Annotated in this window: 121 protein-coding genes (2 of these 121 only partly in view); 42 read left to right on the top strand and 79 right to left on the bottom strand. The window is 65.7% G+C overall.

All coding sequences use genetic code 11. From position 1 onward, the window contains the following. The 4 genes from B9Y95_RS09875 to B9Y95_RS09860 all read left to right on the top strand — a co-directional run. On the top strand, nt 1-59 hold the 3' end of the coding sequence (locus B9Y95_RS09875; protein ID WP_234994056.1) for a response regulator transcription factor. It extends 658 nt beyond the left edge of the window; 59 of the gene's 717 nt are visible here — the last part of the coding sequence; the start codon falls outside the window, past its left edge; the stop codon is at nt 57-59. A gap of 7 nt (nt 60-66) precedes the next feature. Beyond that, nucleotides 67-1,266 carry a sensor histidine kinase gene (locus tag B9Y95_RS09870; protein ID WP_085511673.1) on the top strand — a complete coding sequence of 400 codons (1,200 nt, stop codon included), beginning with the start codon at nt 67-69 and terminating at the stop codon, nt 1,264-1,266. A 104-nt stretch (nt 1,267-1,370) separates the two neighbouring features. Further along, on the top strand, nt 1,371-2,651 hold the full coding sequence (locus B9Y95_RS09865; RefSeq protein WP_234994055.1) for a molybdopterin-dependent oxidoreductase: 1,281 nt from the start codon (nt 1,371-1,373) through the stop codon (nt 2,649-2,651). Further along, nucleotides 2,648-3,142 (top strand): hypothetical protein, encoded by a 495-nt coding sequence (locus tag B9Y95_RS09860; RefSeq protein ID WP_085511672.1) that lies wholly within the window; start codon nt 2,648-2,650, stop codon nt 3,140-3,142. Before B9Y95_RS09865 ends, B9Y95_RS09860 begins: the two co-directional genes overlap by 4 nt. Here B9Y95_RS09860 and B9Y95_RS09855 read toward each other — a convergent pair. The 9 genes from B9Y95_RS09855 to B9Y95_RS09815 all read right to left on the bottom strand — a co-directional run bounded on the left by B9Y95_RS09855 (nt 3,063) and on the right by B9Y95_RS09815 (nt 8,681). Next, the gene (locus B9Y95_RS09855; protein WP_085511671.1) at nt 3,063-3,704 is read right to left on the bottom strand and encodes a TIGR04282 family arsenosugar biosynthesis glycosyltransferase; all 642 of its coding nucleotides are present in this window, start codon (nt 3,702-3,704) and stop codon (nt 3,063-3,065) included. The genes B9Y95_RS09860 and B9Y95_RS09855 overlap by 80 nt on opposite strands. Then, on the bottom strand, nt 3,701-4,381 hold the full coding sequence (locus tag B9Y95_RS09850; RefSeq protein WP_085511670.1) for a glycosyltransferase family 2 protein: 681 nt from the start codon (nt 4,379-4,381) through the stop codon (nt 3,701-3,703). Before B9Y95_RS09850 ends, B9Y95_RS09855 begins: the two co-directional genes overlap by 4 nt. Further along, nucleotides 4,378-5,427 (bottom strand): NAD-dependent epimerase/dehydratase family protein, encoded by a 1,050-nt coding sequence (locus B9Y95_RS09845; protein WP_085511669.1) that lies wholly within the window; start codon nt 5,425-5,427, stop codon nt 4,378-4,380. Before B9Y95_RS09845 ends, B9Y95_RS09850 begins: the two co-directional genes overlap by 4 nt. Then, entirely contained in the window at nt 5,424-6,218 is a 795-nt protein-coding gene (locus tag B9Y95_RS09840) for an MTAP family purine nucleoside phosphorylase (protein ID WP_085511668.1), read from the bottom strand. The genes B9Y95_RS09845 and B9Y95_RS09840 overlap by 4 nt, the downstream gene beginning before the upstream one ends. A gap of 158 nt (nt 6,219-6,376) precedes the next feature. Continuing rightward, nucleotides 6,377-6,703: a transcriptional regulator gene (locus B9Y95_RS09835; RefSeq protein WP_123539657.1), complete on the bottom strand. Its 327-nt coding sequence runs from the start codon at nt 6,701-6,703 to the stop codon at nt 6,377-6,379. After that, nucleotides 6,696-7,112 carry a hypothetical protein gene (locus B9Y95_RS09830; protein ID WP_085511667.1) on the bottom strand — a complete coding sequence of 139 codons (417 nt, stop codon included), beginning with the start codon at nt 7,110-7,112 and terminating at the stop codon, nt 6,696-6,698. Before B9Y95_RS09830 ends, B9Y95_RS09835 begins: the two co-directional genes overlap by 8 nt. A gap of 185 nt (nt 7,113-7,297) precedes the next feature. Then, nucleotides 7,298-7,693: a hypothetical protein gene (locus B9Y95_RS09825; protein WP_085511666.1), complete on the bottom strand. Its 396-nt coding sequence runs from the start codon at nt 7,691-7,693 to the stop codon at nt 7,298-7,300. After that, nucleotides 7,690-8,298 carry a DUF3887 domain-containing protein gene (locus tag B9Y95_RS09820; RefSeq protein WP_085511665.1) on the bottom strand — a complete coding sequence of 203 codons (609 nt, stop codon included), beginning with the start codon at nt 8,296-8,298 and terminating at the stop codon, nt 7,690-7,692. The genes B9Y95_RS09825 and B9Y95_RS09820 overlap by 4 nt, the downstream gene beginning before the upstream one ends. A gap of 95 nt (nt 8,299-8,393) precedes the next feature. Continuing rightward, nucleotides 8,394-8,681: an ArsR/SmtB family transcription factor gene (locus B9Y95_RS09815; RefSeq protein WP_234994054.1), complete on the bottom strand. Its 288-nt coding sequence runs from the start codon at nt 8,679-8,681 to the stop codon at nt 8,394-8,396. 235 nt (nt 8,682-8,916) lie between these two features. On the opposite strand from B9Y95_RS09815, the gene B9Y95_RS09810 reads away from it, so the two are divergent. Then, nucleotides 8,917-9,411, top strand: coding sequence for a hypothetical protein (locus B9Y95_RS09810; RefSeq protein WP_143736429.1), 495 nt, complete (start codon nt 8,917-8,919; stop codon nt 9,409-9,411). A 36-nt stretch (nt 9,412-9,447) separates the two neighbouring features. On the opposite strand, the gene bla is transcribed toward B9Y95_RS09810, so the two are convergent. The 4 genes from bla to B9Y95_RS09790 form a co-directional block, all read right to left on the bottom strand. Further along, nucleotides 9,448-10,398, bottom strand: coding sequence for a class A beta-lactamase (gene bla, locus B9Y95_RS09805; protein WP_085511662.1), 951 nt, complete (start codon nt 10,396-10,398; stop codon nt 9,448-9,450). Further along, nucleotides 10,395-10,787, bottom strand: a complete 393-nt coding sequence (locus B9Y95_RS09800) for an SRPBCC family protein (RefSeq protein WP_085511661.1) — start codon at nt 10,785-10,787, stop codon at nt 10,395-10,397. Before B9Y95_RS09800 ends, bla begins: the two co-directional genes overlap by 4 nt. Nucleotides 10,788-10,869: 82 nt before the next feature. Next, nucleotides 10,870-11,253: a RidA family protein gene (locus tag B9Y95_RS09795; RefSeq protein WP_085511660.1), complete on the bottom strand. Its 384-nt coding sequence runs from the start codon at nt 11,251-11,253 to the stop codon at nt 10,870-10,872. A gap of 169 nt (nt 11,254-11,422) precedes the next feature. Then, nucleotides 11,423-12,007: a TetR/AcrR family transcriptional regulator gene (locus tag B9Y95_RS09790; RefSeq protein ID WP_085511659.1), complete on the bottom strand. Its 585-nt coding sequence runs from the start codon at nt 12,005-12,007 to the stop codon at nt 11,423-11,425. A gap of 104 nt (nt 12,008-12,111) precedes the next feature. On the opposite strand from B9Y95_RS09790, the gene B9Y95_RS09785 reads away from it, so the two are divergent. After that, nucleotides 12,112-12,915: an SDR family NAD(P)-dependent oxidoreductase gene (locus B9Y95_RS09785; protein ID WP_085511658.1), complete on the top strand. Its 804-nt coding sequence runs from the start codon at nt 12,112-12,114 to the stop codon at nt 12,913-12,915. A gap of 98 nt (nt 12,916-13,013) precedes the next feature. Here the strand turns inward: B9Y95_RS09785 and yidC are convergent, their stop codons facing one another. The 4 genes from yidC to B9Y95_RS09765 all read right to left on the bottom strand — a co-directional run bounded on the left by yidC (nt 13,014) and on the right by B9Y95_RS09765 (nt 15,717). Next, the gene (gene yidC / locus B9Y95_RS09780; protein WP_085511657.1) at nt 13,014-13,784 is read right to left on the bottom strand and encodes a membrane protein insertase YidC; all 771 of its coding nucleotides are present in this window, start codon (nt 13,782-13,784) and stop codon (nt 13,014-13,016) included. Nucleotides 13,785-13,844: 60 nt separating this feature from the next. Continuing rightward, complete coding sequence (locus B9Y95_RS09775) at nt 13,845-14,159, bottom strand: DUF6412 domain-containing protein (protein WP_085511656.1); 315 nt, start codon at nt 14,157-14,159, stop codon at nt 13,845-13,847. 106 nt (nt 14,160-14,265) lie between these two features. Beyond that, on the bottom strand, nt 14,266-14,733 hold the full coding sequence (locus B9Y95_RS09770; protein WP_085511655.1) for an LptM family lipoprotein: 468 nt from the start codon (nt 14,731-14,733) through the stop codon (nt 14,266-14,268). 102 nt (nt 14,734-14,835) lie between these two features. Continuing rightward, entirely contained in the window at nt 14,836-15,717 is an 882-nt protein-coding gene (locus B9Y95_RS09765) for a helix-turn-helix transcriptional regulator (RefSeq protein WP_085511654.1), read from the bottom strand. A 132-nt stretch (nt 15,718-15,849) separates the two neighbouring features. Here B9Y95_RS09765 and B9Y95_RS09760 point away from each other — a divergent pair, with 132 nt between their 5' ends. Next, nucleotides 15,850-16,830: an aldo/keto reductase gene (locus B9Y95_RS09760; RefSeq protein WP_085511653.1), complete on the top strand. Its 981-nt coding sequence runs from the start codon at nt 15,850-15,852 to the stop codon at nt 16,828-16,830. A 131-nt stretch (nt 16,831-16,961) separates the two neighbouring features. On the opposite strand, the gene B9Y95_RS09750 is transcribed toward B9Y95_RS09760, so the two are convergent. The 4 genes from B9Y95_RS09750 to B9Y95_RS09735 all read right to left on the bottom strand — a co-directional run bounded on the left by B9Y95_RS09750 (nt 16,962) and on the right by B9Y95_RS09735 (nt 19,514). Next, nucleotides 16,962-17,888 (bottom strand): arginase family protein, encoded by a 927-nt coding sequence (locus tag B9Y95_RS09750; protein ID WP_085511652.1) that lies wholly within the window; start codon nt 17,886-17,888, stop codon nt 16,962-16,964. 86 nt (nt 17,889-17,974) lie between these two features. After that, on the bottom strand, nt 17,975-18,433 hold the full coding sequence (locus B9Y95_RS09745) for a hypothetical protein (protein WP_085511651.1): 459 nt from the start codon (nt 18,431-18,433) through the stop codon (nt 17,975-17,977). An 80-nt stretch (nt 18,434-18,513) separates the two neighbouring features. Beyond that, nucleotides 18,514-19,089, bottom strand: coding sequence for an NUDIX hydrolase (locus tag B9Y95_RS09740; protein ID WP_085511650.1), 576 nt, complete (start codon nt 19,087-19,089; stop codon nt 18,514-18,516). Between the two features lie 41 nt (nt 19,090-19,130). Beyond that, nucleotides 19,131-19,514 (bottom strand): cupin domain-containing protein, encoded by a 384-nt coding sequence (locus B9Y95_RS09735; protein WP_085511649.1) that lies wholly within the window; start codon nt 19,512-19,514, stop codon nt 19,131-19,133. Between the two features lie 184 nt (nt 19,515-19,698). On the opposite strand from B9Y95_RS09735, the gene B9Y95_RS09730 reads away from it, so the two are divergent. After that, nucleotides 19,699-20,481: a phosphotransferase gene (locus tag B9Y95_RS09730; RefSeq protein ID WP_159453377.1), complete on the top strand. Its 783-nt coding sequence runs from the start codon at nt 19,699-19,701 to the stop codon at nt 20,479-20,481. Between the two features lie 87 nt (nt 20,482-20,568). Here the strand turns inward: B9Y95_RS09730 and B9Y95_RS09725 are convergent, their stop codons facing one another. Beyond that, nucleotides 20,569-21,273 (bottom strand): MerR family transcriptional regulator, encoded by a 705-nt coding sequence (locus B9Y95_RS09725; RefSeq protein ID WP_085511745.1) that lies wholly within the window; start codon nt 21,271-21,273, stop codon nt 20,569-20,571. After that, nucleotides 21,270-22,175: a CPBP family intramembrane glutamic endopeptidase gene (locus B9Y95_RS09720; protein ID WP_159453376.1), complete on the bottom strand. Its 906-nt coding sequence runs from the start codon at nt 22,173-22,175 to the stop codon at nt 21,270-21,272. The genes B9Y95_RS09725 and B9Y95_RS09720 overlap by 4 nt, the downstream gene beginning before the upstream one ends. Nucleotides 22,176-22,270: 95 nt before the next feature. Between B9Y95_RS09720 and B9Y95_RS09715 the strand changes: the two genes are divergently transcribed. The 3 genes from B9Y95_RS09715 to B9Y95_RS09705 all read left to right on the top strand — a co-directional run bounded on the left by B9Y95_RS09715 (nt 22,271) and on the right by B9Y95_RS09705 (nt 23,718). Continuing rightward, the gene (locus tag B9Y95_RS09715; RefSeq protein WP_143736427.1) at nt 22,271-22,504 is read left to right on the top strand and encodes a hypothetical protein; all 234 of its coding nucleotides are present in this window, start codon (nt 22,271-22,273) and stop codon (nt 22,502-22,504) included. 87 nt (nt 22,505-22,591) lie between these two features. Further along, on the top strand, nt 22,592-23,065 hold the full coding sequence (locus B9Y95_RS09710) for a GNAT family N-acetyltransferase (RefSeq protein ID WP_085511645.1): 474 nt from the start codon (nt 22,592-22,594) through the stop codon (nt 23,063-23,065). Nucleotides 23,066-23,208: 143 nt separating this feature from the next. Next, nucleotides 23,209-23,718: a hypothetical protein gene (locus B9Y95_RS09705; RefSeq protein ID WP_085511644.1), complete on the top strand. Its 510-nt coding sequence runs from the start codon at nt 23,209-23,211 to the stop codon at nt 23,716-23,718. Here the strand turns inward: B9Y95_RS09705 and B9Y95_RS09700 are convergent. Both B9Y95_RS09700 and B9Y95_RS09695 read right to left on the bottom strand, forming a co-directional pair. Beyond that, the gene (locus tag B9Y95_RS09700; RefSeq protein WP_085511643.1) at nt 23,673-24,077 is read right to left on the bottom strand and encodes a VOC family protein; all 405 of its coding nucleotides are present in this window, start codon (nt 24,075-24,077) and stop codon (nt 23,673-23,675) included. The two genes, B9Y95_RS09705 and B9Y95_RS09700, sit on opposite strands and share 46 nt — an antisense overlap. A 53-nt stretch (nt 24,078-24,130) precedes the next feature. Then, nucleotides 24,131-24,619: a MarR family winged helix-turn-helix transcriptional regulator gene (locus tag B9Y95_RS09695; RefSeq protein WP_085511642.1), complete on the bottom strand. Its 489-nt coding sequence runs from the start codon at nt 24,617-24,619 to the stop codon at nt 24,131-24,133. Between the two features lie 96 nt (nt 24,620-24,715). On the opposite strand from B9Y95_RS09695, the gene B9Y95_RS09690 reads away from it, so the two are divergent. Continuing rightward, entirely contained in the window at nt 24,716-25,507 is a 792-nt protein-coding gene (locus B9Y95_RS09690) for an SDR family NAD(P)-dependent oxidoreductase (RefSeq protein WP_085511641.1), read from the top strand. 30 nt (nt 25,508-25,537) lie between these two features. Here the strand turns inward: B9Y95_RS09690 and B9Y95_RS09685 are convergent, their stop codons facing one another. Both B9Y95_RS09685 and B9Y95_RS09680 read right to left on the bottom strand, forming a co-directional pair. Then, on the bottom strand, nt 25,538-26,164 hold the full coding sequence (locus B9Y95_RS09685; protein ID WP_085511744.1) for a hypothetical protein: 627 nt from the start codon (nt 26,162-26,164) through the stop codon (nt 25,538-25,540). 44 nt (nt 26,165-26,208) lie between these two features. Beyond that, nucleotides 26,209-26,865 carry a hypothetical protein gene (locus tag B9Y95_RS09680; protein WP_085511640.1) on the bottom strand — a complete coding sequence of 219 codons (657 nt, stop codon included), beginning with the start codon at nt 26,863-26,865 and terminating at the stop codon, nt 26,209-26,211. A gap of 129 nt (nt 26,866-26,994) precedes the next feature. Here B9Y95_RS09680 and B9Y95_RS09675 point away from each other — a divergent pair, with 129 nt between their 5' ends. Beyond that, nucleotides 26,995-27,600 (top strand): TetR/AcrR family transcriptional regulator, encoded by a 606-nt coding sequence (locus tag B9Y95_RS09675; RefSeq protein ID WP_085511639.1) that lies wholly within the window; start codon nt 26,995-26,997, stop codon nt 27,598-27,600. 69 nt (nt 27,601-27,669) lie between these two features. Here B9Y95_RS09675 and B9Y95_RS09670 read toward each other — a convergent pair whose 3' ends face one another. Then, nucleotides 27,670-28,560 carry a MurR/RpiR family transcriptional regulator gene (locus B9Y95_RS09670; protein ID WP_085511638.1) on the bottom strand — a complete coding sequence of 297 codons (891 nt, stop codon included), beginning with the start codon at nt 28,558-28,560 and terminating at the stop codon, nt 27,670-27,672. A 202-nt stretch (nt 28,561-28,762) separates the two neighbouring features. Here B9Y95_RS09670 and B9Y95_RS09665 point away from each other — a divergent pair, with 202 nt between their 5' ends. From B9Y95_RS09665 to B9Y95_RS09645, 5 genes are all read left to right on the top strand, one after another. Beyond that, complete coding sequence (locus B9Y95_RS09665; protein ID WP_200811383.1) at nt 28,763-30,085, top strand: MFS transporter; 1,323 nt, start codon at nt 28,763-28,765, stop codon at nt 30,083-30,085. Continuing rightward, a complete protein-coding gene (locus B9Y95_RS09660) occupies nt 30,082-31,245 on the top strand; it encodes an anhydro-N-acetylmuramic acid kinase (RefSeq protein ID WP_234994053.1) in 1,164 nt (387 codons plus the stop codon). Before B9Y95_RS09665 ends, B9Y95_RS09660 begins: the two co-directional genes overlap by 4 nt. A gap of 87 nt (nt 31,246-31,332) precedes the next feature. Further along, a complete protein-coding gene (murQ, locus tag B9Y95_RS09655) occupies nt 31,333-32,229 on the top strand; it encodes an N-acetylmuramic acid 6-phosphate etherase (protein WP_170169548.1) in 897 nt (298 codons plus the stop codon). Nucleotides 32,230-32,248: 19 nt separating this feature from the next. Then, nucleotides 32,249-33,034 (top strand): glucosamine-6-phosphate deaminase, encoded by a 786-nt coding sequence (gene nagB, locus B9Y95_RS09650; protein ID WP_085511635.1) that lies wholly within the window; start codon nt 32,249-32,251, stop codon nt 33,032-33,034. Between the two features lie 127 nt (nt 33,035-33,161). Next, complete coding sequence (locus B9Y95_RS09645) at nt 33,162-36,014, top strand: FAD-binding and (Fe-S)-binding domain-containing protein (RefSeq protein WP_234994051.1); 2,853 nt, start codon at nt 33,162-33,164, stop codon at nt 36,012-36,014. Nucleotides 36,015-36,053: 39 nt separating this feature from the next. Here the strand turns inward: B9Y95_RS09645 and B9Y95_RS09640 are convergent, their stop codons facing one another. From B9Y95_RS09640 to B9Y95_RS09630, 3 genes are read right to left on the bottom strand one after another with little or no spacing between them, the layout of a single operon-like run. Continuing rightward, nucleotides 36,054-37,184, bottom strand: a complete 1,131-nt coding sequence (locus B9Y95_RS09640; protein WP_085511634.1) for a Gfo/Idh/MocA family protein — start codon at nt 37,182-37,184, stop codon at nt 36,054-36,056. Continuing rightward, entirely contained in the window at nt 37,181-38,008 is an 828-nt protein-coding gene (locus B9Y95_RS09635; RefSeq protein WP_085511633.1) for a sugar phosphate isomerase/epimerase family protein, read from the bottom strand. The genes B9Y95_RS09640 and B9Y95_RS09635 overlap by 4 nt, the downstream gene beginning before the upstream one ends. A gap of 38 nt (nt 38,009-38,046) precedes the next feature. Beyond that, nucleotides 38,047-39,339 (bottom strand): MFS transporter, encoded by a 1,293-nt coding sequence (locus B9Y95_RS09630; protein WP_234994050.1) that lies wholly within the window; start codon nt 39,337-39,339, stop codon nt 38,047-38,049. A 294-nt stretch (nt 39,340-39,633) separates the two neighbouring features. On the opposite strand from B9Y95_RS09630, the gene B9Y95_RS09625 reads away from it, so the two are divergent. Beyond that, on the top strand, nt 39,634-40,872 hold the full coding sequence (locus tag B9Y95_RS09625; protein WP_159453375.1) for a DUF2254 domain-containing protein: 1,239 nt from the start codon (nt 39,634-39,636) through the stop codon (nt 40,870-40,872). A gap of 61 nt (nt 40,873-40,933) precedes the next feature. Beyond that, a complete protein-coding gene (locus B9Y95_RS09620) occupies nt 40,934-41,449 on the top strand; it encodes a MarR family winged helix-turn-helix transcriptional regulator (RefSeq protein ID WP_085511630.1) in 516 nt (171 codons plus the stop codon). 27 nt (nt 41,450-41,476) lie between these two features. On the opposite strand, the gene B9Y95_RS09615 is transcribed toward B9Y95_RS09620, so the two are convergent. Beyond that, nucleotides 41,477-41,989 carry a hypothetical protein gene (locus B9Y95_RS09615; RefSeq protein ID WP_143736423.1) on the bottom strand — a complete coding sequence of 171 codons (513 nt, stop codon included), beginning with the start codon at nt 41,987-41,989 and terminating at the stop codon, nt 41,477-41,479. A gap of 100 nt (nt 41,990-42,089) precedes the next feature. Here B9Y95_RS09615 and B9Y95_RS09610 point away from each other — a divergent pair, with 100 nt between their 5' ends. After that, nucleotides 42,090-42,386 carry an iron-sulfur cluster assembly accessory protein gene (locus B9Y95_RS09610; RefSeq protein ID WP_085511628.1) on the top strand — a complete coding sequence of 99 codons (297 nt, stop codon included), beginning with the start codon at nt 42,090-42,092 and terminating at the stop codon, nt 42,384-42,386. Nucleotides 42,387-42,422: 36 nt separating this feature from the next. Here B9Y95_RS09610 and B9Y95_RS09605 read toward each other — a convergent pair whose 3' ends face one another. Next, nucleotides 42,423-43,109, bottom strand: a complete 687-nt coding sequence (locus B9Y95_RS09605; protein ID WP_085511627.1) for an ankyrin repeat domain-containing protein — start codon at nt 43,107-43,109, stop codon at nt 42,423-42,425. Nucleotides 43,110-43,190: 81 nt separating this feature from the next. After that, complete coding sequence (locus tag B9Y95_RS09600) at nt 43,191-43,928, bottom strand: hypothetical protein (RefSeq protein WP_085511626.1); 738 nt, start codon at nt 43,926-43,928, stop codon at nt 43,191-43,193. A gap of 133 nt (nt 43,929-44,061) precedes the next feature. Here B9Y95_RS09600 and B9Y95_RS09595 point away from each other — a divergent pair, with 133 nt between their 5' ends. Together B9Y95_RS09595 and B9Y95_RS09590 are read left to right on the top strand one after the other, a co-directional pair. Further along, a complete protein-coding gene (locus tag B9Y95_RS09595; protein ID WP_143736421.1) occupies nt 44,062-44,898 on the top strand; it encodes a hypothetical protein in 837 nt (278 codons plus the stop codon). 212 nt (nt 44,899-45,110) lie between these two features. Continuing rightward, the gene (locus tag B9Y95_RS09590; protein WP_085511624.1) at nt 45,111-45,455 is read left to right on the top strand and encodes a cupin domain-containing protein; all 345 of its coding nucleotides are present in this window, start codon (nt 45,111-45,113) and stop codon (nt 45,453-45,455) included. A gap of 252 nt (nt 45,456-45,707) precedes the next feature. Here the strand turns inward: B9Y95_RS09590 and B9Y95_RS09585 are convergent, their stop codons facing one another. Continuing rightward, entirely contained in the window at nt 45,708-46,595 is an 888-nt protein-coding gene (locus B9Y95_RS09585) for a MerR family transcriptional regulator (protein ID WP_085511623.1), read from the bottom strand. Between the two features lie 520 nt (nt 46,596-47,115). On the opposite strand from B9Y95_RS09585, the gene B9Y95_RS09580 reads away from it, so the two are divergent. After that, nucleotides 47,116-48,144: a Fic family protein gene (locus B9Y95_RS09580; RefSeq protein ID WP_234994048.1), complete on the top strand. Its 1,029-nt coding sequence runs from the start codon at nt 47,116-47,118 to the stop codon at nt 48,142-48,144. A gap of 61 nt (nt 48,145-48,205) precedes the next feature. On the opposite strand, the gene B9Y95_RS09575 is transcribed toward B9Y95_RS09580, so the two are convergent. Next, nucleotides 48,206-49,078 (bottom strand): alpha/beta fold hydrolase, encoded by an 873-nt coding sequence (locus B9Y95_RS09575; RefSeq protein ID WP_085511621.1) that lies wholly within the window; start codon nt 49,076-49,078, stop codon nt 48,206-48,208. Nucleotides 49,079-49,163: 85 nt separating this feature from the next. On the opposite strand from B9Y95_RS09575, the gene B9Y95_RS09570 reads away from it, so the two are divergent. Beyond that, entirely contained in the window at nt 49,164-49,661 is a 498-nt protein-coding gene (locus B9Y95_RS09570; RefSeq protein WP_085511620.1) for a CGNR zinc finger domain-containing protein, read from the top strand. Between the two features lie 336 nt (nt 49,662-49,997). Here the strand turns inward: B9Y95_RS09570 and B9Y95_RS09565 are convergent, their stop codons facing one another. Continuing rightward, entirely contained in the window at nt 49,998-50,888 is an 891-nt protein-coding gene (locus B9Y95_RS09565) for a Fic family protein (protein ID WP_200811382.1), read from the bottom strand. Between the two features lie 6 nt (nt 50,889-50,894). Next, entirely contained in the window at nt 50,895-51,230 is a 336-nt protein-coding gene (locus tag B9Y95_RS21185; protein ID WP_200811381.1) for a Fic/DOC family N-terminal domain-containing protein, read from the bottom strand. A gap of 600 nt (nt 51,231-51,830) precedes the next feature. Here B9Y95_RS21185 and B9Y95_RS09560 point away from each other — a divergent pair. Both B9Y95_RS09560 and B9Y95_RS09555 read left to right on the top strand, forming a co-directional pair. Next, complete coding sequence (locus B9Y95_RS09560) at nt 51,831-52,223, top strand: hypothetical protein (protein ID WP_085511619.1); 393 nt, start codon at nt 51,831-51,833, stop codon at nt 52,221-52,223. A 109-nt stretch (nt 52,224-52,332) separates the two neighbouring features. Continuing rightward, nucleotides 52,333-53,346 (top strand): PIN domain-containing protein, encoded by a 1,014-nt coding sequence (locus B9Y95_RS09555; RefSeq protein ID WP_085511618.1) that lies wholly within the window; start codon nt 52,333-52,335, stop codon nt 53,344-53,346. An 18-nt stretch (nt 53,347-53,364) separates the two neighbouring features. On the opposite strand, the gene B9Y95_RS09550 is transcribed toward B9Y95_RS09555, so the two are convergent. Next, nucleotides 53,365-54,558 carry an ATP-binding protein gene (locus B9Y95_RS09550; RefSeq protein WP_079003690.1) on the bottom strand — a complete coding sequence of 398 codons (1,194 nt, stop codon included), beginning with the start codon at nt 54,556-54,558 and terminating at the stop codon, nt 53,365-53,367. 146 nt (nt 54,559-54,704) lie between these two features. Beyond that, nucleotides 54,705-54,902, bottom strand: coding sequence for a hypothetical protein (locus B9Y95_RS09545; protein WP_085511617.1), 198 nt, complete (start codon nt 54,900-54,902; stop codon nt 54,705-54,707). A gap of 175 nt (nt 54,903-55,077) precedes the next feature. Between B9Y95_RS09545 and B9Y95_RS09540 the strand changes: the two genes are divergently transcribed. Continuing rightward, nucleotides 55,078-55,302 (top strand): ASCH domain-containing protein, encoded by a 225-nt coding sequence (locus B9Y95_RS09540; RefSeq protein ID WP_200811380.1) that lies wholly within the window; start codon nt 55,078-55,080, stop codon nt 55,300-55,302. Between the two features lie 503 nt (nt 55,303-55,805). Here the strand turns inward: B9Y95_RS09540 and B9Y95_RS09535 are convergent. The 4 genes from B9Y95_RS09535 to B9Y95_RS20650 all read right to left on the bottom strand — a co-directional run bounded on the left by B9Y95_RS09535 (nt 55,806) and on the right by B9Y95_RS20650 (nt 57,287). Then, entirely contained in the window at nt 55,806-56,081 is a 276-nt protein-coding gene (locus tag B9Y95_RS09535) for a hypothetical protein (RefSeq protein WP_079003692.1), read from the bottom strand. 4 nt (nt 56,082-56,085) lie between these two features. Continuing rightward, entirely contained in the window at nt 56,086-56,379 is a 294-nt protein-coding gene (locus tag B9Y95_RS09530) for a hypothetical protein (RefSeq protein ID WP_079003693.1), read from the bottom strand. Further along, nucleotides 56,372-56,965 (bottom strand): hypothetical protein, encoded by a 594-nt coding sequence (locus tag B9Y95_RS09525; protein WP_143736419.1) that lies wholly within the window; start codon nt 56,963-56,965, stop codon nt 56,372-56,374. Before B9Y95_RS09525 ends, B9Y95_RS09530 begins: the two co-directional genes overlap by 8 nt. Nucleotides 56,966-57,110: 145 nt before the next feature. Further along, nucleotides 57,111-57,287, bottom strand: a complete 177-nt coding sequence (locus B9Y95_RS20650; protein ID WP_159453374.1) for a hypothetical protein — start codon at nt 57,285-57,287, stop codon at nt 57,111-57,113. Between the two features lie 376 nt (nt 57,288-57,663). Here B9Y95_RS20650 and B9Y95_RS09520 point away from each other — a divergent pair, with 376 nt between their 5' ends. Further along, complete coding sequence (locus tag B9Y95_RS09520) at nt 57,664-59,280, top strand: hypothetical protein (RefSeq protein WP_143736417.1); 1,617 nt, start codon at nt 57,664-57,666, stop codon at nt 59,278-59,280. A gap of 904 nt (nt 59,281-60,184) precedes the next feature. Here B9Y95_RS09520 and B9Y95_RS09515 read toward each other — a convergent pair. The 7 genes from B9Y95_RS09515 to B9Y95_RS09485 form a co-directional block, all read right to left on the bottom strand. Next, nucleotides 60,185-60,556 carry a GntR family transcriptional regulator gene (locus B9Y95_RS09515; protein ID WP_085511615.1) on the bottom strand — a complete coding sequence of 124 codons (372 nt, stop codon included), beginning with the start codon at nt 60,554-60,556 and terminating at the stop codon, nt 60,185-60,187. Further along, complete coding sequence (locus B9Y95_RS09510) at nt 60,553-61,581, bottom strand: hypothetical protein (protein WP_085511614.1); 1,029 nt, start codon at nt 61,579-61,581, stop codon at nt 60,553-60,555. Before B9Y95_RS09510 ends, B9Y95_RS09515 begins: the two co-directional genes overlap by 4 nt. A gap of 399 nt (nt 61,582-61,980) precedes the next feature. Continuing rightward, nucleotides 61,981-62,280, bottom strand: a complete 300-nt coding sequence (locus B9Y95_RS09505) for a YciI family protein (RefSeq protein WP_085511613.1) — start codon at nt 62,278-62,280, stop codon at nt 61,981-61,983. Between the two features lie 56 nt (nt 62,281-62,336). Further along, complete coding sequence (locus tag B9Y95_RS09500) at nt 62,337-62,498, bottom strand: transposase (protein ID WP_085511612.1); 162 nt, start codon at nt 62,496-62,498, stop codon at nt 62,337-62,339. A gap of 61 nt (nt 62,499-62,559) precedes the next feature. Next, entirely contained in the window at nt 62,560-64,143 is a 1,584-nt protein-coding gene (locus B9Y95_RS09495; RefSeq protein WP_085511611.1) for a tetratricopeptide repeat protein, read from the bottom strand. Between the two features lie 12 nt (nt 64,144-64,155). Then, nucleotides 64,156-64,452, bottom strand: a complete 297-nt coding sequence (locus B9Y95_RS09490; RefSeq protein ID WP_085511610.1) for a type II toxin-antitoxin system RelE family toxin — start codon at nt 64,450-64,452, stop codon at nt 64,156-64,158. Beyond that, nucleotides 64,453-64,779 (bottom strand): hypothetical protein, encoded by a 327-nt coding sequence (locus tag B9Y95_RS09485; RefSeq protein ID WP_234994045.1) that lies wholly within the window; start codon nt 64,777-64,779, stop codon nt 64,453-64,455. A 304-nt stretch (nt 64,780-65,083) separates the two neighbouring features. Here B9Y95_RS09485 and B9Y95_RS09480 point away from each other — a divergent pair, with 304 nt between their 5' ends. After that, nucleotides 65,084-65,824 carry a DUF5677 domain-containing protein gene (locus B9Y95_RS09480; protein ID WP_085511609.1) on the top strand — a complete coding sequence of 247 codons (741 nt, stop codon included), beginning with the start codon at nt 65,084-65,086 and terminating at the stop codon, nt 65,822-65,824. Nucleotides 65,825-65,857: 33 nt separating this feature from the next. On the opposite strand, the gene B9Y95_RS09475 is transcribed toward B9Y95_RS09480, so the two are convergent. From B9Y95_RS09475 to B9Y95_RS09465, 3 genes are all read right to left on the bottom strand, one after another. Then, nucleotides 65,858-66,559 carry a sensor histidine kinase gene (locus B9Y95_RS09475; RefSeq protein ID WP_085511608.1) on the bottom strand — a complete coding sequence of 234 codons (702 nt, stop codon included), beginning with the start codon at nt 66,557-66,559 and terminating at the stop codon, nt 65,858-65,860. Between the two features lie 85 nt (nt 66,560-66,644). Next, nucleotides 66,645-67,949 carry a DUF6414 family protein gene (locus B9Y95_RS09470; RefSeq protein ID WP_085511607.1) on the bottom strand — a complete coding sequence of 435 codons (1,305 nt, stop codon included), beginning with the start codon at nt 67,947-67,949 and terminating at the stop codon, nt 66,645-66,647. Continuing rightward, nucleotides 67,946-69,166: an AAA family ATPase gene (locus B9Y95_RS09465; RefSeq protein WP_143736415.1), complete on the bottom strand. Its 1,221-nt coding sequence runs from the start codon at nt 69,164-69,166 to the stop codon at nt 67,946-67,948. Before B9Y95_RS09465 ends, B9Y95_RS09470 begins: the two co-directional genes overlap by 4 nt. 416 nt (nt 69,167-69,582) lie before the next feature. Between B9Y95_RS09465 and B9Y95_RS09460 the strand changes: the two genes are divergently transcribed. After that, nucleotides 69,583-70,227 (top strand): response regulator transcription factor, encoded by a 645-nt coding sequence (locus B9Y95_RS09460; protein WP_159453372.1) that lies wholly within the window; start codon nt 69,583-69,585, stop codon nt 70,225-70,227. Between the two features lie 178 nt (nt 70,228-70,405). Here the strand turns inward: B9Y95_RS09460 and B9Y95_RS21015 are convergent, their stop codons facing one another. Then, nucleotides 70,406-70,558: a hypothetical protein gene (locus tag B9Y95_RS21015; protein WP_234994074.1), complete on the bottom strand. Its 153-nt coding sequence runs from the start codon at nt 70,556-70,558 to the stop codon at nt 70,406-70,408. Here B9Y95_RS21015 and B9Y95_RS21010 point away from each other — a divergent pair. Then, nucleotides 70,535-70,756: a recombinase family protein gene (locus tag B9Y95_RS21010; RefSeq protein WP_234994040.1), complete on the top strand. Its 222-nt coding sequence runs from the start codon at nt 70,535-70,537 to the stop codon at nt 70,754-70,756. The two genes, B9Y95_RS21015 and B9Y95_RS21010, sit on opposite strands and share 24 nt — an antisense overlap. A 942-nt stretch (nt 70,757-71,698) precedes the next feature. On the opposite strand, the gene B9Y95_RS09445 is transcribed toward B9Y95_RS21010, so the two are convergent. From B9Y95_RS09445 to B9Y95_RS09420, 6 genes are all read right to left on the bottom strand, one after another. After that, complete coding sequence (locus B9Y95_RS09445; RefSeq protein ID WP_143736413.1) at nt 71,699-72,850, bottom strand: sensor histidine kinase; 1,152 nt, start codon at nt 72,848-72,850, stop codon at nt 71,699-71,701. 62 nt (nt 72,851-72,912) lie between these two features. After that, on the bottom strand, nt 72,913-73,581 hold the full coding sequence (locus tag B9Y95_RS09440) for a response regulator transcription factor (protein WP_085511601.1): 669 nt from the start codon (nt 73,579-73,581) through the stop codon (nt 72,913-72,915). Between the two features lie 406 nt (nt 73,582-73,987). Then, entirely contained in the window at nt 73,988-74,500 is a 513-nt protein-coding gene (locus tag B9Y95_RS09435) for a hypothetical protein (protein ID WP_085511600.1), read from the bottom strand. Nucleotides 74,501-74,725: 225 nt separating this feature from the next. Continuing rightward, complete coding sequence (locus B9Y95_RS09430) at nt 74,726-75,922, bottom strand: ABC transporter permease (protein WP_085511599.1); 1,197 nt, start codon at nt 75,920-75,922, stop codon at nt 74,726-74,728. Further along, complete coding sequence (locus tag B9Y95_RS09425) at nt 75,919-76,602, bottom strand: ABC transporter ATP-binding protein (RefSeq protein WP_085511598.1); 684 nt, start codon at nt 76,600-76,602, stop codon at nt 75,919-75,921. Before B9Y95_RS09425 ends, B9Y95_RS09430 begins: the two co-directional genes overlap by 4 nt. Further along, nucleotides 76,599-77,732 carry a peptidoglycan-binding protein gene (locus B9Y95_RS09420; protein WP_085511597.1) on the bottom strand — a complete coding sequence of 378 codons (1,134 nt, stop codon included), beginning with the start codon at nt 77,730-77,732 and terminating at the stop codon, nt 76,599-76,601. Before B9Y95_RS09420 ends, B9Y95_RS09425 begins: the two co-directional genes overlap by 4 nt. A 325-nt stretch (nt 77,733-78,057) precedes the next feature. On the opposite strand from B9Y95_RS09420, the gene B9Y95_RS21095 reads away from it, so the two are divergent. Next, complete coding sequence (locus tag B9Y95_RS21095) at nt 78,058-78,192, top strand: hypothetical protein (protein WP_268808539.1); 135 nt, start codon at nt 78,058-78,060, stop codon at nt 78,190-78,192. A 226-nt stretch (nt 78,193-78,418) separates the two neighbouring features. Here B9Y95_RS21095 and B9Y95_RS09415 read toward each other — a convergent pair whose 3' ends face one another. The 4 genes from B9Y95_RS09415 to B9Y95_RS09400 all read right to left on the bottom strand — a co-directional run bounded on the left by B9Y95_RS09415 (nt 78,419) and on the right by B9Y95_RS09400 (nt 83,184). Beyond that, the gene (locus B9Y95_RS09415) at nt 78,419-79,366 is read right to left on the bottom strand and encodes an ornithine cyclodeaminase family protein (protein WP_085511596.1); all 948 of its coding nucleotides are present in this window, start codon (nt 79,364-79,366) and stop codon (nt 78,419-78,421) included. Beyond that, on the bottom strand, nt 79,363-80,310 hold the full coding sequence (locus B9Y95_RS09410; RefSeq protein WP_085511595.1) for a threonine ammonia-lyase: 948 nt from the start codon (nt 80,308-80,310) through the stop codon (nt 79,363-79,365). Before B9Y95_RS09410 ends, B9Y95_RS09415 begins: the two co-directional genes overlap by 4 nt. Nucleotides 80,311-80,537: 227 nt before the next feature. Then, the gene (locus B9Y95_RS09405; RefSeq protein ID WP_159453370.1) at nt 80,538-82,085 is read right to left on the bottom strand and encodes a fibronectin type III domain-containing protein; all 1,548 of its coding nucleotides are present in this window, start codon (nt 82,083-82,085) and stop codon (nt 80,538-80,540) included. A 430-nt stretch (nt 82,086-82,515) separates the two neighbouring features. Then, entirely contained in the window at nt 82,516-83,184 is a 669-nt protein-coding gene (locus B9Y95_RS09400; protein WP_159453369.1) for a GntR family transcriptional regulator, read from the bottom strand. A gap of 332 nt (nt 83,185-83,516) precedes the next feature. Between B9Y95_RS09400 and B9Y95_RS20645 the strand changes: the two genes are divergently transcribed. Both B9Y95_RS20645 and B9Y95_RS09390 read left to right on the top strand, forming a co-directional pair. Continuing rightward, entirely contained in the window at nt 83,517-84,065 is a 549-nt protein-coding gene (locus B9Y95_RS20645) for a hypothetical protein (protein ID WP_159453368.1), read from the top strand. Nucleotides 84,066-84,694: 629 nt separating this feature from the next. After that, nucleotides 84,695-85,294 carry a GntR family transcriptional regulator gene (locus B9Y95_RS09390; RefSeq protein WP_085511591.1) on the top strand — a complete coding sequence of 200 codons (600 nt, stop codon included), beginning with the start codon at nt 84,695-84,697 and terminating at the stop codon, nt 85,292-85,294. A 214-nt stretch (nt 85,295-85,508) separates the two neighbouring features. On the opposite strand, the gene B9Y95_RS20345 is transcribed toward B9Y95_RS09390, so the two are convergent. The 12 genes from B9Y95_RS20345 to B9Y95_RS09330 form a co-directional block, all read right to left on the bottom strand. Then, a complete protein-coding gene (locus B9Y95_RS20345) occupies nt 85,509-86,396 on the bottom strand; it encodes a hypothetical protein (RefSeq protein ID WP_143736409.1) in 888 nt (295 codons plus the stop codon). A gap of 94 nt (nt 86,397-86,490) precedes the next feature. After that, nucleotides 86,491-87,105 (bottom strand): hypothetical protein, encoded by a 615-nt coding sequence (locus B9Y95_RS09380; RefSeq protein ID WP_143736407.1) that lies wholly within the window; start codon nt 87,103-87,105, stop codon nt 86,491-86,493. Further along, the gene (locus B9Y95_RS09375; RefSeq protein ID WP_143736405.1) at nt 87,102-87,668 is read right to left on the bottom strand and encodes a hypothetical protein; all 567 of its coding nucleotides are present in this window, start codon (nt 87,666-87,668) and stop codon (nt 87,102-87,104) included. The genes B9Y95_RS09380 and B9Y95_RS09375 overlap by 4 nt, the downstream gene beginning before the upstream one ends. Before the next feature lie 92 nt (nt 87,669-87,760). After that, a complete protein-coding gene (pilM, locus tag B9Y95_RS09370) occupies nt 87,761-88,804 on the bottom strand; it encodes a type IV pilus assembly protein PilM (RefSeq protein ID WP_085511587.1) in 1,044 nt (347 codons plus the stop codon). Between the two features lie 25 nt (nt 88,805-88,829). Further along, complete coding sequence (locus tag B9Y95_RS09365; RefSeq protein ID WP_085511586.1) at nt 88,830-89,672, bottom strand: prepilin peptidase; 843 nt, start codon at nt 89,670-89,672, stop codon at nt 88,830-88,832. Beyond that, a complete protein-coding gene (locus B9Y95_RS20340) occupies nt 89,669-91,495 on the bottom strand; it encodes a hypothetical protein (RefSeq protein WP_143736403.1) in 1,827 nt (608 codons plus the stop codon). Before B9Y95_RS20340 ends, B9Y95_RS09365 begins: the two co-directional genes overlap by 4 nt. Before the next feature lie 4 nt (nt 91,496-91,499). Then, nucleotides 91,500-92,177 carry a PilW family protein gene (locus B9Y95_RS09355; RefSeq protein WP_268808538.1) on the bottom strand — a complete coding sequence of 226 codons (678 nt, stop codon included), beginning with the start codon at nt 92,175-92,177 and terminating at the stop codon, nt 91,500-91,502. Further along, nucleotides 92,174-93,412 carry a type IV pilus modification PilV family protein gene (locus B9Y95_RS09350; RefSeq protein ID WP_085511583.1) on the bottom strand — a complete coding sequence of 413 codons (1,239 nt, stop codon included), beginning with the start codon at nt 93,410-93,412 and terminating at the stop codon, nt 92,174-92,176. The genes B9Y95_RS09355 and B9Y95_RS09350 overlap by 4 nt, the downstream gene beginning before the upstream one ends. Before the next feature lie 176 nt (nt 93,413-93,588). Beyond that, a complete protein-coding gene (locus B9Y95_RS09345; RefSeq protein WP_085511582.1) occupies nt 93,589-94,077 on the bottom strand; it encodes a prepilin-type N-terminal cleavage/methylation domain-containing protein in 489 nt (162 codons plus the stop codon). Between the two features lie 209 nt (nt 94,078-94,286). Beyond that, nucleotides 94,287-95,516 (bottom strand): type II secretion system F family protein, encoded by a 1,230-nt coding sequence (locus B9Y95_RS09340; RefSeq protein ID WP_159453367.1) that lies wholly within the window; start codon nt 95,514-95,516, stop codon nt 94,287-94,289. Then, nucleotides 95,516-96,748 (bottom strand): type IV pilus twitching motility protein PilT, encoded by a 1,233-nt coding sequence (locus B9Y95_RS09335; protein ID WP_234994038.1) that lies wholly within the window; start codon nt 96,746-96,748, stop codon nt 95,516-95,518. Before B9Y95_RS09335 ends, B9Y95_RS09340 begins: the two co-directional genes overlap by 1 nt. Nucleotides 96,749-96,794: 46 nt before the next feature. Beyond that, nucleotides 96,795-98,465: a GspE/PulE family protein gene (locus B9Y95_RS09330; protein WP_085511581.1), complete on the bottom strand. Its 1,671-nt coding sequence runs from the start codon at nt 98,463-98,465 to the stop codon at nt 96,795-96,797. Between the two features lie 275 nt (nt 98,466-98,740). Here B9Y95_RS09330 and B9Y95_RS09325 point away from each other — a divergent pair, with 275 nt between their 5' ends. The 3 genes from B9Y95_RS09325 to putP all read left to right on the top strand — a co-directional run bounded on the left by B9Y95_RS09325 (nt 98,741) and on the right by putP (nt 103,366). Beyond that, on the top strand, nt 98,741-99,418 hold the full coding sequence (locus tag B9Y95_RS09325; RefSeq protein ID WP_085511580.1) for a GntR family transcriptional regulator: 678 nt from the start codon (nt 98,741-98,743) through the stop codon (nt 99,416-99,418). 805 nt (nt 99,419-100,223) lie between these two features. Beyond that, nucleotides 100,224-101,657, top strand: a complete 1,434-nt coding sequence (locus B9Y95_RS09320; protein WP_159453366.1) for a putative Ig domain-containing protein — start codon at nt 100,224-100,226, stop codon at nt 101,655-101,657. 191 nt (nt 101,658-101,848) lie between these two features. After that, on the top strand, nt 101,849-103,366 hold the full coding sequence (gene putP, locus B9Y95_RS09315) for a sodium/proline symporter PutP (protein WP_085511578.1): 1,518 nt from the start codon (nt 101,849-101,851) through the stop codon (nt 103,364-103,366). Nucleotides 103,367-103,778: 412 nt separating this feature from the next. Here putP and B9Y95_RS09310 read toward each other — a convergent pair whose 3' ends face one another. Further along, nucleotides 103,779-104,228, bottom strand: coding sequence for a DUF7882 family protein (locus B9Y95_RS09310; protein WP_085511577.1), 450 nt, complete (start codon nt 104,226-104,228; stop codon nt 103,779-103,781). A gap of 391 nt (nt 104,229-104,619) precedes the next feature. Here B9Y95_RS09310 and B9Y95_RS20335 point away from each other — a divergent pair, with 391 nt between their 5' ends. Beyond that, on the top strand, nt 104,620-104,886 hold the full coding sequence (locus tag B9Y95_RS20335; RefSeq protein ID WP_143736398.1) for a hypothetical protein: 267 nt from the start codon (nt 104,620-104,622) through the stop codon (nt 104,884-104,886). A gap of 818 nt (nt 104,887-105,704) precedes the next feature. Here B9Y95_RS20335 and B9Y95_RS09305 read toward each other — a convergent pair. Next, complete coding sequence (locus B9Y95_RS09305) at nt 105,705-107,381, bottom strand: peptidoglycan D,D-transpeptidase FtsI family protein (RefSeq protein ID WP_234994073.1); 1,677 nt, start codon at nt 107,379-107,381, stop codon at nt 105,705-105,707. A gap of 196 nt (nt 107,382-107,577) precedes the next feature. Between B9Y95_RS09305 and B9Y95_RS09300 the strand changes: the two genes are divergently transcribed. The 3 genes in view from B9Y95_RS09300 to B9Y95_RS09295 are tightly spaced (at most 2 nt apart) and all read left to right on the top strand, a layout consistent with a single transcriptional unit that may run on beyond the window. Further along, the gene (locus B9Y95_RS09300) at nt 107,578-109,011 is read left to right on the top strand and encodes a peptidoglycan D,D-transpeptidase FtsI family protein (RefSeq protein ID WP_327083095.1); all 1,434 of its coding nucleotides are present in this window, start codon (nt 107,578-107,580) and stop codon (nt 109,009-109,011) included. Beyond that, complete coding sequence (locus B9Y95_RS20330; RefSeq protein ID WP_143736396.1) at nt 109,008-110,096, top strand: hypothetical protein; 1,089 nt, start codon at nt 109,008-109,010, stop codon at nt 110,094-110,096. Before B9Y95_RS09300 ends, B9Y95_RS20330 begins: the two co-directional genes overlap by 4 nt. A gap of 2 nt (nt 110,097-110,098) precedes the next feature. Then, nucleotides 110,099-110,895: the 5' portion of a D-alanyl-D-alanine carboxypeptidase family protein gene (locus B9Y95_RS09295; protein WP_234994072.1), read on the top strand. 442 nt of this gene lie beyond the right edge of the window; 797 of the gene's 1,239 nt are visible here — the first part of the coding sequence; it begins with the start codon at nt 110,099-110,101; its stop codon lies beyond the right edge, outside the window.

Genomic DNA, 110,895 nt, shown 5'->3' with positions numbered 1-110,895 from the left:
CGACCAGACCGACGATCCTCGCCACGGTGTGGGGCGTCGGCTACCGTCTCGACCTCTGAGGACCCCGTGCTCCCGTTCCAGGACATCCTGATCCTCATCGGCATCGCGCTCGCCGCGGCGACCGGGGTCACCGTCGCCGGTCTCGCTGCGCTCCGCTTGACCAGGCGTTCGTCGATGCTCGTGCAATTGGGGGTCGTCTCCGTCTCCGGCCTGTTGTCCGTCGCGCTCGGGGTGGTGCTCGCCTCCTCGGCCATGTACGTCTCGGCCCACGACCTCTCCGTCGTCCTGACGATGGCCGCCATCTCAGGCGTGGTCTCCCTCGGCACGGCCGTCCTCCTCGGTCTGGCCTTCACCCGGCGCAGCGCGGAACTGGCGGACATCGCCCGCGCGCTGGGAGACGGTTCGCAGGCGGCGGAGGCCGGCTCCTCAGGAGCATCCACCGGGGCTTCGCCCGGCCGGGAGCGACCGGGGTTGCCCGGTGCGGCCGACAGCGCGGAGCTGGCTCGTCTGGCCTCGGAGCTCGATCTCGCCGGGCACCGGCTGACGGAGTCCAGGGCGGCGACCGCGGCGGCGGAGGATGCACGCCGGGCACTCGTGGCGCACGTCTCGCACGACCTGCGGACACCCCTCGCCGGCATCCGCGCCATGGCCGAGGCGCTCGAGGACGGCCTCGTCGAGGATCCGGCGCGGTACTACCGCCTGATGCGCGGTCAGGTGGCGAGCCTGACGACCATGGTCGACGACCTCTTCGAGCTGTCACGGATCCAAGCGGGTGCCCTCCGACTCCACCTGGAGCCGATCTCGGTGGCCGATCTCGTCAGTGACGCGGTCGGTGAGCTGCAGGCCGTGGCCGACCGGCAACAGGTCGATCTGCGGGCGCACGGTGAACCGTCGTCGCCGATCATCATCGGGGACGACCGCGAGCTCTCCCGGGCGATCGCGAATCTGCTCGTCAACGCCGTCCAGCACACCCCGCCCGGCGGCGCGGTGGACGTCGCCGCCGAGGAACAGGCCGGTCAGCTGACCCTGAGCGTGACGAACACGGGCAGCGGGATCCCGTCAGACGACCTCGAGCGGGTGTTCGACGCCGGCTGGCGCGGTGATCCCGCCCGGACCGCGACGATCGACGGGCTCACGGGCGGCGGTCTCGGACTCGCGATCGTCCGGGGCATCGTCGAGGCGCATGGGGGCACCGTCGTCGCACGGAACGTGCCCGGAGGATGCCGCTTCGACATCCGTCTCCCGTGCGGGCGTCCGCACGACTGACCGGGTCCACCCGGCGGGCTGATCCTGTCACGACTTCGTCACCGCATCGCCCGACGGCCGTACCTGTGCGTCCGTAACGTGAGCGGCACACGGACGGAGACGACATGGTGGCATCAGGCCTGCAACGGACGCTGCATCGCGCACGCGCGACGGTGGCGTCACCGTCACGTCGGACACGAAGCGCCGTGGTCCTCGGACGACTGCTCGGGCTGGCCTTCGTCGTGTGCTTCCTCAGCGGCATGTACAGCCACTTCCTCCAGCAGCCCCTGCCCTGGATGGTGTTCCCCACGAAGCCGGTCTGGCTGTACCAGGTGAGCCAGGGCGTCCACGTCACCGCTGGGATCGCGTGCTTCCCGCTCCTGCTCGGCAAACTCCACGCGGTCTTCCCCGAGCTGTTCCAGTCACCACCGGTGCGATCTCCGCTGCACCTGCTGGAGCGCGCCTCGATCGCCCTGTTCGTCGCCGCCTCCCTCGTGGAGATCACCATCGGACTGCTCAACACCTATCAGCTGTACGCATGGTTCCCCTTCTCGTTCCGGCGACTCCATTTCGTCCTCTCGTTCGTGATCATCGGCTCGCTCGCACTCCACATCGCTGTCAAACTGCCCATCATCGCCCGGTACTGGCGCCGCGACGGGTCGGACCCGGCCGAACCGAGGCCGTCCGACCCGGTCGGACCCGACGCCCCGGGCACAGCCGTGCGTCCGGGCGGCGTGACCGGTCGACTGTCGCACTGGGTGGATCGTGAACCACAGCCGCTCGAGGGCGCGTCAGACGACCGGTCGGCTGCACTCGGCCGACGCGGATTCTTCGCGACGATCGCCGTCGCGACGGGCGCGCTCATCCTCTTCACGGCCGGACAGAGCTTCTCGATCCTGCGACCGCTGGCGTTCTTCGCCCCACGGCTGCCGGGCACCGGTCCGCAGGGCCTCCCCGTGAACCACACCGCGGCGTCGGCAGGGGTCGTCGAAGCGGCGTCCGCCGACGACTGGTCACTCGAGGTGCGGTACGGTGAGCGCTCCGCGACCTTCTCGCGGGCCGAGCTCGAGGCGTTACCGCAGGTCGAGGAGACCATCCCGCTCGCCTGCGTCGAGGGGTGGAGCCAGAGCGCCCGATGGCGGGGCGTGCGCATGCGCGACCTCCTGACCCACGTCGACGCCCCCGCGGATGCGACGATCCGCGTCCGGAGCCTGCAACAACGCAGCCAGTACACGGTGATGATCATGCCGAGCGAGTTCGTGCTCGACGACGCGACCCTCGTGGCGCTCGAGCTCGACGGCCAGGTACTCGATCTCGATCACGGCTACCCGGCTCGGATCATCTGTTCCTCCCGGCCCGGCGTCCTGCAGACGAAGTGGCTGTCCAGCATCGAGGTGATCGCATGAACGGGTCCTCCATCCGATCCGACCGTCCATTCCGTCGCACCCGGTGGACGCTGGGTGCGCTCGGCGTCGCGATCATCATCGTGGGCCTGGCACTGTTCGTCCAGGAGATCCCCGCGGTGCGCTATCCCGGCGTCGCGTTCTGGCTGGCCGGCGCGCTCGTCGTCCACGACGGTCTCATCGCGGGCGTCGTGGTCGCGGGAGCGGTCCTCTTGCGGAAGCTGGGGCTCCGCGCCCGGACGCGCGCCGTCCTGTCCGGCGCCGGGGTGGTCGGCGGGATCATGGCCATCGTGGTCCTGCCTGCCGCTTGGAAGGCGGCGATCGGCACCGCGAACCCGACGGTCCTCCCGTCGGACTACCTCGGGAACCTCGTCCGGTTCGAGATCGGCATCGCCGTGGTGACGGTTGTCGTCGTCATCGCCCTTCGGGTGGTCGACCGCCGGCACGCAGCTCGCGGAGCCGCTCCGAGAACGCCGTCCGAGGCGCCACAGTAGCAACCACATCGGCGTCCGCGGCCGTGTCGACGTCGCGGAGCGTCGGCAGCATGCCGACCCGGTGCCCTGCGGCGCGGAGACGGTCCAGTTGGCGCGCACCGGTGTCGTCCTGAGACATGGCGACCCCCCGGATCAGCGCGCCGTCGGGCTCCCGCATCCCGAGCGCCCAGAAGCCGCCGTCCTCGGCCGGGCCGAACCAGGAGTCGACGTCGTCGGGCCAGTCAGTGCACGGCCCCGCCAGATGCCCCGACTGGAGCTGCGGGGTGTCCATGCCGACGAGGAGGACGGGTGTGTCGTACCGGTCGAACAGCCAGCCGAGTCGCTCGTCGAGCGTCCCTTCCGGCTGTGGGACGACGTCGAATCCCCGGGCACGCGCCGGAAGCGTCGTCCCCTGGTAGAACAGGACCCGCTTCGTCGCCGGCACCTCGCCGAGCACGCGCAGGGTGTCGTCGATCGCGGCTGCCGCGAGCGAGGCCGCCTCCACGAGCGTGAAGGGCGGGTGCAGGCGGGTCTTCACGCGCCCGGCGACGGGCTCCTTCGCGATGAGGACGATCGTGGTCATCGGGCGGCACCGGCGCGGTCGTGCTGCTCCGCCAGGAGACGGGACATGTCCGATACGGCGGTCAGGGTGCCCCGCAGCGTCCCGGTCACCTTGGACCGGCCCACCCTCGGGCGGTAGGGCACGTCGACCTCGCGGATCCGCCAGTCGTCCGCTCGAGCCCGCAGGACCTGTTCGAGCGGGTACCCGCTTCGGCGGTCCTGCAGGTCGAGGCCGAGCAGTGCGAGGCGGTCGGCGGCGCGCATGGGTCCGAGATCGCGCAGGGCGAGTCCGGTCCGAAGCCGGATGAGGCCGGCGAGCGCACGGTTCGCGATCCGCGCGTGGACCGGCCAGGAGCCGCGTTCCGGGATGCGCCTGCCGAGCACGAGGTCGGCTGCACCCTCGAGGACGGGACCGCTGACGAGCACCAGATGCTCAGGGTCGAACGATCCGTCCGCGTCGCAGAACGCGACGACGGGTGCCGTCGCCGCCAGGAGACCAGCGTGGGCTGCGGAGCCGAAGCCACGTCGTGGTTCGTGGACCACCGTCGCGCCATGACGTCGCGCCACCTCCGCCGAGCCGTCCGTCGAGCCGTTGTCGACGACGATCGCGCGATGTCCGTCCGGAAGCCGGTCGAGGATCCACGGGAGGGCCTGCGCTTCGTCGAGACACGGGAACACGACGTCGACGCGCGCGGTCATGAGGCAGCCCGGCGGAGCGGCGCCGTCCGGAGGTCGCGCATGCCGTCCTCGAAGGGCACGAGCGGTCTCCACTCGAGTTCCGCCCGAGCACGCTCGGACGACGCGGTGATGTGCCGGACGTCGCCGAGACGGAACTCGCCCGTCACGACGGGCCGGAGGGTGTCGTCTGCGCAGAGGGCCGTCGCGACGTCGCCGATGGTGTGGACGGTACCGCTGCCGATGTTGAAGGGGCGGACCGCGCCGGGCGCCTGATCCGCCGTCCAGTCGAGGGCGGCGACGTTGGCGGCGGCGACGTCGTCCACGTGCACGAAGTCACGGCGTTGCCGGCCGTCTTCGAACACGCGTGGGGCCTCGCCGCGCGCGAGGGCTGAGCGGAACAACGACGCGACGCCGGCGTAGGGCGTGTTGTGCGGCATACCGGGCCCGTACACGTTGTGGTACCGCAGCACGGCGGAGACGCCCGCGCTCGAGCGTGCCCATGCGGAGGCCAGCTGTTCCTGCGCGAGCTTGGAGGAGGCGTAGACGTTCCGCGGGTCGAGAGTCGCGTCCTCGACGATGAGATCCGGACGCAGCACGCGTCCGTCGGAGCCGATCGGTTCGAACCGACCCGCCTCGAGATCGCCGATCGTGCGCGGCGTGGGGCGCTCCGGTCCGGAGGCTCCGAGATAGGCGCCCTCACCGTAGACCACCATGGAACTGGACAGGACGAGCCTCGGGATGCCGGCTCTCGCCATCCCGGCGAGGAGTTCAGCGGTGGCCAGGTCGTTCGACGCGATGTAGTCGGGTGCGTCGTCGAGCGACACCCCGAGGCCGACCTTCGCCGCCAGGTGCAGGACGGCGTCGACTCCGTCCAACGCCCGGACGACGACGGCGGGGTCCCTGAGGTCGCCGAGCTGGAACTGCGCGCCGGGTTCGGGCGGCGCCGGGTTGGTGCCGTGGACGTCGGATCGCAGCGAGTCGACGACACGGACCCGGTCACCGCGACCGACCAGCGCCCGCACGACGGCCCGGCCGATGAACCCGGCACCACCGGTGACGAGGATCACGTGGTCTCCCGCTGGAGGACGCGCGCCACGGCCTCCGGGTCGACGGCCGTACGCGCCCGGTAGTCGGCGGGGATCGCGGCGACGATGCGCTCGACCGCGTCGACGATCCTGGGCTTCGCCTCACGCAGCCGGGCGAACACGAGCGGTGCGTCCACCGGGACGGCGTCCTCGCCCGCATCCTCGTCGGTGACGAACGCCAGGGTGACGGTGCCCAGGTTGAGCTCGGAGGCGAGCGCCACCTCGGGGTACAGCGTCATGTTGACGAGATGGGCACCGGCCGACGCGAGCCACCGGGACTCCGCCCGGGTCGAGAAGCGCGGGCCCTGGATGACGGCGACCGTGGCGCCGACCACGACGTCATCGCCGAGGGTTTCCACCGCCAGATCGCGCAATTGCGGGCAGAACGGTTCGGCTGACGGGAGGTGCTGGACGTCGGGCCCTTCGTAGAAGGTGTCCGGTCGGCTGTGCGTGCGGTCGAGGTACTGATCGACGAGGACGAGACTCCCGACCGGATGGGCCGTACTGATCGAACCGACGGCGGCAGTCGAGACGATCGCACGGACGCCGAGGCTGGCGAGCGCCCAGGCCGTCGCGCGCGAGTCGATGCGGTGGGGCGGGACGTCGTGTCCGGCTCCGTGGCGGGGGACGAAGGCGATCGTGCGGTCTCCGAGCTCGCCGATCAGCACCTCGACGGACCGGAAGGGCGTCGCGACCGTGATGGGCGTCGCGCTGGCGTGATCGAGGAGGGTGGAGAGACCGGAGCCGCCGATCACTGCGATGGGGATGGTCATCCTCCGACCTTCGCAGCACCGGCAGGGTGGCATGCGCCGATCCGTTCGGTTGTCTCCATTCCGTAAGATCGCCGGCATCAGTTGTCGGACGACGCCGCTCCGTTCACGCACCGGAGCGGCTGCGGTCTCGCGCGGCCACTGGACGAAGCGAGCCCCGGTCAGCCGCGGGCGTCGCGCACGATGGCGGTCAGCGCATCGAGGTAGGTCTCGAATGCGGCACGCCCCTGCATGGTGAGGGCGACGCGGCGGCCACGACGGTCCGTGTCGCTCTTGCCGACCTCGACAACGCCGGCATCGGCCAGCGCCGAGAGATGTTTCGAGAGAGCCGATTTGCTCACGCCGGTGATGCGCAGCAGTGAGGCGAAGTCGGCGTACTCGGCGGGAGCGAGCGCCGACAGCAGCGCGAGGCGAGCGGGCTCGTGGAAGAGCGGGTTCAGCGCCTGGCGGCTGACCGCGGCGTCCTCGGCTCCGTCGGCGTCACGCATCGCCGGTCCGGGGCCGGGCGCCGACGGACGGACCACCGGATGCGAGGCGGATGAGCGCCGGCAGGCAGGCGGCGAAGACCACCACGGCCGCCGCAAGCGCCGACAGGGTGTTCGGGGCCACGAGGTCTGCCGAGCGCGCGGCCCACTGCACGAGGACGTACACGGCCGCGACGGCGACACCGCTCGCGGTGAGGAGCAGCGCACCGACGCGATCCGACCAGTCGAGGCGCAGTTTGAGCGGACGACTGACGGACAGCGCCACGAAGCCGAGGGCTACGATGCCGAGGAGCCAAAGCATGTCGAGGTCGACGACGACCCCCAGGGCGATGACGAGCACCGCGGTGATGATCGCCGTGCCCAGGGCGCCCTGCCGAGCGGCTCGGCGTGAGGCATCGCGTGCGGCGTTCAACCGATCCTGTGCGTCTCCGTGGTTCAAGATGGACCTCCAGTCGTTGCGTCTGAAGAAACTATCATATCGTTTCCTGCAAAGAAACAACTCATGGCTGGGCCCAGGGCATCACACCCGGCCATCTGAGACGGCGAGCAGCACCCGCCGACCTGGGATGCCCTGGTGGCGAGCCGATCCGGGCGCGGTCAGTGGTCGGACAGCGCCGCTCCGTTCACGCGCCGCAGCATCTCAACCGTCGCTTGATCGTCGTCGGTCATGACGACAAGGGCCTGCAGCCGAGACAGCTCCAGCTCGATGACCACCGCCGACCGCCCGTAGCGATAGCACCACCAGGAGCGCGTGCCGGCGCCACGAAAGAACCCGGCGCGGATCATGAGCGTGCCAGTGCCACCGGATCGCCACCGAACGGGAACCTCGGCCGTCGGATCTGCGGAGACGTCGGCCGAGAGGATCGCGGCGCTCGGGACCCGGATCCGCCGACGCAGACTGAGGAATCCCCACCACCCTCGCGGCGTGATGACGAGATCCGCCCCCTCGACCACGATGTCGACGACCCCCCTGCGTCCGTCGGAGCGGCTCATGCTGACGCCGAGTCGAGGATATGCAGTCCGGCGATCGTCCGGTCGTCGCGGAACGAGATGCGGGCGACGAAATCCCCGGCTTCGAAGGCGAGCGGGGTGTTCGTGATGGTGATGTCCGCAGCCCTCGAGGCGACGGTCTCACCGCGCGACTCGTAGACCCCGGCCAGCCCGGCGATCTGGGCCCAGGCGCCAGCCAGTGCGGTCGCAGGCAACCCGTCGCGCATCGTCTGGTCGAAGCGCGTGGTCACGTCCTCCCATCGGCCGGCGGCGAGGTCATCGATCACCGTCGTAGCGAGTGTTGCGGCGTCGGAAAGCGGGGTCGTGTCCATGGGAGCTCCTGTTCGTGGGTCGACGGGTTTGCCGTAGCGCTGGAACGCCGCCTGCCGGGTGACGCCGAGGGCGTCGCCGATGGCCTGCCAGCTGGTTCCGTCGCGGCGAGCCTGTTGCACCGCCGCGATGACGACGCGTTCAGCGCTCTCGCGGACACTGAGCGCTCCGAGCACCAGACGGGTCGGATCCGACGGGTCACCGAGGATCGGTGCCGTGAGGAGCCTCTCGGTACGCGCCGTCAGTTCTGCGAGAACGTCCGTCAATTTAAATTGCATATGTAAACCATACGTTTACACGCGCCCGATGTCCAGCCCCATCGCACCATCAGCTCGTCGGCGCTCGAGCCCGGGCGGTGGATCACCGTGGAGATTCAGACAGCCAGCGACACGTGCCGACCGAGCGCCGCGATCGCAGCTTCGTCGCGTTGATAGTGCGACCACTGACCGATCCGAGTGCAGGTCACGAGGCCCGCGCGCTGGAGCGTGGCCATGAACTGCGAGGCGGTCGACTGCGACACCTCGGCCCGCGCCTGGATGTGCTTGAGGCACACGCCGACCTCGCTCGCCGGCTGATCCTGCGGCGGGAACGACTCGGGATCCTTCAGCCAGCCCAGGATCGCGAGGCGGGTCGGGTGGCCGAGCGCGTTGAAGACCGCCACCAGATCCAACTCTGGTCGGAGCCCGCGGAGTGATCGGCGGGAACCTCATCACTCATCTCGAAGGACTCGGCTGGAACGTGATCGGGTTGTCCCGCCGCGGCGGTCCGAGCGCCGCCACGTGACCTGGCGGGTCGGTGATTCGCATCCGACAGATCACCGATCTACCGGACGGTCGATGTGCCGATCCACCGGATGGTCGATGTGCCGGCGCATCCACCTGGCTAGCGTCGCTAGTATGGCCGAGCGAACCGCATCACCGACACTGCCACCCGGGCCCGATCCCGCTCGAGTTTCGGGGCACGACCAGGTGGTGCGGTGTCGGCAGCTCCGAGCCGCAGGCATCCTGCTCCTGCTGCAGGGTGTCCTGATGGAGGGGCTGGTCGCCCTGGCGCTGCCGGTACTGCTGATCCTCGGCGTTGCGCCAGATGGCCTCCCGGCGGGGACCCACGTCTTCGCGCTCCCCTACCTCGACGACAACCTCGGCCTCATGATGCTCATGAGCGGCGTCTTCGGTGCGCTCAGGACGATCGGAGCGATCGGGGTCCTCCGCAATCGGCAGTGGGGCTTCGCGCTGTCGCTCGTGAACTGCGCCGTGACTCTGGTGCTGATGATCTTCCTGCTACCCGCCGGAGTGGCGGACGGGCTCCTCTCGGGCGGCGCGCTCCTGCTGCTCCTGCTGGGGCGGTTCGGACGGGCGGAGATCCTGCCGGAGCTGCGGTCGGCGGCGTAGGGCTGGGATCGGCAGGGACACTCCCGGGAGCGACCGCTATCGATCGAAGGCGGCGAGCGCGACGCTCGCCGCCTCCGCGACCAACGCGTCGTCGTACTCGGCGTCCGGGTCGAGTGTGTTCGTGAGGATGGTCAGGACGATCGGGTCGCCGCCCGGCCGGTCGATGATCGCGATGTCGTTCCGGATCCCACCCGCACCCCCGGACTTGTCGGCCACCTGCCATCCCGCCGGCGCACCGGCCCGGATCAGGGTGTCGCCCGTCGCGTTGCCGCCCATCCACGCCAGGAGCGCCGTCCGGTCGGCGGGCTCCAGGTAGGAGCCGTCGACGAGACGGATCAGGTCGTCGGCGAACGCGGCAGGGGTGGTGGTGTCATCGGTGCTGCCCGGTTCGATCACGTTCAACAGCGGCTCCGCGTTGACGACCTCGGTCACCTCGTCGCCGAGCGCGACGAGGGCGGCGTCCAGCGCGGTCGGCCCTCCGATCCGGGCGAGGACGAGGTTGAGGGCCGTGTTGTCGCTCCGCCGGACGGCGGCCTCCGCAAGCTGGGACAGGGTGAGGCCGGTCTCCACCTGTTCACTCGTCACCGGCGAGTAACCGGCCGCCTCGACATCCTCAGCCGACCAGGTGACGACTTCGTCACGCGCCGAGCCGCGCACCTCGTGGAGGAAGACAGCTGCGGCGAGCGCCTTGATCGTCGAGGCGTACCCGAAGCGCTCGTCAGCCCGGTACGACAGGCGGGCACCGGTCCCGGTGTCGACGGCGCTGATGCCCACGCGCGCGCTGAACTCGGCCTCCACGGCTTGGAACTCGACGGACAGGTCGGGCATCGACGCGGGCGGGGCCGACGGTGGGGCCGAGGTTGGAGAGCTCGGCGACGCCGACGGGGACGGAATAGCGGAGGCGCACCCCACGAGCCCGAGCACCAGCCCACCGGCCAGGGCGACGGCGACGACGGCGGCGACGACGCCACCGGTGCTCCGCGTCATCGACGAACACCGGCCTGCCCAGCGACCTGCTGATCGAGGCGCTCGAGGTCCGCCTCGACCATGGCGACGTCACGCGCGAACGCGGCGTCGTCCAGCTCGATCTGGCGCACGGTGAACACCAGCTCGGCACCCTCCGGATGAGCCAGGACGCGCACGGGGTTGGTCACGACGGTCCCGGACGGCAGGGTCACGTCGTGGTCGAGCACGCCGAGTCGGTTGTGCTCGACGAATCGGACCTCCACCCGACCCATGGGCGACTCGACGAACAGCGTGTCGCCCTCGCGGACCACCTCGGCCTGAGCGAGACCGGCCGCCCACCGCGGGAGGTTGTCGATGTCCGATGCGTACTCGTAGACGGCATCCGGCGAGGCACTGATGACCCGGCTCACGTGATGACTTCTCATGCTGGCATCTTGCCAGGCGCAGACTCGGGCACGATGCCGCGAGGCCATCGCGAGTCCACTGCCGCGGTCAGCGATCCACCTGCGCAGTCATGGCGATCGATACGAGGACGCCCGGAAGCTCCGGTCCGAGCCGGGCGACAGCACGTGCCGGGCGCGGCTCGTCGAAGAAGTCCGCATACGCTTCGTTCAGACCCGCGAAATCGTCCGGGTGGGCGAGCAACACGGTGACCATCGTGATGTCGGCGATCGTGCCTCCACCTGCGTTCAAGACAGCCTCGCAGTTCCGGAGCGACTGCTGGGTCTGGTCCTGGATGGAGGGCCCGGCTGACACTCCGGTCGCCGGATCGACTCCGACCATGCCGGAGACCGAGATCGTCGAGCCCGCTCTCACACCCTGGCTGAAGAGCGGAGAGCTCGGTGCGTTCGGGGTACTGATGACATGGCGTTCCATGACCGGAGCATAGGCCTCCAGCGATCGCGGCGGCAGAGGCAGATCGCTGCAGGTCCCGAGCGAGTGACGTTCGGCTGGCGCCCGTCCACCGAGAGTGCCCGCTCTGCTTTGCACAACGCCTTCGACGACCAGAACGGGCGCTCTCCGTCGGACTCGAGGCACCCTGCCGTCAGGACCCCGAGCGAACCCCGGCGACGGCCCGGTCGTAGAGCACGCTCAGGTCACCCACTCCACCACCGGAGACCCAGCGTTCACCCGCGACGTCCAGGCACGCGATGGCGGTCGCGACGATCGCCTCAGGCGCCGGGTCGTCGTCGCCCACGGCGAGTCGCCTGCGGATCTCGGGGACGAGCAGCGCCTGCCAGTGGAGGTGCTTCTCGATACTCCGGGAGCGCAGAGAAGGCGTCCGGTACATCATCGTGGCGATCTTCAACGTCACGCCGGGCTGGATCTGGAGGGCGTCGACCGCCTGCATCGCCAGGCGCAGGGCGTCCCATGGCTCCACCTCGTCGGGGACCGCCTCGAGCGCCTCGCGGACGAGCTCGCCCTGACCGGCGAGATCCCCCAGGACGACGTCCTCCTTCGTTCCGAAGTAGCGGAAGAAGGAGCGTCGCGAGATACCAGCCTCGGCAACGATCTGGTCGATCGTGGTCTGCTCGAACCCCTGCTCCAGGAACAGCTCCATCGCCACGCGGGCGATCTCCGCGTAGGCGGCTTCTCGGGAGCGCTGCCAGAGCGACGGTTGGGCCTGCATGCGGCCAGGATATCGCACTGCCTAGTTGACACTCAGTGCCAGTAAGGCATACAGTGCGAATGTGGCGGGTCCGTCGCATCCCATGCTGCTGTCGAGGAGTTCCGATGCCCGTCCCCCGCCCCACCCAGACCGTGCTCATCACCGGAGCATCCTCCGGGATCGGCGCAGCGTTCGCCCGAGCATTCGCAGCCAGAGGATCGGACCTCGTGCTCGTCGCCCGCCGCCGCGACCGTCTCGACGCCCTCGCCGGAGAACTCCAGGCAGCACACGGCGTCCGCGTTCTCCCCCTCGCCCAGGACCTCTCGGAGCCCGCCGCCGTGAACCGGATCACCGAAGCCCTCGCCGAGGCCGACATCCGGATCACCGGCCTCGTCAACAACGCGGGCTTCGGGACGTTCGGCCCCTTCCTCCAGGATGACCCGGGACATCTCGTCCTCGAGATCGCAGTCGACGTCAGCGCGCCGGTTCAGCTCAGTGCTGCGCTGCTCCCAGCCCTGGTGGCGGCCGGCTCGGGGTTCCTCATCAACGTCGCGAGCATGGCTGCGTATACGCCGACGCCTCGAATGGCCGTCTACGGCGCATCGAAGGCGTTCGTGCTGAGCTTCACCGAGGCGCTCTGGGCGGAGACCCGCGGGACGGGCGTCACGGTCTTCGCACTCTCGCCGGGGGCCACCAGTACGGAGTTCAACGCGGTCGTCGGAACGGAGGACGCGACAGCTGGAGCCCGCATGCGAACACCGGAGGACGTGGTGGCCACGGCACTCGTCCACCTCGCACGACGCAACCCCGGGCCGAGCGTGATCGACGGGCGTGTGAACCGCGTCAGCAGTGGCCTGAGTCGCGTGATGAGCCGACGAAGCGTGAGCTCGATGATGCACCGCCTCACCGATCCCGCACGTCGGCGTTGACCGGTCAGCATGCCGAGAATGCCCGTTCTGCTCGCTGAGCGTGCTCGGAAGAGCAGAACGAGCACTCTCGGACGGGTGCGCGCAGACCGTGGGCCGACTCAGACCGCCGGCGCGTACGGGTCGCGGAGCGCGCGTCGGAGCACCGCCCGCTCGGCGACCGTCCACAGCGCGCTCGTCGCGAGGTAGACGGCGGCCGCGAACGGGACGATGGCCGCGAAGCCGACCGAGAGGAACGGGAGCCAGCGCATGATGGGTGCGATCGCGGCGGCGCCGGCGGGAGCAGGTGTCCGCGCCGCTGCAGCTTCGTCCGGTACGGCCGCCCATCGTGCGCTCGCCCGCCTGGTGAGTTCGATCGCGAGGCCGAGCAGCAGGAGGACGATGAGGAACGGCCAGATCGCCGTGACCGTGGTGCCGATCAGTTGGAACAGGTTCGCGCCGAGCGGGACGCCCCCGACCACCCCGGACAGCAGCGCATTGGCATGACCGGCGATGTCCTGGTGTATGAACAGGGCGTAGACCGCGGAGACCACCGGTGCTTGCGCGAGCAGTGGCAGGCAGCCCGCGACCGGCGAGGTGCCGTGCCGCTGGTAGAGCTCGACGAGCGCGCGGTTCAGCTCCTCGGGTCGACCGGCGTAGCGCTTACGCAGGGCTGCGAGTTCCGGGGCGAGGCGGCGCCTGGTGCGCTCGGTGCGGACCTGCGAGACGCCGACCGGCAGTAAGAGCAGCCGGACGAGCACGGTGAGGACGACGATGGCGAGCAGCGGCGCCCACGAGCCCGTCATGGGCTCGAGGAATCCGCCGGTCGCTTCGACGAACCCGGCGAGGCCGTCGAGGATGGTGGAGACGAACGGGATGGTGGAGAGGTCCATGAGTGGTCCTTCGATCGAGAACGGGAGAGGATCGTTCGACCGCCACGGACCACCGGGGCGCTACTGCACGCTGAACCCGGCCGTTCCGACGGTCACGATCGCGCTTCCGGGCGCTCGAGACCGGACGTGCCCCGGTGCGTCGGGGTTGTTGTGGGTGACCAGCACGCGGAGGTTCTCGACCTCGCGCAGCTCGACGGGTCCGGTGCGTGGCCGGAGCGTCACGCGCACCTGGAGGATGACGGCGATGAGGACCGCCGCCGCGGACACGGCCCCGATGAACCCGAGCACCATGAGGGCGGGGATCACGACGTTCCCGCCGCCGCCTGCCCCGAGCAGCGCGAACGTCCGCGCCACGAGTTCGAGCAGACCGACCATGGTTCGACGGTATCAGGAAGCGCGACGCTGGGGTCGCAGTCCGCACGCTCAGGAGCTCGACTCCGGCCGTGGCGTGGGTCGCGACACCTGCGGACGGACGCTCAGCTCAGCGACGCACACACGGACCGGACGCGGACAGGACGATGACCGGCCCCCACTCGGCCGTGTCCGCGAACTCGTCGAGACGCACGTAGTAGCCGTTCTCGGAGAAGAAGGCGACGGCGCTGGTGGCGTCCGAGGAGTCGTCGGCTGCGACCTTCTTCTCGACCTTCCACGCCGCTCGGTCGGCATACCTCGCGGCAGCCTCGTCCAACCAGGCGTTCCGGTCGAAGTCCTCCGCGACATCCACGGTGACGATGCCGTTGAACTGGACTGCGCCGCCGTTGCACGCGATGTCGACCTCATCCTCGCTCACCGTCGACGCTCCGTCCGGCAACGTCGCTTCGAACTCCTCACGCAGGGAGAGCGCCGCCTCCTTGGCGGACTCGTAGCTGGGCCCTCGTTGGAACGCCCCACACCCCGCGAGGGTTCCGACGATGCAGATGGCGAGGAACGTGCTGAGGGCGCGGCGCATGAGGCCTTCCTACCATGACCGAGGTCGACTGCCTCGCCTGCTCGGATGCGCCGTTCACGCGATGGCCGAGTCCGGCCGTCGCAACGCCCGGCGATCGACCGATCAGCGGCTGGGCCGTCGCTCGAACGCGACACGCCCCGACTCCGCCCAGTTGGCGAGGAGTTGCATGCGGTCGGCGGAAGCGGATCCGGGCTCGGCGGAGAAGACGAGCATCTGCAGGCCACGATCTGAGGCCAGGTCCATGCTCTGGTAGTTGAGGGCGAGATCGCCGACGATCGGATGGTGGACGTTCTTGGACCCACCGCGGTGCTCCCGGACGTCGTGGGCACCCCAGAGCTTGCGGAACAGGTCGCTGCGCGTGGACAGCTCGCCGACGAGGTCGCTGAGTTCCCGGTCGTAGGGTGAGCGGCCGGCTTCGGCGCGGAGGATCGCGACGATCTGCTGGGCATTGCCCTCCCAGTCTTGGTAGAAGGTCTGGGAACGCTGGTCGAGGAACACGAACCGCGCCGCATTGACCGGCGGGCTCACGTCGTCGAACATCTCCGAGAACAGCGCCCGACCGAGCGTGTTGGTGGCGATGGCGTCGAGCCGCCCGTTCTGCACGAAGACGGGAACCGTGGACATCGCATCGATGGTCTGTTGCATGCCGGCCGTCAGTGTCGTCGTCCGTGTCTGCCGCCGCCGCTGCGGCCGGATTCCGGCGTTCGCGGTGCGGATGAGCCCGGAGAGGTGCGCATGCTCCGCCTCGGTGAGCTGCAGGGCGCGGCTGACCCCGTCGACGACGGCTTCCGAGACCCCGGTGGCGTTTCCTCGCTCGAGCCGCTTGTAGTACTCGGCGCTCATCCCTGCGAGCAGCGCGACCTCCTCGCGGCGGAGTCCGGGCACGCGACGCCGACCGCCGTAGTCGGGCAATCCGGCCTGCGACGGCGTCAGCTTCGCCCGGCGCGAGGTCAAGAACTCGCTCAAGTCGTCGTGGATGTCCATGCATCGACGGTACGCCGATCCTCCTCCGGAAGAGGGGCCCTCCTGGTGCACCTGTAGACCGGGCCACGCTCACCGGGGCGCCGAGCGGTTGACTCGGAGCATCACCACCCACCCCTCGGCAGAAGGAGCAGCATGAAGCTCGCACGTCTCGGAACCCTCGAGGTCTCCCGCATCGGCCTCGGCGCCATGACGATGGCCGGTACGTACACCACCGGCGGTGGGCTCGACGACGACGAGTCCGTCCGCACCATCCACCGCGCCCTCGAACTCGGCGTGACGCACATCGACACCGCGGAGGTCTACGGGCCGTTCCACAGCGAGGAGGTCGTCGGACGAGCCATCGCGGGGCGTCGCGATCAGGTCAAGCTCGCCACGAAGTTCGGGCTCGTCTCCCATTCCGGCAAGCAGGGTCGTGTCGCCGACAGCTCGGCAGCGAACGTGCGAGCAGCCGTCGAGGGGTCGCTTCGGCGACTCCGCACCGACCACATCGACCTCTACTACCAGCACCGCGTCGACCAGCACACGCCCATCGAGGAGACGGCGGGCGCCGTCGCCGAGCTGATCGCTGAAGGCAAGGTACTGCACTTCGGGCTCTCCGAGGCGTCTGCTGAAACGATCCGCCGTGCGCACGCCGTGCAGCCGGTGTCGGCGCTGCAGACCGAGTACTCCCTGTGGACTCGCGAGGTCGAGACAGACATCCTGCCCCTCCTCCGCGAGCTCGGGATCGGGTTCGTGCCGTACTCCCCGCTCGGCCACGGCCTCCTCACCGGGCAGCTGCGTTCGTCCGACGACATCCCCGAGGGCGACTGGCGCAAGACGAACCCGCGGTTCACTCCCGAGAACTTCGGTCGCAACCTGGCGATCGTGGATGAGGTCCGCGCCATCGGCGCTGAGATCGGTGCTACGCCGGCACAGACCGCGCTGGCCTGGATCCTCACCCGCGGCGACGACATCGCGCCCATCCCCGGAACACGACGGGTCTCACGGGTCGAGGAGAACACGGCCGCCGATGCCGTGCAGCTGAGCCCCGAGCAGGTCGAGCGGTTGAGCACCCTCACCCCCGCAGCTGGCGCTCGTCACGACGACGCCAACATGGCTTCGATCGACCGCTGAGCACACCGGTGCGGCCTAGTCCGGTTCGGGCCGTGCTGTGCCGCCTTCGGTCGACCTCGCCGATCACGACGAAGACCGCCCCCACATCGAGCACTATCGGCGCGAGGGCGAGGTCGACTGCCTCGTTCCGGTCAGGTCGCCGCGCTGAGCGGTCGGTCGTGCTCGTTCGCCGAACCGAGCTCGCTGAACCCGTCGGCGAGGACCTCGGTCAGCAGCCGAGCGTAGCGGCCGTCGGGGTCGAGGTCTGGATCGAAGACGGTCACTGATGCTCCGACCGCGCCAGGAGCGAGTTCGGCCAACAGCGCACGTAACTGCGGCGCGTCCAAGCCGCCGGGATCGGGGCTGTCCACTGCGGGCATGATGCTCGCGTCGAGGACGTCGACGTCGAGCTGCAGCCAGTACCCACGGCCCGCCACCTCGTGCACCGCGACACGCACGTCGCCGGCGGGCTGCTCGATGAACCGCCGGGCCGGAATGACGAGTCCGAGCGTCTCGCGCGCCTGTGCTGCTTCCGCGTCGTCATCGCGGTGCCCGATGTGCACGACGCGTCGCGGTTCGAAGTACGGGCCGAGACCGTCGATGTCCGCGATCGCCGGCCAGTGCAGGCCGACGGCGGCGGCCAGGTCCTCCCCCGCGACGCTCGCACAGGCGTCGCTGTTGCCGGGATGTCTGAAGTCCGTGTGGCCGTCGACGTGCACCAGTCCTGCCCGCCCACGACGCGACAACGCCAGACCGATGCCGAGCAGGACACTGCAGTCGCCTCCGACGACGAGCGGAGCGTCACCGGCGTCGAGGACCTCCGTCAGCCGAGCGGCGAGACGCCGCGCATGATCGACCATCGTCGCTTCGTTGCGGACGTGGACACTCGGGCGGGTGTCGTCGTCGTCGAGGTACCGCCCGGCAAGGAGCACGCCTGCATCACGGGCCCCGGCCGATTCGAGCCGCCGGAACAGTCCGGCCTCCCGCAGAGCCGACGGAGCTTTATCCGCGCCGGGCACGCTCCCCCGCTCCGGTGGGCGGAGCCCGAGGTTCGTCGGAGCGGAGATGATTGCGATCATCCCGTCAGCCTGACAGAGCGCACCGACAGTCGACAGTGCCGGATCCCGGCCAGATCATCCGCCGACGAACGGTTGCGTCGTACACATCAGCCCATCAGTGGGTACCAGTGCCGGTCGCGCAGCTGATGCTCGTCATCGTCGAGACGCACCCACGCGCCATGAGCCATCGGAGTCGCGACTGAAGCCCACACGCCGAAGTGGGCGACCGGCGCCGGCCAGTCGTACCCGTCGGCCGGTGCCTCCACGACGTTGCGTACGGCGCCGATGAAGTGCATGCCCGTGTGCTCGCCGGTGATGCGCTGTGCCAGCTCACGGGCGGTCGCCGTGCCGTCGGCATCATCGGATGCGGCCTCGAGCATCGGCAGATCGAGCCGACCTGTCCCCTGCCTCGTCACGCAGAACACCCGGTCGGCGTCGCGGAGGAGCAGGCGCACGACCGCCATCGGCCGCGGTGGCGTCGTCCGGCGGATCACCTCGGCCCTGCCTCCCGGAGGAAGCCACGGCGCGTCGTGCGTCACGTGGACGAGCGTCTCGTCTTCGTTCACGCCGCGAGCGTACCCGAATCGAGGGAGCGTGACCGGAGCCGCCTGCTCGAGCTCTCAGTCAGATGCGCTCAGCGAGATCGCTACTCGTTGGCCACCCCGAGCGGCGGGAGGATGCCCTGGGCCGCCGCCACGGCTCGGGCGACGATGAGCGGCGGGTCGACGATCGCTCCGGAGACGATCAGTGCGTCGAGCTCGGACAGCGGGATGCGCTCGAGCCGCACCTGCTCCGCGGGATCCGACAGGTCTGCCAGGCCGGGGCGGAGGCCGCGAGTCGAGATGAACAGGTGTGTCGGCCAGGACGCCCGCCCCGGGTTCATGAAGAAGGTGTGCAGCGGTCGGAGGTCGTCCGGAACGATACCGAGCTCCTCTTCGAGCTCACGCCGAGCGGCATCGAGCGGGGCTTCGTCCGTTCGACCGGCACCGCCCGGCAGGTCGTGGATCCAGCGGTCGAGCGGGTATCGGTACTGCCGGGCGAGGAGCACGTCGTCGCCGACGATGATCAGCGAGGCGACGGAGAAGGGAACGCTCTCGTCGACGACATACCTCGATCGCGACCCGTCCGGCAATCGGACCTCGTGATCGACCAAGGTGACCCGACCTCGGTGGACCGTCGTCTTCTCGAGCGTGGTCCAACGTGATTCATCCGGAACAAGCATCCGCCCACCCTACGGTCGACTGCCGTCCGGCGATCATGTCGTCAGCGGAAGTCGCCCAGCTGACGCTCGACGGGCACCGTGCCCTCGACGATCACATCGCCGGTGTGGGCAGTCGTAACGGTCTCGATCAAGACGATCTCGACCTCCTCATCGGCGATGGGATTGTGCTGCACGCCCCGCGGCACCACGAAGAACTGGCCCGCCGTGAGCACGACCTCCTCATCGTCGGGGAGCTGGATACGGAGTGTGCCCGAGACGACGAGGAACATCTCGTCTTCGTTCGCATGGTCGTGCCAGACCAACTGGCCGAGGAGCTTCGCGACCTTCACGTATTGATCGTTGACCCGCCCCACCACTCGAGGAGTCCAATGGGCCTCGACCTGTCGGAGTTCGGCGGCGATATCGATTCCGGAGAGAGCGGTCATGCGTCCATCCTCTCGCGACTGACGTGGAGAGGGGCGCGGCGCCACCCCTCAGTCTCCGAGGGAACGGGCTCCCTCGTCGCCGTCCTGGCGGCATGGCAGCGCCGCTCGGCCGCGACCCGCTCGTCATCGGGGTGACGGTGACGACACCCGTGACCCGATGGCGCGCCTCACCTACGATGACGTGATGGTCGACGACAACGAGCGCGGATTCCGTCGCGCCCTCATCGAAGCGAGCGCCCACTTCGGGCTCGATCATGAACGCCTCGAGCAGCTCGGTGGGATGACCGGGCGGGTGTTCGGGATCGACGACGCCGTGTTGCGCCTCGGCTCCCCGGAGACGATCGCGCACGAACTCGCCGCTGCGAACGCAGCCTCCGTGGCGGTGCCGGTTCCGGCGACCGTCGGCACCTTCGTCCCGACCGAAGGCGGACCATGGGCGGCCGCGCTCATCGAGCGGGTCGACGGCACCGTCGCCGCCGATCTCAGCGGCGTGACCGCGGAGCGGGCCTTCACGAGGGGTCTCGCCTGTGGTCGTGCGCAGGCGGCACTGTGGACGGTCACCGCCCCTCCGGCGTTCGCCTCCATCGACGGCGAACGCTCGCTCCTGCACCTCGATCTCCACCCGTTGAACATCCTGGTGGGGCCGGACGACCGTGTGACCGCCGTCATCGACTGGACCAACGCCGCAGCCGGGCCGCCGGACTACGACCGGGCCAGGACCTCCGCCATCTTCCGGCTGGACCCGCACGCGATTCCGCTGCTCGACCAGCCGGTGTGGCGGGCGTTCCTCGCAGGATGGACCGACGGCGCGAACCTCGACGAGGCGTCAACGGCTGCGCGCATCTGGGCCTGCCGGTTCATGCTGCACGACCTGCAGCATCGCCACCCCGGGAATGCGTTGGACCATGTGCGTCGCGAACTGGAGCTCCTCGAGCAGGCCATCGAGAGTGCGCAATCCGTCCCCTGACGCTCCGGGCAAGAGCAGAGCGGGCGCTCTGGGCGGCGTCGTCAGGCCGCACGAGGAACTCGTACTCGTCGATCGGTCGGATGTCGATCACCGGCGTCCCGTCGACCGCCGAACCACCGCCAGTTGCACCGCGGTGAGTTGCCTGCTCACGTGGTCGTCGAGGGAGTCGGCGGCCTCGCGGCTGAGCCGGGGTGTGTCGGAGGTGTGTTGGAGGCGGTCGAACACCGCCGCCAGACCGTCTGCCACGGCGTCGATCAGCTCGTCGGACGCGTCGTCACCGAGACCGAGGAGAGCCGCGGTGACGTCAGCGAGCTCCGCGATCGCAGAGTCGTCGAGCGCGCCGAGCTCGGCCAGCGTCTTCCGGTCGAGGAGCAGCTCGAGCAGGACGGAGGCGTCCCGCTCGGTTTCGACGGATCGCGGCGACAGGTCCTGCCGTCGGCCGAGAGCGTCGAGGTAACGCTGCGCGTACGCAGGGGTGTCCACTCGCGTCCCGTGCTCGCGCAGCGCGCTGATCATGTCCCGCCGCACCTGGAGCTCCTCGATCTGCTCCGCGTACTGCTCGTCCAACCGCGTGAGCTCGTCCTCGAGGTCGGCCGACGGATCGATGCGGGCGAGCGGCACGCCGAGATCCGCGAGTCGTCTCACGCGCAGCACTCGGACGAGGTCGGAGGCTGCGTAGTCCCGGTAGCCGTTCGCGGAGCGCTCGGGTTCGGGCAGCAGACCGATCTGGTGGTAGTGACGGAGCGTGCGCACCGAGACGCCGGCCAAGCGGGCGAGGTCACTGCTCCTCACACCGTCACCTCCTCTCGCCGCCGCGCGGATGACGTCAGCCACGGCGCCAGCTTCCACAGTACGCAGGTAACCGTGGCCACGAGCAGCATCGGTACCAGCACGATCGGGCCGGTCGGCGTCGACACCGTCGCCAACTCCCCGGCGAGGACGACCGGCACGAGCAGCAACGTGTTGTTCGCCGCGTGGATCAGGATCGGGACCTCGAGACCACCGGTGCGTTCGGCGAGGACCGCGAAGCCGATCCCCATCACGACGTAGTACGCGACACCCCACGGATCGGTCGCCCCGTGGATCAGCCCGAACTGCAGCGCGGTCACGGCGGTGGCGACCGCGAACGAGACGACCGGACGAGCGAATCGCGCCCCGATCGCCCGGAAGATCAGGCCCCGGAACAGGTACTCCTCGCCGGCCGACTGCAGCGGAATGGTCACGAGCGCGACCACGCAGAGCACGAGATTGACCGTCGTCCACTTCGGAGATCCGGTGCCGAGGAACGGCTGCATGATCACCGCGTAGGCGACCCACACCGGCAGCACGACGACTGAGGCTCGCGCGAGAAGCATCCACCGGAAGCGGCCTGTCACCGAGGCCAACGCTCCTGGCGAGGCGCCGTACACGAGTTTGTGGAGCACCATGCTGACGGGGATGAGGAGCGCGACGAGGACGTTGCCCGCCGCCCAGAATCCGACCGTGAAGGACGGGTTCGCCGGGTCGAACGGGGTGACACCGATCAGTCGATCCACTGCTTGGCCGACCGGGATCGCGGCGACACCGAGCACCACCACGAGCGTGAGGATGCCACTCACGGCGGCCACGAGCGTGCGCCAGAGCTGCGGTCGATACCGCAAGCCCTGCACGTAGCCGGAGAGGTGGGATGGAGTGTTCGACGGTGAGTCGGGCATGAGGGTTCCTTCGCTGAGGGGACGGACATTCCTAGCGAAAACCATGACGTCACGTCGGAGTCAAGCTCCGCCCACATCGGAGTCGGGAGCCGCACATGCTGCGAGCACCCGGATTCAGCGACGGTATGAAGAGCGCCGGAGCCGCGCCGTGGGTCCGACTCGGGTTCCTAGCCATCCTCGCGCTGATCCTGGGTTTCAACCCATCGATGCCGCTGCCGCTGAAACTCGTCGCACTGTCGCTGGTCGTCCTCAATCTGGTGTTGACGCTCCTCAAGTGGCGCGCGGCCCGGCAGCGTCGATCGCTGCCCGAGGACGGTGATCCCTCGTAGGCTGCAGGCCCTCCACCGATTCCGCGGGAACCACCGCACCTGCGCACGGTGCGATCGTCTTCTCGGCACCCTGCCAGACTGGCGTCGATGATCATCCGCACCGAACGAACCACCCTCGAACCGATCTCACCGGCGCTCGCGCGACGCATCGTCGAACGCGACGAGCGTGACGGTGACGCTTGGCACCCGGAGTACCCCTTCGCCGATGAGCTCGGTCCGCTCCGCGGTCTCGCGGAATCGACCGTCAGCGACCCGATCTTCACGATGTACCTCATCCGTGATGCCGACGGTTCGGCCGTCGGTGGACTCGGCTTCTTCGGACCGCCCGACAGCGACGGTCGCGTCGAGTTCGGCTACGGTCTTGTCCCTGCCGCTCGCGGGGTCGGACTCGGGACGGAGGCGGTCGTCGGCGCACTGTCGTTCGCCGCAGCGCATGGCGCAGAACGGGCGGCCGCGGAGACCGACGTCACGAACGTCGCATCCCAGCGGGTCCTCCTGAAGGCGGGACTCGCAGAGACCGGACGCACGGCCACGACGGTGTCGTTCGCGCGCGAGCTCTGACAGGAGATGCAAGCCATGGTCGAGAGCTGATGCCCCCATCCACCCGCGCGAAGCGTGAGCAGACCGTCGGGGTTCCGGGGAACGACGTATGGATCCCGTCAGGACCGCGACTCGGGCGGGTGGCGAGGCGTAGACCGGAGATCATGACCCTCACGACGATCCTGCCCTCGCTCCGCCGCAGCATCCCGGACCCGTTCGTCCCCGACCGCTGGCCGGCACACACCCACCTCAGTACCACGGACGTGATCGTCGACGACGTTCCGATGCTGCGCCTCATCGAGCAGTGCGGAACCCCGTGCGTCCATACGGCGACAGCGGTGATCGCCGGCACGGGCGGGTGCCCCTCGCCCGTCGAGCAGACCTCCGTGGTCGTCACGCGCGTCGTCGCTGCGACGTTCGGCGAGGACGGCCATCACCTCACCCTCGACGCCTGTCTCGCAGACGTCGAGCCGTGCTGGTCGGAACTCCGGCTCATCGGGCGAGCGTCGACGACGCACACGGTGTCGTTCCACCTCGACAGCGAGGCAGGAACCGAGCAGCGCGTGCTGCTCCCCCGCGACCTCGCACCTGGTGACCTGCTCGCCGTGCCGTGTCGCGGTGCGGTCGCTCAGGCGGTCGGTTCGGCGTCGGGCTTCATCCAGAACGGCGAGTAGTGGTACCCGTCGGGGTCGTCGAACTGGCGCTGGTACATGAACGGGTAGTCGTCGGTGTCGCCGACCCGGCCACCCGCGGCACCGGCGCGCTCGACGAGCTCGTCGACCGCCTCGCGGCTCCCGAGGTCGAACGAGACCGTGACCTTCGAGGGCGTGTCCGGTCCGCCGATCAGCTCCTCGGTGCCACCGACGCTCGCGTACATCTCGCGGCTGCCGAGCATGACGTACTGCTCGGGCGCGATCTCGAAACACGACACCTGGTCGGTGGACATCGCAGCGTTGCGGGTCCAGCCGAGGGCGTCGTAGAAGGCGGTCGCGCGTTCGACGCTCTCGACCGGACACGTGATGAAGAGGCTCATGCGGTCAAGCTACGCCCGGCGTGAGCGCGCCCACAAGGACATCTTTCCGAGATTCACTCGCGCGCCGCCCATGGCACGGTCGGATCGATCGTCGTCGCGATCCGCGCGCTGATCTCGGCGAGTTGCCGCACCTGCGCCTCCGTGAGCGAGCCGAAGACGAGCTCCTCGACCAGGGCGTGGTGCGCGGGGGTGGACCGGGCGACGTGGTCGTGGCCGGCGTCGGTGAGGACGGCGAGGGTGAACCGACCGTCGATCGGATCGACCTCGCGCCGCGCCCACCCCTGCTTCTCCAGTCGCGAGATCGCGCGGGAGAGCCGGGAGAGCGTGCTGCTCGCGTAGCCGGCGAGGGTGCTCATCCGGAGCGTGCGGTCGGGGGCGGTGTCGAGCGCGAAGAGCAGCCCGTGCTCGTAGTGGCTCAGCCCGCTGTCGCGCTGCAGCTGGGCGTCGAGCGCCGAAGGGAGCCGCTCGAGCAGGGTGGCGACGGACGCCCAGGCCGCGAGACGGTCGCCGGTGAGGGCGGGGCGTTCGGCGGAGTCGGTCATGGGACGAGCCTATGCGACTTGCCTGGACAAGTGAATCACTCTAGGATGACTTTCCTGAGCAAGTGAATCGGCGGATCGCCGACAGAGGGAGACGAGATGGACCTGCAGCTCCGAGGCAAGACGGCCTTCATCAGCGGATCGACCGGTGGCATCGGCGCAGCCATCGCCCGGACGCTCGCCGCGGAGGGTGCACGGGTCATCGTGAACGGGCGCTCCGAGCCGGCGGTGCAGGATGCGGTCGCCACGCTTCGGCGGGCGTACCCCGATGCCGGCCATGACGGGATCGTCGCGGACTTCGCCGATCCCTCCTCCGTCGAGCGACTGCTCGGTGACCTCGGCGCCGTGGACATCCTGGTGAACAACGTGGGCCAGTTCGGTCTCGCGGAATTCGAGTCCATCTCGGACGACGAGTGGTCCAACGTCCTCGAGGTCAACCTGATGAGCGGCGTCCGACTGTCCCGGCACGCCCTGCCAGGCATGTTGGATCGCGGCTGGGGACGCGTCCTCTTCGTCAGCAGCGAGTCCGGCGTGGACATCCCCGCAGACATGATCCACTACGGCGTCACGAAGGCCGCGATGATCGCCCTCGGCAACGGACTCGCGAAGCTGACCCGCGGCACCGCCGTGACAGTCAACACGATCCTCGGCGGCCCGACCTACTCGGACGGCGTCGCCACGACGATCGAGTCGATCGCCGCCGACCAGGCCGCTCCCGTCGAGGCGGTGAAGGCGTCGATCATCGGACGCAACCACACCACACTGCTCGAACGCTTCATCGAGCCCGAGGAGATCGCCTCGCTGGCGGCCTACCTCGCGAGCCCACTGGCGTCGGCGACGAACGGCGCAACCCTGCGCGCGGACGGCGGAGTGCTGACCGGGATGCTCTAGCCATGCCGCGTGGGCTGCACGCCGCGACGGTCACGCCAACCACTGGCCGAGCGGGTGGACCAGGTACCGCAACGAGTAGGCCTCCCAGATCGCCCCGATGACCAGGAGAGCCAACGCCGGAGGGACGAGCGCACCGATCCGCCGCAGCCCCTGCAGGTACCCCTGGCGGTGGCGCACCACTCCGGCGAGCGCCGGCCGAACCCAGAGCACCCCGTGCAGGTACACACCGAGCAGCAGGAGGATGTACGCCTGGAGCTCGATGACGAGCGTGAGCGCGTGCGGAATGAGCGCCACCCATCCGTCGTCGCTCAGGGGCACGAGGGTGATCCCGGTCTGGACCACCCAGAACCCGAAGGCCGCGAGTCCTGCGAACGGCACGACGACGGACGGCAGGACGATGGTGAGCAGGCTCAGTCGGAGGACGTTGACCGCCAGGATCATCAGCGCGAACAGCGGCGGCGTGTTCACGAGCTGCGTGACGAGCGCGGCGGTACCGTCTTCGACCATGGCCGACTCCCGAGCGCGCGTGAGGTCGGGGAAGGCGAGACCGATGAGAAAACCGACCACGGTCAGCCCGTACGCCACGGCGTTGAGGACGAGGTAGGCACGCCGGTGCTCACTGATGACCCGGAACGGTCGGAGTGCTGGTGCGTGCATGGTGCTCCTCGGTCGGTTCGATCGGCCGGACGGACTCGGCGACATCAAGTCCCCGCTCCGCTGTCGAGCAGCCAGTGGTAACGGAGGCGGGAGGCTCGCTCGATCGCGCCGAGCGCCGCCCCGATCCCGAGGGCGACGTTCAGCCACGGGTCGAGATGCAGCGGGGACTCGAAGGTGCCGAGGGTGTCGGCGATCGGCGGGATCTGCGAGATCGGTTCCGCGATCTGCAGTGCGTTCAAGCCGATGCCGACGAGCAGGAGGACGATCGACAGCGCGCCGAGGACCGAGCTGGCGACGGGGTGTCGCTGAGCGAGTTGCAGGCGTCGACCTTCCGCCGAGCGAGAATCCGGTGCGAGCTGCTGCTCGGTGCCGTCATCGGCGAGGAAGTGGCAGCGGCGGAGACCGGATTCGCTCACCCGCACTTCGATGTGCCCGCCGTGCACGGCGAAACGCGCCGGCACCCGGGAGACCAGGTGGAGGGCGCCGTCCCGGTAGAGCCTCGCTCTGACGACGCCGTCCGACGCGTCACCTCCGTGACGGACATCGATCGTGTGCACGACGATTCGACCCTCTGCATCGCGGAGGGTGATGGACATCACCGACCGGGTGGTCATCTGCCACCAGCGGAACGGCTTCAACCTGCTGCCATCACCGGCCTTCGCTCGGCGCGTCCACCGGCGCTCCCGCCAGCCCTGTTCCATCCGTCGCGCTCCTCTCCACACCGACCTGGGGGCCGTCGGATCACCTCGACACAGCCATCTCTAGTACAGTGTGATAATCGAGGGACACGCTAGCACGCTGTACTAGAACTGAGAAGGGGGACCCTGCACATGACCGAACCGGCAGGCTCCGACACACGATCCAAGATCCTGATCGCTGCTGCCACGATGCTCGGCGAAGACCCGACGGCACGCCTGAGCGTCCGTGCCGTGGCGGCCAAGGCAGGCGTCAGTACCGGGTCCCTCAGACATTTCTTCCCGACGCAGCAGGAACTCCTCGACACCGTGATCGAAGGACTCCAGACACTCGACATTCCGGACGACCCGATGGCCGACCCGACGAAAACGCCGGCCGAACGCCTGCAGGCATGTCTCCAACTGCTCCTCTCCGCCGTCGGCACGGGTGCCGTCGCGCGACAGAACTGGACCGCGCTCCACGACGCCTACGTCGCATCACCCACACCCGAGGAGTCCGCCCAGACCTTCCTCGCGATGGAGCGGCTCGCCGTCAGCCGCGTGGACCGGTGGCTCGCCCGACTCCACGAGGAGGGCGCCCTCACCGACGGCGATCGAGAGCAGCAGTCGCGTTTCCTGCTCTCGGTCGTGAACGGCCTGTCGCTCGAGCGCGCCTTCCCCGGCGCGCGCGCACGACTCGGGTTCGAGAGCTCGTCCCTCCGCCTCGCGGTCACCGCCGTCCTGCGCGCGGACGCCTCGTAGCGGCCGGCCGCCTCGTCGACGACAACGGTCGAGCTGGTCCACGAACACCGACCAGGGTCGGCGCGGACGTCACTCGGTCGAGCGACGCTCCCGGACCGCGTCGAAGGTCCGTTGCAGCGCACCGATGGACGACTCGGAGTCGACCTGGGCGACACCGATGAAGAGGCAGTCGACGACCATCAGCTGTGCGATCCGGCTGCCGAGCGCCCCCGATCGGAACGCCGTCTCCCGCGCGGACGTCTGGAGCACGATGTCCGCGCTGCTCGCCAGGGTCGACTCCGCGTGGTTCGTGATCGCGATGGTCGTGGCCCCGGAGCGGGCCGCGAGCCGGAGGTAGTCGACGGTGTCCGCGGTCGCACCGGAGTGCGAGATCGCGACGGCGACCGCCTGCTCGTCGAGGATCGCCGCGGCGGTCCAGGCGGCATGCGGGTCGGGCCACTCGAGCGCCACCCGTCCGATCCGCGAGAGCTTCCGCTGCAGGTCGACGGCGACGATGGAGCTCGCCCCGACGCCGAAGATGTCGACCCGGCGAGCGCCGGCGACCGCGGCGACCGCACGCGTGAGGGCTGCCGTGTCGAGCGCCTGTGCGGTGTCGGCGATCGAGAGGGATTCGTTCGCGGCGACCTTCGCGACGATGTCGTCGAGGCTGTCTCCGGCGACGATGTCGGGCGACTGCACGTTCGTCCCGGCGAGCGCGAGCCGTTCGCGGAGGTTCTCCTCGGTCAGGTCGTGCCGGAAGTCCTTGAAGCGGTCGTAGCCGATCTTGCGCGTGAAGCGCACGACCGTCGTCGTCGACGTCGAGGCCTCCTCGGCGATCTCGGCGACCGACCGCGTCGCGAAGGCGCCCGGGTCGGCGAGCAGTGATTCGGCGATCCGCCGTTCGGAGGGACGGAGTTCGTCGAGACGGGCGCGCACCTCGGTGGACACCGCCCGTGATGTCCGGTGGACGTCGGCTCCCATCGGTGCTCCTCTCGACCGTCAACACTGTACCGTCGGCACCCACCGGCGGGATGTATGGAAATTACCATCTATTGTCGAATTGTGTATGTTTGTTGCACCGACTCGCGACCAGTGCCCACCTCGGGTGCGGACTGGCCGACACGTGTAGCGGAGTACCGCGGGTGCTGCCGGCATGCACGATCCAGGAACCAAGGGAGGTCCCGTGACCAGCTCCACACCACGCAGCGACGTGATCAGCAGCACCGCCCGACGCCGGGCGATCGTCGCCGGCAGCGTCGGCAACTTCATCGAGTGGTACGAGTTCGGGATCTACGGGTTCCTCGCGACGATCCTCGCCGCACAGTTCTTCAGCGACGGCCAGCAGACCGGTATCGAGTCACTCATCGCGACCTACGCGTCCTTCGCGATCGCCTTCTTCTTCCGCCCGGTCGGGGCGGCGCTCTTCGGCCGGATCGGCGACCGGATCGGCCGGAAGCCGACGCTCATCCTCGTCCTGGTCATGATGTCCGGGGCGACCGCTCTCATCGGCATCCTCCCGACGTACGCCTCCATCGGCATCGCGGCGCCCATCCTGCTCACGATCGTGCGCATCCTGCAGGGCCTCTCCGCCGGCGGCGAGTTCGGCGGCGCCGTCTCGGTCATGACCGAGTTCGCCCCGGCCGGGAAGCGTGGCTTCTACGGATCGTGGCAGTCGTTCACGGTCGCGCTCGGACTCCTCGGCGGCGCCGGCACCGTCGCGCTGCTGTCCTCCCTGCTGTCCGAAGCCGATCTGGCGGCGTGGGGCTGGCGGATCGCCTTCCTGCTCGCCATCCCCCTCGGCGCGGTCGCCCTGTTCCTCCGCCTGAAGCTCGAGGAGACCCCGGAGTTCCAGAAGGTCGCCGCCGCCGACACCACCAAGGTCGCCGAGCCGGTCGTGCGTGCGGGTGCCGCCGAGACCGCCAAGGCGATCCTCCTGGGGATCGGCCGCCTGATGGGCTGGTCCGCCGCCGGGTACACCTTCCTCGTCGTCATGCCCTCCTATCTCCAGAGCAGCCTCAACGCCTCGTTCCAGGAAGCGCTGATCTCCACGGTCCTCGCGAACGCCGGCTTCGCCGCGACGATCCTCCCGGCCGGCTGGCTGTCGGACAAGATCGGTCGGCGTTGGGTGATGCTCACCGGCACCGGGCTCATCGTGATCCTGGCGCTGCCCCTCCTCAACGTGCTGCAGAACCCGGACCTCGGCGTCGGTGTCCACGGCCTCGCCGTGTTCGTCGCCGGAGCGGTCGTCGGCCTGATCGCGGGCCCGGGCCCCGCCATGCTCGCCGAGATGTTCCCCACCTCCGTGCGGTACACCGGCCTCGGACTGTCCTACTCGATCTCGAACGCCGTCTTCTCCGGCAGCGCCGGCCTGATCATCACGTCGCTGATCGCCTCGACCGGCGACGTCGACGTCCCGGCGTACTACGTGATGGCCACCTGCCTGGTGAGCGCGATCGCCATCGGCACACTCCGCGGGAACGCCCACCGGGCGGAGCTGCGCAAGTGAGCCGCCCGATGCGCGTCATCGGCCTCATGTCCGGCACGTCGCACGATGCGATCGACGCCGCCGCAGCCGAGATCAGCGTGGACGGCGACACCCTCGTCGTCCGCCCGCTCGGGATGCTCACCGCCGGGTACGACCCGGAGCTGCGAGCCGCGATCACCGCAGCCCTGCCGCCCGCGAAGACCAGTGTCGACGACGTCTGCCGGTTGGACACGCGGATCGGGCAGGCCTTCGCCGAGCTCGCGGTGCGAGCGGTCGCGGAGCTCTGCGACGGTGACGCCGACCTGATCGTCTCCCACGGCCAGACGATGTACCACTGGGTGGAGGACGGCCGGGTCGAGGGCACGCTCCAGCTCGGCCAGCCGGCCTGGATCGCCGAGCGCACCGGCTGCACCGTCGTCGCCGACCTGCGTTCGCGTGACGTCGCGGCCGGCGGGCAGGGTGCACCGCTGGTCAGCATGATCGACGCTCTCTGGCTGGGCGGCGAGACCGCTGCGGCCGTCAACCTCGGCGGCATCGCCAACGCCACCATCGTGCGGCCGGGCCAGGACCCGATCGCGTTCGACAGCGGACCGGCGAACGCGCTCATCGACGCCGTCGTCGCCGAGCACACCGGCGGCGCCCGGCAGTTCGACGCCGACGGCGAGCTCGCCGCGCGTGGCACCGTCGACGAGGAGACGCTCGACCTCCTCCTGCGCGAGCCGTACTACCGGCGGCCCGCCCCGAAGTCGACGGGCAAGGAACTGTTCCACCTCGACTACCTCCGCGAGCGGCTCGCCGGCCGACCGACGCTTCCGATCGAGGACCTCGTCGCCACCCTGACCGAGCTGACCGCACGGACCGTGGCGGACGCCGTCCGCGGGGTGGAGCGCGTCATCCTCGCCGGCGGAGGGGTGCGCAATCCTCAGCTCGTCGCGCGCATCCGGGCTGCACTCCCCGAGGCCGACGTCGTCAGCAGCGACGACGCGGGCCTCCCGTCCGACGCGAAGGAGGCGCTCGCCTTCGCCGTCCTCGGCTTCCTGACGGTGAACGGCCAGGCCGGTTCTCTCCCCTCTGCCACTGGCGCCTCGCACGGCAGCGTCCTGGGCGCGATCGTCCCGGGACACTCGCTCCCCACGCGGACGCTCGACGGGCCGCCTCGCTCGCTGCGGTTCGAAGCATGACCGTCGACAGCCCCACGGACCACCACGACGGCGTCAGCCCGTCCGACCCAGAACGGAGGGCCGTTCGTGCCTGAAGCATCGAGTACCTTGGCAGCGCTCTCCACCGAGGGACGCAACCCGCGCACGGTCGACCTCGACACGCTGGACACGCTCCGGCTGCTCGAGGTGATCAATGACGAGGACCGACTCGTCGCCGACGCGGTCCGAGCGGAACTGCCGAGCATCGCGCGCGCCGTGGAGCGCATCACGGAGGCTCGCCGGCAGGGTGGACGACTGGTCTACCTCGGTGCGGGGACGAGCGGCCGGATCGGACTGCTCGACGCGGTCGAGTGCCCGCCGACCTTCGGCACCGACCCCTCCGAGGTCGTGGGGCTCATCGCCGGGGGCGAGCACGCCTTCGTCGTCGCCGTCGAGGGCGCCGAGGACGACATCGAGCTCGGCGCCTCGGAACTCATCGCGGCCGACCTCCGCCCCACGGACGTCGTCGTCGGTCTCGCGGCCAGCGGTCGCACCCCGTACGTCATCGGCGGGCTGCGCTACGCACGCCACCTGGGCGCTGGGACGATCGCGGTGTCCTGCAACCGGAACGCCAGGATCAGCGCCGAGGCGGACATCGTCATCGAGGTGGTGACCGGCCCCGAGGCGCTCACCGGTTCGACCCGGCTGAAGGCCGGCACCGCACAGAAGCTCGTGTGCAACATGCTGTCCACCGCGTCCATGGTGCGCTCGGGCAAGGTCTTCTCCAACCTCATGGTGGACGTGAAGCCGACCAACGAGAAGCTCGTCGACCGCGCGCAGCGGATCGTCGCCGACGCCACCGGTGTCGAACGGCCGATCGCCGACGCCGCCCTGGAGCAGGCCGGCGCCCACGCCAAGACCGCCGTCGTCATGCTCCTCGCCGACGTGGACGCGGCGACGGCCGGCCGGCTGCTGGAATCGCACGACGGCGACGTCCGCTCGGCCGTGGCTGCGGCGAGCGCCTGAGCAGGAACGAGAGGACACCGTGGAGATCATCATCCTTCCCGACGCCGCCGAGGTCGGTCGCGTCGCCGGCGCGAAGATCGCGTCGATCGTCGCCGGGCGCCCCCAGGCCGTGATCGGGCTCGCGACCGGCTCCAGCCCGCAGGGCATCTACGCGGAACTGGCGCGTCGCGTGCAAGCGGGCTCGCTGTCGTTCGCCGAGGCCCGCGGTTTCGCTCTGGACGAGTACGTGGGCATCCCGGCCGACCACCCCGAGTCGTACGCCAGCGTGATCGCGCGCGAGGTCGTCGCTCCGCTCGGCTTCGACCCCTCGCGCGTCCGCGTCCCGGACGGCCGCGCCGCGGACCTCGCGGCCGCCGCGAAGGAGTACGACGGGGCCATCGCCGAGGCCGGCGGCATCGACGTGCAGATCCTCGGCATCGGGTCGAACGGGCACATCGGGTTCAACGAACCCACGTCGTCGTTCGCGTCACGCACGCGCATCAAGACCCTCGCGCCGAAGACCCGCCAGGACAACGCCCGCTTCTTCGACTCGCCCGACCAGGTGCCGACCCACTGCATGACGCAGGGACTCGGGACCATCCTCGAGGCACGCGAGCTCGTGCTGGTCGCCCAGGGCGCTGGGAAGGCCGACGCCGTCGCGGCCGCCGTCGAGGGACCGCTCAGCGCGTTCGTCCCCGGGTCGGCACTCCAGCTGCACGAACACGCGACCGTCATCGTCGACGAGGCGGCGGCATCAGGGCTGCGGTTGTCGGACTACTATCGCTACACCTACGACAACCGGCCGGACTGGCAACGCTTCGAATGAATCGGCCGGGCGATGGCCGACGACGCCCCATCCTCTGAGGCGTCCGACCACCGTGGCCGCAACGCAGCACCCGCGCAACTCCGCACTCCTGCATCCCGCTGACGCCCGCATTCGAGAAGGAAGCCTCGTGGCACACCCGACCACCGTCCCATCCCTCATCACCGAAGCCATCGGCGAAGCCGTGGGTGACCCCACGCGGATCCGCACCCGGGCGATCGACCTGGCCGCGTACGCCGGGGACGCATCGCACTACCTGCTCACGCCCGAGGCGGTCGTCATCGCGGAGAGCGCTGCCGAGGTCGCAGCGATCCTCCGGGCGGCGACGCGGTCCGCCGCGCCCGTCACGTTCCGGTCGGGTGGCACCAGCCTGTCCGGCCAGGCGTCCGGTTCCGGCATCATCGTCGACACGAGGCAGCGGTTCAAATCCATCGACGTGCTCGACGACGGCAAGCGCGTCCGGGTGCAGCCAGGGGCGACGGTGGCGCAGGTCAACGCGCGACTCACGCGACTCGGCTACCGCCTCGGCCCCGACCCGGCGAGCGAGGTGGCGTGCACGATCGGCGGCGTCATCGCGAACAACTCCAGCGGCATGGCCTGCGGGATCGACGAGAACACCTACCGGACGCTCGAGTCGATGGTGTTCGTCCTCCCGTCCGGCACCACGATCGACACGGCCGACCCGACGGCCGACCGACAGCTCCACGAAGCGGAGCCGGAACTCGCCGAGGGCATCGAGCGTCTGCAGCGCCGCGTGCGATCGGACCCGGCCTCCGTCGCGTCCATCGAGCGCCAGTTCTCGCTGAAGAACACCATGGGGTACGGGATCAACGCGTTCCTCGACTTCGAGTCGCCCGTGGACGTCCTGCAGCACCTCATCATCGGCTCGGAGGGCACGCTGGCATTCGTCGCCGAGGCGACCTTCCGCACCGTCCCCGTCCTGCCGCTGGTGTCGACGGCTCTGGCCGTGTTCCCCTCCCTCGACGCGGCGACGCGCGCGCTGCCCGAGTTGGTCGCGTCCGGAGCCGCCACGCTCGAGCTCATGGACGCGACGTCCCTGACGGTCGGGCAGCGTCTCCCCGGTAGCCCGGCGGAGATCCAGGGGTTCACGCCGCAGGATCACGCGGCACTCCTCGTCGAGTACCGCTCCGAGGACACCGTCGAACTCAGGGACCGCGCGACGGCGGGCGGCGCACTCCTGAACGGTCTGGACGTGCACGCGCCGGTCGTGTTCTCGAGCGACGCGTCCCAACGGTCACGCGCCTGGGCGCTCCGCAAAGGCCTCTACGCCTCGGTCGCGGGAGCGCGGCCGTCCGGCACCACGGCCCTGCTCGAGGACATCGTCGTGCCGACCGCGGCCCTCGCCGACACCTGCGCGAGCCTGCAGGAGCTCTTCGTGCAGCACGCCTATCGCGACTCGGTCATCTTCGGCCACGCGAAGGACGGCAACATCCACTTCATGCTCACCGACCGGTTCGAGGGCGACGCCGCGCTCGGCCGGTTCAACGGCTTCACGGAGCAGATGGTCGACCTCGTCCTCGATGCGGGCGGCAACCTGAAGGCCGAGCACGGCACGGGTCGCGCCATGGCGCCGTACGTCCGCCGGCAGTACGGCGATGAACTGTACGGGGTGATGCTCGAGCTGAAGCGGTTGGTCGACCCGGCCGGGGTGATGAACCCCGGCGTGCTGATCGACGAGGATCCCCAGGCGCATCTCCAGGGGATCAAGCTTCAGCCGACGGTCGAGGAGGAGGTCGATCGCTGCGTGGAGTGCGGGTACTGCGAACCCGTCTGCCCGAGCCGCGACCTGACCCTGACGCCGCGGCAGCGCATCGTCGTCCGCCGCGCCGAGGAGTCCGCTCGCGCTCGCGGAGACATCGCCCTCGCCGAGGAGTTGGCGGACGACTACGACTACGCCGGCGTGCAGACCTGCGCCGTCGACGGGATGTGCCAGACCGCCTGCCCGGTCCAGATCAACACGGGCGCGCTGGTCAAGCGCATCCGGCGCACGGAGGCGGCTCCGGTCGCCGCCGCGGGCTGGAAGGCGGCCGCCACCGGTTGGGGGCCGGTCACACGGATCGGTTCGGTCGCGCTCTCCGGCGCGAAGCTCCTACCGGCTCCGGTGGTCGGTGCGGTGACGGACGTCGCGCGTGCCGTCCTCGGCGCGGACACCGTGCCGAAGTACTCGGGCGATCTGCCGGGCGGCGGACGCTCGCGGAAGGCACTCGGTCGTACGGTGGGCGCCGGTGACGGTCCGACCGTCGGCATCTACGTCCCGGCGTGCGTGAACAGCATGTTCGGCGCGGCGGACGGCGGGGACGGCGTCATGGGCGCCTTCACCCGGCTGCTCGAGCGGGCCGGCCTGAGCATGATGGTGCCCGACGGCGTCGAGTCGATCTGTTGCGGCACCCCGTGGTCGTCGAAGGGGTTCGCGTCCGGCGCTGCGGTGAACGAGCAGCGCACGGTCGAACGCATTCGAGCGGCCGTGGCCGACAGCGGCCTGGTGGTCGTCAGCGACGCGTCGAGCTGCACGGAGGGCTTCGCGAAGCTCCTCAGCGAGAGCGGCGTGGTCGTCGAGGACGCGGTGGCCTTCGCCGCCCGGGAGATCCTGCCGCGGGTCGACGTCTCAGCGCGGATCGAGCAGCTGGTCCTGCACCCGACCTGTTCCTCGCGCCAGATGGGCCTCGACCCGGATCTCGTGCTGATCGGCGAAGCCGTGGCCGAGCGGGTGCACGTCCCCGACGACTGGGGCTGCTGCGCATTCGCCGGTGACCGCGGCATGCTGCACCCCGAGCTGACGGCCTCCGCGACGAAGGCCGAGGCCGCCGAGGTCGCCGCCCTGGGTGCCGACGCGCACGCATCCTGCAACCGCACCTGCGAGCTCGGGATGACCCGCGCCACGGGCGAGGACTACCGCCACGTGCTCGAGCTGCTCGACGCCGCGTCGGCCCCGCCCACCGAGGGTGCACGTTCCGCTCGCTGACACGCGAACGCCGAGCGGAACGGGCACTCCCGGCGGTGACTACAGCGTCTTCGCGAAGGGGTCGAAGTCGACGGGCACAGCCGGGACCGGTGCCGAGATCGAACTCGACACGTCGACGAACTGCCCGCTCTCGACCGATTCCCGCGCGGAGAGCAGGACGTCGAGCACGTGGAAGCCCAACTCGCCGGTCGCGACGTGCGGCCGGTCCTCGGCGATCGCGCGGACCATGTCGAGCAGGCCGAGACCGCGGCCGACGACCACGCCCTCCTGCTCGATCTCGATCCACTCCTGCTCGCCCCACGCGCCGTCACTGATCGAGGTGCGCGCCTGCACGGAGGCGGTGCGACCCTCGAACTGGTTCGGGTCGGGGATGACCAGGGAACCCTCGGTGCCGTGGATCTCGAAGACGCCGTGGCGCTCGAGCGCGGAGTCGAAGCTCAACAGGCTCGACGCCTGCTGGCCGGCCGCGAACGAGGTCAGCACCTGCAGCGACGTCGGCACCTCGACCGGGAAGGTCGTCCCCGCGTTCGGGCCGGTGGCGATGACGCGCTCCTCGAACTTCTTGCGACCGAGCGCCGCGACACGCTCGACCGAGCCGAAGAGGCTGACGAGACCGGTGAAGTAGTACGGACCCATGTCGAGCAGCGGACCGGCCCCCTCGGCGAAGAGGAACGCCGGGCTCGGGTGCCAGACGTCGGGACCGATCGTCTGGAACGTGGTGGAGGCGAACATCGGCTCGCCGATGACCCCCTGCGCCACGGCACGCTTGGCGGTCTGGAAGCCAGGGCCGAGCACCGTGTCGGGCGCCGAACCCACACGGAGGCCCTTCGCGCTGGCATCGCGCAGCAGCTGAGCGGCTCCGTCGCGGTCGAGGCCCAGCGGCTTCTCGGTCCAGACGTGCTTCCCGGCGGCGATCGCGGCGGCGGACACCTCGATGTGGGCTGCCGGGATCGTCAGGTTGACGACGACCTGGACGTCGGGGTGCGCGAGGACGTCCTCGGCCGATCCCCACGCGGGCACGCCGTGCTTCTCAGCCTGGCTCTTCGCCCGGTCGAGCAGCAGATCCCCGACGATCAGGACCTCGACGTCGGGGAAGGACGCGAGGTTCTCGAGGTACGTGTCGCTGATGACGCCGACGCCGATGACGCCGATTCCGACGGGGCCGCTCATGCGACGAACCCACCCTTGACGAGGAAGTCGTAGCTGGCCTGGATGTCGGTGAAGACATCGCCCGGCGAGTTGTCGTACTCGATGACCGCGTACTCGATGGCACCCTCGCCGGCCTTGAGCGCCGCGGCGAGCGGCACCTGGCCGTCGCCGGGGTGGCGCTGGTCGAGGGTCTCGGAGCCGAACGCCGGAGCGTCGGGCGCGAACGGGTTGGACGCCGGAGCGATGCCGTCCTTCACGTGCACGGCGATGAGGCGCGAGCCGAGCTTCGTGACCAGCTCCGTGGCGTCCTGACCACCGGTCAACGCCCAGAACAGGTCGAGCTCGATCGCGACGCGCTCGTCGGTGGTGGCGACGAACCGCTCGTAGGCGGTCTGGCCGTCGAACGACGCCAGGAACTCCTGCGCGTGGTTGTGGTATCCGACCGTGAGGCCGAACGTGGCTGCGACGTCGGCGGCCCGGTTCAAGCGGTCGGCGATGTCGGCGACGCCATCCTCGGTCAGCCAGCGGTCGGCGGCGACGAACGGGTCGATGACGGTCGTGATGCCGATCTCGGCGGCTGCGGCGAAGACGACCTCTGGGGCCGGCGTCGGGATGGATCCGTCGGGGGTCCACAGCTCGTCGGACAGCAGCGGCGCGTGTCCGGTGGGCGAGGCAAGGCCGCTCGCGTCGAGCGCGGCGCGGATCTCAGCGGGACGGCGGACGAAGTCGAACGCTTCGACGTTCTTCAAGCCGATGGCGGCGAGCTTGTCGAGCGAACCACTCGGGTCTGCCGTGAATTCTTTGGCCAGCGTGTAGAGCTGGACGGACGCTACGGGGAGGGACATGATCGTTTTCACCTTCGATTTCGTTGATTGGAACAGCACTATCTGACGCTCTTGATGGGGAAGATCGCCACCGCCCCGAGGATGGCGGCGACCGCACAGACGGTGAACCACAACCCGTAGTTGTTGCCGGTCGGATCGCTCACGTAGACGAGGATGCCACCGATGAGCGGCGCGAACGTCTGGGGGAGGGCGTTGGCGATGTTGAAGACGCCGAGGTCCTTGCCGGCGTTCTCCTGGTCGGGCAGCACGTCCACCACGAGGGCGAGGTCGACGCCGACGTAGATGCCGTAGGCGATACCGAGCAACGCCTCGAGCACGTAGAACGAGCCGACGTCCTGCACGAAGATGAGGGCGAAGGTACCGACCGCGAAGAGCGCGGTGGAGCTCCAGACGAACACCTTGCGGCGGCCGATCCTGTCGGAGAGCCAGCCGGCGAAGTAGCTCGCCCCGATGAGCGCCACCGTGTAGATCAGGACGCTGGTCGAGATGATCGCCGGGATGTCGGCCTCGGGCGCCTCGACGTGATTGAGCAGGTAGAAGAATCGGAAGGTGGTGAAGCCGAAGCTCGCGAAGGTGATGAGGAAGCGCGACCACCAGGCGAGGGCGTAGTCGGGGTGCTTGCGGGGGCTGACCCAGAAGGTCTCGGCCCAGTCGCGCAGGGTGGCGCGGGGCGGGGCGAACGGCAGCCGACGGTCTGGGAGCACAGCGGCGAAGACGACCATCGCGACGATGGCGAGGATCGCGGGCCCGACGAACATGATGACGAGTTGGTCCTGGAAGGCCTGGGCGACGTAGGTTCCGCCGAGGATACCGACGTTCTGCGAGATGCCGAGTGCGGCGGTGACCTTGCCCCGCTGGAAGCGGGGGACCTGGTCGGCGATCGTCGCGATGAACGGTGCGAGCGCCATGTTGGCTCCGAGCTGGGCGAGCGACCAACCGATCGTCGCGACCAGCAGGTCGGGGGCGAGCGCCATGATCGCGAAGGCGACCGTCATGATCACCGTGCCGGAGACGATCCAGATGCGCCGACGCCCCCACCGGCTGGTCGTCCGGTCGGACAGACGACCGAACACGACGTTCGCGATCGTCGCGAAGAGTGCGCCGAATCCGCCGAGCACCGCGGCTGCGCCGGTCGCGCCGTTCTGGTCGATGACGCCGGCGTCGACGAAGGACTGGATCTTGATGCCGATGCCGACGATCGCGGGGCCGAGGAGGGCGATGAAGAAGACCAGCTGTGCGAGGAGCAGCCACGTGATGTAGCTGCGTTTCGCCGGTTGTGTCGGTTCCTCGAAGGCGGAACCACGTCCCGCCGTCGCCGTGGATGTCGTCATGCCCGAAGGCATCCCCGCCGCTGAGCCGCTGGCCGTCGTCATGCTTCCGTCCTCTCGTCGTTGAGTCGCTCCGAGCCGCACCGCCGAAAACCGAGTGGTCGCTCGGTAATCGAGTATGGACGGCCGTTGACGGCTTGGCAAGCCGATGTCGCCGACAGGGACGCAGGCTCGGGCGCGAGGGAGGACTTCTCCACGGAGTCGATGGTTCGAACTGCGCGGACCAGCAACGCTCGGACGCCACCCCCGCAGCCGTGTCATCGGGCAGGATGGTGTTCCGCCATCGACCCAAAGGACATGATGAAGACAGGTCTCCCGAGGTTCCTCTTCCTGCTCGGCAAGAAGGTGTGGGCGAGGGCCGCCGTGTTCACACTGATGGCGGTCGCCTTCGCGCTCGCGGCCGGTTTCATCGGGGGCCTCCTCCCGTTCCGCCTGGTGATCGACCTCGGCCAGGACTCCGTCGGATCGATCCTGCAGATCATCGCGAGTTCCATGCTCGCGGTCACGACGTTCTCCATCACCGCGATGGTGACCGTCTACTCCTCCGCCACCACGATCGCGACGCCGCGAGCGACGCAGCTCATGGTGGAGGACACCACCTCGCAGAATGCGCTGTCGACGTTCGTCGGGGGCTTCACCTTCTCCCTCGTCGGCATCATCGCCCTGTCCACCGGCTACTACGGCGACCACGGGCGCACGATCCTGTTCGTCGGAACGCTGGTGATGATCACGATCGTCGTCGTCACCCTTCTACGCTGGATCGCCCATCTGTCGACCTTCGGCCGCATGTCCGACATCATCGACCGCGTCGAGGCCGCCGCCACGACGTCGCTCACCGCCTATGCGGAGTCGCCGTCACTCGGAGCGAACCCACTGACCGGACCGGACCGCCAGGGGACACGTGTGTTCGCCGACAAGCCCGGGTACGTCGTGTTCGTGGACCTGCCGATGCTGGACCGAGCTGCGGCGAACGCAGGCGTCTCGATCCAGGTGGTCGCGACGGCAGGCCGGGTCGCCGACGCGACGACACCGCTCGCGATCGTCGACGGCGAGGCCGAGACGGACCTCCAGCCGTCGATCAGGCGGGCATTCCGCATCGCCTCGCATCGCACCTACGAGCAGGACCCACGGCTCGGCGTGATCGCCCTGACCGAGATCGGCAGCCGGGCACTGTCACCGGCGACGAACGACCCGGGCACGGCGATCGAGATCATCGGAGCCCTGCAACGGGTCTTCACGGCGACCCTCACCACGACACGCGACGTCGACGTCGACCACCCGCGGATCTGGGTCCGCGGCGTCACCCTGGAGGACCTCGTGACGGATGCGTTCCGTCCGCTGTCGCGCGACGGTGCCGGCATCCTCGAAGTCCAGATGAGGCTGCAGAAGTGCTTCGCAGCGCTGGCCGCCACCGCACCCGATCAGGCGGAGACGTTCCACGCCGCCGCGACACTCGCCCTGCGGCGTTCATCGACCCGACTGGACGACGCCGACACCGAGATCCTGAACGCACTCCACCGTCGCCTCCGCCCCTGAGTACGAACCCCCTCGTCCTCGAGCGGAGACGAGATCAGATCAGGTGCCGACGACTTGTACGATGACGAGCGGAGGCGTCGGGTTTCGGACGCGGGTGGAGGTCGGTGAGGTGGCGGAGGTCGAGGACACGGCCACGGTCGAGGCGACGCTCGTCGCTTCGCGGGCGCTCCTCGGCGTGGTGGCCCGCTCCCTGAGCGGGGTCCTGCAAGAGATCAGCCTGCCGCAGTTCCGCGTGCTGGTGATCCTCTCGACGCACGAACGACTCCGCATCGGGCGGCTCGCCGAGCAGCTGCACATGAACCGGTCCACCTTCTCCCGAGTGATCGACCGGATGACCTCCAAGGGCTGGGTTCGTCGCGTCCCGAGCTCCGACAGCCGCCGGGAGGTCCTCGTGGAGATCACGGACTCCGGGGCCGCGATCGTGTCGGAGGTGACGGAACGCCGACGTCAAGAGATCGCACGGATCCTCGAGCGGATGCCGGTGCACGATCAGCGCGAACTCATGGACGCACTCAACCGTTTCTCGCTCGCCGCCGGCGAACCTGCCGTGTCGGAACTCCTCGACCTCGGCCTGTGAGGCTGCGCGGACGACGCCTCGCGACCGTCAGGGTTCCGTGTTGACACCGACGTGCGCCGGGTCCTCGGTGAGTTCGATCCAGACCCCGCCTGGGAACGCGTCGACGAGAGGCTCCGGGCTCGTCTGGTGCCCCTGGCGCCGGATCGCTTCATCCAGCACCGCGACGAGCATCGCGGTCTGTTTCGCCATCGGCGGCAACGGCGGTATCAGCATCGGTGGATGGGTCCAGCACTCGAGGGCGAGCGACGGCAGTCCCGAGGCCACCGCGTCGATGAACTCATCCGCGAACCGGTCGTGCAGGCCGGATCGGACGCCCCGGTCATCGACGGCTTCGGCGGGCTCACAGCATCGACTGACCGCGTAAGCCAGCAAGAACGCGTTGCAACGCTCCCACGCGTCCTCGGACTCGTCGCGAAGGTGACTGATCGCGGCCGCACGATCATCATCGGACGTCCCGGCGTCGAGCAATCGTCGAGCGATCTGGAGCAGCTCGTTCTGGAGCGGTCGCTGGGCGGCCTCCAGCAGATTCAGGTCGTCCACGGACATCTCCATTCGGTATCGGTACACGGCAACTGTTGCACTCATGCACGCATCACCTCAAGCTGAACGGGAAAGCCGACTCATCTCCGGAAGGAACACCATGCTCACGTTGACCCAGAACGCCGTCACGGTCATCCGGACCCTCGCCACCAGAACCGACGACCCGCGCACCGGCGGTCTTCGCATCCGCTCTGAAGCGGAGCGTGAGTCGCACTTCGCGGTCGATCTCGCCACCGAGCCCGAGATCGGCGACGAGGTCGTCGAAGACCACGGCGCCAGGGTCTTCCTCGACCCCGTCGCCTGCCCACGGATGGAGACGAAGGAGCTCGACGCCCTGATCGACGGCGGCAGCGTCCGATTCGAGGTCCGCGACCAGGAACGGCCCGCGCTGCTCTAGGCCGACGCTCCGGAGAGGCGGGACGATGCCGGTCGCCTACGGTGCGGGATCCGGTCGCGCGCCACCTGCGAGGAAGGTCCCGACGAGTTCGGTCTCGTAATACGTGCTCAAGGACATGTCCAGTTGCGGCTCTCGGTGTGCCGGGTCCGCCCCACGCCGGCGGAGGAGGTCGAAGATCCGCGAGAGATCGTCGACGAGCTCCGGGTTCAACGGTCTGCCGTCCCGAGCATCAGGCTGGCCGTGCGGCCTGCGAGGAAGGACGTCGTGTGCTGCGCGCGCGGCGCGACCGAGCGACGTGCATCCTTTCGAATCCACTGCGTGTACATCGGCGCCCGCATCGAGCAGCGCCACGACGACGCTGTACGCGTCGTCCGATGTCGATGCGCTGTTCACCGTTCGGAACGCTCGCTCCGACTGCGCAGTGAACGTCTGACGCATCCACCGCGAGCGTTTCACGGCAGCCACGAGCGCATCATGGAGCACGGGTTTGGCCCAGCCACTCGGCGAGTCGACGTCGACGAACCCGGGGTCGGCGCCGCTCGCCAGCAAGAGGTGCGCGATGGCGAACTCGCCGGAGCGGACTGCCACCTGCAGGGTGGACTGTCCGGCGTACTGCTTCGGCGTACCCGTGGCGACGGCTCCGACGACCGATGGATCCTGTGCGATCCGGTCTCGGACCTGCTGCTCGGCCCCGTTGACGATGTCCGTGAAGATTGCGCGCATGGCCCCATCCTCACCCATTCGGTGGCCGGTCTCGTGTCCGACGCCCTGCGACGGGCACGAGACCGACTCACGACGGACCGATCAGTGGCCGGGCCCACCGTAGGCGGCGTCGGCGACGAATCCGCAGGACGCCTCCCAGGTGCTCTGCTCCGACTCGGGGATGGAGTAGTCGTAGCCGGTGGCGTCCAACTTCCACTGGTGGCTCTCCTCAGGAGACAGGCCGTCGGGCATCCCGGTCGCCTGCTGACCTTCGGGATACGGGTAGGCCTGGAGCGTCATGTCGACGGCGCCCACGAACTCGTGGCCGCGGTCCGCCATGCATGAGCGCATCGCATCGATCCAGCCCTGGTACTGCGTCGCGAACGCCAGTGCCTCGGCACGCTCCTCCTCGGTCGGCACGTAGGCGGCCTCGGCGGCAGCGGTCGCCGCGTCACGCTCCTCCAGGCACGGGACCGCAGCCGCCTGCCAGGCGTCCTGGTCGGCCGTGCTCAGGCCTGGCGGCATCCCGTCGAAGCTGGTGTCGTCGAACCCGAACCCCGCCTCGGTCATGCAGGACGCCATCGCGGCTTTGCCCACCTCGAAGAAGCGCTGCCACAGGCCCTGCAGGTAGAACTCGTCGATATGCGTGGACTCGGTCGGAGGCGTGGTCGCGGCCGGCGTCGCCGTCGGCGTCACGGTCTCTGTCTCGGCGGGCGTCGCGGTCGCCTCGGCCGGCGCCTCCGCGGAGCTCGCCACGGCCTGCGCCGCCACGCCGCCGAGACCGCCGGCGACCACCAGCCCGGACGTGAGCAGTACCAGGATCTTCTTGCGAATCATCATCTCCCCCAATGGTCATGGAACGTGTTTATAGGAAGATAGCTTCCTCAAGCGGATGTCGCAACCGGTCCCTGAGGGGGAACACGTCTCCCGGCCACTCGTCGAGCAGTGCGGCAGTGCCTCTACCCTGGGTGCTGTGAGCATTCCTCGGAACGACAGTGGGCCGGTGCGCGGCTGGCTCGGCCCGGATTGGGAAGCGAGCGTCGATCCTCGCCGCCTCGACGAGTTGCGGTGGAGCATCGAGCAGGAGATCAGCACCTTCCGCGGCTTCCGGCGCCGGCTGAAGACCGAAGCCGAGTACTCCATACTCGGGCTGGTGCTCGGGATCCCGTTCCTGATCCCTCAGATCTTCGGCCTCGTCGACGCCTTCACTGCCGCATCCGCGCCGGGCATCGGCGTGCTCGGGGAGTGGTTCTCGAGGCCGGCCGTGGCGGGGTGGGTCACCGCGGGCGTCCTGTTGATCGCCATCTCGCTGGTGTCGATCCAGGTGCGTCTCCGGCGAGAGTTCGGGATCTTCCGCAAGGACGGCTGGGTCGCCCTGCAGGCACCGACCGGCCTCGCCGAATGGGGTGGCGAGGGTTCCCCGACCATCACCTACGATCAGCGCCTGGTCGGCGGCAGGGGTGAGGCTCGCGCTCGTGACCTCCAGAAGCCGTTCATGCTGATCTCAGGCCCACGGATGCCGACGTGGGTGTTCGCAGGCGCCCTGCGCACGGTCCGCGCGGCCACGGTGGCGCGAGCATTCGACATCCACCGCCTGGCGGTGCTCAAACAGCAGATCGGCGTCTTGCGCAGCATCCCCGCGACGACGGTGTTCCCTCACGCGGAGGGTTGCGTGTTCGGGGCGCAGGACGAGGGATGGCTCACCGTGGCCCTTCCGCGACCGGTGAAGGCCGGGCAGCGGATCCGGCTGGCCCGAGTCAAACTCACCCGCGCCGAGCTGGAGAGTGTCACGGTGGGTCACCTGGTCTGAGTCCTCGACGATCGGGCTGAGACCAGGGGCCCGCAGATCCGATCGGACACGGCGTCCTCACTGGAGCTATGCTCCGGGCAGGTCATCACCCCGACGAGAGCCTGCCTCGGATGATTAGGGTCCGGAGAGACAGCGGGGCACACGTCTCCGTTCCTGACCAACGGGCCCGTCCTTCAGCATCGACGACCACCGCCCACTGGCATCATCGACCCATGAGTGAATCCCCGATCGAACGAACGACCCTGAGCACGGTGACGCTCGAAGGGGCCCCGAGCTTCGCCTCCGTCGAAGTGCGACGCATCACGATCGCCCCCGACCACCACGTCGGGGCGCACTGGCACAACGGCCCGGTCTTCGGCACCATCGAGACCGGCTCCGTGGACTTCCAAGTGGGGGCCGGACCGCAGACCGTCCTGCGCGCCGGCGACACCTTCCACGAGCCGGCGAACGAGACGATCGTCTTCGACGCGACCGACGAGGGCGTCACCTTCCTCGCCTGGTTCCCGATGCCGGCCGGCGTCGAGCCGGAACTGACGATGGGCGAAGCGCCCGCCTGACGTCCGACCAAGCGGCACCGGGCGTGGACATGACGGTCGGTGTCGGAGGTGTCGGAGGTGTCGGGCTCGCACGAATCCGGGCCTGACCGCGGACGGGCCCCGAGCGGTCTCCCGGGGCCCGTCATCGCACCGTGTGAGCTGACGCGACGCAGGACGTGAGTCCGTAGACGGAAGCAGCCAGGCCCACGTCGGCGATGACGCCGGTGGCGGCCGTCTGGACGATGCGGTACACGGAGGATCGCGGTCGACGACTCAGCGTTCGGCTGGTGGCGCGAGGTCGAGCGCGTCGAGTTCCAGCACCAGTTCCATGCACCGCAGGCGTGCGCGGGAGAAGTCGTAGGGCATCATCCGGACGGCCTCGGTGAGGCTCGTCGAGCCGCACGTCGAGCCTGCGCCGTCCTCATCGTCAGGAAGAGGGTGCGACTCGTCCCACGCGTCGAAGCGGTCGTCGTCGTCCTGCGCCAGTCCGGAGTCCTCGATGACCGTGCGGAGGGCCGTCTCGAAGGCATGCCGTTCGGCGGCGACCTCCGCCACGCGAGGGTCGTCGACCGCGACCGTGTCGTCGAGTGCTGCTTCGGCGGCATCGACCCGGTCGGACTCCTCCCGCAGCTCCGGGTGGCTGGCCAAGGCGATGAAGCGCGACGCCTGGACGGACGCGCCGAGCCCGCCGAAGATCCGTTCGGTCACGAGCAGGGTGTCCAGGTCGTCCTGCCGCAGAGCGCCCTCGGGCAGGTGTGCGAGGCGGTCGCTCACGACGTCGGAGAGCAGCCCCAACCGGCTGCCCTGCACACGCATGCGCTGCACGGCGGTCCGCTGCTGCTCGAGTTCCGCCTGCCGAGCGACGAGAGAGCCCTCCAAGCGGTCGAGGATGCGCGCGACATCGTCGTCGGTGTCGGCGCCGCCGTCCGAGAAGGCGTCGCGGATGTCGTCGAGGGCGATGCCGGCGTCCGCCATCCGGCGGATCCACAGCAACCGGATCATCTCCTCGTAGCCGTAGCGGCGGCGATCGTCACTCCCCCGCTCGGGCTCAGGGAGCAGACCGATCTGGTGGTAGTGACGGATCGCCCGTGGCGTGGTGCCGACGAACGCGGCGGCGCCTCCGATCGTGACCTGGCGCGGCGGGGTGAAGGACGAGAACATGTGGGGCCTTCCTCGGTGGGCGGGAGACGTCCACTGCACCACATGACGCTACGGCAGGTGCAAGTCGACCCGCGGCCGTCCCCCGCGAGACGACTTGCCGATCGAACGGACGCCCCGGGGCACGGTGACACTCGATGGTGAGCGGTCCCCATTCGCCGAGCCGATTGTGACCGGCGCGGTTCGGCCAGGAAGAATCGCATCGCACTCGTCGGATCGCTTCGGGAAGGATCGCGAACGCCCGCGCAGGGTGCGACCGCGAGGTTGCGAGGAATCCTCAGGTATCCGCCCTGTTATTCGGTGTAAGATGAATAAACCCGAATAAGGGGGCAGCATGATGTCGGATACTGACTCCACGGAGTCGGAGAGGTTCTGGCCCTCGACGAGCTACGAACCGCGTCCATGGACGCACGACAGCGACGCGGTCGCATCCAAGCGACGCCGCAGGTTGGCCGCGGGCCCATACCAGGCGGCAGTCCCACCCTTCATCGCGGATCTGTCTGTCGAGCTGCCCGCGGATCTCGTGGCCGCAAGCGAGGACGCCGGCCGCGAGCTGACCCGCTTCGACGCCGAGGTCGGCACGCTCGCGGCACCGTTCTCGTCGATCCTGCTGCGGACCGAGAGCGCATCGAGCTCCGAGGTGGAGCATCTCACCTCGAGCGCGAAGCAGGTGGCCCTCGCAGAGATCGGCGACTCGACGTCGGTCAACGCCAAGCTCGTCGTGCAGAACGTCGCCGCCATGGAGGCGGCCGTGGCGCTGGCGGATCACCTGGACCCCGAGGCGATCCTCACGATGCACCGCGCACTGCTGGAGCGGTCCGATCCCGACATCGTGGGTCGGTGGCGCGACGACCAGGTGTGGATCGGCGGAACCGGCTTCTCGCCGCACGGCGCTGCGTTCGTCCCCCCGCACCAGGATCGTGTGCCTGAGCTCATGGCGGATGTGATGACGTTCGCGAACCGTCTCGATGTGCCCGTCATGGCGCAGATCGCGATCGCTCACGCTCAGTTCGAGACGATCCACCCCTTCCCGGACGGCAACGGACGCACTGGCCGCGCGCTCGTGCAGGGCATGCTGCGGGCAGCTGACGTGACGAGGAACGTCACTGTACCCATGTCCGCCGGCCTGCTCGGCGACACGGACCACTACTTCCGCGCGCTCACGGCGTACCGGTCCGGTGACGTGCGCCCGATCGTCGAGACGATGACGGAAGCCGCATACGCGGCGGTCGCCAACGGTCGAACGCTGGAGCGCGAGATCACGTCGATCGCAGAGCGGTGGGATGAAACCGTGAAGGTGCGCAGCGACTCATCCGTGGAGCGTCTGAAGCAACTGCTCCTGCGGCAGCCGGTGATCACGACATCGCTGGTGGCATCGGCCCTGGGGCTGCACTTCTCGACGGCGGACGCCTCGGTGCAGAAGCTCGTCGACGCCGGGATCCTCGTCCAGTCCAGCGCCGGCCGACGGAACCGCCACTGGCAGGCCAGCGAGGTCCTGCAGGCGCTGGACGAGTTCGGCGCACGGGCCCGTCGTCGGCGGGGAGGTTCCTGACCGCTGGTCCGGAACGCACCGCCGCTGACCTCGGCCCAGGTGGACGGATCGCCCCGCCGGGCTATGCGCTTCGTTCAGTCGTCCGGAGCCAGTCCGTGATGGTGTCAGCGACGTGGTCGAGGTCGGATTCGAGGAGGAAGTGTCCGCCGTCGACGAGTTCGACGCGAGCATCGGGGGCGTCGCGGGTGAACGCCGTGGCGCCGGCGGCGGCGAAGATCTCGTCGTTACGCCCCCAGATCGCAAGGACCGGCACCTGTGAGGTGCGGAGCCATTCGTGCACCGCTGGGTAGAGGTCCCGGTTGGTCGCGTAGTCGCGGAAGAGCGCCAGCTGCACGTCGTCCTGACCCGGACGGGCGAGGAGCGCGAGGTCGTGCTCCCAGGCGTCGGGGTCGACGGTCGTCGCGTCCGGCACACCGTGGGTGTACTGCCATTCGACGGCTTCCCGCCCGAGGGCCGGACGGAGCGCGTCGCGCGTCTCGGCGGTCCGTTCGGCGGCGTCGGCCCAGATCGGGTCCCAGAAGCTCGGAACGAAGCCGTCTTCGTAGGCGTTGCCGTTCTGGGAGATGACCCCGACGACGGCGGTGGGGTCGTTGAGGGCCAGGCGCCAGCCGACCGGGGCGCCGTAGTCCTGGACGTAGATCGTGTACTGCGTCACGCCGATGGTCGAGAGGAACCGGCCGGTCACCCCTGCGAGGGCCGCGAAGGTGTACTCGAACTCCTCGACCGAGGGGGCGGAGGAGCGACCGAAGCCGATGTGGTCCGGAGCGATGACGCGGTATTGGCCGGCAAGCGCCGGGATGAGGTGCCGGAACATGTGGGAGCTGGTCGGGTACCCGTGGAGGAGCAGGAGCACGGGAGCGTCCGCCGGGCCGGCCTCGCGGTAGAAGACGTCGAGCCCGTCGATCGAGACGGTGCGGTGGTGGACGGTGACCATTGCTAACCCCTTTAGATTGTTTTACTGGTTAGCCAGACGGTAGCATGGATCGAGGGCGCCGGTCGGCGCACGAGAACGGAGAACGATGCTTCGCGACGAGGAGCTGCTGCTGGGCCTGTTGAACAGTGCGCCGGTCGTCGAGGGCACCCCGACCGACCGTCTCGAGGGGCCGACCGGACAAGACCTGGCGCGCAGCTGGGGCGGCACCGGATCCGCGGACGAGGTGGCGCGCCTTCGACATGCGAGGCAGGCGCTCCAGACCGTCGTCCGTGGAGATGACGGCGGAGCGATCAGAGACCTCGCGGGCATCCTCGACGATGCCGTGCGCACGCCGCGCATCACCCCGGGCGGCGTGGTCTGGGAGCTTCAGGTCCCTGACGACGATCGCCTCGTGGCGGCGGTCGTGCTGGCGTGGTCGAGCGTGATCACCGAGTTCCCCGGGCGCCTCCGTGCCTGCGCGAACCACGAGTGCACGCAGTTCCTCGTCGACCACAGTCGCCCTGGCACCGCGAAGTGGTGCTCGATGGCGGTCTGCGGCAACCGGATGAAGGCGCGCACGCACGCGCGCCGCGCTCAGAGCTGAGCGGGGCTCCCCGCGAGGCCATTCTTCACGAGACATCCGGGGAAGACGAGGCCGACCGCACGCAGAATGTCACTGCGGCCCCGCTGAATCAGCGGGCTTCCGAGGTGAAGTGTCGCCACCGTTTCCGGCACAACGTGCCGCTCCGAACATGCCCCGCGCTTCCGTGGATCTGAGGCGCAGAAAGCATCTCGCACCTGCCGGACAAGCAGCCCGAGGCGATCAAACTCGTCATGGACCAGATGCAGGCGATGGCTCCGCGATACGCAGAGGAGAGGGAAGGTTTGTCGGAACGGACACCCACCACGAGCCCAGAGCGCTCAACAGCCCGCCTTCACGCTACATCCGCGAGGGATCGGCACCTGTGTCATGTTGGAGTGGGTCGTCTCGTGCGGGCACCCTGCCCGGAGGCGCAGTCACCGCGAGGAACACATCGTCGGCGATGTACTGCCGCCCATAGGTCCCGTACGGGCCCGACAGGATGCCGAGGTCGACGAGCTTCTGCATGGCAGGAGCAACGGCCTGGGGCGTCTTGCCAAACCGCTCACTCATCATCGCGATGGTGATGACCTGATCACTGATCAGCGTGTCCGCGATATCCCTGATCACTCCGCGGGCTCCAGCGACTTGGAGGATCTGTACATAGGCCGCCTGGACAGCGAGCATCCTGTCGACGCGTTCGGCGATGTCCACAGCAGACGCCGCGACACCCTCTGCGAAGAATTGAATCCACGGATCCCACGCACCACTGGAAGAGACCTCTGCCAGATGATCCTGATATTGGGTTCTGCGGGCTTCGAACCACGGCGAGACGATGAGCAGTGGCTCCGTGATCAAATCATCGGCCATGAGCTGGAGCACCACAAGGAGACGACCGATACGCCCATTCCCGTCATTGAAAGGGTGCAAGGTTTCGAACTGATAATGAGCCATCGCCGCGGCCACGATCGGGTCCCGCGACACCGATGGCCGGTTCATCCACTGCGTGAGGTCTTGAACAGCGACATCGAGCGCGATTCCCGGAGGCATCGGTACGAAACGTGCGTCTTCGAGCGCACCGGTGCTGCTTCCAATCGCTACCTGTGTAGTGCGGATTCTGCCCGCCTGATCGGTATCTGCGTCCGTGCCTCGCACGAGAACTTGGTGCACCGACTCGAGGAGCCCGGTTCCAAGCGATCTCCCCTGCTCAATCACATCGAAGGCCAGGGTTGCTGCGCTGACGTAGTTCAAGACCCCTTAGAGCTCCTTGCTCCGTCCTGCGGACGCGGTTGCATCCGAAGCAAGCACCTGGTCTAGCGGAGCGAAGGTCCCCTCGAGCGCAGATGTGCTCTGCGCTTCGCGCCGGAGTGTCGGACGGAGGAACAGACGGGGGTTCGGTACCTGGCGCGACGCTTGGTCGAGACGAGCGAGTGCGCGGCTTGCGCGAGTGATCGTGTGCCACGTGGTGGCCGCCAGTGGCGGTTCGTCACCGAGCGGCTCGGCAACAAATGCCGCGTGTGAGAACGCCCAATTGAAGCGACCGTCGATGCCCGAAATTGGCACGAGGACGCCAAGAGGGCTGTTCGAGAACATTGTAAGCCTGTCAGGCGAAACTTACCTTCCGGGCTGCTGAGTAGAAGTTTTCCGCAGCCCACCGATATTGATCGGGACCGTTTGTAAGGAAAGTGACATGAGGGCGAGCTCGTCTACATGTGAACGCGCACGCAAAGTGTCGCCGCGGGGCCAGTGAACGAGCGGGTTTCCAACGTAAAGTGTCGCCGCGGTTTCCAGCACAAAGTGTCGCTCCGAACAGGCCCGCGTGATTCCGCGGATCTGAGGCCGCGATGGGGCCATCTGGTGGCGCTCCGCGGCGAGGTCCACGCGTGGAGAGATGAGACGCCGTTGAATGAATCATCCGCAAGTACCACGCCGGCCTCTGCCGCGCAGCAACTCCGCTTTGCTTGAGCCCCCGTGCAATCTGCGTCGGGTCGAGGCCGACCGTAGCTCCGTCGTACTCGTGATGCCGACGGAGATTCCGGGGCCGTAGAGCACCGCGGCATGTCCGAATGATTGGGCCATGGCCGTGAGCGTCGGATTCAGCTTCGACGTGAACAGTCCGTCGCATCGACGGCACGCGTTGATCATGCTCGGCACTCCGGGCGTGTCGTCGACGAGCTCGCCTAGGCTGACTTCATGGTGAAGCTCCTCAAGACCGCGAACCCCGACGGCGGGCCCAGCATTCCTGTTGTCGTTGAAATCCGTTCTGGGTCGGTCGATGTGACCCACGTCGAGATCACTCGGGGGGAGAACGAGGGCAGCACGCGAGCATTCCACGCCGCGGTCGGCTTCGATACCAGCACCGCGTCGTTTCCGACAGGCGCATCTCGCACGTTCTACGTCGAGGTCCATGTCCTGACAGAGCACTGGGTGGCCACGATGCAGGATGCGATGACCGTGGAGAAGGAGCCGGACATCGCGAAGTCGTGGGACGACATCGGGCGGCGACGGCGCGATTCACGCTGTCCTAGTGAAGACGTGGTTCGAATAGAAACAGGCCCGGCGCCGAAGCACCAAGCCTGTAGATAGCCTTATCTGAATATGACCGATCATCTCGGCCGTGACAGTCTGCGGCTTCCTCGTTCGGGGAGTCGTCATATTTGATCCGACCGCCTGTGGGCGGCTCTGAGGGGGGATCATGCTGGTCATCGTCGACGCCAACATCATCGTCAACGACCCCCTACTTCGCCAGCGCAAGTGGAGAGTAGCGCAGGACGAGATTGCTTCACACCGGCTACGCCTTGTGCTACCGGAGGTTGCACTACTGGAGGCAATCGGCGGATATCGCCGTGAGCGCACCGAGAAGGCGCGGCAGGTCCGATCCATCATTCGCAAGTCGACACAGAGAGCGAAGGGCGCAGCGGAAGAACTGTTGAACGTCTACCGAGACGAAGCCAACGCATACGAGTCGATCTTGCGCGCGCGGCTTCGAGAAGTCGGCATTGAGGTCGTCGACCCATCCGAACACAGCCATCTCGAACTAACTGAACGAGCGGTGAATCGGACGCCGCCCTTCGACGATGACGGGGGCGGGTACCGGGACACGCTAATATGGCTCACCGCCCTCGAGCAGGTCGGCGAACCGCCCTTCTCCGACTTGATACTTCTATCCGATGACGGCGTGTTCACGAAGCAAAAGAGCATACTTGCCGAAGAGCTACATGCAGAAACGGGTGCTGAACTCACGGTTCTGCGTTCGATCGGGAGTTTAGCTTTCCCAGGCGAGTATGAGAGCGGTGACTTCGATCTGTCCGATCTCGATCTGAGCACTCGGCAGATCATCGATCGGCTCACGCTCGACCTTGCGCACAAGGACATCACGCGATGGAGCCCGCCCGGAGTGGATTACGCCCAAGTGCAGATCGTCGGTGGCGTAGACCTTCGCTTCGACACGCTCGAAGTCAAGAAGAGATACGGCACGACGGTCTACGAGATCGGTGTAGACGCCATCGCAGATGTGGACGCCGAGGTACTTGTGATCCATGACGAGCGCGGAGGCGAGACGGACTTCACGCAGATGTCAGCGCGATGGGATCTGCGTGTGCGGTGGCGGGGCGAAGTCGAGTCGGAGACGAGCGGGCTTAGCCGGCAAAGCGAGCTGGAGGTACGGGGTCTGGACGAACGCCAAAGACCTTCCCCCGAGAGCAGCTGACGCCCCTTCTCCTGCTGATCATTCATCATCCTCGTCGTCGACGTTCGGTTGTCGAAGGATGAACGCGTCCATGTTTGGCACCGTGAAGCTAACGTAGCCCCGTCGTTCCGCATAAATGATGCCCTTGCTGATGAGAGATTGTCGGGCCGGGCTGAGCGCCGATGATACGACTCCCAGGTACTCCGCCACGGCGGTGGTGCTCGCCGTATTTCCTCCGACTGCAACCATGGCGCGGAGGTAGTGTCGCTCTCCGGCAGTTGTGCGATCCCATCGTGCAGGGAAGAATCCCTGGTCGAGGTCGGCGTTCCCCTCGGCGATCCCGGCTGCGGCGATCTCGGCGTCAATTCGTTTATCGGGGGCCAGATCCCACACGGCCTTGCCGTAGGTTTGAAGGAAGAACGGATAGCCCTTCGCCTCTCCCACGATGAGGTCGACCGCTCTCTGATCGAAAATCGCGCCCAGATCGGTGGCAGGCTTTGCAACGGCCTCGACTGCAGCTTCGTGGCTAAGTGCCCCAATTTCGCGAATCACGAATCGCTCGGCGTACGAGCGAGCTTCGGCCAATGTTCGCCTCAATGTCGAGAGGCCAGCGCCGATCACGTAGAACGGCCACTCGGATTGTGACGCCTTGTGTTGAACGGCCAGGAGCGCAGTCAGTAGGTCGCTGTCCAGGTCCTGCATCTCGTCGACGAATATGGCCAGCGCGCTGTTGTTCCGCGTCAGCGGGCCGGCGAGGTCCGCTACGAGTTCTTCAAGATCGATCTCTATCAGGCCGGAGTTCGCTCTGTTCTCGGCAGCCGGCGCATCCAGCTTGAGCGTCATGCCGGCGACCGTTGCGGAGAACGATGCGACGGTCGCAACGGCTGTCCGCACATCGCTGGCCGCGTTCTTGAAACGAGAGGTCATCTGCCGACCAGCCATTGCCACACCGCGGCCGAGCGACTGCCTGGCGACCCGTGAGCCAGCCTCGCCAGGGCGAGCCTCCAACTGCACCGTCACCCATCCTGCTTTCTCAACGTTCTGCTGGAGCTGGTTCAAGAGCACGGTTTTCCCGACGCCCCGGAGCCCGTACAGGATCATGCCGCCATCGTTGCGCCGACGGCGGCTCTTAGCGACCATGAGGTCAACGAGATCGATCTCCGACTGGCGTCCAACCAGCTCGGGCGGACGCACGCCTGCGCCTGGTCGAAAGGGGTTCAGGACGGGCAACATGCCTGCAGTCTACCGCAATATAGCGCTCTATAACTAAAAAGCTATACAACCGCCAGCTCGTCGCGCCGGTGAGCCGGAGCTTGTAGCCTCATTGACAAGAGGGCCCGATCTCAGTTGAGTTGAGATCGGGCCCTCTTTCGAGAGATCTACTTCTTGTTCTCGGTGATGCTGGTGTGCGGGTGACGCGCAGCCGCAGCGGGCGTGATGTAGTGCCCGGTGATGGCGCTACGGTGCTGCGTCTCGCTGGTGCGGTTCGCTCCGGACTCGGTGACGCTGGTGCGCGGGTGACGCGCCGCGGCTGCGTTCGAAATGAAGCGTCCGGAGATGCTGGACCTGTTCGACATGGCGGTTCCTCCTTCCTGTTCAATGTGGGGGTTGATCGGGTCCGTCTGGCGGCGGTCCCCATCGTCCGAGGACCGGACGAGGCTCAGACGAGGAGCAGCGGGCTCATTCATATCGGCGAGACGACGGACGGTCTTCACAGTCACGCGCAGATCGGCCGCGACATCGGCGAGTGGGGTGCCGTCCTCGTCGAGGAGCGCGAGTGCGTTCGAACCGGTGGCCGGCACCGTCACCGCCGTGCAGCGGTACCGGCTCGACACCCTCACGGCCGAGCAGGCGCACCAGCCCCCGGGGACCGACATGCAGCGCTTCGGGCAGCAGCTCCGGGAGAACTACTCTCCTGACATGCCGGACGACGCCGTCGTCGAGGTGGCCGAACTCGCGACCAGACCGTCTCGATAGCCGATCGTCCACCGGTCGAGCCGCGCCGACTCAACCTGCCGTGCACGTTGCTGCTCTCGAGCTGCACGCAGCTCCAGCACGAAGAGGGCCGATCCAGCCACGGCGGCCTCGACTGCGGCGACGAGCAGAGGCAGCCATGGCGGGAAGCTCGTGACTGCTGCGACAACGGTGACGACGAACAACGCAACAGTCCCTGGGCCGAGTATCCATCCCACCCAGAGTCGGCGTGTCCGCATCCCTTCTTCGTACTCGGCCGGCCTTCAAATTGCCGATCGCCCTCCGAGCGTTCGGCCCTCAGCGCATGCGTCGAAGGACCAACGCGAGCGCTACACCGACGATCACAACCACAAAGACGACGACGGCCTATGGCCGCAGCGAGGCGTCTTCCGGTCGACGTCGACGAGCACGGTCGAGGCCGAGGGCCGCGACTATCCGGCGGCGCGTGCCGCGCTCCGCGCCATGGTGCCCGCGGAACAGTTTGTGCTCTCCGTGCGCGTGCTCGACTAGTCGACGTCCAGGACGCCTGGCGCTCCTTGCGACTTGGCGTAGCTGTCCCACTCCTCAATCCGTGAGTCGAGCATCTTGCTCAGCTCATAGGCCGTCGAGGAATGGAGGTAGTGCCGCACGCCGTGGATAGTCACAACGATGCACTCGGCGTCATCGCTGCCTGTCAGCTCGACGCCAACGTGCCCGTCCGGCCAGTTCTGCGGCACTTTGGGTTCGTGCGTGGCCGTGATGACGCTGCCGCGCTCGCGCTTGATCCGGCTGGCCTTTCCCATGCGCTCAGCCCGCCTGTCCGCGAACGGGTGCTGCGTCGAGCTGATCCGCAATCTCGCGGAACGCGCGCGCAAGGATCTGGTGTTCGCTGGTGCCGCTGAGCTGAATGGTGAAATCCCGTTGCGATTCGGAGTCTCGCTCCTCTGTTCCGAGCCAGATCGACCCGCCTTGGACATTGAAGCGCACGGATGAGTCACCCGAGTTGCCGTCTAGCGGAGACGAATGCTCCACCGTCGCGAGAAGGATCGCGAAATCGGTATAGGTGAACTGCTTGACGATAGGCAACTGAGAGTCATTCATGCCCCGACACTAGTGGCTGCCGAGTCGACTGTTCCAAGCGTTCCCGAACGCGCTGCAGCGATTCGAGATAGGACGGTTTCGCCCATTCTTGATCTGCGGTCTTGACCGGCTGCAGAGGCCAGCGGCCTGTGAACCGTTTGGCTGCAGGAGATGTGCCACGCCCGACCCACGGCGTCTTGCGAATCCCGGGGAACTGGCCGATGGACGGGTCGACGGAGTAGACCGCTTCTGTCCCGATCCGATATTCCAGCCAGGTGTGCGTCGCGGTCTCTGGTCCAGAGTCGTTCGTGTCGACCAGGAACCATTGTCCGTCGCCGTCATTCAGGCCCCGATCGAGCAGCACCATCCCAACGGTGTACGAAGTGATGCCGCACGATCCGGCTGGATAGTTCTTGTACTGCGGGAGGTCATCGAGCCGATGCTCGGCGCGCAGCTGTTCGATCAGGTCGAGGGTGTCGAGCATGGCTTGACGGACCTGCTTGCCCCAATCCTCGGGTCGCCCGTCAGCCCACATCTCCGGCGCTTCCTCTTCGGCGCGTGCGAGACGTCTGTCACGCTTCCTGTTACTCGCCTTACCCATGACCACGTCCGTTCATCTAGGGGCCTTCGGATCGTCCGCAGGCTGCAGAAACGGGGCGGCTCGGAAGCCGCCCCGCCTGTGGATAACTACCCGACTGAAATACGTAGATAACACCGGATTACGACAGTCTGAGCGTTTCCTCTGTGGATAACTAATCGGTCACCGTCGGCTTCAGATACTCGATCGATGAGAGCTTGAACAGCTGTTCCAGTGCCTGTGCAATCTGGTCCTCGGTCATCCCGTTCGGGCCGAGGTTGAACTTGAAGGACTGGCCACTTACGTCATGCAGCGTTGCTACGTAGCTTCCATCCTTGGTCGCCTGGCGCACCGTTGCGCGGATGATGTGAGCAGGATTGAACGCGGAGGTTAGACCTCCGTCGGTCGCACCGCCCGAGTCTCGGCTGATTACTACTACTGGATCGCCGTGACGCCCCGACTTCTCGGGTTCTTGCGGGGGTGCGCCTACTCGGGCTGGGCGCTCCGGTCTCGCGCCGAAGCGTGTAGGGCGATTCACGGCACACTTGAGCGCGATCACCATGTCGAAACACGCACGCTCTCGCACTGTGGCATCGCAGTAGACATCGAAGGTATGTGACACAGTGTGACCACTGCCCGACAAAGTAAAGACGGGAGCGGCCCCGAGGGGCGACTCCCGTCTGTCAGAATAACGAGCTCGCGCTCTACCGCAAGGATACACACACAACGTGGAAAATCAATCGACAACTGGTGAACTTGTGCTGGCCCGCATGAGGGAGCTGGCTGACAGCCGCACCGCTTGGCATCGCGGTCTCTGGCAGCCCGGAACGCTCGTGCTTCTCGATGAAGTCATCGAGGCGGTTCTGGCTACATGGGACGGTTCGCTTACCTCTGACGAGGCGATGAAGGACATCATCAACACCACGATGACGCAGGTGCTCCGCGACCCGGGCGTCGGCGACCAGACCGTCCGAGAGGCTCTGCACGAGCTACTCCGGCAGCTACGACCGTCCGGCAACGCCAAGTCGAAGCCAACTCCCGATCTCCAGCAGCTTCTGGACCGAACCGTCGCCCTCGCTGCGCGAAGCCGAACCGGGTACGTCCTGAGGTGGATCGAACACGTCGAGTCAGTCGGTATCGCACCAGAGCAGGTCGAGCTGGCGTCACGCCTTCTGGTCGCGCACCTCTTGGACGAGGGATTCCACCGGAATCACGTCCACGGTTGGTTGGTGGCCCAAGGGCGGAAGGTCGAGCTGGCCGCTGTGCTGCGACGGGGTAGAGAGATGCTGGTCCAGTCGCGACGTACCTTTACCTTCTGTGTGGGCGTCGTCCGAGCCCCACTCGAGGTGAGAGAGGCGCTCAAGGAACACTGGCTGGACTCCGACACTTACACCAAGCGCTTTCGAGCAGCGAACAACCCAAAGCGCCGGCCCGTGCCACGCGCCGGCGCTGGCGCCATCGAGTGGAGCGCCGAAGCTCGCGACCCTCACGCCGCGATGTATGAGCTGCTCGAGTGGCAGCAGAAACTGGTGGCGAGGGTCCAACTGGGATACGGCCAGGGAGACAAGATCGAGTTCGAGGCCGACGTGATCGACGCAACAGCCAACAAGATACGCACTCCTCTCGAGGATCGCCGCTCCATTCGTGTGCCCGCTATCCAGCGGAGCCGGCTGTTTGTCGGAGGGGCCGACAGTGGCCAACGCTTGGATGGAGCGATCGGGCTCCTCGCCTCCCATAGCGGCGAGATCCGCGGAGCATCCATCGCCTCTGTTTGGGCTGCTGCTGAAGGCCTCCTCGGACGACCGGGCGGCAAGGGGACCGATGTCGCCGACAGGCTCTCTGACATCATTACGTGCAGTTTCCCCCGAGCAGAAGTCGGAGACCTGGCCCGCGCTTGGGCGGACCACGGATCTGGCGAGCTCTTTGACGCGCTTCAAGGACTCCCCAGTGCGGATCAAGCGCGTCTGATGGCTGAACATCTAGCTAACGCAGGTGACCCAGGATTCGAGTCAGCGGCGGATCGCGCGGCCGCCGCCCGCTATATTCAACTTGCCGCAGACCCGGTGGGCGTTCTCGAACGAGTTCGGAACTACTACAACAGTGTCTGCCGGCGCCTGTACTACCACCGCAATTTCATCATGCACGCAGCAAAATTTGACTCCGTCACACTCGGCGTCAGCGTGAGAACCGCCCCGGTGCTCGTGGCTGCAGCACTCGACCGAGTGGTAAACGCCGAGCAGGGCAAGAACCCTGTGTCCCCTCTTGCGCTCGCGGCTCGAGCACAGAATGAGCTCAGCCTGGTCGGCACCACCGGCGCGCGACCCCTCCACCTGCTCCTCGACTGAGCAGCCGGTTCAGCATGGGCCACAGGCCACTTCACCTGTCACCCCGGGCTCACAACCGCCCGAGCATCGTCAAGTGATTCGACTCTTGACCAGTCCTCGTCAGCAAACGACAGCACCAGTTCTCACGCAGGAGTGAAGCCTGAATGTCGATGTGATGCCCTGAGCCAGAGCGTCACATTCGGCCTGGACAGTCGGTCGGAGCAAAGAAACGACACTTTACGCTGGCCAACGACACATTGTGATGGGCGTTCACACTTACTGTGAACGGCCACGCAAAGTGTCGCCGTGCGCCCAGTGAGCGAGCGGTGTGTCAAATAAAGTGTCGCTGAGGCTGCTCAAATAAAGTGTCGCTCTGCACAAGTCCGCGCGAATCCGCGGATCTCAGGCCCGAGATGGGGTCATCTGGTGGCGCTTGGTAATGCTGCTTCGCCTGGTGCGCCCGAACGGCCTTGATCTTCTTCACGGGCGTCCACACGGACCCGGCATGGCGGCAGCTGCTGGCGACGGCGAATTCAGCCTCTTCTTCAGGCCGTGCAGGGAACCTTCGGTTGTCGAGCCGTTCGCCTGGCCGTCTCCTCCACGCAGCTCTATTTCAGCTCGCGTACTTCTGTCGATGCATGGATCTCGACGCGCACTGTCGCAGGATGTCGGTCCCGTAGCTTGTCGCGGCTAGCTGGTTTTTGTCGATGGGTGCATTCGCTGACGCAAGCGCCTCGAGCGCGTGGTGAGTCGAGAGCTTGGGGTAGCCCAACGGATGGGGTCGCTGATGCAGCTTCCTCGTCGAGGCGTTCTACGAGTACGAGCGCTTCGTTGCGTTCGGGTCCTGGATGCGCAGCTGCGAGTTCGATGAGGCTCGCGGCGGTCTCGAGTCCATCGTCCCCTCTCGGAGGGCAGCACGGCTCCGTCAGCGTTCAGCCCTGTCCGTCGTCGACGGCTCCTCGACACGACGGTTCGCGATCGCACGGACGATCGCCAGGACGTCTTCGACGGCCACCCCGGCCGCGTCGCTCGCCTCGATGAGCGCACGCGCCCGTTCGATGACCGCTTGCGGTGCCCGCGAGGCTCCGGGGGCGACGCGGGTGCCGGCCGCGGTCCGGGTCACGACGAGACCCTCCTGTTCGAGCGCGCGATATGCCTTCGCCGCCGTGGCTTGGGCGACCGCGAAGTCCCGTGCGGTCTGCCGCACCGTCGGGAGGCGTTCGCCGTCTCCCAGCAGCCCTGACCGGATCGCGCCGCGGAAGAGTTCGGTGATCTCGTCGGCCGACAGGTGGTTCATCGAGCCGACCCGGCGAACTGGACGTCCGCGTCGGAGCGCGTTCGTGTGGCGAGCGCGGCTCTGATGGTGTCCACCGCGATTCGGAGTGCCAGAGCGACACCGGCTCCCTGGAGGACGTAGCCGGCGAGGTTCATCGGCCGGGCGATCGCGCTGTATCCGCCGTCGATGAACAGGCGCGTGTTCGAGACGTTCTCCGACACCCAGTACTCGTCGATTCCGACGAGCGATGTCCCGGCCGAGCCCACGTGCATCCAGAGCGCGCCGAGCGTGGCGGTGACGCCGGCGAGCATGATGAGCGTGAACACCCGGGCGGTCGACTCGCGGTCCGGGCGGACACTTGGCGCGGTGGACCGGGCGAGGATCGGCCGGTTGGCGTCGGTGCGGAGCACGAGGACGAGCGTCAGTGCCGCGAGCAGGATGACGATGACCGTGGCGAGGTGGTTCGGCCATCCCGAGCCGGACACGTAGCCGAACCCGTTGTTGAAGTCCGTGTAGATCGGCAGGGGCGAATAGTCGGGGACGTGTCCGAAGAACTGGCCGTTCTCAGGCGCCGACGTCGCACTGGCGATCTGCCAGGTCGCGGTCAGGAGGGCGAGCGACGCCGCGATGCCCGCGATCCACAGCGACCCCCGCGGTGCGAAGGTGTTCCACGCACGCTGCGGCGTGATCGCTCGCTCACCCGGCGCGGGCACGGGGACACGACGCAGGACGAGCGCCGCGATCACGATCACGAGGGTCGCCACGGCCAGCGGCGCCGGTCGCCGCCACCAACCGTCGTATCCGGACGCGTCGTACACGCCGACGTTCAGAGCACTCGCGAGGATCGCGGTGGCCACGATCGCGACAGCACCCGCCGTCCCTGCCCAGCAGAGCACGGCATGACGGAAGCCTCGCTCGGGCAACGAGACGATGCGACGCGGGCGCACCCAGGACAGCGCGAAGATCGCCAGCCCGAAGGTCAGCGCGTTCTCGAAGGGCAGGATCTGCTTGACCTCGAACAGCAGCATGAGGAGTGTCGTGAGCATCGGTACCTCGCAGAACGTCGAACGGAGCGCAGTGCGCCTTGTGCTGACAAGGTAGCACAAACTTGTACTGGGCACGCAGCTCAAGATCGCGTCGGACTGCGCCCTCGCGAATGTCGTTCACGACGCCTACGGTCAACCTCCTTTTGACACTGATCTGCTGCGGCGGCTCGCCTTGCACGAAGAGGACGAGGACGATCGGATGATTCGCACGACACCGTCCGTGTCTCTCAGTCGAGAGCTCCGCATCATCGAACTCAAGGTCGATGCGCACCTCGCGAAGCGACACTGCAACTGGATTCGTGACTCGCGGCCGAAAACTTGCTACAGCGCCCGCCACCCCTTCGAGAAGCGCGGAGACAGGGTCCGCGAAAGCTCCAGATCGGTTGTTGTGGGGTCGGCTCAGTTGAGGGCGGCCTTCACTTGTTCTACATTCAGCGCGCCCCCGAACTTCGACGGGTGGAACTCGATCACTGTGTGGCGGGCAAGCCGCCTCTGCGCGAAAGGGTCGGCTGCGACCGCGTTCTCAAGATCTTCGCGAAGTCCAGCGGCGAGGATTACTCCACCGGTTCGTGGTTCGCGTCGCCCCGATGCAAGAAACAGACCGCTCCGATAGTTCTCGTCCAGCCACGTGGCATGGTCGGCGAGCGCAGCATCGATTTCTGTCAGGTCGGCAAGGTAATCAAGGATCACGACGAACATGCCCCCTATTAGATCAGGGCCTACGATCCGTCAGCTGCGACACCTCGGTCAAGCCTTCACGGGTCTCGCGGCTCCGGGGTCACGGCCTTGATCCCGTGCCGATACCGGTAAATTGTGCCCTCGAGCATCGTTCTCGCGTCCGAGATCTTCCGCCCCGGCCGAGCCGTCGGCCTCGGCAAGATCTCCTCGATCAGAGACCACTGGGCATCAGAAAGCAACTGAGACCGCGACTCGACTCCAGACTCTCAGCCGATCCCGTCAACCTTTTTCAGACACGCCCTAGCCGTTTCCGGCGGTGGGATGGGCGCAGGCGCCCTTCTCGATGTGAGCGCGCAGGTCGCGAATATAGGGGATCATGCCCACTTGATCCACCAGCTCCAGCTGACCAGTTTCTGTCGGGTGCGCCCAGAGCACTGCCTGAATAGCATCTGCGTCGAGCGGAACGAATCGTAGGTGCTTAGAGACTTCCAGGGCCTCCTCGTCACGCCCGAGCAGGTGCAGGAGGAGGGTCCGGTTCCCGATGGAGACCGTGCCCCCGCCTCGTGGGAGTTCAGCGGAGCGCGTGAAGCTCTTCAGGGCCGCCTCGTACTGCATTCCGCCCATCTGACAGAAGCCCAGGTTGTTCCAGGCCTCGGCGTCCGCCGGTCGAAGTTCAATCACGCCGGCGAAGATCTTGGCGGCGCGTTCCCATGCTCCTTCCCGAAGCGCCTGTTCGGCTTCAGAGATGAAGAGCGACGGCACGATGCCTTTGTATCGTGGCATCCTCGGGCGGGCGTCAGAGACAGCGACGAGCGCCCGCTCCCCGGCGGTCCGATTATCGATGGTGCGCTCGTTGAGGATGCGGTCTGGGCACAGCGCAGCGATCGTGGCGGGGTCACACCGCCACTCTTCGATCAGCGACGATGCGTGCCAATCATCGAGGTCGGTGACCGTGAACCGCTCCCAAATCCACTTGCCCTCGATGTCGTCGCGATGCATTGGCAGCGCGGTGAACATCTCCGCGTGTTCCGGGGCCGTGATACTGAACGCCGCGGTGAGGTCGGTCTCGAAGAGATGGTCGAACCATGCCGCGACCCGTAGCGCGAACTCTCGTGACATCGCGTGGTGATATTCGGGGGTGCCTGACAGGAACGAGTCGATCATGATGTCGGTGACGTCAGCGGCGAGGAGCGGTCCCCATAGCTCTCGAATTCTTGCGGGCGTGTGCGTGGGAGCGGTCAGGGCGGAGCGTTCGCTGGCGTCTTCCCAGCGGACAACGCTTGCTTCGAGCAGGGTGAACCATCGAAGGCCCGTGCCGGAGATCGCTTCCTCGATGTCGCTGGTGTTACCTGGGGCGGTGAGACCTGCGCGTTTCAGAACGAAGAGCTGCAGACTCAACCGCACTGCAGTGGCGATCTCAGCGGTGAGTCCACCTCGCACGATGCGTTCCATGTTCAGTCCGCGGCGACTAAGTTCACCCCAAATGACCTCCGACATGTACGGATTCGGCTGCTCGGAGGACGTCACGGCGCCGAGCACTTGCTCCTCGAGGCCAAGCAGCAGCGCTGAGACACCCTGCTCCGAGAGCGGTCGTCCGCGTTGACGCAAGTGCTGTTCAGCCGCGTCGAACGGCTGGGCTCCTGAAACCGAACGGATCGGCAGCTCGCGACCGTGCATGACGAGCCCGCCGACGTTGCCGTTGCGCACATTGCGCGGTTCGGCTCCGCGCGAGGTCGCGATGTCTCGGCACTGCTCCTCGCACGATGCCCGCCCGCTATCGACGGAGTAGAAGGGGCATGACGGAGTCAGGAGCGGCAGAGTACATGCGTCTGAGTAGCTGACGAGGGCATCGAGGAGAATGCGCTGCTCTGCTTGGGATTCCACGGCGACTCTGTCTCAGTTCGGGTGGGGCGTGATCGACACGACGGTGATCGTGTTCGAGCCCGGCCCGTAGTGCCAGAAGATCCGCCAGGCGCCGGGTGTGTGATTTTCGACGTATGAGTCCCACACTTCCTCACCCTGGGATCCTGAGAGTGACGAGTACTTGTGCGAGTGCAACGAGGGATACCGCGGGTCCAGTTCCAGACGAGCTAGGGCTCGCTGCACCTTCCGCAGCTTCTTTTGCTGAGCAGGGGTGTTGAGTGCCTGCACCTGCGCATCCGCTTCCCTCGTGAATTTGAGTTCGAATGCCATCTACGCGACCGGGTTGGCTTCCGTCCCAGGCTCAGCGTCCTCGTCGCCATCTTCGTCGAGGTACTGAGCGAAGCTCCCGCGGCTGACGACATCGCCTGCCGCGCTCTGTTCCAGCCCTCGAGCCAGCGAGGAGCGGATCGCCTCGTTTTCCCATACGAGGAGCTCGCGTTTCGGGATGCTCACCAGGGGCGTGAGGAGGATCTCCCCGTCGTCGTTCATCGCGACCGCGTAGCGGTCATCCTGACGCACCCCCGCCTTCCCGAACGGTATGCGGGCGCGCCCGTCGGCAGTCACTTCACCGATGGCCTTGAATGCTTGCGTGTTCACTGTTCCTCCTTCGCCCATGATACGCATCCGTTCCAGGTGGGCAATACCCACATTGACACAATGTGGTCAATGTGGATCGAACGCACGGCGTCCTCCAACCCTGCGAAAAGCTCGGTGCGGCGCGCCTTGACGTGCCCCGGCGTTCGGATCGCCGGACCGCCGACCTCGGATCTGGCGCCCTCTGGGAAGGCACAGGATACGATGCAGACGCTGGCCGGACGATCGCGCCTCCGCGCCTCGCTGTCCGCCGTGGTCCGTTCACGGTGGGGCGATCACCGACGGCTTTCGAGCGACGGAGGAAGCGATGACGCACAATACGGTGGACTACCGGGCTGTGATTCGGGAACTGCTGGCGATCTGGGCTGCTCAGAACAAACAGACGGTAATCACCCGCACGGATTTGCATGATGCGAGTGTGCCGGTCCTGGTTCGTGGACTGACCGCGCACGCTGTTGATTGCGCAGGTGGCGTCCTCACTCTTTACCAGAACCACCAACCGGTGCCTGCGATCCCGGTCGTGCGCGCGCTCATGGAGGACGCCACCTCCGCTATTTGGTTGATCGTCGATGAGAAAGCTTGGAAGTCCTTCATCGGTTTCGGCGCCGTCACCCGACGTAAGGCCCTGAACAGTCTGCTGCAGCTTGATCCGAGTGATCTCCTTGTCGCGGATCGATTGGCCGAGACGGACGACATCCTCGACCGGCTTGGCAGCCCCTCCGGATACAAAATCGACCAGCGCATGATGAAGATCGAAGGCGCAGAGAACTGGTACCTGATGTACCGAGCTATGTCAGCGATGACGCACGCCGATTCCGGAGTCGTCGATCTCTACACGGCGCACAACCCGGAGAATCCCCTCGGTGTTGCGTTCCGCAACCACGCCGCATTCTCCAACGCGAACAGCTACATCGGAGTCGCTGCCACCATGCTCCTGCTCACGCTCATTGCCTGGGACACCTGTCAGTCCGATCATCCCGATCACGAGCGTCTCACCGCGATCGCGACAGACCTGGGAGTCCAGTCCAGTTTCTCCCTCAGGCACTAGCCGTTGGCACGCCGCGGTTGGCGGGCCTCGGGCTTATTGTTCCCGGACGCGCCGGCGATGCAAGAGCTCCCGCTCAAGCTCCGTCCGCCAGGCGAAGTACGCAGCAGGATCGGCGACCTCCGCCGGAGCGATCGAGGTTTGCGTCGAAACAGCGCTGTCGATCGGCGCCTCACCGTGACCGTTCCACCCCACGAGAACCCGGCCGACCGCGGTCATGTCACGGGTCAGTGGTGTCATGAATTCGTCATACAGCACCGACAACCAGTTCGACTTGGTGCGCTCCTCGTGCGACAGCTGCGACACCATCCGCTTCATGGTGTACCAGCGACCACTCGCCTCCCGACTGAAGGATCGAACGATGTCGTAACGTGGAAGGATCAGTTCCGCCTGCTCAATCGCATCGTCCAACGATCGGCCACCCGGCGGGTCGGAAGCGAGGTCCCAGAGCGCATCCCTGAGGCCGTATTGTCCGGCATCACGCATGGGGAGCTGCTCCGCAGTGGCGAGCAAGGTTCTGCCCAGAACGTCCGCAGCAGCTGAGCGCCGTTCGGCAAGACGTGCTTCACGATCAGACTCGAGCTGGGCGGCTACGAGCTCACGGTCGTGACGCAATTGACGCCGAAACAGGAACAGCGCACCGGTGAAGGCGACAATTGTGCCGAACGTCGCCTGCAGCAGACCTGCCACCCACGCGGGCGAGGACAGTTCCACCCACAGCGCTTCGAACCAATTCACGTGACCTCCGTCGTCGGTATGGAGCCTGACAGCTCCGCAGGTGCCCTCTTGTCGCCCAGCGATTTCAACAGCGCTGATCCCGCGCTCACCAGTAGATCGCGATGATCTCGCCCGCGAGCTGCGGCCCGGTAGGAACGATCGGGCGCGACACCGGTGCCTGCGTGGCTGCGGGGCTGATGCGAGAGCCGTCGGACCCGATGCCGGCCGCCGCGCACGCGGTTTCGCGGAATTCACCGAGCTGATCCGCCGTCCAGTTCTCCAGGTATGTCCGAGAGAAGAGCGATTCGACGTAGGAGAACGTCTCGTTCATGACCGACGTGGTGCGTGATCGCATCGCCACCACTGTGAGGCGGCCGATGCTGTCTACATCCGTTTCGGGCAGAGGCCCGCTGCAGATCTGTTGCGCATAGACGGTGAAGGCTTCGCGCACCGCAGAGGCATCGTCATCGGGCTGAGCGGCCGGCGCTGTCAAGTATCCATCAAGGCCGTGGATGACGTTGTCGATCATGTCGACGCCGGGCAGGCCTTCGATCCCGCGAATCGCGTTGAAGAGCTTCAACGGAGACCAGTTGCGAACAACGGTGTTATCGCTGAGGCGCACCAGGGCCGTGCACTCGAGACCGTCGAACAGCATTCGCCGCAGATCAGTCCAGTAGTTCGCAACGTCGGTGAGGGCAACGAGAGAAAGCGGAGTCACGCCAGGAGTGAGCTTCGAGAGGGTCCCGTCGGTCTCGTTCCACCCCCAGTCCAGTACTTCGGCCTCAATGGGCACCTGCCCGATCAGCAGTTCCTGCAGGAGGCGCGCGGTGACTTCCATCTCCGAGGCGGGCCCATCCTCTGACAACCGACCAACCGAGTCGAGGAACGATGCAAACCGGTACAACTTGTGCGCCTGGAGACGGATCCGCACCTCGACGAGCTGCCCACGTTCAAGGCCTCCGGATGGTGCGCTTGCTTCGCTGCCACGCCACAGCGAGGCGCCCCCAGTCACACTCGCCGAGGTGTCTCGTGCGGCGCGAACCTCGGCGTTCAAGAAGTCTCGGAACATCGACTGCTTTGACACCAGCCGCTCGACTTCACGCCCTGCCGTGGCGGAGCCGCGGACGCGACCCTCCGCCTGAAAACCCACGGACGCGGGAATCGAGTAGGAACCACCGACCATGACCTCAGCTTCGCGGCTTCGAGTCTCCGACTCAGTGATCTTCACCGCTTCCGCGCCGTATCGGGCGACATAGAGGCTGCGCAGCGCGGTGTCGTCGAGGTACACGAACTGCCGCAGCTCGCCGAGGGGTTCGGCGAACCGCTGCAATTTCTTGATCTTCTTCAGCGCCGCAGCGCGGCGGCGCGCCAGCCGTCCAGCGAGGATGCGATCGAGGAACTTGTTGGTCATGCGGTGTGCCCGTTCTGTCGTGCCTTGCGTTCGCGTGCGTGATCGAATCCAGCGAGGAAGAAGTCGTTCCGGATCGCGGTGCGACCGGCTTTCACCGTCAGTTCACCCGCATGCTCCCACACGCCCTGCAGGTCCGCGGCGCTCCAGTCAGCGGTGGCTGCAGCGACGTGTTCGTAGTCGAGACGTCCGGCAGTGTGGTGGTTCCCGCCCTGCAAGATCGCCAGCCGGCCTGCTTCATCTGGCCGCTCGAAGCGGAGCTCTCGGCTGAACCGCCCGGTGCGGCGCAGGGCGGGGTCGATGTCGTGCACTCGGTTCGTCGTCCCAATGGTGATGACGTTGTCGCGGTTTCCCGCGCCGTCGAGATTGGTCAGGAACACGTGCACGAGGCGAGAGCCGTAGTCATTGTCGGAGCCTCTGTCCTTCATCAAGGTGTCGATTTCATCAATGAACACCAGGGCAACCTCGTGTGTGGACGCGTGCTCGTAGATGGCTTCCAGTCGGCCTTCACTCTCGCCCTGGAGGTGGCCGCCGAGGCTCGCGGCGGTCACCATGTAGAACGCAGCTCCGGCTTCCTTCGCCATGATCTGAGCGAGCATGGTCTTGCCGGTACCTGGCGGGCCCTCGAAGAGGATGCCTCGGATCGGTCGAACCCGCAGGTCACGGAGCTTCTGGCGAGCGGCGTGCTGCATCTGCACGCGAACGATGTCCTGCGCCTCGGCGCGGATCCAGTCAAACCCTGCGAACTGCTCCCAGGACAGCGCATCGTCCACTGCCGTGAGGAGCTTTCCCGGGTCGAAGTCGTCGCCTCGGTCAATTCGAACCGGCTCCGGCTCGACCGGAGTGGGAGCGATTACCCGCAAGACCTCTTCGCGGGCATCGAACTCGACCGTGTTGCCCGGGGCCAGTTCCATTCCGGACGGCACAGCGAGGTTCTTCTGTCCCAGCGCGGCGGAGACGACTGCTCGCCCGCCACTCAGGAGCTGCACGATACCCACCTCGAGCTGTGGGTGCCAATCGGCTTCCTCGCCCCTCGTCCACTGGTTGTTGGCGCAGAGGACCACATCTCCAGCGACCGGTAGCGGATCAATGGCTACCAAGGCATCCCCGACTGGTTGAACGAAACCGTTGACGAGCCGGATGACCGCCTGCCTGCCGGCATCGCCCATCCGCTCCACCTTCGCAACCAGCGTTCCTAGCTGCGGTACTGATGTCGCCACGTCGCCTTCCCCTGTCCTTCACTACCGCCAAAATTCGCCGACACCACTCACGATCCGACTAAGACTTCAGCCAGCGCACCCGCTCCGGCGTTGGGACCCGTCCTCCAGTTCCCACCGGAGCTGTGCGCCTCAACCTCCCCAGCTGCCCCGACCGCCAGCGTCCGCGCCACGGTGCACCGTGCGCCACCACACTCAGACACCGAAGAGCACGGCGAACCCCGCCCACAACCCCCGGCGCTCACGTGCAGGAAACACTACTCGCCATCTTTGGAACAATACAACCAAAAATATGAGAATATGGAACGTGGATGTGCTCCAGGCGAAAGAAGTGGGTCAGCGTATGGGTTCCCGGCGGCGCGGGTCGGAAGTCGGCACCTGGGTCAGCAGCTCCGCCGCCAGCTGACGGGTCGTTAAGGGTGGACAACATCGCGGTCCTGGTAATCAACAATCGGGATCTGCTCCGCATGGTCGCAACCAACACCACCGGGCGTTTCGGCACCATCCGCATTGTGGATAACGCCCTCAGTGAATCAGCTTCTCTGCGCCCGCTTGGTACGAAACCTGACTCAGAGACGGTCGATGGGCACGCGCTCGCTTCGGACGACGTCGGAGCCGGGGAGCCTTGTATGGTCGCGAACCCGGAGGATCTGTTCAGGCTTGCCGACCTTGATGCCGACGCCTTGCATGCAGCGAGCACCCGCGGGAACGGATTTGTCCTCCAGGGCATCTCCATTCCCCAACTCGTCGAGGCGATTCGCGCCGTGTCATCGGCAGACTTGAGGCCGTCGCCTCGGACGGTCCTTCGACCGCATGGGCATCATCGCGGGGAGCCGCTTCCTCCGGCAGCGGTGCGCAATGACAAGCCGACGGTAGGCCTGACGCCGCGAGAGAGATCCGTGCTGCTCGCGATGGCTCGAGGACGCTCAAATGCTGAAATCAGCCAGGACCTGTTCATCACGGAAGCCACCGTCAAGACCCATGTCGGCAAGATACTCACCAAACTTGCCGTCCGCGATCGCCTGCAGGCCGTCGTTTGGGCCTACCAAAACGGGGTGGCGTGACGTTTCGAATGACCGCAAGCTGTTCGCACTGACACCCATCAGGACGGCAGCACTCAGCACTGTCTTCCTGACCGAGTTCGGTGTGCCGCCGCAGGTCATCGACCGCGCCATGACTCGGGGCTTCTCCCTCCCACCCGAGAGCTGACGGCGCGCTCAGGGCGCAGTGGAATCGTCCAAGTCAAGTGGGGACGAGCCGCACACGCGCGCGGGGATCATCGGTCGAAATAAGCTTCGCATCCACGCCCGACTCGATGGGCGCCCCCTCGACGCCATCGGCGACAGTGTTCTTCACTAACTTGATCTGCCGTTGCTCGAGAGTGATGAGCGCCACGTTCGATCACTCTCCGATGGAATTGACCCCGCTACATCGACAGGCCGGCTCATGCTCCACCTGATCGCCGCCCTGGCCGAGTACGAGCGCGAGCTCATCGTCAAACGCGTGAACACTGTCATCGCCGCAGCACACCAATCGGCCTCGAGGTTCCGGGGCCTGCGGGCCGACCAGCGCCACGGCGAGGTGAAGTCTTGAGCCGACGCTCAGTGGCGCAACCCGAAGATGCTATTCAGGTCATCTAAGCATCAATATTGATGTATCTGAACTTAATCGCAATACTGAACTCAGTGGTGAATGACGAATGTTGCGGTGCGCTAGGCGCGCAGTCGTGGCGGTTCCCCAAGTGAACTGGACGCGCTCCGAGACTGGGGTGTGCTGACGGATGGTTCCGAGCACACAGCTGTACCAATATTGGGCGCCTTCGTTGGTCGGCGAGTTCAAGTCTTGGGGTGTGGGCATGGTTGACGAAGAAGACGAGCGAGTTTTGCATGCATTGTTGGTGTTGCGGTTGCGGTTGCATGGCGGAGTGGGGGCAACTGCTGAGAGTCTTGCGGCGGCGGAGGTGACTGTGGAGCGGTGGCACACGTTGGCTCATGCCGCGGCTTCTGAGTTAAGGCGTCCGGTGAGGACCTTTGCACATCGGGACAGCGTCTGGGCGCAGTTGGAGGACTGGCCGGCGAATGAGCTCGAGGAAACACTGCATCGGGCGCAGCTGGGTCGTGCTCCCGAGGCGGCCACCCTGCTGTCGGCACTCGATGAGCGAGTGGACAACGCAGACGTGGCGCATTTGTTCTCCAGCCGAGGCGACGGGGCCGGGAGTGATCGAGAGGCGGGGCGGAACGAATAGGCCCCCTCACCCGCCCGGATGTTGGCGTCCGGTCGACCGCGTGAGCATCATCATGGGGAAGCGGTGCGACAGCGCAGCGGCCGGCGGACAGCCCGAGCACGCTCCATGCGCAGGATGTTGACGCTGTACCCGCGGGAGCGCTGCTTCCCCCGGAGCTGCGACCGGCCTGCATTCGCCTTGCGATCCCCTCCCGGACACGGCAGGTCCTCTGCGACTTCGCAGCCTGCAACGGCCAGCAGCATTCGCGCCTCAAGGGGGCTTGAAGTCGATGACGGCGGCTGGAGACCGTCTCAGGCCGTTCGAGCACGCGGTGGGTGTTGAAACTCGACTCGCACGCGAAGACCGCCGTCAGCGTTCGGGGTGAGACCGATCGTGCCGTGGTGCGCGGCAACAATGCTGTTCACAATCGTCAGCCCGAGCCCGCGCGACCCGGAGGCACCGGAGGCCACTCGGCCCTCGTCGCGGTAGAAGGGTTCCATGAGACGCCCGACACGGTCCTTAGAAAGGATTGCTCCGGAATTAGAGACCTCGATATATGCGCGAACGCCGGCCAGCCCGGCGGTGAGGCCGGATCGGATTGAGATGCTTCCGCCATCTATGTTGTGGCGCACCGCGTTGTGCAGGAGGTTGCCAAGCAGTTGGGCGAGCAATTGCGGGTCTGCTTCGATCTCGGCAGGTCGAGTATCGATGCTGATCCTGATGCCACGTGCGGATGCTTCACGGTCGACGTCGCGGAAGGCGTCCGCAATGAACGACTGGAGGTCGCAGTTTGTTGTCTCGAGGTCGCCTCGGTCGAGGTCGGCTAGATCGAGGATCGCTTCAACCGTGTCAATGCTGCGAGTGTTGGTCTCCCGGAGCTGGTCGAGAACGTGCATCATGTTGCCGTCGAGGCCGCTGTCGCGTTTCGCGACGTCGAGTATCGTCTGCGTGATGGCGAGCGGCGTGCGTAGTTCGTGCGAGGCGTTGGCTGCGAAGCGTTGCTGCGCCTGAAATGCTCTTCCGAGCCGTTCCAGCATGTGGTCGAAGGTGTCAGAGAGCTCAGTGATTTCGTCTCGAGGGCCGGCGAGTGCGACGCGGTGGTCGAACGTCCCAGTGGCCGCTCGCTGTGCTGCGGCGGTGATCTCTTGCAACGGTTTGAGCATACGTCCAGAGATGATCCAGCCCGCGCCCGCACTCAACCCGGCGAGCAAGACCAGAACGAGCGCTGATGCTGCGAGGAGTGTGTTGAGGATGTCGGACTGATCCGAGACCACCAAGGCCGGCGAAACGAAGGCCTCAGGGGTAACTTCCGGCGAAGCTTGGACATACTCTTTCGTCGAACGCAGGTCCTCGACATCAACCGCGCGAATCGCATAGGTGGGAACGTATCGCATGAAGAGGTAGATACTCGCGAGCATGATCGCGCCCGCTACCGTAAACAGCGCCGTGTAGGTCAGAGTCAACCTGGCTCGCACGGTGAGACGGCGTGGTCTACCGTGCAGCTGGGCGCCATCGACCGCGGAACTCACGCGAGGACCTCGTCAATCTTGTAACCACTACCGGGGACGGTTTGAATGACCCAGGGCACACCCAGCCGCCTACGCAGGTTTGAGACCGTGACGCGGATCGTGTTCGTGAACGGGTCCGCGCGCTCGTCCCATGCCTTTTCGAGGAGCATCTCCGCACTGACAACTCCACCGTCGGCGAGGAGTAGCTGTTCGAGGACCGCGAACTCTTTCCGAGATAGCCGCACGTCGACGCCATCCCGAGTGACCTCCCGGCGGAATGGATCCAGACGGATCCCGGCGCGTTCCAGAACCGGCGGGCGCGCATCGACCGTGCGGCGGGCGAGCGCGCGCAGCCGAGCCACAAGCTCCGGGAACTCAAACGGCTTCACAAGATAGTCGTCGGCGCCGAGCCGCAGTCCCGACACCGTATGGTCGAGCCCTCTCGCTGCGGTGAGCATCAGCACTCGCACCGCTGGGTAGTCGGCCACGACGCGGCGACAGACCTCATCACCGTGGACGACGGGCAGGTCTCGATCAAGAATGAGTGCGTCGTAGGCGGACACGGAGATGGCTTCGAGGGCGCTAGCGCCATCGTGAGTAATGTCGGCGGCGATTGCCTCGTGCCCGAGCCCGGACCGGATCGCTTTCGCGAGGTAGACCTCGTCCTCCACAATCAGGACCCGCACATGTACTCCTTCGTTCTATTCTCTGAAACATTTTAATGTAAGTATCTCAAAGCGAATGTAGTGATATCGTAAAGAGAGCTGTGAACGAGTAGGTCGGGAGCGAGTCTCGCGCAGGTGATGCGAGCACTTCTGCCCCATCAATGCGCGTGGACAAGTGCCAGGCACTACCGCTGTTCGATGCCCGGATGTGCTCGTGGGCGGGCGCAGAGCGTTCGGGACCGCCCTCGTCGACCTCATCCGCTCGGGGTGACGACGAGTGCAGACAAATTCAGTTGCGCTGTGGCAGTCACCTACAGGCAGCGGCTCGAGGCTTTCCAAGCGTGACCGACCCAGACGCGCCGGTCAGCGCGCCTGGGTCGGTCTCCCGCTTATTCGCGGCGAGGTACGGTTCCCGACGCGCCTCCGTCTAGCCCTCGACGGTCACTGCTCCGCTGCCGCCGGAGGTGATCCCGCAGGCCTCGAACACCTCGTCGGGGGCATCCGTCGGAAGGGAAAATCCTTCCCCGTCTTTTGGATCGGGCACATCGAGTCCGTGGTCGCGGAAGCACTGTGCCATCTCCAACATCTCTGCCTTCGACTCGGCTTCGCTCTGCACTCCTCCTGGGGGAGCCGGCGGGGTGCCGAGTTTATTCGTGCATGTGTTGGATGCCGCGTTCATCGCGTCGGCGTTGTCTTGGTCGAACTTCGGTGAGATGGCTTGACCTGACTCTGGGTCTGGGTAGTCGATACCCTCGTCTCGCATGCACTGCGCGTAAGCGAGTTGGTAGTCGTCGAAGCTGAGTTGACTGCCGCTGCTGGGTTTTGAGTCGGCGGTGCTGCAGGCGGTCAGCGCGCCGATCAAGAGCGGCAAAGCCAGCAGGATCGCGAGCGACTTCCGGCGAGGTGTTCCGGGAGGGGCGAGGGTGTGGTCGATGGACATGTGGCGCCTTTCTGGTGATCAGGTTTGTGGCTGCGATGCGGTCGGGCCGTCATCAGGTGGTTCCACTCCAGCAGTTGCCGTGTTGCCAGAGCATCAAAGGAATGTCCAGCGAGCAACACGTTTGAGCCGCGCGAGACGTGCCAGAGTGCCGACTGACAACGCGATATCGTTCACCGCCTACGGGCAGCGTCTGTTGAACGTATGTGCTGCCGGACAAGACAGCGCTCAGCTGCTGAGAGCCTCGGTTGGTGGCGTGTGTGAGGCCCGAATCGCGGGATAAAGCCCGGCAATAGCTCCGATGGCGAGGGTTGCTCCGACGCCTCCTGCGAGGGCAAGTGGAGGGAGTGAAACGGGCCACTGGGAGAGGGTCGCCAAGATGACAGTCACCACGCTGCCCAGCGCCGCGCCGGTGATACCACCGAGTGCCGACAGGAGGAGCGCTTCGGTGAGGAACTGTGAACGGATATGCCCGCGCGTCGCCCCGAGGGCCCGCCGCAGACCGATTTCCCTGCGGCGTTCAAGGACGGAGATAACCATGGTGTTGGCTACTCCGATGCCGCCGACGAGCAGCGCTACGGAGCCAAGACCGAGGAGCAGCCCGGTGAAGGCTTGATCTGCGGCTTTCTTCGCAGCCAGCGCGTCGGAGGGGCGAGATACTTGGACCTCTGTGGGCGCTTGGGGGCTGACGGTGCGGGCGAGGAGTTGACGGACCGTTTCGACGGAGGCATCAGTGGATCTCTCGTAGATTGTTGTCGGATTTCCGCTGAAGCCAAAGAGCGACTCGGCAATTTGTTCACCAATCAGGGCCGAGGTATCGAGCTCCTCAGCCAAGGCGACTGGTGCGAGGATGCCGATGACTGTGAACTGTTGTTCTCCAAGCCAGACGAGCATGCCTGACGAGGAAACCCCGAGGCGCTCAGCAGCGATCGCGCCCAGGACGACGGTCGGGTACGAAGCGGTGGCGTGGTTGAACCAGGAACCGGCAACGAGCTCGGCGCCGACAACGGCGAAGAGGCCGCTTGATGCGGCGTGCACCCCGATGCCTCCGGTACGGCCGGCTTCGATCAGGTTGCTGCGGTAGATGGCCTGCTTCTGCAGCGCCGCAGTCGACCCGACGTGCTGAACGCCCGCGATCTGCCCGACTTTCGCAACAGCGTTCGTAGGCAGTTGCGCATCCTCACCTGCCAGACTCTTCCCCGCTGTGACGCGTAGCAGGTTTGTACCTAACGAGTCGAGCTGCTGGTTCAACTGCGCCTGGCTCGATGAGGAGATTCCCACGACGGCGATCATCGCCGCGATGCCGATGGCGATGCCAAGCGCAGAGAGAATTGCTCTGGTGGGCCTGGACCGAAGTCCTGTTGTCCCCAGATGCAACACATCTCGGGCTAGCAGTTTCGACGCTCGCCCGTTCTCGCGCCTCATGCTGCCACTCCGGAATCGGCGACTACTCTGCCGTCGCGGATGGACACGCGGCGAGGGAGTTGAGCGGCGAGGTCGACATCGTGAGTGATGACTACGACCGTTGTACCGGCGTCGTTCAGCTCTCGGAGCAGCGCGACGACGGTCGCACCCGATGACGAGTCGAGGTTGCCGGTGGGTTCGTCAGCGAGCAGCAGTGGCGGGTTGCCAACCACAGCGCGGGCGATGGCGACGCGTTGCCGTTCGCCGCCGGACATCTGGTTGGGGCGGTGATCGAGCCGGTGCCCAAGCCCGACCCTGGTCAGCGCCAAGCTCGCACGCCGGCGTCGTTCCGAACGCCGAATGCCGGTGTAGACGAGCCCATCGGCAACATTGTCGGTCGCAGTTGTCCCTTCGGCCAGGTGGAATTGTTGAAACACGAAGCCGATACGGTATGCACGCAGTGCCGAGAGCCTCGCATCGGAGAGCTGCTGGACGTCTTCTCCATCGATGAATGCGGAGCCGCTACTTGGCCGGTCGAGGGTGCCGATCAGGTTCAGCATCGTCGACTTACCTGAACCGCTCGGGCCAACGATGGCGACAAACTCGCCTGTCGTGATGGTGAGGTCAACACCCGCGAGAGCGTGCACCGCAGGGCTGCCGTAGCTGCGACCAACCCCTTCGAGTCGCACAATGTCACTCATGCTGCCGGCACCACGACGTCGACACCGGCAGTGACGCCACCGCCACTGATTTCCACCCGACCGTCGGCGAACAACCCAGTCGTGACCGGAATGCGCTTCGTGGTTCCGTCGGCGTTCACGACTTCGACACCAAACCGCTCGCTATCGAGGGCCGTGAGTGCTTCCACTGGCACGGAAAGCACGTCTTCGCGTCGCTCGGAGGGAAACCCAACGGTCACCGTGGCGCGCTGCAGATCCGCAACGACAGCAAGGTCGTCGAGATCGATCGTGACCGGAATGCTGACGCTCGATTGGCCATTCGACTCCTTTTCCACGGGCGCACCGACAACGGAGACGGTCCCGGAGGTCGTGGTCCCCCCGGGCAGGCTGATGGTCACTGTGGCGCCAACCACAGCGAGCCGCTGATCGGCGGTCTTCAGATCCACCTGGACTCGTTTGCCGAGCGACGTCACCGTCAGCACGTTGCCACCCTGGCCGATCTGCGAGCCAAGCGCTGCGTCGACCGATCCAACACGAACATCCCCGGCCATGAAGATAACGGAACCGAGTTCAAGACGACCCGTCTGCTCGAGTCCGAGTGCTTTCTGCCACCGCTTGATCGCGCGCTCGGTCGACTCGGCGAATTCGAGATCAGGAGTGCGATCGAAGTAGCCGAGCGCCGCGAGACTCATCTCGAGCTGCATGACATCCGGTCCGTTGCCCATTCCGAGCCCGAACGCACGCCACGCAGGTAGCGGCCCGTGCAGCAACAGAACCGGCGTGTTATCGACCCAGTACAAACCGTTCCCAAGAGCCACTTGACTGCCGATCGGAGCGGTCGCGGTGAGCGTACCTCCGGAACCCGCCGCGATGGTTCGTTTGTCAGCGAAGTCAAGAGTGCCCGGCGACTGGCGGCTCCCGGCGAGCGTTCCCTGTTCGATCTTCGCCGTTGACGTCCTGATCGTCGGGCGCTCTTCAGCGGCGGCCTCCTCGCTCTGTCGCGCAAAGGTGTACGCGGTGCCGCCGCCGCCCAGTATTAGAGCGCTCACGGCGATGCTGGCAATGAGCATTCTCCGACGTCGGGGGGTGCGCGGAAGCGGGGGTTGGTTGTCGACTGAACTGTCGAGCTCATCGTCGAAGACGTGGTTCATAGAGTTCCTCACTGTGATGCCGCCGAACTCTCGTTCTCGTTCGGCAGCGGTGCTCCAGCTCACCAATTCCAATGTTGCGAGAGCGTCAACGCTTTGCTGATACACCGTCGAAACATCCGCTGTTCGGACAGGAGCGCCAAGACTCACGCCGCGTGCGATGAGGCGAGGCACAGCGGCCACTCGCGGAACGGAGTTTCCTGTCGTCAAACGGTTTGCCTTGGACTCCCATATGAAGCCACCACAGCGACGGCACTGCCGTGCACAGCAGTGTTGCCGACCTCCGACAAGAGCACCGCTCACTTCGTTCGAACGTATCGATGACCACGTGCATCAGACCACCTTCGGCAACGAGTTGACAGTCACGGTGAACTTCGGCGCGGACGATCACGCCAGCAGCCCAGCTGAGTGCTCGGTGGCGCCGCTGGCGAATGCCGAGCAGACCTTCTGCATCGCCGACTGACCTTGTGCTCAAACGCGGTGCGAAGCGGGCGTGTCGACTTCGCACCGCGTAAGTGGCGCCCGTAACGTCTTTCTGACGCGTCGAGTCATTTGCGATCGCGGTCCGAGTCGTGTGCGATGGAGGCGGCAACCTTTGCCGTCCGGAGAGTCTCCGGCTTACCGGACTGAGCTTGCGGCGCGCGAGCAGCCCCGCGCAATCAAGCTCAGCATCAATCTCGTCCTGCGCGTCAGTTGTCGAGCAGTCGTCTTGCCGCGAGGGCAGCAATTGCGGCGTCTTGTGCGCCGGTACCGGACAAATCTGCGATGGTCAGCAGATCTGGATCCCGATCAGTCCTGCGCCTGTGGAGCAAAGATCCGAGAGTAACAACGTCCTGGCCTCCTAGGTCGATGCCTTGGAGTTCTCCGAGCGTCTGGGATTGATGAAGGGAATCGACGACGATGAGGTCAGCGCGGCGCAATAATGACGGCTCGAGCTCGCGTTTGCCCGGCCCGTCAGAGCCGATTGCGGTGACATGAGTGCCAGCCCTGATCTGGTGCGAGTACAGCACGGGCACAGTTGAAGGGGTAACGGTGACTACGGCCGTGGCCGTCATCGGCGAGTCGTCCAAGGCTGCTCGTCGAACGGGAATATCGGCGCGTTCTTGAATCCAGGTTGCGAACGCCCGCATGCGGTCCTCGTTCCGACCATAGACGGTTATTCGTTCTGGAGTGCGCACGTGGAGCGCGGCCTCGATCTGGAAGCGCGCCTGTCCACCGCTGCCGACAATCGCGAGTTCCTCGACCTCTGCAGGAGCAAGCAGATCGAGCGCGAGGGCGCCGGCGGCTCCGGTGCGAAGCTCGGTGAGATAGCCGCCGTCGAGGAACAGTGCAGCGATGCGACCGGTCGCGCTGTCGACCACTGCGGTGAGGCCATCGGAGGTGGGGACCCCATGGCAGGCGTTGCCAGGAAATCCGGTCGCCACCTTGACCGATAGGTGTGGTGCACCGTGCACTGCGGCGCCTTTCACATGCAGTTCGCCGCGATGCTCGGAGACATTCAGGTGCCACGGCGGCGGCGACTCCACCGTTTGCGCGTGCAGGGCTCGGAACGCGGTGCGGGCAGATTCGATGGCATCACTCATCGTGAGGGTTGCGCGGATTTCGTCGGCCGAGAAGACTGGTGGTGTGGTCCTCATGGGCTGACCAGCTGAGCGAGCTGCTCGCCGGTAATGTTGCGCCCAGTGATCACGAACACCGCGGGGAGATCGGCTTGGATAAGTCCTGCTTGCGCGGCTGCTATCCCCACACTGGCGGCCCCCTCGGCTATGACTCCGTGCCGCAGAGCGAGGTGTCGGACGGCCGCACGAATAGCGTCTTCCGCGACGGCGGTCGTGGTGACCCGATTCTCCGACAGGAGAGAAGGGGTGATGCAGCCTTGAGCGATGTTGCCGGCCAGGCCGTCAGCGAGGGTCTGATGGATGTCGACGTCGACGATGCGACCGGTCGTCATCGCCTCCGACACCGCCCGGGAAGCTGCCGCTTCGACGCCAATAACGCGAGCTCGTTCAGGGGCAGCGAGTCCAGTGCCAGCAGCAAGACCGCCGCCGCCGACAGGAACCACAATCTGAAACGGGCCGGGTATCTCGTCGGCAACTTCGGCGATGATGGTCGATTGGCCGGCGATCACATCGGGGTCATCATATGCGGACACGAACCGTGCACCCAGCGCCTCAGCGACGTTGACTGCGGCCGCTTCGGCCTCGTCGTATCCATCACCTATCAGGCGAAGTTCGACTGCATATTTGCCCAAAGCTTGGACTTTGGCTGGCGACGCGTTCGCTGGCACAACGATGGAGGCATCTGCGCCGATAAGAGTGGCCGCGTAGGCGATTCCGAGGCCATGGTTACCGGCTGAGGCTGTGATGACTGGGCGGAAGTCACGTGCTGATGCGGCGACTGCCGCGAGGGCGCCGCGAACTTTGAATGAGCCGGTGGGCTGTAACGTCTCAAGTTTCAGGTAAGCCGGAGCTGCGAAGCCATCGAGTACGATCGGCACCAAGGGTGTTGGTGGTAGGTGTCGGCGGATGATGCGCGTGGCCGCGCTTGTGCGGGCTGTCCAGTCGATCGTAGAAGAAATCACAGAGTGGCTCCCTAATGGTCATGTCGGCGAGTCGTCGCCGGGTCAATGAGGTAGATGTATTCGTCCGTTGTTGCTCCGTGGACAGGGCGCAGCGTCCGGTGCATCGATCTCGATCGCTCGCCGAATCCCGACCTGAACCGGCTATGCGACCCTCGTGGTGGAGACACCGTCGGTGATGACTTCACCGACAGAACTGTTCGTTTGACGGTTCCAATTGCAGTTCTGGGCTAGGCAAACGGAGTGCTCCGACGGTCTTCTGATGCGTGAATGCGTCGAGTTTTGGCGCGCAAGAGCAGGATCAACCCTCCGAGGAGGGCCATTGTTCCGACGATGAGCGTCCAGACGGCATCGGTTCCGGCGACAGCGAGTCTGCTGGCATTCGTTGCAGCAGTTGTGGAATGTGCGGGCGGCGGGGAGGAGGAAGTTGGCACCCCGGATTCGGCCAGTCCGACAATCACCTGTGCGGGCGGGCCGTCGCCGGCCTGGTTTCGGGCTGCGGATCGGAACTGGTACTCCTTGCCCTTACTGAGCCCCTCGACGGCGAAGCTTGTTTCAGCGGTTTCTCCTACTTCTGTCCACTGGTTGGTGCCCGACGGGGCGACCGAGATGACGTACGACTCAATGGTGTCCCCACCATCGGACGCGGGTTCAACCCACTCCAACGACACGGCGTCTGCTTGCGCCACCGCATCGAACTCGCGAGGGGCGCCAGGCACGGTGTAGTAGGTGTATGTCTCGTGCACAACAGTGTTACCGTCCGGATGCTGCACCTGCACCTCTGCGGTGCCTGGCGCACCGTTCGGCGGAATGACGCTGAGCGACTTGCCGTCCGGCGCGACGTCGAGGTTCGAGCCGGGTCGACCTGCGAAGGTGACCGCGGTAGTGCCGAGGAGGAAGTTCCCGGACACCGTGACTGGCGCGGCTGCGTCAACGGTGCCCCGAGCTGGTTGGATCGCGTCGGCGACTGGGTTGGGACGGTAGAGATCGATGCGCGTGATCTGACCGGTTCGAACGTTGGAGACGTATCCGACGTGGGACCCGGGTACGACGCGAATTTGGTGGGCCCCACGACCAACCGCTTGCGCGAAGGTCCCGACCGCGGTGCGGGTTAGCACGTCGGTCATCGTGACCTCGCCCAGCACGATGTCTGTGGTGTATAAGAAACGACCGTCCGCGGACAAGACGATGTCGTTGGCTCGGCTGACGGGGATGCTAGCAACCTCGGAGCTTGTCGCAACATCGATGACAGAAATCGCTGCACGCGTAGCCACGTAGGCGGTTTTTCCGTCTCCAGCGAAAACGACTGCTGCAGGCTCTTGACCGGAGAAACCGGACACGGTTCCGATGCGGCGAGCTGTTGCGGTGTCGATGAGGTCAATTGAGGACTGCCCGAAGTTCGCGACGTACACCTGGGTGCCATCGGGCGAGACCGTGAGGCCTTCGAACAGACGCCCACCGAACCCCGAAATAGTCGACCGCACCGTGTGAGTTGCGGTGTCGATGACGTATACCCGAGCTTCTTGCTCATTCATGGCGTAGGCGCTGCTTCCGTCCGGCGAAAACGCGACTCGCTTCAGCCCACTGCCGCTCACGCCTGAAACAGACCCGACGACCGTGTTGGTCTGGGTGTCGATCACATCGATCGATGAGCCGGTAACGTAGGCAAACGACCCCGATGGCGCAACGGCGATGCCGTAAGACGTCGGCTGGGTGAAGCCACCGACAATCCCGGTTTGAGCGTTGGTCGCCGTATCGATGATGGCGATCTCAGGCATTGTGAAACTCGTAGCGTAGGCAGTCGTGCCGTCTGGAGTCACCGCAAGCCCGTAGGCCTTCGAACCGGTGTATCCGGCGACCACCTCAGCGGCGGACTTGGTTTCGCTGGCAACTGCTTGAGGCGCATCCCACACCGCCCCTGAGGTCGCAACGAGGGTGGCTGCAACGAGCGCAACTAAGCGGGGTACGCGTGGTGATTTCAGTCGATTTGTCATGTTCCCTGACCTGTTGTTCGCGAGGTGGCCCATCGTCGTGCGACGGGTGTGCAAGTACCGGCGCTTCGGAGCGCCGCGCCACCAACCAGATTGATCTAACCCGCTTGGTTTTCATGATCATAGCAGGTAAGTATATTAGAACAAGTTTTTCACTGAAACAACGGTGCCGCCGGCGGTGCGGCCGACCGGCCGTCGGAGCCACGCCGATGCGCCGCTAGATGCGGCGGCGGGGCTCCCCCCGCTCATCGGCGCCCGTGACTCGTGCGACGAGTTCCTCACCGAGTTCCAGGAACGCGACAATCAGCGCTTGGGCAGCAGTAACGTCCCGTGTGGCAGACGCGTGTCCGACGCCTTCCACCAAGTCAGCAAGGCCAATGAAGTCGAAATATGGAAGGGCGATTCGGGCGGCTTGGGCGACGCGATTCTCGACCGGGACAGCCGCTTCGCTCAGCAGCACGTTGTCGGCATTGACGAGATAAAAATGGAAGAGATCCTGCACTCGGAGGATGACTTCGCTCCCCTCGGGCGCCACCCTCTCGGGATCTCGAAGAAGCGCCGCCAGTTGTTCAGCTTCAGCGCTATGTGCCCGAATCAGTTCAATGGAGACGCTCGGGAGAACCTGCCGGAGCCCGATGCCCCAGAGCGCTCCGAGTACTTGGATGCCGTCCGTGAGCTGAATGGGATCAGGTCGACTCACGCGGAGATAGCGGCGGGCACTGCTCTCGACGAGCCCCCGCTGCGTCAATATCTGCAAGGCAGTCCGGACGGTAGGTCGAGAAACTCCCAACCATTCGCACAGAGCAATTTCATCCAGCCGCTCGCCGGGATTCAGGTCCCCATGCGCGATGGCTGCTGTGATCCGAGCCTGGACCTCCTCGTGCACGAGTCGGAGTTTGATGGGGCCAGTCGATGGGGGGATCGGCATTTCGGGTCCTCTGTTATGAGCTAGAGCAGGGAGGAAGTCGTGTGCAGCTCGTCACCGAGGGTCCTGAGCCGGCGCGCCGGCGGTCAGGCGAAGATCAACTTCCAGCGCACTGTGGCAGGGCGCCACTGTTTGCCTCTAGTATTCTAGAAGTAGTAAGCTTAGAGTCTCGAACCAGTAGGCGAAAGAGGTTGATGATGGATCGGCGGCAGATACGAACGAGGGGGCGACTCCGGGAGGCCATTCTGGTCCTCGCGAGAGAACAGTCCGCGGCACGGTTGCGGGTTTCGGAGGTGGCCGCATCGGCGGGCGTCAACCGCAGCACGTTCTACAGCCATGCCGATTCGCCAGTCGCGTTGCTTGCCGATGCTCTGCGGTTCAAGTACGACGAGCTCTGTACGCAACATGCCCTGGAGGACGCACCGTCATGCGAACTCCTGGCTCGCCTCGTGTGGATCACCGTCGACCATATCTCGGGCTACGACGCAATCTACCAGCGCGGCTTCGACTGCGATTCAGTCGATGGGTCACTACAGTGGATGCTCAACGCCGCCTTCGCTGACGCAGCCACAGCCGCTCTCATTTCTCGCGCCAACCGCCTCGATGACGCGAGCGAGAATGTCCCCGGCGGCACACGTGACGATGTTCGACGATGGGCGACTGTCACTGCCGCCGCTCACGTCGCCGCGATTCGCGGCTGGCGGACCGACCCCCGGCAGCAAACAGATGAAGCTCTCACTCGAGTCATCGAGCAGTGCCGACCAAACTGGTGGCCAGAGGATGGCGCCGCCTCCATCACCTCGTCGCCCAACCATGCCATGACACCAACCGCCACGGCTTGATGAGCCCATGACCCACATGACGAGACAACTTGCGCTTGCCTTGGAACGCGCACTCCACCAAGCCGGCGACGATCGACGTAGCCTCGTCCGTGAGATTGACCACGCCATCCTCATCCACCTGCAAACAGTGGCGCCGCCCACGGATCGAAGAGCGTCGCCGCAGCCTGCGACTGAGCCGCGGCGACGAAGCAACTTCCGCCCCGCCCAACCGTCTCCACGAATGCCCACCAGCGCACCCAGCCCTGAGCGCCTCAAACCAAGCAAAACCACGTGACAGTTCGGCGTTACTCAGAGCTGTCACCCGAGCAGTCTCGTTACGAGTGCAATGCGTGAGTTGGTGGCGCATAAGTGGTTACCGCTTGAAATTTGAGTTCTAGAACTAGTCGAGGTATTCTAGAAGCGGCGCTCTTCGGGTGGGCGCCTGGTGGGGCTGCACGGATTCGGAAACGTCAGCCCCGCGGGGCGGCCGGGTCAAATCTTGGCCTCGGCCCCCCGCACTTCACAGCGCGAACAATCTCCCGCTCACAACGCAACGCGGCGCACCCGGGAACGACTTCGAGAGGACCATTTGCATGCCACTACCGTCCGGCGATCGTCCAGCACAACGACGCTCCTTGCGATGCGAGGCGATGGACCGTCTCAAGACCGCGATTCTCGACGGCACCATCCTCCCGGGTGAAGCGCTGAACGACCAGGACATGCAGGAGTGGCTGCAGGTGTCTCGCACGCCGATTCGTGAAGCTCTGAACGACCTATCCCGGAGCGGGCTCGTCGAGATGGCGGCGCAACGATACACGCGCGTGGTGTGTGCCGACCCGCGACGTCATCCAGCGACCATGCAGGCGCTCGGCGCGACGCTATTGGCTGTCGCATCTGTCTCGGTGCCAGAGCTGACCGCACCGCATCGTGACAAGCTCGTCACACTCGCGGCGGACGTCGCTGAAGCGACGACGGGGGTGGAAGCGTCGGCGACGACATCGGCTCGCGCTCGATTCAGCGCTGCGCTGCTCGAGAGCTGCCCGAACGCTGAGCTGGTCACTGCCTTCGCTGAGGCCCTCGACGGGTTGAACTATCGGGTACACATCGCCCGAGTCGCCGATCCTTCTGCACCGGTCGAGGATGCTGAGGCGTTCTACGATTTCTCCCGGGCGCTTTTGAAGCTCGACGACCCCGCGGCCCTCATGTCGCTGGCGCGCGCTTACAACTTGCGCACCTCGCTGTCCGCGTAGGCCTGGCGCCACCGACCCGCAACGGGGTGCGTGCCACACCGGGTCTGTAACGCCGCGAAGCTCATGGGCTAGCTGAAATGTTCACCAATAGTGACAATGCCCTGGGTCTGTGCGCAGCCGCCCGCTCACTATGCGGCCCGACACCGAGCGTGTCGGGCCGCGGCAGCGCGCCGCGATCGCGCGGGCCTTTTGGACCCTCGACGACCTCCGTCCGCTAGCTACTGCTCTCTGGGACCGCCACTGACAAGCTGACGGTCTCTCCCTGGATTGGTGTCGATCCAGGCCATCCGAGGACGAGAGCTCGTAACCACAGGCGACGCTCAACTGCGGTTGACAGCCCAGCATCGTCTTGGCAGCTCAGCTGCACCAGTTTGTCACGGCGATTCACCGATGCGGAGAACTGAAGGATGACATGCGAGCCGTACACGGTGACTGCGCGCATCGGGATGCTGCTCGTCGAGCCCACCAGGACGTCTCTGCCGGTGTTATGTGCATCGGCGAGCTTGCCGAGGATGAGTCGCTCGTAGAGTCGCCGTTCAGTGCGCGATTGCGGCGTCAGTGGATCTCCGCCAAACAATGCGCGACGCAGTCGCTGCAGTTCATCGCGGTGCCGTCTTGCCAGCTCCGTTACACAACGTGCCGCTGCAGCGCCATCCGGTTCGTTTCCGATGAGCGCGGCGAACTCGGTGGTCGCGACGTCCATCGCCTCGAAGATCGCACGCCCGAGTCGAGCTTGGTGCTCGGCGGTGAAGTCGGCTGGGTACTCGTCTCCTTCCGCGCAGATCAACGCCACCAAATCGCGGTCGTAGCGCAGCATCAGGAGCTCATCGGAGTTCGCTGGCACCTGATCGCGCACATGCGATTCGTCCATGATCCAGGGCAAAGACACTTCGAGCGCATTCGCGAGACGATTCAGCGCGCCCCAGCTTGGATATAAGTGTCCGGCTTGCCATGCCTCGAGGACGTGGGACGAGTGGCCTGTCGAGGTTGCTGCCGCGTGGGCTGAAGCACTCGTTCGCACGGCGGCGGAGATCCCTGCCGGGGTGACTTGCCCGCTACGCCACCTCTCGTAGAGTTCGGACACAGACGGCGCTTCGCTCATGGCTGTGCTCCTGAACGTTGCGGGCGCACGAGACCCTGGTCTGGGCACTTGGCAACGAAGCGCAGCAAGTAATCACCGCGGGCGCAAGCGGCACTCATTCTGAACGCTCAGCGTCATCGAGCACGAAGATATACCCGCCGATCGTCCAACGGTTCGGAGGCGCGAGAAAAACGCTGCTCGATCCACCGGTGCTCACCGAGTCAATCGAGAACAGCCGAGTTGACTTTCTGAGCAGCGACAAAAAGGTGTCCGCGTGTTCCGGCGCGCCCTCGACCGTGAGTGAAAGCCGAATCGCGAGGAGGCGTCCTCCTCCCTGCATCGCAGGAACATCAAGGACCCCTTCGCCGCTAGCCAGGGGTTCGTAGGTGATTGGATCCTTCACGGTGATGCCGGACAACGTCACTCCTGATGTCGCGGCGATTCCCGAGAGCTCACTCAGGAAGGAGCTCATATTCGCCTGATCCGGGATCGCTGTCCGAAGTGCCTCGACCTCCGTGCGGATGTCGTCGATTCGTTCAGCATCGCCGGCGAGAGAGTCGAGGACGCCCTGCAGAGCCGTGTTGCCTTGGCGCACCGTCGCGGTCTCAGCTTGAGTGGTGCCAGTTTGGGCCAACAGGGGCTGTGCCCCTAGTGCGACACCACCGAGGACCACAGTCACCGCAGTGAGTGGGGCTGCGAAAAGCAGGATTCGTGCTTGGGAGGTCTTCATGGGGTGGGCTCTTTCGGGACAGTGAGTGCTGCAGCATCAAGATGGACGGTCACAAGTGACGCGAATCCTGCAGGTACGTTTGACACTGAGGTTGGCGTTGCGTCGGCGAATCCCGGCAGCGTGGAAATGTTGTCCAGCCATACCGTGACCGCGTCCGCTGAGGTGCTCTCGATTCGGACTGTGATCTGGGCGACGCGCGGCCCCTGCAACGGGACCGAGGGGGCCGTGATCGATGAGAAGGCTGTTGCGCTGTCAACGGAAATTGAGCTCAGTGTCGCCCCTGCAGGAACGGCGCCGCGGAACGAAGCCAGATAGAAGTCCCAGTCGATCGCTCCCGCAGCTGCGACACCCCTTGTGGCTTCGAGTTGTTGCGTTTCCGCGCGGAGCTGCACGAGCTCGTCGAACGCTTGCATCTCCCGGGTCAGGGCGCGAGTTTTGGTGTTCGCGTCCATCAGTTGCGTTTGCTCGTACACCAAAACCGTGGCCGAGGCGGCGATAGCCAGGACCACGCCAGCGCTCAGGGCGAGCACACCGATCCAAGAGCGTTTCGTCAGTGCGGTCAAGCGCCGCTGCTGTGTAATCTCGCGAGGGAAGAGGTCAACGAACGCGTCTGCTCCGAACTGCAGCTGGGGTTCCGAAGAACGCCGGATGAGGCTCATTCGTTGCCTCGCAGTGCCAGCCCAAGAGCGACCGCGTACTCGGCGGTGTGTGCGCGCGCGTGCGCTTCGTCGACGCGTGGCCCGAAGGTGAGTTTTCCGAACGGTCGGGCGAAGGTGGCTGGAAGGTCTGTTGCAGCCGTGAGGGCCTCTTTCAGTCCGAGGAGCTGGGACCCGCCGCCAAGCAGACGAATGCTGGCCACCGTGATACCTCGATTGGCATTCATGAAGAATTGCAGAGTCGATCTCACCGATTCGATGAGTTCGTGGGCTGCGTGAATGACCGAGTCGACAGCTACCTTCTCGGGGGTGCTGGCTGGCTGGTGCGTCATCCCAATCCGCACCTTCAACAGCTCCGCCCGCTGCAGGTCGACACCGAGGTCCGCCGCAAGTCGTTCGGTGATTGCCTGCCCGCCGGTGGGCACAATACGCACGAAGCGCGGAACACCACCGATCAACACGGTCATCGTGGTTGCAGTGGCGCCGATGTCCACGAGAGCAAGACCGCCCTCGCCGACGTTGTTGTGCGCGACCAGCCGTGCCGTTGCGAAGGGCACAACGTCAACGCTTTCCACATGCAAGCCTGCACGAGAAACCGCTTCGACGTTCGCGTGCACGTCCACAGCTCGCGCGGCGACCAACAGCCCGTTCACGGTCGAAGCGTCGGCCTCAACCTGCGCAACAGGCAAGAAGTCAAGAATCGCCTCGTCGACGGGGAACGGGAGTTTGTCGGCGACGTGAAACGGTAACGCTTCCTTCATCCGTTGACGTGAGGATTTCGGCACCACGAGGTCTCGGATGAGGACTGTCGTTGATCCCATGCCGACACGAACATTCTTCGTCCCGATGTCGCTCGTCGACCAAAGCTCCCGCAGTAGTTCCACGGTGGCGTCGATGTCCGTTACGGTCCCGTGAGAGATGAGTCCCTCTGGGACCGGAACGCTGCCGTGGCTGAGGATTGTCGGGGACTGTCGATTGGCGTCGACCTCGGCTGCACGTAACCGTGTGGTGCCGAAGTCGATGCCGGCGAAGTTCCTGGCCATACGAAGGCCCTTTCTGTTTCGAGGATTAGAGGGTCAAACCGACGAGTGCGAGATAGCCGGCAACGACGCTCGGCCCTGCGATGACGCCGAGCCAGGTGCCGCTGATGATCCACGGGCCGAACGGCAACGGCGTTTTCCGGGTGACTCGTCGGGTGAGCAGCAAGACGGTCGCATGCAGTCCGCCGAGGATGAACGGCGCGAAGAACGCCACAACCGCGCTCTCCCAGCCGCACCATCCCGCGAACAAGCCGACGGCGCCGGCAAGTTTCACATCCCCTAACCCCATTCCCTGGGGATAAGCGAAGCGCAGGAGCGCGTACGCTGCCCAAAAGCCCACCGCGCCGAGCAGCGCAGTGACCAGCGGTTGGACACCGCTGCCAGTAGCGGCACCCACGGCGAAGAGCACGGCACCTACCGGATACATGGGCAGCACGATTCGGTCCGGCAGCCGGTGCGTTCGAGTGTCGATCAGCGTGAGGCAGATGGACACTGCGGCGAGGTAGAGGAAGGCGACGAAGTTGACCCAGAATGCCGCGGCCGACGTCGTCCGCTCGTGCGCAGCGATCAGCCATGCGGTCACGAGCGCGAATGAGAGCGCGGTACCGACCTCGACCAGCGGGTAGATAGCCGAGATGCGCGTATGGCAGTGTCGGCATCGTCCCCGAAGCATCAGCCAGGACAGCACGGGTAGGTTCTCCATCGCCCGCAGCTGCGTGCCGCATTCTGGGCAGGCGCTGCGTGGGCGGACGAGCGAGAGTCCTGCCGGAACTCGGTAGATGACGACATTGAGGAACGAACCGACAAGCAAACCGGCAAAACCTGCCAATGCCAGGGGGAGCACGATGCCGAGGTCGGGGATGGTGATCATTGCGGGGTCCCGTCGGGGCTGAACGCGGGCTTCACTTCAATGAGCTCTGCCAGTGTGTGCACCGCGCTGTTTGGTCGGATAAATCGGGGCGGGGCGGCGGAGCGTAGGCGTTCGTTGTAGGTGACGACAACGTCCTGATAACCGCCGGTGTACCCGCCGGGGCCGGTGATGTGGGTGATCCCGGCGTATCGGGAAGCGACGGAACCATGAATGCGCAGCGCCCCTTGATTGCCTCCAGCACCAGCGTTCTGCACGACGATCCCGCCGTTCGTTGACAGCAACGACGCCGAGATCTCCCGATCACCCCCAACAAGTGGAATAGGCGATCCGCAAGCACCGCTGACCTCGCAACCGATGGGGCGCTCCCACGTGATCGGGTTCCAGACCACGATGTCGCGTTGCGCCATGATCCCCAAGAGATCACTCATCGGTTCGACGTTCGTGAGGTTGCCGGTGAGGTAGGCGGAGCCTTCCGCGGCGAGAGACATCGACCCCGTGAACTCGCCCTCGACGAACAGGTCGCCGGACCGTGCCCCGTACGGGCACGCCGCAGTGCGGTACTGGTTGTTGTTGATCGCGACCGGGTGGGATTCGCCGGCAATCGGGAAGCCGACACCGTTGCTCGTGAAGCAGCCCGCCTGCACAGTCCAGGTGTCGTGCGAGTTCGGATCTTTCGTCGCATCGGTGATGTCTTGAACGTAGAGAATGCTGCCATCCAGGACGGAAATGGTTGCTCCGCCCGGGCTGCCCAGCGCTCCTGGCGCGGTCCCGGGTGTGCCGCATTCAGCTGGGTTGCGGATATCGCGGAGGTCCAGACGGACGTTGGTGTACTTCGTTTGGGGGCTTCGCACGGTCATGGATCCGTTGCTGTGGAACTTCACTGAGGTCGGGCCGGTGTACAAGCAGCCGACCGCACCGTTGATTGGCACGGGCTGTGTGTTCTCGCGCAGCACACCAAGGGTGGTCGGAATGTCGATGACCTTCTTGTAGACAACCGGTCGTTGGTCGTCACCGCACCCGCGGCTCGTGTCAGCTCGCGTGTGCGGGTCGGACGAGCCAAAACTGTCCTCGAAGGTGACGTCGCAGCCCACGATGCTGTCGTTCGAGTGGACCGGGCCTTGCCAAACGGCATTGCCGAGGAGGGTGCCCGGCGCTCCCCACACTGTTTGCGGACATGCCTCGCTGTCACGGCCCGCCCAGGCGGCGCGGTCGCACTTTCGCGCAAACTGGTCGCTGGTGGGAGCTGTTGGGTCGCCCCAATCCGGGGTGCCCCAGTTCGAGGAGCCCCAGTTATTACTGCTGCTGGCTGTGGGCGTGGCAAACATGACAAGAGCCGCGTATCGGGTGAGGTCTTCCTCGCGAAGTTCAGCGATGACGGAACGCGTCACCGTTCCCACTCGCCCGGTTGCTCGAATTCGGAGTTCGCCCGTTGAGGCGTAACCAGAGTTGTCGATTTCGTACCGGAATGCTGACCTGTCGTCCAACCTCGCCCAATCACCGGCCGGCTCGACGCTTAAGGCGGGATTAGTCCCGCAGCCGTCAACCTCCGAAGGCGGCTCCGGAGTGAACGGAGAATTGTCGTTGATACACAGTTGATAGTCACTGATCGCGGTCAGTCGTGAACGGTACTCTTCGACGCCGGCGTATGCTGCGGCGAGTGCCGCGTCCCAGTCCGCGTCGTGGCGGGATTTGAGCCCTCCGCCGTTGGCGAAAGCGATCGCGCTTGTCGCGACGATGATGATGACCATGCCGAGCGCGATCACCAGAGGCAAGGCTGCGCCGGAGTCGCGGGAGTGTGTCGGCGTCGCGGGTGTGAGTGCCATGGGGTTAGCTCCTCGCGTTGTGCACATTGGACAGATGCGCCGTTGATTGAAGGGTGATACCAACGCGGTTGTTGGCACCGTCGACACCATCCACGGTGATCTGCAGCTCCACGGCCGTGACCTGGCGCCGGTTGCGTTCCGAGAGAGCGCCGTCGGTTTCGAGTTCGAGCGTGCGCTGGGCGAGGTCGAGGTAGCGGAATGTTGGTTGCTCGGGCGTTCGCTGGACGTTCTCGGCGAGGGTGCGTGTGCGGGCTGGGCCGGTGAAGTCCCAGTAGCCTCGCTCATCCTGGACGCCGTCGTAGGTGGATTCAACGAAGTCGTTGGTGTCCGTCACGGCGAACGTCACCATGATCGGGCGTGCGTCCGCGTTTTCAAGGTTGACGTACGCGTACACCGATACGGTGTCTGCTCGGGCTTCAATGACCGCGGGTGCCGCGAGGGCGGTTTCTCGAACGGGGTTGCGGGTCGCGGCGCGCAGCACCCGCGACACTTCATTCATGGCGTTCGAAGCATTGCGCACATCGAGATCGATGGATTGCGCGTTGGCAGTCACTCGAGCCATCGACGCGAACGCTCCGGTCGCGATCGTCATCACGATGGCGATGAGCATGATGGTGACCATCAGTTCTGCCAAACTGATCCCCTCATCAGGGCGCCGCCGGTGTACGACACCCGGTGTCATGTTGTGCACCGCTTGACGGGTCCGGCCCCTGTCGGCCCGAAGGTGAAGGAGTCACATCGGGTGCCATAGCGGACATCCCAGGTTCCGAACGGCATGAAGAGTGGCTCGCGGGGCTGCGTCGGGTCTGCCCGGACGAAGGTCAGCGGCGAGCACAGTCCTGCTGGATCTTGTGCGGTGATCGTTGCGATACCGGCGAGGTTGGCGAGATCGACACCCCAGCCTTGGTAGGACACTTCCGGCGCGTTGGATGGACCAGTCACGGGGACCGCGGGGTACCGCTTTTGCGCGACGGTCCACTCGTCTGGGTCTGCGGCGCGGCACGTCTCCCCGCCGCCGGCGACGATCTGGTACCCGCGGGCGGAGGGATGCACAGGGATTTCATCGGCGAGGTCGTAGAGGGTGGTGTTGTCGGGGCCGATGACGGCAAGCTTCATGTCAGACGCCATCAGAGCGCCCCAGGGGGCGCCTGTGGACGGTTGACGGGCGACGGCCTTGATCCAAATACGGTCGTCATAGACGAAGCGTGTCGTGATCGAGTGACCGGCTGTGACGGTGACCGTTTGCGTAGGTGCCACTTCGTGGGTTGGTGTGAGATGGGCGCCGAGCGCCGACAGAGAGACCGTGTAGTCGCCGGGCGCGAGGTCGGTGATAACGGAGCACTGACCTGGGACAGTGCGGGGCGTTCCGGCGGGCGGCTCGGGTTCTCCGGGCACAGGTGCTGGCTCAATAGTTGCGGTGACGGATGATGCGGCGAGGTGCTCACCGACGGCGTTATAGGTCTCGACGATGATCGAGCCGGTGCCGGGAGAGTCGATGGTGTCATTCGCGCCGATGAGGGTCTTACTGGTCACCGCACCGCCGAGCGGGCTCATACCCGTCCACGTCACCGTGACCTCGACGCTCACGTAACGGGTCGTTTCCACCGCTACACGCGGACAGCCGCTTGCACTGCTCCCACTGCCATCGTCAGGCAGCACAGGGCCGATGTGCGGCGTTTCCCAGCCGATCGAGCGGTCCACGACGAATGTGGTGCCGTCGAGGGTCACGTCGTATTCCAACGATTTCATGTCAGCCAGTTCAGGTACCGCTCGCATGCGGTCAATGTCTTGCGACGCGAGGTTGTGCGCGGCCTGCCGGTAGCGGGATTCGGCGATCATCTTCAGGGCTGACGTGATGCCGGCGATTGATCCCGTGGCCATGATGGCAAAAACCAGGAGCGCGACGATCGCTTCCATGAGGCTCGATCCGCGATCTCGATACTCGAGGGCGTTCGGTCGGCTCGCATAAGAGGCTGCGGGCGGTAGGAGCACGGCTGACCAATCGGGAGAGAAGTAACAGGGGCGGGATGACCACTGCGGCAGCACCGCAGCGGTCATCCCGGCGCACGCCGAAGCGTGCGGCATTGCGACGCTTAGGGGTTCGACGGCTTTTCGGTCGGCGCGTCGCATCCAGTGGGCAGCGCCGCAGGGTCCTCGGCCTGCGCGACGCCTTCTGCTGATGTGACGTAGAAGGTGTTCTTCGTCTCCGACAGTGCCGTGATGCAGAACTCCTGCTCGGTGCCCGCGGTGAACTTCAGATCACTGATCACGTACTGGCTCTTGGTCAGGCCGTGGTTCTTCAGGTCGTTCATGCTCTCGAGCAGGTCATCCTTCAGATCCGCGTACGACCCCTTGGTCGTCATGTACGACACCACGGCGGTCTTCGCGTTTGCGAGGTCAGCCTGCACGGCGCTGTCTTTCGCGTTGTTCTGCACACCGATGTAGATCGGGACCGCGATGCCGGCGAGGATACCGACGACGAGGACAACGACAATGAGCTCGACGAGCGTGAAGCCGCCATCCTTATTTTCGCGCAGGGCGCGGCGACGCTCGTCGAGTTTTGCGAGGAGGTCGAAATGCATGGGTAGTCCAATCCTGTGATGCGTAATAGAGGGTAACCGTCTGTAATATCAACAGCTGGCGGATAAATAGTAACATGGTTAGTGGCGGTGTTGGGTCGCTGCTCTGCCGTCTGGAGGTTCCGGTGAGAACGCTCGCGGCCCGGTTCCGGGCGCGCCAAATTCGCCCTGGCTGTCGGTACACATTCCGGGGCAATGTTTACCGGGGTGCGCTACTGCATGACGGTGACGATCTCGAAGATCGGGAGGTAGAGCGCGATGACCATGGCGCCGATGACTACGCCTAGCAATGCCACCATGACGGGCTCGATCATGGACATCAGCGATGCGGTTGCCGCATCGACTTCGACTTCCATGAATCCCGCGAGCGACTCGAGCATTTGTTCCATCGAGCCCGAGCTCTCACCGATGCTGAGCATTTGCGTGACCATCGGCGGGAAGACGGGTTCGGTGGCGAGCGACTGGGCAAACGGTTCTCCGAGGCGGACGGCGCTTCCAGTGCGTTCAATGGCCGCCTCGACGACGGTGTTGTTGGTCGTCGAGGCGACGATCGACAGCGCTGAGAGCAGCGGTACGCCGGCGCTGAGCATGCTGGAGAACGTTCGACAGAACTGGGCGACCGCGATGCGTTGCACGAGTGGACCGAAGATAGGAATTTTGAGTTTGATGGGATCGATGATCTGACGAACGGCGCTGCGGTGACGGTTCCTGGACCACCACAGCGCGCCGGCGGCGGTGAGGATGGTCAGAAGCGGGGCAAGCCAGATGAGGGACTCGGAGAGGGCTACGAGGATCTGGGTGGGGATGGGAAGTCCGCCACCGATGTCCTCGAACATGGTCTTGAACACGGGGACGACGAACAGCAGCATGACGGCGACTGCGGCGACAGCCATACCCAGGACCACGATGGGGTACGTCATGGCAGATTTCACAGTCGCTCGCAGTGCAACTTGCTTCTCGAGGGTGAGGGCAGTTGCGGACAGAGATCGTTCGAGGAAACCGCCGGATTCGCCGGCGCGGATCATGCTGATGACCACCGCGGGGAACTGCGTCGGATGCTTCGCGACGGCGTCAGAGAGCGACTGGCCAGATTCCACATCATCGCGGACGGAGGTCAGCAGTTCTCGCAGAGCCGTATTCTCGGTTTGCTCGGCAAGGATACCGAGGGCGCTGAGCAGGCCGATACCTGCGGTGATCATCGTCGCCAACTGCCTGGTCATCATCGCGAGATCTTTGGGTTTACTCGGGGTTTTGAAGCCCGCCCAGCTGATCTCGCGTTGGAATCCGACCCCCTTCGTCAACTCGGTGATCGCGACGGGGCTGAGTGACAGCTCCCGCATGCGTGCAACGACCACCGCCTCGGACTGCGCATCCATGCGCCCCTTCACCAGTCGCCCGTTTGCTCGCCGGGCGGTGTAGGCGAAGGTGGTTGCATCAGCCATCAGCGCACACCCTCGTTGCCTGCGCCGTGCAGCATGCGGGTGAACTGTTCGTCGTCGGTGATTCTGGATCGTGCGTCGTGCGCGCTGATCACTCCCGTGTTTACCAGGCCCGCGAGGCTTTGCTCGAGGGAGATCATTCCAACGTTGCGGCCGGCTTGAATGGCGGTGGGGATTTGGTAGTTCTTGCCTTCGCGGATGAGGTTGGATACCGCGGGTGTGACCTGCAGGATCTCTGTCGCGGCGATCCTGCCACCACCGTCCCGCCGAGGCAAGAGCGCCTGACACACCACACCTTGCAGTGTTGAGGCGAGTTGCATACGTACTTGGTTTTGTTGATGAGACGGGAACGCGTCGACGATGCGGTCGATGGTCTGCGCTGCGGTCTGTGTGTGCAGGCTGGCCAGCACGAGGTGACCGGTCTCCGCGGCGGTGAGCGCGACCGAGATGGTTTCATGATCTCGAAGCTCGCCAATCAGGATCACGTCGGGATCCTGTCGCAGCACTTGCCGCAGCGCCATCCCGAAGCTGGTGGTGTCGGAGCCGACTTCCCGCTGATTGACGATGGAACGCTTGTTCGCGTGGACGAATTCGATCGGATCCTCGATGGTCATGATGTGACACGAGCGTTTCGCGTTCACCAGATCGAGGAGCGCGGCGAGCGTGGTCGATTTTCCCGAACCGGTGGGGCCTGTGACGAGGACGAGACCGCGGGGCCGGTCAGCGAAAGCGGCGATGTCATCGGACATTCCCAGCTCGCGCAGTGATCGGATGCGGTCAGGGACGAGCCGGAACGCAGCCGCATAGGTGCCTCGCTGTCGGAAGACGTTAACACGAAAGCGGCTTCCGTTCTCGATCGTGAGCGCAAGGTCAAGTTCCGACCGCTCGCGAAGGCTCGCTGCTTGCGCGTCGCTGAGCAGACTGAAGAGTTCGCGCTCGATCGACGCTGCACCCCACGTCGGAAACTCGGCAGTGACTGGCTGCAGCTCGCCCATCACGCGCAGCATGGGCGCGGTGCCGGCAGTGACGTGCACATCCGATGCCTTTCGTGTCACGGCTTCCAAGAGGACTGCGTGCAGTCCAGCTGTCGGGCTGATCGGTGACGGCGGCGTGAACACTGGCTCATGGTGCAGGTCAGCGGGGGTGGGCGGCTGGGGTTCGCCGCCCATGTGTAGGAGGCCGTCGAGGGTTTCGCCGGCGAAGGGGTCGAGGAGGGGGGAGGGATCGGATATCACGGACGGTTCTTTCAGAGTGTGGGGCGTGGGGTTGGGGCGCGGGTAGTTAGGCAACGACGCGGGAGACTTCTTCGACTGTGGTCAGGCCGAGCTTGGCTTTCTCCCAGCCGTCTTGTCGGAGCGACAGCATGCCCTGCTGGAGGGCTACCCGGCCGATTTCCGCAGCCGGTGCGCGCTGGACGGCGAGCCGTTCGATTTCCTCCGTGACAGCCATCACCTCGTGAATGGCAACGCGTCCGCGATAGCCGCTGCCGGAGCAGCTGACACACCCGACGGGTCGGTAGAGGGTAGGAGGCTCTCCGTGGGCGGAGATGCGGAATCGCATCCGAGCAAGCTCACCTGGCCCGTACGTCGCGGGGGCTTTGCACTGCTCACAGAGTCGCCGGGCCAAACGTTGCGCGACGACGCAGTCGAGCGCTGAGCCGACCAGGAATGGTTCGACGCCCATCTCGGTCAACCGAGTGATAGCGCCCGGGGCATCGTTGGTGTGCAATGTCGACAAGACCATATGTCCGGTGAGGGACGCCTCGATCGCTATCTGAGCCGTTTCGGAATCGCGGATCTCGCCGATCAGGATGACGTCGGGATCGCTGCGCAACATGCTGCGCAGCGCGGTTGGGAACGTTAGCCCGGCTTTCACGTTCACCTGGACCTGGTTCACGCCGGGCATTCGGTATTCGACCGGATCTTCTACCGTGATGACGTTGATTTCCGGCCGGGCGACCTCGTTCAACGTGGTGTAGAGCGTCGTCGACTTCCCCGACCCGGTCGGGCCGGTCACCAACACCATCCCATACGGTTTTCCGTAGGCCTCTGCGAACGTTTCGGCGTTGTGCGGAAGAAGGTTCAGATCTTGCAAGGTCAGCCCGGTGTGCGCGGTGTCGAGGATGCGCATGACGATCTTCTCCCCCCACACCGTGGGAAGCGTCGCGACCCGGAGGTCGATGTCGCGGCCCGCATGACGGACAGACATTCGGCCATCCTGCGGTCGTCTCCGCTCGGCGATATCGATCTCACTCATGATCTTCAGACGTGAAACGAGCTCGTTCTGAATGGAGCGAGGCGCCGTCTGCATCTCGTGCAACACGCCGTCTACGCGATACCGGATACGCACACCCGTTTCACCCGGCTCGATATGGACATCGGAAGCTTTGTCCTGGATAGCCTGCGATACCAGCAAGTTCACGTAGCGCACAATCGGAGCGTCCACGTCGGACGCCCCGGTCAGTTCCGCATTCGTATCCTGCTGCGCACCGTCAGACTCCGCCAGCGACGAGGTCAAATCATGGAGTTCATCGTCCGCGCGATGGTACCGGTCGATGGCCGCCAGGACGTCGTCACGGTCAGCGGCGACTCCAATGACATTGTGCCGGGCGTATACGCGAACATCGTCGGTGGCCAGCAGATTGCCGGGATCCGCCATGGCGACCAGGAGGGATCCTGAGCGGAAGCCGATCGGCAGCACTTCGTGGCGTCGACAGACACCCGACGGCACCAACCGCACAGCCTCAGCATCAACCGTGAAACCCGATAGCTCGACAAATTCCACACCAGCAACCGCAGCCTGTGCGCGCCGGATCTGACTGACCTTCAGCTCCCCCGTGCGCAGGAGACTATCGAGCAGATGCTCCTCGCTCTGGGGTTCCATGTCGAGGCCACGGAACACCTCACGACTGAGCGCACCCTGCGCCACCAGCACTTCGGCCAACTTCGACATGCGACTCCTCCGGGTTAGCACCACGCTGTATAAATATCAGCCCATAGCTATTTTAGCATCTGAAAGTTGCACCCGATTGCACATGCACCCCGACGCGATACGGCTGACGCACTGGGGCTCGACCAAGAGCCATCGGGTACGCAGCCCGGCACCCAGCTCGAATGCAGCTGCCTGGTTTGTGGCCGATGCGAGCGGTAGCGACCCGAGATGCGCATCATCTGTTGCTGATCTTGGTTATGCTGGCTATACCAGATTGCTTAGTTGAGGAGTTCAATATGCCGGTTCCTGCTGCACATCCGCCCGTGGAGCGTCGCTCTCTGAGGGAAATGGTAGTAGACCGCATCCGAACAGCGATCTTCGACGGCACACTCGAACCGGGTGAGCACCTAAACGATCAAGAGCTGCAGTCGTGGCTCGGGATTTCGCGGACTCCGATCCGAGAGGCGCTGAACGACCTCGCTCGAGTTGGGCTCATCGAGATGGCCGCGCAACGCTACACCCGGGTGGCTCTCCCTGATCCGGCGCAGCGAACCGAGGTGTTGCAAACCCTCGGAGCAATGCTCGGGGGCGTCGTTCGTGTCACCGTTCCTGGGCTGGGCGCTTCGCAGATCAAACGATTGACGCGGTCCCTGGATCAGGTCATCGTCGCTGTGACGGATCGGGACGCCGAGGAGCACGGCCGGCTCTACTGGGCCTTCTTCGACGAGATCATTGCCGCGTGCCCGAACGCCACCCTGGTCACGGCGACCAAAGACATCATTGATGGCCTGGCTTACCGTCTCGCGGCGACCCGCGGCGACACTGACATGGACTGGAGCGTTCTCGATGATGGCTACCACGCCTTAAGGACCGCACTGGGCGGGGGGGACCCGATCGCAGCGGAACTTGCCGTTGAGAGCATCTTCCGCCTCTCAGAACCGCTCATCTCGGTCTCCTCTTCGCCTCAGCCGTGATGCGTCACCGCTGAAACGCCGCGTGTGTTCGCCGTCCACCATCGAACGGCTGAGGTTTTCGAGTTGTCGCTCGAGAATGAGGGCATGTCACGCACCGGTCACGCTGTCGTCCTGTCGCGAAGGAGGCGTTCGACGGCCGGGGTTGATGCCCCCCCCCCCCCGGGAGAAGGACCAGGCCCAACGAGCATGACATCCGACGCTGTGGTCTCAGGACGATCAGGCCGAGGCAGTTCAACTCGGACTACTGCCCGGTCGATCGGCACAAGCGGGGCACCTGTCCAAGCCCGGTGGCACGCTATCCCGGACCGACGAACCGGTGCCCGCTCGCGCTGACCATGGTCGTAGCAGGTTGTCGTTAGAGCGGCGCACCTCCGGTCAGCGCGAGAGCCGCAAACCGCGCTCATATATACAGTCTGCGCCAAATCATCATCCTCGGCTCCGTCGAGCGATATGGCGGTCGGTGGCTCACTTGGTTATCGGAGGTGTGCCTTAGCGCGTTGCGGCGTGTTTGGAAAGGGGCTGATTTTGTGGCGAATAGAACCAAGACTATGACGACGAACCACTTTTGAGGAGGCGAAGGACGATGCGTCGACTGGCAGCTGTGCGTGGGGTGCTTAGTGCTGTCGGCGCAGCTTTCGTCCTTATTGGTGTTCTGGTTTCTGGCGCTGCCATCGCAGCCCCATTGCCCGGATCTGTTGACGTCCCCGACCCAGTCGATGTGGCTGCTGATTCGATGACCGGGGATTTCTATGTCGGCTCGTCAGCGAACTCGCTCTTGACCATCGTAAGTGGGACAACTGGAACCGTGTCAGGATTCATCGCACTGCCTGGCCCGATAGCGGCAGTAGCGGTCGATTCAGAGCACCGCAGAGCATACCTGTCAGGCTTGAGCGGCTCGGTGTACGTCGTCGACCTCGATGGCGCCACCGTCATCGCAGAGGTGAATCTCGGTACCACGGCACTGGGTGCGATCGCAGTGGACCCAACCACGCGAACGGTCTACGCTTCCACTCCCCGAGGCTCGGTGTTGTATCGGATCGACGCCACAACGAACACACTAGCGAGCTCCGTGGATTCATCGTTCCCCGGATTCACGGCTCTTGCTGTGGACCCTACCTCCCACCGCCTCTTCGCCGGAACAACAAGCTTCACCGGGACGAGAATATTCGACGGAGACACCCTTGACCTCATTGGCGTCCTCCCAACCAGGACCTTCGCCCGATCCTTCGCGATAGACCCAGCCCAGCAGCTGCTGTACGTCGGCGGCGGAAGCGTGAACGTGTACGACCTGTCCACTGACGCCCTCGTCACGGTACTCAGCGGCACAAATGGCCGCTCCATTACCTTAGATTCCACACGAGAGCACTTGTACACAGCGAACTTCGACGGCACATTCGTCGTCACTGATACAAACTCACGCACCGAACTTGGCCGATTCGCTGGACCTCCGGAAGGCACGTTCGGAGTGCCGGCCGTCGACCCCCAGTCTGGGACCATCGCCTTCGCGTCGAACGTTGTGAGCAAAATTTACCTCTACAGCGCACCCTATGTCCTGACACCGGCACCAGCAGCCACCGTTGACGTCCCCTACCAGCACGCTTATGCCCTTCCCTCTGCCCCCGACACCACACTCTCCCTGACCGCCGGCACCCTCCCCCCAGGAATTACCATCTCCCCAGACGGAACACTTGCGGGAACGCCAGAAGCAGCTGGGACCTACACGTTCACCGTGACCGCGACCAACATCATCGGGCCGCCCGCATCACGGACCGACACCGTCACCGTCGCCGCAGCGGCCGTCCCACCGACGATCACCGGCTCAGCGGGTTACGGCATCGCCGGATCACCGCTCGAGTACACATATGTCGTCGGCGGTGCGCCCGCGCCAGAAGTCACCCTCACCGCTGGGGCCTTGCCTGACGGCGTCACATTGAGCTCTACCGGTCAGCTGAGCGGAACGGCGACGACTCCCGGCACCTACTCCTTCACGCTTACAGCCTCCAATGGGTTCGGAGAACCAGCCGTACTGTCCGACACCATCACAATCGACGCTCCACCACCAACAACAACGCCAACCCCTCCTCCAACAACCGTCCCCTCGGTCACAACGCTCGACAGGACCATCGCGCTCCCCGCCACCGGCGCAGATCCGCGCCCGCCACTCGCGACCGCGATTGCCATGCTGGGCCTGGGCGTCATGCTGCTCGCTCGACGCAGAACGCATAACCTCGGCCGATAGTCCGCGCCGAACAACTCAACGCGCTCCCTGCAAGGTGCGCCCGTCCGCCCGAACAGAGGGTCCGGCGGACGTGGTACGCCCGACGACAACGATAAGCGGCCGGCGGTACTCGACGAGCCCCCTCTTCCCTGATCCTCGCACATCTGACATACTTCAACGCCAAGACATAGATGGTTAGCGGGGGAGTCTGTATGCCTGACAAAACGTTCGAGTTGTTCGCGATGGTGCTCTACATGGCGGTCATGCTCGGTATCGGATGGTGGGCGTACCGGCGCACCCATGATCTCGATGACTACTTGCTCGCGGGACGAAAATTGCGCCCGGGCGTTGCCGCGCTCAGCGCGGGCGCCTCAGACATGTCTGGCTGGCTCCTGCTCGGGCTACCCGGCGCGCTATACATCGGAGGCCTGTTCCAGGCGTGGATCGCCATCGGGCTCACCGTGGGTGCATGGCTGAACTGGAAATTTGTCGCTCCACGCCTGCGCGCCTATACGGAGATATCAGGGAACGCGATCACCCTCCCGAGATTCTTCGAGAATCGCCTACGAGACACCTCACACACGCTCCGGGCCGTCGCAGGCCTGGTCATCCTCATTTTCTTCACCTTCTACGTATCGGCGGGAATCGTCGCCGGCGGGGTGTTCTTCCAAAGTGCCTTCGGATCCGAGTACCACATCGGCTTGCTCGTCGTCGCCGGCGTGACCGTGCTCTATACGCTCTTCGGAGGCTTCGTTGGAGCCACCTACACGGACGTGGTCCAGGGCACGATGATCGTCGCGGCCCTCGTCGCGGTTCCGATCGTCGGGCTCACGCAGACCGGTGGGATCGAGAGCACGATCGAGTCCATCCGTGCCGCAAGCACGACCGTTGACATGTTCAGCCTCTTCACCGGTGGAACGATCCTTGCCGCCATCTCGGCCGCCGCCTGGGGGCTCGGGTACTTCGGCCAGCCACACATCCTGGTTCGATTCATGGCGCTTCGTTCACCCGCAGACGCCACGTCTGGTCGCAGAATTGGCATCACTTGGATGATTCTCTCTGTGATGGGGGCGATGGCATCCGCACTGGTTGGCGTTGCCTATTTCCAGCAGCACCCCGAACTCGCACTGCAGAACCCCGAGCGCGTGTTCCTGGAGCTTTCACAGCGGCTTTTCCACCCGCTGATCGCAGGGTTCGTACTCGCAGCCGTACTCGCGGCGATCATGAGCACGGTGTCCTCACAGCTCATCGTGTCGTCCTCGGCTCTCGTCGAAGACCTTTACAAGATCGGAGCAAAGAAGCGACCGTCGACTCGAAGTCAAGTGCTCCTGGGGCGGGGCGGAGTGCTCATTGTCGCAATCATCGCCACGGTCTTGGCATGGGACCCCAACTCCTCCATCCTCGACCTCGTCGCATACGCATGGGCAGGATTCGGGGCCGCATTCGGCCCAATCGTGCTGCTCGCGCTGTTCTGGCGGAAACTCACCAAGGTCGGGGCAATCGCGGGCATGATCGCGGGCGCCGTCACGGTCATCGTCTGGGGCAACGTCGGGCTCCTCTCCAGCACGATGTACGAAATCGTTCCAGGCTTCATCCTCAACGTTCTGGTCGCCGTCATCGCAAGTCGGCTCTCCCCAAACGACGACGCGAAGTCCGATGCGGAATTCGCAGCAGCGAGCGAGAGTGCACGAACTGGGTCCGTCCAGCTCCCCGCTCACACAGGCTTCTAGCCAGGCGCGTTCTCGGGCGGCACGAGCCAGCGGATCACGACCAGACGCGGTCGTCCCGCCCGAGAACACGAAACGAACGCCTAGGCCGACTAAGCGACGATGTAGGGGGCTGCCCTCGTCGTGCTCGCTACGAGGGCGGTGCCGGCATCAGGGTATCTCTCGTCGGCGATGCCGATGACGACGCACCGAGCACTCCGTGGTCACCGGTGCCGGACCTGTCGGCGCCAGCCCAGGCGACACGGGCGCCCGCGCAGACGAGTTTGTACCCCATCCCTCGGCTCGTCACTCAGTCCACGACCATGCACGTCTCGCCGGCGACAGCGAGCCTTCGGCCCCAAAGACAAATCTGCCGCCACCTTCATACGGACGCTTCATTGGCGATTGAGCGGCCCAATCAGGCTCCCGCCACCGATCACGCGCGATCGGCATCAATCGTCATTTCGCCACCGTTCGCTTGACGCATGAGCGACTCGAGCACCTGTCGGTCCATATCGACCCGCTCGCAGGTATCGAAGACAAAACAAAGCGAGACAGCCGGGTGGATCCAGAACGTGCTCCGCGTGTCCATCCGTTCGCCGTCATGGACCGTAAGCGCAAATGGTTCGTTGCGTCGAAGCTTCATCAGAACAATGGTTTTGAGGTGCACCAGTTGGTGATCGATGATCTGCTTTCGATCGATGTTGTTGCCGTAGATGAGCGTGCCGATGATCCAGGCTCCCGTCCTCCGTGCTAGGTAGCACCCTCGGGCCCTCTCGTCGGTGGCGAGGTTGTCGTCAACGAGTCCCGGGGTACGTGAACCCTTCGACCTTACGAACTCGAGCGCGTATCGTCTGTCGGACAAAGAGCGGGTAGCTAAGATCATCCATTTCCGATATATTATCTGCTTCTGATGGTAGAGGCTAGCGTCCAATCTCGTCTGCTCAAGAACCTCAATGCGTCAGTGGTTCGGTAGTCCAGGAAGCACGCAACCACCGAAGGCCTTCTCGCTGATCGCCACGGCACTCAACAGAGCGACCCCCGAGCACGATCCCCTTCCTTGCTAGCCACGCGAGGTCGACGTGACCGAGGTGAAAGCAACGTCGGCTCCCCCAAGGCAAGTTAGCCCATCTGCGCACCACGCGATCGCCCTTGTTGCATAGTCGGCATCGAGGCACGGATCATGTGGGCCGTCTGACATGTTTAGCTTAAAAATTTTGGTCTAAAGTTGGAGATGCGATAAGCTTTGATAAGTAAACCAGGAGGATGGAGTTGAGATGGACCTGAAGCGGATTGCCGCCGGAGCGACGGTCGCAGTGGTACTCGCCGTGGGAGGGAGCGTGGCGGTAGCCACACCAGCCCATGCCGCGTTGCGCACCTGGTACGGCAACTACTCATCAGAATCGACCTGCTGGACCGGGGTGAACGACAAGGTTGTCCAGCTTCTGCGTACCGGGCAGGCCAAGAGTATTCACCGGGTCGACTGCACCAAGAAGCCCTCAGGTGGTTGGTCGGGGATGGTGAGCTACAACGAGAACTATTAGCAAACTTCTCGAACCATCGGAGAGGCGGGCTGACAGCGCTGATCGAAACCCCAAGAGCGCCGTCCACGAGGGCGTCCGAGAGGAGGTAGTTGGTACGTTCGTGCAGCAACCGCGTGGATGAGAGGGGCGGATCGCATGGACGGTGATACCAGTGCACCTCTTCCCGCCGGCAGTGGCGTGCCATCTGCACAGCCATCGAGCGACGAGTGACACGTAGTCGAGCAGCGTTTACCCCTCCGGAGCAAGTCTCCGCGCGAGACCGCCACATAGTGTGGACAGCGGACGACTGAGGGCATTAGCTAGTCTCGGACCGGCGGTAATGCCGTTGCCGCCGCGGTTGACGACGAGGTCGCAGGGCTACGCTTACCCAGGGAGCGTATTGCCTTCCCGAGGTCCCGCCAGCTCAAACAATACGATTGCACTGCTCAAGGCGAGCGTTCGATGAATGCTCTCCGTGCGTTGCACAGTGACCCGTGGAGCACGGATTTCGCAGTGACGTTCGTGCGGCGCTTGAGTCGCTCCCGACCTCCCCATCGCCTGCGAGTTGTTCCAGCGCATTTCCGCCCGGAAATCGGGAGCCGCCGAAGCGGTGCAACCGTTCACCCACTCACCCAGGCTTCGATTACCTGCAGGGCATAGCGCGGTGCAGCACCTGGTAGACGCGCTCGCGAAGAAACAGGCATAAGACTCGTCAGTTCAAGAGCTGATTGTGGGCAACTCGGGTGATAGGCGTTGAACGCGCCCTGCAACGCACGGCGCAGACTCTTTCACGCGCCTGTGACTGAGCAAGAATCGGACACATGGAGCAGCTGTTGGCGTCAATACTCGAGCGGTAGGATCGTTGGAGGATGTTCCGAGGGCAGTACCCGGTAGCTTTTCGCAATCTGCATAATGACGTCGCGGAACACGGGAGAGGCTGCACCGGAGGTGTTCATGAGGACTGGATCGGCGATGTTGACGGAGACGACGTATTGCGGCGCCTCGGCGGGAAAGAACCCGCTCATCGACACAAGGTAGCTATCGCTGTACCCGCCAAACCCGTCGGGCTGTTGCGCGGTACTAGTCTTCATCGCAACTCGGTAGTTCTCAACCTCGACATCACCGGCGACCCAGCTAGCACGGTCTTCGGTCTCGAGGATGTCGGCCGCATCCTTCGCTGTTCGTTCGGAGAATACTCGTTCGCCATCCTCTTGCCGCGTCTTTAGGACTGTGCCGTCGACAGATTCGCAGGCTTCGATGAGCTGCAGGGGCATTCGTACCCCGTTGTTCGCAACTGTTTGATAGAGGCTCGCGCCTTGTACCGCAGTAGTTGCTAGGCCCTGACCGAACATCGTCGCATAGACAGTTTGGTTGTCCCACTCCTCAACATCCGCCAGGATGCCGCCCGACTCACCGGGGAATCCGACAGCGGTTGGAGAGGTCTGACCGAGTGCTTGGAAGTAGTCGAAACGACGACGGTTCGTGAGACGTTCGGCGAGCTGGGCGATGCCCGTATTGGAGGAATGCACCATCACTCCCGTAAGCGTCAGTGATTGATCGTCGTGTGGGGCAGTGTCGTTGATGTCCGCGCCGTTGTCTGCGAGATAGCGGTAGGGAGCGAGAACGCGGGATGAGGGTGTCGCTTTGCCCTCTTCGAGCAGCGCAAGCATAGTCAGCGTCTTGTACGTTGAGCCCGGCTCGAATGGAGCAGTAAACGCGCGCGATCCGCGGTGTTCGACGGGCGTGCCGTCGACGTTTCCGGGGTCGACGCTCGGATACTCCGCGACCGTCAGCAACTTGCCTGTTGCGGCTTCGACGATCGTCACGGCACCCCAGCTCCCTCCTACCGCCTCAATACGTTCCGCGAGGGCTTGTTGGGCGAACCATTGCAGATCGGCATCGATGGTGAGGGTTACGTCACCGCCAGCGTGCGCGAGATGCGTCTGCGTGGTGCCGGGCAGCGGAACTCCCTGACGGGACCGTTCGTAGCGGGTGAACCCGTTCGCCGCGCGCAGACAGTCATCGGTTAGCAGTTCCACCCCAGCCAATGCCGTTCCATCGTCGCCCAGGAAGCCGACGAGGTTGCCCGCCACTGCGCCGAGGGGGTAGCTGCGGCCCGCTCGTTCAGCGAAATACAACCAGGGCACGTCAAGCGCATCGAGCGCCCTGAACTGCGCAAAGCTCACTGCCTCCGACAGCCGAGCCCAGTTTGAGTGTGGGTCGACCGCGAGAGCTCCGTCGATGATGGCCAAGACCTGCTGCCCCGACATCTGCATCACCTCTCCGATCTCCGCGGCCGCGATTTTGAGCTCGATCACTTGCTCGTCTCCGTCGACAATGCGCGAAAAGTCCGCAGCGTCCGCAGGCGACACAGTGACCTCGAAGTGAGGTACCGACAACGCAAGGACACGACCCGAGCGGTCCAGGATGCTACCTCGAGCCCCAAAGGTCGTCGACCCACTGCGTAGCTTCTCCTGCGCGTCCGCGACAAGCGTCGGTCCACGAACAATCTGCACCTCGATCAACCGCAGCGCCAACAGGATGGTGAGGGCCCAAACCGCGATCAGTACCCAACTCGCCCGACCGCGTAGCAACCTCCGTGACGCCATCCGCCTTCCCCCACTCAGCACTCTAAAAGTAAAACCATCTAGAATGCTAACGGGTAACAGTGAAAGGTGGAAAGTGCAAAAGGAAGTGTCTCGCGTAGGCGTTGTGACCGCAGCGATGTTCGTGGCGCTGTTCGCGGCAGTCTCCTCGATTCAGGTGTTGCAGGTGGATGAGCTCAACGCATCGCCGCTGAACAGCCGAACGGCGCTTACGCAGCTGGAAGCACCGCGCGGGCGGATACTGGTCGGCGGTGTTCCCATCGCGGAGTCCGTCCCCAGCGAAGATCCATACCGGCATCAGCGGGTCTACACCGCCGGCCCGGTCTACGCACCAGTCACGGGGTACCTAAGTATTTTGCCCAGCGCAACGGGTGTCGAGCGGGCCTACGGTTCCGAGTTGACCGGCGAGGGCGAGTCGCAATGGGTACGGCGGCTGGAGCGAGTTTTCAGTGGAGGCGACGTGATGACGAACGATGTTGAGTTGACGCTCGACTCGACTGTGCAGCAGGCAGCCTATGACGCATTGACCGATCGAGGTCTGACTGGTTCGGTTGTGGCGATGGAACCCTCAACGGGGAGAATTCTGGCGATGGTATCAACGCCGTCGTATGACCCGGGCGCGCTTGCAGGCCATGACCCTGATGCTGTTTCTGCAACCTACGCTGACCTCGAAGCTGACCCTGCGGAGCCGCTTGTGAATCGAGCGCTTGGGGGGTCGCTGAACCCGCCCGGGTCCGTGTTCAAGCTCGTCACCGCTTCCGCGGCGCTGGAGAGCGGGGAGTACGATCCGGAGTCACTGTTCGCAAACCCGGCACGGATCGGACTTCCCGGGAGCGAGAGTGTGGTTCGCAACGCAACAGGCCTCGCGTGCGGGCCCGGGGATGAGGTCACCCTCGCCCGAGCCATCGCCCAATCGTGCAACGTGCCTTTCGTGCAACTCGGACCTGCGCTTGGCGAATCGACACTACGTGCCATGGCGGAGGCATACGGGTTCGACCGGAACATCGAGATCCCGCTAGACGTGACACCGAGCAGCATGCGGGACGGGATGTCTGAGGCGCAGGTGGCATTGTCCGCATTCGGTCAAGATGACGTGCGCGCCACCCCCCTGCAGATCGCCATGGTGAGCGCCGCGATCGCAAACCGCGGCGTCCTGATGACGCCTCGCCTCGTCGACGCCGTCATCGATCCTGTCAACGGCCGCTCCTCACCCACTGAGCCCAGCATCTTTTCCCGACCGATCAGTCCATCGACCAGTGCAGCCCTCACTGAAATGATGTTGACCGGCGTCACGTCAGGGGCAGCAATGAACGCTGCGATCCGGGGTGTGGATGTCGCCGGCAAAACTGGGACGGCAGAAAATGGTCCGGACGATCCGTTCAGTCTGTGGTTCACCGGCTTCGCGCCCGCTCACGCTCCGCGCATCGCCATCACCGTTCTCATCGAGGACGGCGGAGGACGCGGGCAAGCCGGCTCCGGGAGCGAAATCGCTGCACCCATCGCCCGCGAGGTGCTCGAAGCGGCGGGGATCTCCTCATGAGCATCCCGACGCCATTCAACCCTTGGAAACCAGAGACCGCGGCCCAAACTCGCCGAAACGGCCCCCGATCCAAAGTACCCTCGGTACGCGGCCTCGGACTGCTCATTGCGGTGGTCGGGCTCTCCGCCTGCAGCACGTCTGCTCCCGTCGCATCTTCCGGTAGCTCCAGCCTGGATGCTCCGGCAGCAGATGCCGTCTCGGCTCCGGTGTCGCTCCTGCCGGATATCAGCTGCGGTTCGGCTGTGAATGATGATCACCTGGCGGCACTGTTCGGCAAAGCGCTTCCTGCCGTGCCGGCCGACATTGGTGACGCAGCAGTGCTGATCGAGGGAGGTCTCAGCTGCCGCTTCGCCGCAGGCGGGCAGTCCCTCGACATCCGTGTCGCACCCAATGGCGGCGACCATTGGGCGAACTTCAACTCCGCGTACGCGCACACCGAATGGTCGACCGAAGTGGGTGACATCTCTGGCTTGACCTGCGAGACCCCTGGAGAGCCGACATACGAGGGACGGTGCGAGCTTCACATGCGGGTCGGTGACACCTTCGTCGAGCTGGTCGCGAAGGGATCCTCCGCGTCGCACAACAAACCAGGCGAAGCGCTCAGCGCTCTCGCTCAGATCGTTGCGAGACGAGTGCCGCAGCCGACAACCCAGACCCCTCCGTCTCGGAAGGCACGTTGCGAGGAACTGATGGATGTCGCGGAGATCAGACGCATCCTGGACGCGGAAGGGCCTCAACCATGGACATTCGCGCCGCCCACGGCCGTCGCCTATACCCTCGCAGCTGATTCCATCCATCGCGTTGGCGGTACTTCCTGCGAACTCGGCGTAAGCGGCAAGGCAGCCGCGGTGTCGTATCAGCTCGTGCCAGCCGGCGCCTGGGTATTCGGTGCCGAATCACCACTGGAGACCGCGCAGGGTGAACCGATGACGTTCGACCGCGGTCGCGGCATCCTCGACCGCAGCTCCCAGCCGACCGTCCATCTCACCGATGGAGATCACTGGATTCGCCTCCGCATTCCCGCCGGTGCCAACGAAGCGGCCATCCCTGCTCTCGCCGACCTAGTCCTCGGAGCTTTGCGGTGACCATGCAGCCCGCACCTGCCACCCCGCGCCGCCGCACACCACGCCGACTGGCCGCGGGGATCCTACTCGCCACGGTCCTGACCTCGTCGATCTACACGTCACTCACCCTCGCCGGGCCGCCACCCGCGGCAACCGCCATCGTGGCCTTGCCGTCCATGTCCGCTGCCAACCCGACCGCGGTGCAGTGGCCGGAATTCGGCAGAGGCGCCGTCGGCGCGCTCGGCTTCGACGGCATTCTGGACAGCCACGGGCCTACCGATTCGTTCCCCATCGCGAGTATCACGAAAGTCATCACCGCCCTCGTTGTCCTCAGCGTGGCACCGCTGAAGGCGGGCGAAGACGGACCAGACATCACGATGACCGAGGCTGACGTCGACCACTACTTCGAAGCGATTGCTGAGAACGGGTCAAACGCCCCAGTGGTCGCTGGCACCGTACTGACCGAGCGCCAGCTCCTCGAGGCAATGATGCTGCCCTCGGCCAACAACTACAGCGTCACACTCGCCGAATGGGCATTCGGATCAGTTGAGCGGTACCTGGAAGCGGCCAATGCATGGTTGCTGGCACATAACCTCACCGGCACAACGGTCACCAATACCAGCGGAATTGGCCCGAGCAATACCAGCACCACACAGGACCTGGTCGCCCTCGGATCGCTCGCCTTGGCTCACCCTGTACTGTCCGAAGTGACCGCCCTCACCGAATCCCAGCTTCCCGGCGCAGGCACGATCCGCAACCTCAACACCCTCCTCGGAATCGAGGGAATCTTCGGTATCAAAACTGGAACGGACGACGAATC

This window comes from Plantibacter flavus (assembly GCF_900177615.1).
In the GTDB taxonomy this organism is placed as follows: Bacteria; Actinomycetota; Actinomycetes; order Actinomycetales; family Microbacteriaceae; genus Plantibacter; species Plantibacter flavus.
This window is presented reverse-complemented; position numbering and strand designations above follow the sequence as displayed.

Bases quoted from the DNA above. Each gene is read 5' to 3' on its own strand.
- B9Y95_RS09340 (WP_159453367.1), bottom strand. From the start codon at position 95,516: ATGGCTGATGCAACCACCTTCGCCTACACCGCCCGGCGAGCAAACGGG.
- B9Y95_RS09700 (WP_085511643.1), bottom strand. From the start codon at position 24,077: ATGAGCCTCTTCATCACGTGTCCGGTCGAGAGCGTCGAACGCGCGACC.
- B9Y95_RS09535 (WP_079003692.1), bottom strand. From the start codon at position 56,081: ATGGGAAAGGCCAGCCGGATCAAGCGCGAGCGCGGCAGCGTCATCACG.
- B9Y95_RS09405 (WP_159453370.1), bottom strand. From the start codon at position 82,085: ATGCCTGAGATCGCCATCATCGATACGGCGACCAACGCTCAAACCGGG.
- B9Y95_RS09430 (WP_085511599.1), bottom strand. From the start codon at position 75,922: ATGAGGCGCGAGAACGGGCGAGCGTCGAAACTGCTAGCCCGAGATGTG.
- B9Y95_RS09705 (WP_085511644.1), top strand. From the start codon at position 23,209: ATGACCCTCACGACGATCCTGCCCTCGCTCCGCCGCAGCATCCCGGAC.
- B9Y95_RS09635 (WP_085511633.1), bottom strand. From the start codon at position 38,008: ATGTCCCTCCCCGTAGCGTCCGTCCAGCTCTACACGCTGGCCAAAGAA.
- B9Y95_RS21185 (WP_200811381.1), bottom strand. From the start codon at position 51,230: ATGTTCTCGAACAGCCCTCTTGGCGTCCTCGTGCCAATTTCGGGCATC.
- B9Y95_RS09750 (WP_085511652.1), bottom strand. From the start codon at position 17,888: ATGATCGCAATCATCTCCGCTCCGACGAACCTCGGGCTCCGCCCACCG.
- B9Y95_RS09425 (WP_085511598.1), bottom strand. From the start codon at position 76,602: ATGAGTGACATTGTGCGACTCGAAGGGGTTGGTCGCAGCTACGGCAGC.
- B9Y95_RS09775 (WP_085511656.1), bottom strand. From the start codon at position 14,159: ATGGTCGGTCTGCTCGAACTCGTGGCGCGGACGTTCGCGCTGCTCGGG.
- B9Y95_RS09735 (WP_085511649.1), bottom strand. From the start codon at position 19,514: ATGACCGCTCTCTCCGGAATCGATATCGCCGCCGAACTCCGACAGGTC.
- B9Y95_RS09600 (WP_085511626.1), bottom strand. From the start codon at position 43,928: ATGATGATTCGCAAGAAGATCCTGGTACTGCTCACGTCCGGGCTGGTG.
- B9Y95_RS09860 (WP_085511672.1), top strand. From the start codon at position 2,648: ATGAACGGGTCCTCCATCCGATCCGACCGTCCATTCCGTCGCACCCGG.
- B9Y95_RS09415 (WP_085511596.1), bottom strand. From the start codon at position 79,366: ATGAGGACCACACCACCAGTCTTCTCGGCCGACGAAATCCGCGCAACC.
- B9Y95_RS09545 (WP_085511617.1), bottom strand. From the start codon at position 54,902: ATGTCGAACAGGTCCAGCATCTCCGGACGCTTCATTTCGAACGCAGCC.
- B9Y95_RS09575 (WP_085511621.1), bottom strand. From the start codon at position 49,078: ATGGTCACCGTCCACCACCGCACCGTCTCGATCGACGGGCTCGACGTC.
- B9Y95_RS09760 (WP_085511653.1), top strand. From the start codon at position 15,850: ATGAAGCTCGCACGTCTCGGAACCCTCGAGGTCTCCCGCATCGGCCTC.
- B9Y95_RS09560 (WP_085511619.1), top strand. From the start codon at position 51,831: ATGGTGAAGCTCCTCAAGACCGCGAACCCCGACGGCGGGCCCAGCATT.
- B9Y95_RS09480 (WP_085511609.1), top strand. From the start codon at position 65,084: ATGACGCACAATACGGTGGACTACCGGGCTGTGATTCGGGAACTGCTG.
- pilM (WP_085511587.1), bottom strand. From the start codon at position 88,804: ATGGCCAGGAACTTCGCCGGCATCGACTTCGGCACCACACGGTTACGT.
- B9Y95_RS09720 (WP_159453376.1), bottom strand. From the start codon at position 22,175: ATGCCCGACTCACCGTCGAACACTCCATCCCACCTCTCCGGCTACGTG.
- B9Y95_RS09310 (WP_085511577.1), bottom strand. From the start codon at position 104,228: ATGATCTTAGCTACCCGCTCTTTGTCCGACAGACGATACGCGCTCGAG.
- yidC (WP_085511657.1), bottom strand. From the start codon at position 13,784: ATGGACCTCTCCACCATCCCGTTCGTCTCCACCATCCTCGACGGCCTC.
- B9Y95_RS09510 (WP_085511614.1), bottom strand. From the start codon at position 61,581: ATGCTCACGACACTCCTCATGCTGCTGTTCGAGGTCAAGCAGATCCTG.
- B9Y95_RS09380 (WP_143736407.1), bottom strand. From the start codon at position 87,105: ATGAAGACCTCCCAAGCACGAATCCTGCTTTTCGCAGCCCCACTCACT.
- B9Y95_RS09695 (WP_085511642.1), bottom strand. From the start codon at position 24,619: ATGACCGACTCCGCCGAACGCCCCGCCCTCACCGGCGACCGTCTCGCG.
- B9Y95_RS09470 (WP_085511607.1), bottom strand. From the start codon at position 67,949: ATGACCAACAAGTTCCTCGATCGCATCCTCGCTGGACGGCTGGCGCGC.
- B9Y95_RS09345 (WP_085511582.1), bottom strand. From the start codon at position 94,077: ATGCATTTCGACCTCCTCGCAAAACTCGACGAGCGTCGCCGCGCCCTG.
- B9Y95_RS09325 (WP_085511580.1), top strand. From the start codon at position 98,741: ATGCCGGTTCCTGCTGCACATCCGCCCGTGGAGCGTCGCTCTCTGAGG.
- B9Y95_RS09810 (WP_143736429.1), top strand. From the start codon at position 8,917: ATGGCCGAGCGAACCGCATCACCGACACTGCCACCCGGGCCCGATCCC.
- B9Y95_RS09610 (WP_085511628.1), top strand. From the start codon at position 42,090: ATGCTCACGTTGACCCAGAACGCCGTCACGGTCATCCGGACCCTCGCC.
- B9Y95_RS09685 (WP_085511744.1), bottom strand. From the start codon at position 26,164: ATGCACGCACCAGCACTCCGACCGTTCCGGGTCATCAGTGAGCACCGG.
- B9Y95_RS09350 (WP_085511583.1), bottom strand. From the start codon at position 93,412: ATGGAAGCGATCGTCGCGCTCCTGGTTTTTGCCATCATGGCCACGGGA.
- B9Y95_RS20330 (WP_143736396.1), top strand. From the start codon at position 109,008: ATGAGCATCCCGACGCCATTCAACCCTTGGAAACCAGAGACCGCGGCC.
- B9Y95_RS09355 (WP_268808538.1), bottom strand. From the start codon at position 92,177: ATGACACCGGGTGTCGTACACCGGCGGCGCCCTGATGAGGGGATCAGT.
- B9Y95_RS09865 (WP_234994055.1), top strand. From the start codon at position 1,371: ATGGTGGCATCAGGCCTGCAACGGACGCTGCATCGCGCACGCGCGACG.
- B9Y95_RS09820 (WP_085511665.1), bottom strand. From the start codon at position 8,298: ATGCAATTTAAATTGACGGACGTTCTCGCAGAACTGACGGCGCGTACC.
- B9Y95_RS09530 (WP_079003693.1), bottom strand. From the start codon at position 56,379: ATGAATGACTCTCAGTTGCCTATCGTCAAGCAGTTCACCTATACCGAT.
- B9Y95_RS09590 (WP_085511624.1), top strand. From the start codon at position 45,111: ATGAGTGAATCCCCGATCGAACGAACGACCCTGAGCACGGTGACGCTC.
- B9Y95_RS09570 (WP_085511620.1), top strand. From the start codon at position 49,164: ATGCTTCGCGACGAGGAGCTGCTGCTGGGCCTGTTGAACAGTGCGCCG.
- B9Y95_RS09505 (WP_085511613.1), bottom strand. From the start codon at position 62,280: ATGTTCGTCGTGATCCTTGATTACCTTGCCGACCTGACAGAAATCGAT.
- B9Y95_RS09840 (WP_085511668.1), bottom strand. From the start codon at position 6,218: ATGACCATCCCCATCGCAGTGATCGGCGGCTCCGGTCTCTCCACCCTC.
- B9Y95_RS09555 (WP_085511618.1), top strand. From the start codon at position 52,333: ATGCTGGTCATCGTCGACGCCAACATCATCGTCAACGACCCCCTACTT.
- B9Y95_RS09740 (WP_085511650.1), bottom strand. From the start codon at position 19,089: ATGCTTGTTCCGGATGAATCACGTTGGACCACGCTCGAGAAGACGACG.
- B9Y95_RS09515 (WP_085511615.1), bottom strand. From the start codon at position 60,556: ATGAACCACCTGTCGGCCGACGAGATCACCGAACTCTTCCGCGGCGCG.
- B9Y95_RS09835 (WP_123539657.1), bottom strand. From the start codon at position 6,703: ATGCGTGACGCCGACGGAGCCGAGGACGCCGCGGTCAGCCGCCAGGCG.
- B9Y95_RS09330 (WP_085511581.1), bottom strand. From the start codon at position 98,465: ATGTCGAAGTTGGCCGAAGTGCTGGTGGCGCAGGGTGCGCTCAGTCGT.
- B9Y95_RS09790 (WP_085511659.1), bottom strand. From the start codon at position 12,007: ATGCAGGCCCAACCGTCGCTCTGGCAGCGCTCCCGAGAAGCCGCCTAC.
- B9Y95_RS09390 (WP_085511591.1), top strand. From the start codon at position 84,695: ATGGACCGTCTCAAGACCGCGATTCTCGACGGCACCATCCTCCCGGGT.
- putP (WP_085511578.1), top strand. From the start codon at position 101,849: ATGCCTGACAAAACGTTCGAGTTGTTCGCGATGGTGCTCTACATGGCG.
- B9Y95_RS09825 (WP_085511666.1), bottom strand. From the start codon at position 7,693: ATGAGCCGCTCCGACGGACGCAGGGGGGTCGTCGACATCGTGGTCGAG.
- B9Y95_RS09630 (WP_234994050.1), bottom strand. From the start codon at position 39,339: ATGACGACATCCACGGCGACGGCGGGACGTGGTTCCGCCTTCGAGGAA.
- B9Y95_RS09620 (WP_085511630.1), top strand. From the start codon at position 40,934: ATGACGAGCGGAGGCGTCGGGTTTCGGACGCGGGTGGAGGTCGGTGAG.
- B9Y95_RS09490 (WP_085511610.1), bottom strand. From the start codon at position 64,452: ATGGCATTCGAACTCAAATTCACGAGGGAAGCGGATGCGCAGGTGCAG.
- B9Y95_RS09435 (WP_085511600.1), bottom strand. From the start codon at position 74,500: ATGTCCATCGACCACACCCTCGCCCCTCCCGGAACACCTCGCCGGAAG.
- B9Y95_RS09640 (WP_085511634.1), bottom strand. From the start codon at position 37,184: ATGAGCGGCCCCGTCGGAATCGGCGTCATCGGCGTCGGCGTCATCAGC.
- B9Y95_RS09715 (WP_143736427.1), top strand. From the start codon at position 22,271: ATGCTGCGAGCACCCGGATTCAGCGACGGTATGAAGAGCGCCGGAGCC.
- B9Y95_RS09680 (WP_085511640.1), bottom strand. From the start codon at position 26,865: ATGGAACAGGGCTGGCGGGAGCGCCGGTGGACGCGCCGAGCGAAGGCC.
- B9Y95_RS20340 (WP_143736403.1), bottom strand. From the start codon at position 91,495: ATGGCACTCACACCCGCGACGCCGACACACTCCCGCGACTCCGGCGCA.
- B9Y95_RS09795 (WP_085511660.1), bottom strand. From the start codon at position 11,253: ATGGAACGCCATGTCATCAGTACCCCGAACGCACCGAGCTCTCCGCTC.
- B9Y95_RS09855 (WP_085511671.1), bottom strand. From the start codon at position 3,704: ATGACCACGATCGTCCTCATCGCGAAGGAGCCCGTCGCCGGGCGCGTG.
- B9Y95_RS09710 (WP_085511645.1), top strand. From the start codon at position 22,592: ATGATCATCCGCACCGAACGAACCACCCTCGAACCGATCTCACCGGCG.
- B9Y95_RS09730 (WP_159453377.1), top strand. From the start codon at position 19,699: ATGGTCGACGACAACGAGCGCGGATTCCGTCGCGCCCTCATCGAAGCG.
- B9Y95_RS09585 (WP_085511623.1), bottom strand. From the start codon at position 46,595: ATGTTCTCGTCCTTCACCCCGCCGCGCCAGGTCACGATCGGAGGCGCC.
- B9Y95_RS09850 (WP_085511670.1), bottom strand. From the start codon at position 4,381: ATGACCGCGCGCGTCGACGTCGTGTTCCCGTGTCTCGACGAAGCGCAG.
- bla (WP_085511662.1), bottom strand. From the start codon at position 10,398: ATGACGCGGAGCACCGGTGGCGTCGTCGCCGCCGTCGTCGCCGTCGCC.
- B9Y95_RS09690 (WP_085511641.1), top strand. From the start codon at position 24,716: ATGGACCTGCAGCTCCGAGGCAAGACGGCCTTCATCAGCGGATCGACC.
- B9Y95_RS09785 (WP_085511658.1), top strand. From the start codon at position 12,112: ATGCCCGTCCCCCGCCCCACCCAGACCGTGCTCATCACCGGAGCATCC.
- B9Y95_RS20335 (WP_143736398.1), top strand. From the start codon at position 104,620: ATGGACCTGAAGCGGATTGCCGCCGGAGCGACGGTCGCAGTGGTACTC.
- B9Y95_RS09365 (WP_085511586.1), bottom strand. From the start codon at position 89,672: ATGATCACCATCCCCGACCTCGGCATCGTGCTCCCCCTGGCATTGGCA.
- B9Y95_RS09765 (WP_085511654.1), bottom strand. From the start codon at position 15,717: ATGGACATCCACGACGACTTGAGCGAGTTCTTGACCTCGCGCCGGGCG.
- B9Y95_RS09625 (WP_159453375.1), top strand. From the start codon at position 39,634: ATGATGAAGACAGGTCTCCCGAGGTTCCTCTTCCTGCTCGGCAAGAAG.
- B9Y95_RS09675 (WP_085511639.1), top strand. From the start codon at position 26,995: ATGACCGAACCGGCAGGCTCCGACACACGATCCAAGATCCTGATCGCT.
- B9Y95_RS20345 (WP_143736409.1), bottom strand. From the start codon at position 86,396: ATGAGCGAAGCGCCGTCTGTGTCCGAACTCTACGAGAGGTGGCGTAGC.
- B9Y95_RS09670 (WP_085511638.1), bottom strand. From the start codon at position 28,560: ATGGGAGCCGACGTCCACCGGACATCACGGGCGGTGTCCACCGAGGTG.
- B9Y95_RS09550 (WP_079003690.1), bottom strand. From the start codon at position 54,558: ATGTTGCCCGTCCTGAACCCCTTTCGACCAGGCGCAGGCGTGCGTCCG.
- B9Y95_RS09605 (WP_085511627.1), bottom strand. From the start codon at position 43,109: ATGCGCGCAATCTTCACGGACATCGTCAACGGGGCCGAGCAGCAGGTC.
- B9Y95_RS09770 (WP_085511655.1), bottom strand. From the start codon at position 14,733: ATGCGCCGCGCCCTCAGCACGTTCCTCGCCATCTGCATCGTCGGAACC.
- B9Y95_RS09420 (WP_085511597.1), bottom strand. From the start codon at position 77,732: ATGAACCACGTCTTCGACGATGAGCTCGACAGTTCAGTCGACAACCAA.